The following is a 115343-nucleotide window of genomic DNA, read 5'->3' as shown; positions in this document are numbered from 1 at the left end:
GCCAATTGCGCTGGCGATGGCGAAATCCATGGGCGTGTCGCCGTATCCCTTTGCGATGATGGTGGCGATGGCGGCATCAGCAGCGTTTATGACGCCAGTCTCTTCACCGGTCAATACCCTGGTACTGGGGCCGGGGAACTACCGATTCAGCGATTTTGTGAAACTGGGCGTGCCGTTCACCGTGCTGGTGATGCTGGTGTGCGTGCTATTGATACCGGTCCTGTTCCCGTTCTGAGAATTTTGCCGGGTAAGGCGAAGCCGCCACCCGGCAAAAGTTACAACGGTGAATCCTGGCTAATCTCGTCCAGCGATAAATGGAAGCTCGGTACAAACACCTGCATAAAATAATCCATCTCTTCGCTGCGGCGGGATTCCAGCGTTTTCTCCAGACGTGTTTTCGCCAGTAAAAATTCGTTGTTTCCTGCAGAGAGTTCTTCCAGACACTTCAGGTAGGCGCATAGCGCGTCGGCCTGTTTGACCAGCGACTTTTCATCTTCCGTGTACTGATGCTCATCGATCAGTGGCTCAAAGATATCGCGTAACTCCTCAGGCACCATATCGATCAGCTTCTGCTGGGCAATTTTCTCGATGGCCTTATATTCCTGCGCAATCTGCGAGTTGAAATATTTCACCGGCGTAGGTAGATCGCCGGTCAGCACTTCAGACGCGTCATGGTACATCGCCAGCAGGGCAATGCGTTCCGCGTTGACCTGGCCGTTAAATTTGCGGTTTTTAATGGCGGCCAGCGCGTGAGCAACCATGGCAACCTGCAAACTGTGCTCCGATACATTCTCAGTGCGCACGTTGCGCATCAGCGGCCAGCGGTTGATGAGTTTCAGGCGGGAGAGGTGGGCAAAGAAATGACTCTGACTCATAAGGTACCTTTTGTCTTCACTGCGACAGACTTCATTGTGCGGGGAGGGGAGGGAAGATGCAAATCAGGCTACCGAGGTAGCCTGATTTTTAAGATTACTGATGATAGCCGGAAAGGAATCGCCCGAATCTGCTGATGGCCATTTCGAGATCGTCTTCGCGCGGCAGCGTCACGATACGCACGTGATCCGGCCACGGCCAGTTAAACGCCGTCCCCTGAACCAGCAGCACTTTTTCCTGCAGCAGGAAATCGAGCACCATTTTCTGGTCGTCATGAATATTGAAGCGCTTCGCGTCAATTTTCGGGAACATATAGAGCGCGCCATTCGGCTTCACGCACGAAACGCCAGGGATGTCGTTGATCAGTTCCCATGCGCGGTTACGCTGTTCGTACAGACGACCGCCAGGGACAATAAACTCGCTGATGCTCTGATAGCCACCGAGCGCCGTCTGGATCGCGTGCTGCGCCGGTACGTTGGCACATAAACGCATGGAGGCCAGCATCTCCAGCCCTTCAATATAGCCTTTGGCGTGTTTTTTCGGGCCGTTCAATACCATCCAGCCCTGACGGAAACCGGCCACTCGGTAGGTTTTAGACAGACCGTTAAAGGTCACGGTCAGCAAGTCTGGTGCCAGCGCGGCGATAGAGTGATGCTGCGCCGCGTCGTACAGGATCTTGTCGTAAATTTCGTCGGCAAAGATGATCAGGTTGTGCTGACGGGCGATCTCGACGATCTCCATCAGGAGTTCTTTGGAATAGACCGCACCCGTAGGGTTGTTCGGGTTAATAATCACGATGCCACGCGTACGAGGGGTGATTTTCGCGCGAATATCATCGAGATCCGGGAACCAGTCAGAAGACTCGTCGCACAGGTAGTGCACCGCTTTCCCACTGGACAAGGATACGGCTGCCGTCCAAAGCGGGTAGTCCGGCGCAGGTACCAGCATCTCGTCGCCGCTGTTCAGCAGCGCCTGCATCGCCTGCACGATCAGTTCAGAGACGCCGTTACCAATATAGATATCTTCAACGGTAACATCACGCATACCGCGAGCCTGATAGTGCTGCATGATAGCTTTACGCGCGGAGTAAAGTCCTTTTGAATCGCAATAGCCTTGTGCGGTGGGTAGGTTGCGGATCACATCAACCAGAATTTCATCCGGCGCTTCAAAACCAAATGGCGCAGGGTTACCAATGTTGAGTTTAAGAACCTTATTGCCTTCTTCTTCCAGGCGTTTTGCCTCTTTCAGAACCGGGCCACGGATGTCATAACAGACGTTATCTAGCTTGCTGGATTTTTCGATAGGGGACATGAACCTTAACCTTTTTGCTATTATTGCCACTCCCTGCCGTGGAAGTTAGCACGGAATAATGTACTCCCCCCTCGCTTCGTTTTGAAGGGTGTGCAGTAGAAGATTTTGTGAAGAGAGCAAAAGTCTGGTGAATCTATTTCGCTATAGATGTGCCTCTTTACTGTCTTAAAGTTATGCGCACAGCACATGCTTAGGTTAATTGTACTGTTCATTTGGAAAAATGCTGTATATTGTGCTGGCGAAAATAACTGGCGAGCGGCTCCGAGTGGGAAGTCACGCTGCGTGACTTTTCGTAAAACCTGAATGCTTGCTACATTTGACCGTAATAGCATGATGTGGCTAAAAGTTACTCATGTGAAATTAATGTTAAGCATTATTAATGAAAGACCTTAATCTAAATTAAAATTTATTTATTATTAACGAACAAAATGCAACTTTAGTTAATATTAATAAAATCAGTTTAGAAGGTTAACAACCCGTTTTAATCCGCAATATTGCAATAAGACTTATAAATAAAGTGGATTTGGGTTAAGATGTCTTTCAGGAAAGCAGGCAACAGATGCATATGTTTTGTTTATCTGGAACTGCTTATCTGAATTAATTGATTGTTATTGTTGGAGTTATCTCTGGCTGGGATGTGTCGAACATTTCCCGCTACGTTGACAGCGCTGCGATATAGATGGCAGAAAAGGTGTTGTACCTTTAATGTAATTTACATAACCCTGCGAACATCTAAATATCCTGAACGTTTAAGAGAATAAAAATAACGTCATGAAACGTGCTTTCTGACTGTTGATATAAAGCAGCACAATAACTATCTGTCAGGCAGTCTGCCGGGCCGGGATGCGAGGGAAAACCTTCAGAGGGAATTGCTTAACTGTTACACACAGCTTCAACCCGGGCAGCTCCGCACGAGCAACCTGAAAGTGAATAGATATGATAAATGCAAATCGTCCGATAATGAATCTCGACCTCGATCTGCTGAGAACGTTTGTTGCGGTCGCCGATCTCAACACTTTTGCAGCTGCTGCTGCCGCCGTTTGCCGAACCCAGTCCGCCGTTAGCCAGCAAATGCAGCGGCTGGAGCAACTGGTTGGTAAAGAGCTTTTTGCCCGTCATGGGCGTAATAAGCTCTTAACGGAACACGGTATTCAGCTTCTGGGTTATGCCAGGAAAATTCTTCGCTTTAATGATGAAGCATGTATGTCATTAATGTTTAGCAACCTCCAGGGGGTGTTAACCTTAGGGGCATCTGATGAGTCAGCAGATACGATATTGCCGTTCCTTCTCAATCGAATTAGTTCGGTTTATCCGAAGCTTGCGCTGGATGTGAGCGTAAAACGCAATGCCTTTATGGTTGAGATGTTAGATGAGAAAAAGGTCGACCTGGTGGTCACCACGCATCGTCCCGGGCAGTTTGATTGCCTGACGTTGCGTACATCGCCAACGCACTGGTATTGCGCAGCAGAATATGTGCTGCAAAAAGGGGAGCCTGTTCCACTGGTTTTACTGGATGACCCAAGTCCTTTCCGCGATATGGTGCTGACGGCGTTAAATGAAGCCAATATTCCGTGGCGTTTAGCGTATGTGGCTTCCACGTTGCCAGCGGTTCGCGCTGCTGTGAAAGCAGGGCTTGGCGTAACGGCACGCCCGGTAGAGATGATGAGCCCTGATCTGCGTGTGTTGGGTAAGTCTGATGGTCTTCCGGTGTTGCCCGATACGGAATATCTGCTTTGCCACAACTCGTCCACCCATAACGAGCTGGCGAAAGTGGTGTTCGAGGCAATGGAAAACTACCATAACCCGTGGCAGTTCGAACACGTTACCTCCGAAGGGGGGGATGATTCCCTGATCGTTGAAGGTGATTTTGAGTGATCAATAGCTCAAAATTCTGGTAACAAAATGTAAGTGTAAAAAAAAGCCGCTCATGCCATTTTCGCATGCAGTGGCTTTTTTTTGGCAATAATACCCGCTTATGACGCATGGATTTTCAGGATACTCTCTATTTATCAATAGGCTAAATGCTTTTGCTTAAAACTTGTCCGTTTCCCGTTCTAACTTCATCCACATCTCTCCCATGTTAAAAAAACAGGAAATATGTTGCCGTTTTTCCGGTTGAATTAACAAAAGCGTGTCGCAGATCAAGAAAATACTCCTATTTGGGGGGAGGAATCGCTGGCAAATCCTGTCAAAATAGGAGGGTTATTTTTTTTACTTCCGAAACGGACACGATTCAACAACATACATTTGACGGAAAGTCATGCACCCACCAGGGTTAAAGGGCACCAAATGTTAATGAGAATCGCTCGATGTAATTTAATGTGAAGAAACCTTTGTTAAAGTTGACAATAGGTTATAGAAAGGAGTAAAAAACCCCATCATTTTGCTGTCTCCGTCTCATTTCTGACAGTTAGTGTAAGGTTATTTGTTCCTCCCCATGAATCGATGTGATGCCCATCTGCCAGCAAGAGCAGTGTCGTAGGTATCACTTTTGATGAGTAAGCAATGAGTATGTCAACATCCACAGAAGTCATCGCTCATCACTGGGCATTCGCAATCTTTCTTATTGTAGCCATTGGCCTGTGCTGCCTGATGTTAGTCGGCGGCTGGTTCCTGGGCGGTCGCGCCCGTGCAAGGCACAAAAACACACCTTTCGAATCAGGTATTGATTCAGTAGGTTCCGCTCGCTTACGCCTGTCTGCCAAGTTCTATCTGGTAGCCATGTTCTTCGTCATCTTTGACGTGGAAGCGCTTTACCTTTTCGCATGGTCAACGTCCATCCGCGAAAGTGGTTGGGTGGGCTTTGTCGAGGCCGCAATTTTCATTTTAGTGCTACTGGCCGGTCTGGTTTATCTGGTGCGCATTGGCGCGCTTGACTGGACGCCTGCGCGTTCACGTCGTGAACACATCAACCCGGAAAACAGTATCTCTAATCGTCAGCAGTAACAGCGAGGCAATAAGATGGATTATACGCTCACCCGCATAGATCCTAACGGTGAGAATGACCGTTACCCCCTGCAAAAACAGGAGATCGTAACCGACCCCCTGGAGCAAGAAGTCAATAAAAGCGTGTACATGGGCAAACTCGAGCATGCCATGCACGATATGGTCAACTGGGGTCGTAAGAACTCCATCTGGCCTTACAACTTTGGCCTTTCTTGCTGCTACGTTGAAATGGTGACGTCATTCACTGCGGTGCATGACGTTGCGCGTTTTGGGGCAGAGGTACTGCGTGCTTCCCCACGTCAGGCTGACCTGATGGTGGTAGCCGGTACGTGCTTTACCAAGATGGCACCTGTTATTCAGCGTCTTTATGACCAGATGCTGGAGCCAAAATGGGTAATCTCCATGGGCGCATGTGCAAACTCTGGCGGTATGTACGACATCTATTCCGTCGTGCAGGGCGTAGATAAATTTATCCCAGTGGATGTGTACATCCCGGGTTGTCCGCCACGCCCGGAAGCCTACATGCAGGCGCTGATGCTGCTGCAGGAGTCTATCGGTAAAGAACGTCGCCCACTGTCGTGGGTTGTTGGCGATCAGGGTGTGTATCGCGCGAACATGCAGTCTGAGCGCGAGCGTAAACGTGGTGAACGTATTGCCGTCACCAATCTGCGTACGCCTGACGAAATTTAATTTGCGCCTGTAGGCCTGGAGAACACCTTCGCATATCACTACTCAAATAGCGCGAAGCCAGGCTCAACAGTCACCACGGACCATTTGCAATGGTGAACAATATGACCGACTTAACCGCGCAAGAAGCCGCCTGGCAGACCCGGGATCATCTGGATGACCCAGTCATTGGCGAACTGCGCAACCGTTTTGGGCCGGATGCCTTTACTGTTCAGGCTACCCGCACCGGGGTACCCGTTGTTTGGGTGAAGCGTGAGCAATTACTGGAAGTTGTCGATTTCCTCAAGAAATTGCCAAAACCGTACGTCATGCTGTTTGACTTACACGGCATGGATGAACGTCTGCGTACCCACCGCCAGGGCCTCCCTGCTGCGGATTTTTCCGTTTTCTACCACCTGATCTCAATAGACCGCAATACGGATATCATGCTCAAGGTGGCATTGTCTGAAAACGACATGCATCTGCCGACGATCACCAAACTTTTCCCGAACGCCAACTGGTATGAGCGTGAAACCTGGGAAATGTTCGGCATGACCTTCGATGGCCACCCGCACCTGACGCGCATCATGATGCCGCATACCTGGACTGGCCACCCGCTGCGTAAAGACTACCCGGCACGTGCCACCGAATTCGATCCGTTTGAGCTGACCAAAGCCAAGCAGGATCTGGAGATGGAAGCGCTGACCTTCAAGCCGGAAGACTGGGGCATGAAGCGCGGTACCGACAACGAGGACTTCATGTTCCTTAACCTCGGTCCGAACCACCCGTCTGCGCACGGTGCATTCCGTATTATTCTTCAGCTTGACGGCGAAGAGATTGTCGACTGCGTGCCTGACATCGGCTACCACCACCGTGGTGCTGAGAAGATGGGTGAGCGTCAGTCCTGGCACAGCTACATTCCGTATACCGACCGTATCGAATATCTCGGCGGCTGCGTAAACGAAATGCCATACGTGCTGGCCGTTGAGAAACTGGCGGGTATCGTTACGCCGGATCGTGTTAACGTGATCCGCGTTATGCTGTCCGAGCTGTTCCGTATCAACAGCCACCTGCTGTACATCTCTACGTTCATTCAGGACGTGGGTGCGATGACTCCGGTCTTCTTCGCCTTTACCGACCGTCAGAAAATCTACGATCTGGTTGAAGCAATTACCGGTTTCCGTATGCACCCTGCCTGGTTCCGTATTGGCGGTGTGGCACACGATCTGCCGCGCGGCTGGGACCGTCTGCTGCGTGAATTCCTCGACTGGATGCCAAAACGTCTGGCCTCTTACGAGAAAGCCGCACTGCGTAACACCATTCTGAAAGGCCGTTCCCAGGGCGTTGCTGCCTACGGTGCGAAAGAGGCGCTGGAGTGGGGTACGACAGGTGCAGGTCTGCGTGCGACCGGTATTGATTTCGACGTGCGTAAAGCCCGTCCTTACTCTGGCTATGAGAACTTCGACTTTGAAGTCCCGGTTGGCGGCGGCGTTTCCGACTGCTACACCCGCGTGATGCTGAAAGTGGAAGAGTTGCGCCAGAGTCTGCGCATTCTTGAGCAGTGCCTCAACAACATGCCGGAAGGCCCGTTCAAAGCGGATCACCCGCTGACGACGCCGCCGCCGAAAGAGCGCACGCTGCAACATATCGAAACCCTGATCACCCACTTCCTGCAGGTTTCCTGGGGCCCGGTCATGCCGGCACAAGAATCCTTCCAGATGATTGAAGCGACCAAGGGTATTAACAGTTACTACCTGACCAGTGACGGCAGCACCATGAGCTACCGTACCCGCGTGCGTACGCCGAGTTTTGCGCATCTGCAGCAGATCCCGTCCGCCATCCGCGGCAGTCTGGTCTCCGACCTGATTGTGTATCTGGGTAGTATCGATTTTGTTATGTCAGATGTGGACCGCTAATTATGCACGAAAATCAACAACCACAGACCGAGGCTTTTGAGCTGAGTGAAGCAGAGCGTGCCGCCATTGAGCACGAGATGCACCACTACGAAGACCCGCGTGCGGCGTCCATTGAAGCGCTGAAAATCGTACAGAAACAGCGTGGTTGGGTGCCGGATGGGGCGATCTATGAGATCGCAAAAGTGCTGGGTATTCCGGCCAGTGACGTAGAAGGCGTAGCCACGTTCTACAGCCAGATCTTCCGTCAGCCGGTAGGCCGCCATGTGATCCGCTATTGTGACAGCGTCGTTTGTCACATTACCGGTTATCAGGGCATTCAGGCAGCAATTGAGAAGAAGCTCAATATCAAGCCGGGCCAGACCACGTTCGATGGTCGCTTTACTCTGCTGCCAACCTGCTGCCTGGGTAACTGCGACAAGGGGCCGACCATGATGATTGATGAGGACACTCACAGCCATCTGACGCCGGAAGCCATTCCTGACCTGCTGGAGCAGTACAAATGAAAACGGTAATTCGTACTGCTGAGACCCATCCGCTGACCTGGCGTCTGCGCGATGACAAACAGCCGGTATGGCTCGACGAATATCAGAGCAAAAACGGCTATGCCGGTGCGCGTAAAGCCCTCGGTGGCATGGCACCGGACGATATCGTTAACGCGGTAAAAGATTCCGGCCTGAAGGGGCGCGGTGGTGCAGGCTTCTCCACGGGTCTGAAGTGGAGCCTGATGCCAAAAGACGAATCCATGAACATCCGTTACCTGCTGTGTAACGCCGATGAAATGGAGCCGGGCACCTATAAAGACCGCCTGCTGATGGAGCAACTGCCACACCTGCTGGTGGAAGGTATGTTGATCTCCGCGTTCGCGCTGAAAGCGTACCGTGGCTACATCTTCCTGCGTGGTGAGTACATCGAAGCGGCAGAAAACCTGCGTCGCGCGATTGCCGAAGCCACCGAAGCGGGTCTGCTCGGTAAAAATATTCTGGGCACTGGATTTGACTTCGAACTGTTCGTGCACACCGGTGCCGGGCGTTACATCTGCGGTGAAGAAACCGCGCTGATTAACTCCCTGGAAGGTCGTCGTGCGAACCCGCGTTCCAAGCCACCGTTCCCGGCAAGCTCCGGCGTATGGGGTAAACCGACCTGCGTAAACAACGTCGAAACCCTGTGTAACGTTCCGGCAATCCTCGCCAACGGCGTGGAGTGGTATCAGGGCATCTCCTCAAGCAAAGATGCCGGTACCAAGCTGATGGGCTTCTCCGGTCGCGTGAAAAACCCTGGCGTCTGGGAGCTGCCGTTCGGTACCACCGCACGTGAAATTCTTGAAGACTATGCTGGCGGTATGCGTGATGGCCTGAAATTCAAAGCCTGGCAGCCGGGTGGGGCAGGGACAGACTTCCTGACCGAGGCCCACCTTGATCTGCCAATGGAATTCGAAAGCATTGGTAAAGCAGGCAGCCGCCTGGGTACGGCGCTGGCGATGGCCGTCGACCACGAGATCGGCATGGTGTCGCTGGTGCGTAACCTGGAAGAGTTCTTTGCCCGCGAGTCCTGCGGCTGGTGTACACCGTGCCGTGATGGTCTGCCGTGGAGCGTGAAGATCCTGCGTGCTATCGAGCGTGGCGAAGGCCAGCCGGGTGATATTGAGACACTTGAGCAACTGTGTCGATTCCTGGGCCCAGGCAAAACCTTCTGTGCCCACGCACCGGGTGCCGTCGAGCCACTGCAGAGCGCGATTAAATATTTCCGCGACGAATTCGAAGCAGGCATCAAGCAGCCGTTCAGCAATACCCATGCCATTAATGGGATTCAGCCGAACCTGCTGAAAGCGCGCTGGTAAAGACAGAATTTTGATTAACGCTCGGTTTCGACCGAGCCAACTGGAAGCATGCTAATGGCTACGATTCATGTAGACGGCAAAGAATATGAGGTCAACGGGGCGGACAACCTGCTGGAAGCTTGTCTGTCGCTCGGCCTTGATATTCCGTACTTTTGCTGGCATCCGGCGCTGGGCAGCGTCGGTGCTTGCCGCCAGTGTGCGGTGAAGCAATATCAAAACGCGGAAGACACGCGTGGTCGCCTGGTGATGTCCTGTATGACGCCAGCCACCGAAGGCACCTTTATTTCGATTGATGACGAAGAAGCTAAACAGTTCCGCGAAAGCGTTGTGGAATGGTTGATGACCAACCACCCGCACGACTGTCCGGTCTGTGAAGAGGGCGGTAACTGCCACCTTCAGGATATGACCGTTATGACCGGTCACAGCTTCCGTCGTTATCGCTTTACCAAACGTACCCACCGCAACCAGGATCTGGGGCCGTTCATCTCTCACGAAATGAACCGCTGCATCGCCTGTTACCGCTGTGTGCGTTACTACAAAGACTATGCAGACGGTCAGGATCTGGGCGTATATGGCGCACATGACAACGTCTACTTTGGTCGTCCGGAAGACGGTACGCTGGAAAGCGAATTCTCCGGCAACCTGGTAGAAATCTGCCCGACCGGCGTATTCACGGATAAAACTCACTCCGAGCGCTACAACCGTAAATGGGACATGCAGTTTGCACCAAGCATCTGCCAGCAGTGCTCTCTCGGCTGTAACACCAGCCCGGGTGAACGTTACGGCGAACTGCGTCGTATCGAAAACCGTTATAACGGTACCGTTAACCACTACTTCCTGTGCGACCGCGGTCGTTTCGGTTATGGCTATGTGAACCTGAAAGACCGTCCGCGTCAGCCGGTTCAGCGTCGTGGCGACGACTTCATCACCCTGAATGCTGAACAAGCGATGCAGGGCGCGGCAGATATTCTGCGTCAGTCGAAGAAAGTGATCGGTATCGGCTCCCCACGTGCCAGCGTTGAAAGTAACTTCGCGCTGCGTGAACTGGTCGGGGCTGAAAACTTCTACACCGGTATCGCCCAGGGTGAGCAGGAACGTCTGCAACTGGTGCTGAAAGTGCTGCGCGAAGGCGGTATTCATACTCCTGCGCTGCGCGAAATCGAATCCTATGATGCAGTTCTGGTGCTGGGTGAAGACCTGACTCAGACCGGCGCTCGCGCGGCTCTGGCGGTTCGCCAGGCGGTGAAAGGTAAAGCACGTGAAATGGCAGCAGCCCAGAAAGTGGCTGACTGGCAGATTGCGGCAATCCTGAACATCGGTCAGCGCGCCAAGCATCCTCTGTTTGTGACCAGCATTGATGACACCCGTCTGGATGATATCGCTGCGTGGACCTACCGCGCGCCGGTTGAAGACCAGGCCCGTCTTGGCTTTGCCATTGCACACGCGTTGGACAACAACTCTCCGGCCGTTGAGCTGGATCGCGACCTGCAAAACAAGGTTGACGTGATTGTTCAGGCGCTGGCGGGTGCGAAGAAACCGCTGATTATTTCTGGTACCAACGCCGGGAGCGCGGAGATCATTCAGGCGGCAGCGAACGTTGCCAAAGCCCTGAAAGACCGCGGTTCTGACGTTGGCGTGACCATGGTTACCCGTGCGGTTAACAGCATTGGTCTGGGTATGATTGGCGGCGGCTCGCTGGAAGCTGCGTTGAGCGAACTGGAATCCGGTGCCGCTGACGCCGTTGTGGTGCTGGAAAACGACCTTCATCGCCATGCTTCTGCCGCTCGCGTTGACGCCGCGCTCTCCAAAGCGCCGCTGGTGATGGTGGTTGACCATCAGCGCACCGCGATTATGGATAAAGCGCACCTGGTCCTCTCTGCGGCAAGCTTCGCAGAAAGCGACGGTACGGTTATTAACAACGAAGGCCGCGCGCAGCGTTTCTTCCAGGTTTATGACCCGGCGTACTACGACAGCAACACCGTGATGCTGGAAAGCTGGCGCTGGCTGCACTCCCTGCACAGCACCGTGCAGAGCCGTGAAGTGGACTGGACGCAGCTCGACCACGTTATCGACGCGGTTGTCGAAAAACTGCCTCAGCTGGCAGGCATTAAAGATGCTGCCCCTGAAGCGAGCTTCCGCATTCGTGGCCAGAAACTGGCGCGTGAACCGCATCGTTACAGTGGCCGTACCGCAATGCGCGCCAACATCAGCGTGCACGAACCGCGTCAGCCGCAGGATAAAGACACTATGTTCGCCTTCTCCATGGAAGGGAACAACCAGCCGTCTGCCCCGCGTTCACAGATCCCATTCGCATGGGCACCGGGCTGGAACTCCCCACAGGCATGGAACAAGTTCCAGGCGGAAGTGGGCGGTTCTCTGCGTCACGGCGATCCGGGCGTGCGTCTGATCGAAGCCTCCGAAACCGGTCTGGACTTCTTCACGACCGTTCCGGCGAGCTTCCAGGCTCAGGAAGGGAACTGGCGTATCGCCCCGTACTACCATCTGTTTGGTAGCGACGAGCTGTCCCAGCGCTCTCCGGTATTCCAGCAACGTATGCCTCAGCCATACATCAAGCTCAACCCGGCGGATGCCGCGAAGCTTGGCGTTAATGCGGGCGCTAACATCGCCTTTAGCTACGACGGTCAGACAATCAGCCTGCCGCTGATTATCTCTGAAGGCCTGACAGCAGGGCAGGTGGGTCTGCCAATGGGTATGCCTGGCATCGCGCCGGTACTGGCGGGTGCGCGTCTTGATAATCTGCAGGAGGCAAAAGCATGAGTTGGTTAACGCCGGATCTTATCGACATCCTGCTGAGCATTCTGAAAGCGATTGTCATCCTGCTGGTGGTTGTCACCTGCGGCGCGTTCATGAGCTTTGGTGAACGTCGTCTGCTCGGTCTGTTCCAGAACCGTTACGGACCGAACCGCGTGGGCTGGGGTGGTTCACTCCAGCTGGTTGCGGACATGATCAAGATGTTCTTTAAAGAGGACTGGATCCCGCGCTTCTCCGACCGCGTGATCTTTACTCTGGCACCGATGATCGCATTCACCTCGCTGCTGCTGGCGTTTGCCATCGTTCCTGTCAGCCCGACCTGGGTTGTGGCTGACCTGAACATCGGCATTCTGTTCTTCCTGATGATGGCAGGACTCGCGGTTTACGCGGTGCTGTTCGCAGGCTGGTCCAGTAACAACAAATACTCCCTGCTGGGCGCGATGCGTGCTTCCGCGCAGACGCTGAGCTACGAGGTGTTCCTGGGGCTCTCCCTGATGGGCGTGGTGGCGCAGGCCGGTTCATTTAACATGACCGACATCGTCAACAACCAGGCTGACATCTGGAACGTTATCCCGCAGTTCTTTGGTTTTATTACCTTTGCTATCGCGGGCGTGGCGGTGTGTCACCGTCACCCGTTTGACCAGCCAGAAGCCGAACAGGAACTGGCCGACGGTTACCACATTGAATATTCCGGTATGAAATTCGGTCTGTTCTTCGTGGGCGAGTACATCGGTATTGTCACCATTTCCGCGTTGATGGTAACGCTGTTCTTTGGTGGCTGGCATGGCCCGTTCTTACCGCCGTTCATCTGGTTCGCGCTGAAAACCGCGTTCTTCATGATGATGTTCATTTTGATTCGCGCAGCGTTACCTCGTCCGCGTTATGACCAGGTAATGTCCTTCGGCTGGAAAGTGTGCCTGCCGCTGACGCTCGTCAACTTGTTGGTAACGGCCGCTGTCATTCTCTGGCAGCAGCCATAAGGGGCTATAGACCATGACCTTAAAAGAATTACTGGTAGGCTTCGGTACCCAGGTACGCAGTATCTGGATGATCGGCCTGCACGCGTTTGCGAAACGCGAAACCCGGATGTACCCGGAAGAACCGGTATATCTGCCGCCGCGCTACCGTGGCCGTATCGTGCTGACGCGCGACCCGGACGGTTCCGAGCGCTGCGTTGCCTGTAACCTGTGTGCGGTAGCGTGTCCGGTCGGCTGTATCTCTCTGCAAAAAGCAGAGACGGTAGACGGCCGCTGGTATCCTGAGTTCTTCCGCATCAACTTCTCACGCTGCATCTTCTGCGGCCTGTGTGAAGAAGCGTGCCCAACCACGGCGATTCAGCTGACTCCAGACTTCGAGCTGGGTGAGTACAAGCGTCAGGACCTGGTGTACGAGAAAGAGGATCTGCTGATTTCCGGTCCGGGCAAATACCCGGAATATAACTTCTACCGGATGGCGGGTATGGCAATCGACGGCAAAGATAAGGGCGAAGCAGAGAACGAAGCTAAGCCTATCGACGTCAAGAGCCTGTTACCGTAAGGAGAGGGCAATGGAATTCGCTTTTTATATCTGTGGCCTTATCGCCATCCTGGCTACGCTGCGAGTGATCACGCACACCAACCCGGTGCATGCGCTGCTGTACTTAATCATTTCGCTGCTGGCCATTTCCGGGGTGTTCTTCGCACTGGGCGCGCACTTCGCCGGTGCGCTGGAAATCATCGTCTACGCTGGGGCCATCATGGTGCTGTTCGTGTTCGTGGTGATGATGCTGAACCTGGGCGGCTCTGAAATTGAGCAGGAACGTCAGTGGTTAAAACCGCAGGTGTGGATTGGCCCGGCAATTTTGTCGGCCATCATGCTGGTGGTGATTGTTTACGCCATTCTGGGCGTGAACGATCAGGGCATCGACGGCACGCCGATCGGCGCGAAAGAGGTCGGCATTACACTCTTTGGCCCATACGTTCTGGCGGTGGAACTGGCGTCGATGCTGCTGCTGGCTGGTCTGGTTGTTGCCTTCCACGTTGGCCGCGAAGAGCGTGCTGGTGAGGTGCTGAGCAACCGCACTGACGACCGCGCGAAAAGAAAAACGGAGGAGCGCGCATGATCCCCTTAACACATGGACTGATCCTCGCTGCGATTTTATTCGTTCTGGGTTTGACCGGTCTGGTTATCCGCCGCAATCTGCTGTTTATGCTGATCGGCCTGGAAATCATGATTAACGCCTCCGCGCTGGCCTTCGTGGTCGCCGGAAGCTACTGGGGCCAGACCGATGGTCAGGTGATGTACATTCTCGCCATCAGCCTCGCAGCTGCCGAAGCGAGTATTGGCCTGGCGCTGTTGCTGCAGCTCCATCGTCGCCGCCAGAACCTGAACATCGATTCAGTAAGTGAGTTGCGTGGATGAACATGCTTGCCTTAACCATTATTTTTCCGCTGATTGGCTTCGTGCTGCTGGCGTTTTCTCGCGGCCGCTGGTCTGAGAATCTGTCTGCGACCGTAGGCATTGGCTCTATCGGCCTGGCTGCGCTGGTGACGGCGTATGCGGGCATCGACTTCTTCAACAACGGACGTCAGCCTTTCAGCGTGCCGCTGTGGACCTGGATGTCGGTCGGTGATTTCAACATCGGTTTCAACCTGGTGTTGGATGGTCTCTCGCTGACCATGCTCTCCGTGGTGACCGGCGTGGGCTTCCTGATCCACATGTTCGCCTCCTGGTATATGCGCGGTGAAGAGGGTTACTCCCGCTTCTTCGCCTACACCAACCTGTTTATCGCCAGCATGGTGGTTTTGGTGCTGGCCGATAACCTGCTGCTGATGTATCTGGGCTGGGAAGGCGTGGGTCTGTGTTCTTACCTGCTGATCGGTTTCTACTACACCGATCCGAAGAATGGCGCAGCGGCGATGAAAGCGTTCATCGTGACCCGTGTGGGTGACGTGTTCCTCGCTTTCGCGCTGTTCATTCTTTACAACGAACTGGGCACGCTGAACTTCCGCGAAATGGTGGAACTGGCGCCAGCGCACTTCGCAGCAGGCAACAACATGCTGTGGTGGGCAACGCTGATGCTGCTGGGTGGTGCTGTGGGTAAATCCGCACAGCTGCCGTTGCAAACATGGCTGGCCGACGCGATGGCGGGTCCAACTCCTGTCTCCGCGCTGATCCACGCTGCGACCATGGTTACCGCCGGTGTTTACCTGATTGCGCGTACCCACGGCCTGTTCCTGATGACCCCGGAAATTCTGCATCTGGTGGGTATCGTTGGTGCGGTTACGCTGGTGCTGGCAGGCTTTGCCGCACTGGTGCAGACCGACATCAAACGCGTTCTCGCGTACTCCACCATGAGCCAGATTGGTTACATGTTCCTGGCGCTGGGCGTTCAGGCGTGGGACGCAGCCATTTTCCACCTGATGACACACGCGTTCTTTAAAGCGCTGCTGTTCCTGTCATCCGGCTCTGTGATTCTGGCCTGCCATCACGAGCAGAACATCTTCAAGATGGGCGGACTGCGTAAGTCCATCCCGCTGGTATATGTTTGCTTCCTGGTGGGCGGCGCGGCGCTGGCGGCACTGCCGCTGATCACTGCGGGCTTCTTCAGTAAGGACGAAATCCTTGCGGGTGCCATGGCGAATGGTCATATCAATCTGATGGTTGCGGGTCTGGTCGGTGCATTCATGACCTCCCTGTATACCTTCCGTATGATTTTCATCGTATTCCACGGTAAAGAACAAATTCACGCTCACGCAGGGAAGGGGATTACCCATCACCTGCCGCTGATTGTGCTGCTGGTACTCTCCACCTTCGTTGGCGCAATGATTGTGCCACCGCTGCAGGGCGTACTCCCGGACACCACCGAGCTTGAGCACGGTCGCGTTCTGACGCTTGAAATCACCTCCGGTGTGGTCGCTATCGCGGGCATCCTGATTGCAGCATGGCTGTGGCTGGGTAAACGTACGCTGGTAACCTCTGTTGCCAACAGTGCGCCAGGCCGCCTGCTGGGCACCTGGTGGTACAACGCGTGGGGCTTCGACTGGCTGTACGACATGATTTTCGTCAAACCGTTCCTGGGTGTTGCGTGGCTGGTGAAACGCGATCCACTGAACAGCATGATGAATATCCCGGCGATCCTTTCCCGCTTTGCAGGTAAAGGCCTGCTGTTCAGCGAGAACGGTTACCTGCGCTGGTATGTGGCGTCCATGAGCATCGGTGCGGTTGTCGTGCTGGCGCTGCTGATGGTGTTGCGTTGATCGTTAAGTGAATTTTATTCGAATTCGTTGAAAATCAGGCCCCTGCTGGGGGCCTTTAAAAGGAATGTAAATCGCCATGTTACTACCCTGGCTAATATTAATTCCCTTCATCGGCGGCTTCCTGTGCTGGCAGACTGAACGCTTTGGCGTGAAGATGCCGCGCTGGATCGCGCTGATCACCATGGGATTGACGCTCGCGCTTGGTCTGCAACTGTGGTTGCAGGGTGGCTACTCTCTGACCCAGTCTGCGGGTATTCCGCAGTGGCAGTCTGAGTTTATCCTGCCGTGGATCCCACGTTTCGGTATTACGATCCACCTGGCCATCGACGGTTTGTCGCTGCTGATGGTGGTGCTGACCGGTCTGCTCGGCGTTCTGGCGGTACTTTGCTCCTGGCGAGAAATCGAAAAATACCAGGGCTTTTTCCACCTGAACCTGATGTGGATCCTGGGCGGTGTTATCGGCGTGTTCCTTGCCATCGACATGTTCCTGTTCTTCTTCTTCTGGGAGATGATGCTGGTGCCGATGTACTTCCTGATCGCGCTGTGGGGCCACAAGGCGTCCGACGGTAAAACGCGTATCACGGCGGCAACCAAGTTCTTCATCTATACCCAGGCGAGTGGTCTGGTGATGTTGATTGCCATTCTGGCGCTGGTGTTTGTTCACCACGATGCGACCGGAGTCTGGACATTCAACTATGAAGACCTGCTGAAGACGCCTATGTCTCACGGCGTTGAATATCTGCTGATGCTGGGCTTCTTCATCGCATTCGCGGTGAAAATGCCGGTGGTTCCGCTGCACGGCTGGCTGCCAGACGCGCACTCCCAGGCACCAACGGCGGGTTCCGTTGACCTGGCGGGCATCTTGCTGAAAACCGCAGCCTACGGTCTGCTGCGTTTCGCGCTGCCGCTGTTCCCGAACGCGTCCGCTGAGTTCGCGCCAATTGCCATGTGGCTGGGTGTGATCGGTATCTTCTACGGTGCCTGGATGGCCTTCACGCAATACGACATTAAGCGTCTGATTGCTTACACCTCCGTTTCCCACATGGGCTTCGTACTGATTGCTATCTACACCGGCAGCCAGCTCGCGTACCAGGGTGCGGTGATCCAGATGATTGCGCACGGTCTGTCCGCAGCCGGCCTCTTCATCCTGTGTGGTCAGCTGTACGAACGTCTGCATACTCGCGATATGCGTATGATGGGCGGTCTGTGGAGCAAAATTAAATGGCTGCCAGCGCTGTCCATGTTCTTCGCGGTGGCTACTCTGGGTATGCCTGGCACCGGTAACTTCGTCGGCGAATTTATGATTCTGTTCGGCAGCTTCAAAGTGGTTCCGGTCATTACCGTGGTTTCGACTTTCGGTCTGGTGTTCGCTTCCGTTTACTCGCTGGCGATGCTGCACCGTGCCTACTTCGGTAAAGCGAAGAGCGAAATTGCTGCACAAGAACTGCCGGGGATGTCGCTGCGTGAGCTGTTCATCATCCTGCTGCTGGTCGTACTGCTGGTGCTGTTGGGCTTCTATCCGCAGCCGATTCTGGATACCTCGCATAGCGCGATGGGTAACATCCAGCAGTGGTTTGTTAATTCTGCTTCTACTACAAGGCCGTAATTCGCCATGACAATAACTCCACAACAACTGATCGCGCTGCTACCGCTGCTGATCGTCGGATTGACGGTGGTGGTTGTGATGCTCTCCATTGCGTGGCGACGCAATCACTTCCTGAATGCGACCCTGTCCGTTCTGGGTCTGAACGCTGCGTTGGTTTCCCTCTGGTTTGTTGGCCAGGCGGGCGCGATGGATGTCACCCCGCTGATGCGCGTTGACGGCTATGCCATGCTGTACACGGGTCTGGTTCTGCTGGCGAGCCTGGCAACCTGTACCTTTGCGTATCCGTGGCTTGAAGGCTACAACGACAACAAAGAAGAGTTTTACCTGCTGGTACTGATTGCCGCACTGGGCGGCATTCTGCTGGCGAATGCTAACCACCTGGCCGCGCTGTTCCTCGGTATTGAGCTGATATCTCTGCCGCTGTTCGGTCTGATTGGTTATGCCTTCCGTCAGAAGCGCTCACTGGAAGCGAGTATCAAGTACACCATTCTGTCTGCTGCCGCGTCGTCCTTCCTGCTGTTCGGTATCGCGCTGGTGTATGCTCAGTCTGGTAACCTCTCCTTCGTTGCGCTCGGCAAGAGCCTCGGCGACGGCATGCTGCATGAGCCGCTGCTGCTGGCGGGTCTGGGCATGATGATTGTTGGCCTCGGCTTCAAACTGTCTCTGGTTCCATTCCACCTGTGGACGCCAGACGTATACCAGGGTGCTCCGGCACCGGTTTCCACCTTCCTGGCGACGGCGAGCAAAATCGCTATCTTCGGTGTGGTCATGCGTCTGTTCCTGTATGCACCGGTAGGTGATAGTGAAGCGGTTCGCGTTGTGCTCGGCATTATCGCGTTCGTATCCATCATCTTCGGTAACCTGATGGCGCTGAGCCAGACCAATATCAAACGTCTGCTGGGCTACTCGTCTATCTCCCATCTGGGTTACCTGCTGGTGGCACTGATTGCGCTGCAAAGCGGTGAGATGTCGATGGAAACCGTGGGCGTGTATCTGGCAGGTTACCTGTTCAGCAGCCTCGGCGCGTTCGGCGTGGTGAGCCTGATGTCCAGCCCATACCGTGGCCCGGATGCGGATTCACTGTTCTCCTACCGTGGTCTGTTCTGGCACCGTCCGATTCTGTCCGCGGTGATGACAGTGATGATGCTCTCTCTGGCGGGTATCCCGATGACCTTGGGCTTTATCGGTAAGTTCTACGTGCTGGCCGTCGGTGTGCAGGCGCACCTGTGGTGGCTGACTGCGGGCGTGGTTATCGGCTCTGCAATCGGTCTGTATTACTACCTGCGTGTGGCGGTGAGTCTGTATCTGAGTGCACCTCAGCAACTCAACCGTGATGCCCCAACCAACTGGCAGTACAGCGCCGGTGGTATTGTGGTGCTGATCTCCGCGCTGCTGGTACTGATCTTCGGTATCTATCCGCAGCCGCTGATTGATATCGTGCAGCATGCGATGCCACTGATGTAAAAACAAAAAACCCGCCTCGGCGGGTTTTTTTATGCTTTAAGCCAATTGCTTGCGACTAATTAACGGCCCGTCAATCTTCTTCATCGAACGATCCAGAACTTCCTCAATCACCGAAGACAGCTCGTTCAGTTCAAATTTCGCCACATACCCGTCAGCCTTCACTTTACGAATATGATCTTCGTTGGCGTTACCAGAAAGCGACGAGTGGATCACCACCGGAATATCTTTCAGTACCGGGTCGGTTTTGATTTTGCGCGTCAGCGTAAAACCGTCCATCTCTGGCATTTCGAGGTCGGTCAGCACCAGGGCAATTTTATCAGTGATCGGGACCCCTTCCGCCTGTGCCTGAGCAGCGAGAACGCCAATTTTTTCCCACGCATCTTTGCCGGTGATATGTAGCTGCGCCGGGATCTCCATCGCCTGCAAACCTTTTTCCAGCATGGAGCGTGCGACTTTGGAATCTTCTGCAACAATCGCGACAGCACCCGGCTTGATATGGAATTTTGTGGTTTGCAGATTAGTGGCGTGCAGATCGTGGTTAGCTGGGGTGATGTCATACAGAATCTGCTCAACATCAAGTACCATCGCCAGTTCGTTGGTATCAGTCTTCTCGTCCAGACAGGCGATACTGGTGATGTAACGTCCGCTGACGGCGGTTTCCGCCGCGTGTACCTGTTTCCAGTCGAGGCGCATGATGTTCTCAACGGATTCCACGGCAAACGCCTGCACGCTGCGGGCATATTCTGTGATCAGCAGGATGTTGAGCCCCGTTGTCGGTTTACAACCCGCTACGGCGGCCAGGTCGATCACCGGAATCACCTGATCGCGAATATTCACCATCCCCATCAGCGGTGATTTCATCCCGGCGGGTTTCGTGAACTCTGGCATCGGCACAATTTCACGCAGCTTGAAAACGTTAATGCCAAAAAGCTCTGATTTGTTTTCGTCCAGAGACGTGCCCAGCCGGAATAACAACAGTTCAAAACGGTTCGACAGGGTCAGATTCGCCCTGTCATCAATATCTTTCTGGAAATTATCCATTCTACCCTCGAGAGAAATGCTGACCTTTTAATCGTTATCGGCATCCTGAGGGAAAAATGAAGGACTAAACGCTGACTTGAGTGAAATCTTCTGCCAGCTCACATTTCGGGAACACTGCGCGGCACTCAGCCAGCAGGCCTTCACATCCCCGAGCATCGTAGCGCGAGCTGACATGGGTAACGATCAGTTTCCCGACGCCTGCGTCACGGGCAAGCTGTGCCGCCTGACGGGTTGAGCTATGCCCACGGCTGTTGGCTTTCTCTTCCATGGCCGTTTCAAGCGTTGCTTCATGTACCATGACATCCACGCCCTGAGCCAGTCTCAATGCTGTCGGGCAGGGGGCGGTGTCGCCAAAAATCGCCAGTTTTTTGCCGGGCTGGGGTGCCGCGAGATAATCCTGACCATTGATAATGCGCCCATCCTCCAGCGTGACCGTCTCTCCCTGCTTCAGACGCTGGAACAGCGGCCCGGCCTTTACCCCCGCGGCGATTAACGCGGCGGCATCCAGTGCACCGGGTTTGTCATGCGCTTCAATGCGGTAACCATAACACTCTACCGGGTGGTTAAGAGGGTGAGCGGTGACGACATAATCTTCATCATCGAAAACCAGCCCCCCGGCGATCTCAACGACCTCCAGCGGATAATCAGTCCAGGACCCACTGAGGCGTAGCGTGGTTTCAACAAATTCCCGGATCCCCGCAGGCCCGTAAATCGTCAGCGGATTAGCGTTCCCGGCCATTGAACGGCTGCACAGCAGGCCAGGCAGGCCAAACAGATGGTCACCATGCAGATGCGTGATAAAAATTTTATCCAGCTTGCCTGGGTGATAAGCGGTATGTAACAGCTGATGCTGCGTACCTTCACCGCAGTCAAACAGCCATAACCCACCCCGGGTTGGGTGTTTAAGATCCAGCAGAATCGCGGTCACATTTCGTGAGCGAGTTGGCACGCCAGCGGACGTACCCAGAAAAATCAGTTCCATAACGCAATCAGCCCTTTGCCGAACGGGGAGGGGTTTAGTATAACGTGATGAACCCCAGGAAGGAGACTGACATGATCCAGTGGCAAGATTTACACCATAGCGAGCTCACCGTTAATTCACTGTATGCGCTGCTCAAACTGCGCTGCGAAGTGTTTGTGGTAGAACAGACCTGCCCGTATCAGGACATCGACGGCGACGATCTCGTCGGCGAGAACCGGCATATCCTCGGCTGGCGGGATAACGAGCTGGTGGCGTATGCGAGGATTCTGAAAAGCGAAGACGATTTCGAGCCTGTGGTGATTGGCCGCGTCATCATTAGCGGTAAGGCGCGCGGTGAAAAACTGGGCTATCAGCTGATGGAAAAAACGCTGGAGGCGTGCCAGAAACTGTGGCCGGACAAGGCGTTATACCTGGGCGCGCAGGCGCATCTGCAATCTTTCTACGGTTATTTTGGCTTCACGCCGGTCACTGACGTATATGACGAAGACGGTATACCGCACATTGGCATGGCGCGGGAGGCTAAGCAGGCGTAATGGGTCGTCGTTGGCTATAGTTAGCGGACTGGTGTACTAACATGGAGAAAAATATGTCATTTCAATCCTGGGATACCCGTATCGATGACGACCTGACGTTATTGAGAGAAACGCTGGAAGAAGTATTACGTTCGTCGGGCGACCCTGCCGATCAGAAATATATTGAGCTGAAAGAACGTGCAGAACAGGCGCTAAATGACGTTAAAAACCGCGTCAGCCATGCGTCCGACACGTACTACTACCGCGCCAAAAAGGCGGTTTATCGTGCCGATGATTATGTTCACGAAAAACCGTGGAGAGGCATTGGTGTGGGCGCAGCTGTCGGGTTGGTGTTTGGGCTGCTTCTGGCTCGTCGTTAATTTTATGTTTAACGCTTAACCACTCCCTATACGTGGGTACTGCTATTTATAACCAGTACCCCGTATAATATGAGGTTTCAACAGGGAGAGGTTCGCGTGAATTCGATTTTCCTCGCGTTGGAGCACCTGCGTAGTCAGCTTACGCAAGCGTTACCCGCAATACCCGGTCTACGTCATTTCGACGTCACTTTCCCGTTAAACGACGCTTTCGATCCTCTTGCCTGGCTTGGCGCGCAGCAGTGCTATCCCCAGTTTTACTGGCAACAGCGTAATGGTGATGAGGAACTGGCTGCTCTGGGGGCTGTCACCCAATTCTCCTCGCTGGCGTTAGCCTCGCAGTTTTTGCGTGAGCAGAATGCGGCAAATGATACCCGTATTTGCGGCCTGAATGCATTTAACCCGGAGCAGGGCAGTCTCTTTTTACCTCGCCTGCTCTGGCGACGTTCCGCCGGAAATGCCACGTTGCGCCTGCAACTGTGGAGCGATGACTCTCTTCAGGACGATGCCCGCACCGCGTTGGATTTTCTGCAGCAACTCCATGCCGCCAGACCTATCCGCCCGCTATCTGTGCAGGTTGAGTGTGAAACCCATCATCCGCAAAAGCAGGAATGGCTAGAGCTTATCCGCAAGGCAACAGAGACTATCGCGCGCGGTGAATTTGAAAAGGTGGTCCTCGCCAGGGCAACCGATCTGCAGTTTAAACAGCGCGTTAACCCTGTCGCACTGATGGCCGCCAGCCGCGCCCTGAATTTAAATTGCTATCATTTCTGCATGGTTTTCGACGCCAGCAATGCGTTTCTCGGCTCAACGCCCGAGCGTCTCTGGCGGCGGCGGGGAAAATTGCTTCGTACCGAAGCGCTGGCGGGCACTGTCGCCAGTCATGTTGATGATAAACAAGCCCGGCGTTTGGGCGAATGGCTGCTGAATGATGATAAAAACCAACGCGAAAATATGTTGGTAGTGGAAGATATCTGTCAGCGCCTTCAGCACTTTACCCAGACGCTTGATGTGTTGCCTGCTCAGGTTGTGCGTCTGCGCAAAGTGCAGCATTTGCGCCGCTGTATCTGGACTGAGCTGAAACAGGCCAGTGATGAGCAGTGTTTACATATTCTGCAGCCTACGGCGGCCGTTGCCGGGCTGCCGCGTCAACCTGCACGGGCGTTTATCGAGAATGTAGAACCCTTTAACCGCGAGTGGTACGCCGGGTCGGCCGGGTATTTATCACCCGAACAAAGCGAGTTCTGCGTGGCGTTACGCTCTGCACGTGTCCAGGATGATGCCCTGCGGCTGTACGCCGGAGCCGGAATTGTCAGCGGGTCTGACCCGGAGCAGGAGTGGCAGGAGATAGAAAACAAAGCCGCAGGGTTGCGTTCTCTGCTCCTTAGGGATTAATACTGATTCGTGCATTCCCGATTCATATCAAAATTCCAAATTTTTCTATTATTTATACTGTGTCGTAATCTTGATTCCGGACAATCTCATGTCAGTAAGTTCTTTTAACCGGCGCTGGGCGGCGGTGATCCTTGAAGCCCTGACCCGCCATGGCGTCAGGCACGTGTGTATTGCGCCGGGTTCTCGCTCAACGCCGCTGACGCTGGCGGCCGCTGAAAACCGGGCATTCATTCACCATACTCATTTTGATGAACGCGGTCTTGGCCATCTGGCACTGGGGCTGGCGAAGGTCAGCAAAGAGCCTGTAGCGGTGATTGTCACCTCCGGTACTGCCGTGGCGAACCTCTATCCGGCACTGATTGAAGCCGGTTTAACCGGTGAAAAACTGATCCTGCTGACGGCTGACCGCCCACCTGAGCTTATCGACTGTGGCGCTAATCAGGCTATTCGTCAGCCGGGACTCTTTTCCTCGCACCCTTCGCAGACAATCTCGTTGCCGCGTCCCACGCAGGATATCCCGGCAAGCTGGCTGGTATCCACCGTCGATCACGCCATGGAGACATTGCGCAGTGGGGCGTTGCATATCAACTGCCCGTTTGCCGAACCGTTGTATGGCGAACTGGATAACACCGGCCTTGAGTGGCAGCACTCCCTCGGTGACTGGTGGGAAAGTGAAAAACCGTGGCTGCGTGAGCAGACGCATCTTGAGAGTGCTAAACAACGTGACTGGTTCTTCTGGCGGCAAAAACGCGGCGTGGTTATCGCCGGGCGCATGAGCGCTGCTGAAGGAAAATGGGTTGCTGAATGGGCGCAAACACTTGGCTGGCCGCTGATTGGTGACGTGCTCTCCCAGACCGGTCAGCCGCTGCCGTGCGCCGATCTCTGGTTGGGGAATGCGAAAGCCGTCACTGAGCTTTCGCAGGCGCAGATTGTTGTCCAGCTTGGCTCAAGCTTAACCGGTAAGCGATTACTGCAATGGCAGGCAACGTGCACCCCGGAAGAATACTGGCTGGTGGATCCGCTGGAAGGGCGGCTCGACCCGGCGCACCATCGCGGGCGTCGTCTGGTCAGCAGTATCGACACCTGGCTTACGCTTCATCCGGCGGAAAAACGCAAACCCTGGGCCGTTGCGATCCCGGAACTTTCGCGTCAGGCGTGGGAGCTCACCAAAGCGCATTGTGAAGCGTTTAGCGAGGCCGGATTGGCGCACCGTATTCGCCAGTATTTGCCTGAGCAGGGGCAACTGTTTGTCGGAAATAGCCTCGTTGTCCGCCTGATTGACGCGTTTTCGAAGCTGCCTGCGGGTTACCCGGTTTACAGCAACCGTGGCACCAGCGGTATTGATGGGCTGATCTCAACGGCAGCAGGCGTGCAGCGCGCCAGCGCGAAATCGACGCTGGCAATCGTGGGCGATCTCTCTGCACTCTACGATCTCAACGCGCTGGCGCTGCTACGACAGGCGTCGGCCCCGTTTGTGCTGATTGTGGTCAACAACAACGGCGGGCAGATCTTCTCTCTCTTGCCAACGCCGCAAAGCGAGCGTGAACGCTTTTACCTGATGCCGCAGAATGTCCAGTTTGAACACGCCGCAGCGATGTTCAGCCTGAAATACCATCGCCCGGAAAACTGGGAACAGCTTGATATAGCGCTGAGCACCGCCTGGAAACAGCCGGGAGCAACGTTGATTGAGCTGGTGGTGAATGATGCTGACGGCGCGCAGATGCTGCAAAGCCTGCTGGCACAGGTGAGCCAGCTGTGATCCTCTCGGGTGTGCAACAGGCTGGAAAACCAGGTTATCCCTGGCTGGTCTTTTTGCACGGTTTCTCCGGGGATTGCCGTGAGTGGCAGGTCGTTGGCGAGATGCTCAGCAATTATCCCCGGCTGTACCTGGACCTGCCGGGTCACGGTGGATCCGGGAGCATTGGCGTGACGGGGTTCAACGAGATGAGCAATATGCTCACCCGAACTTTGTTTAGTTACAACATACTTAACTTCTGGCTTATCGGGTACTCCCTCGGCGGCCGCATTGCGATGTTCCATGCTTGCCAGCAGCCACAGGGGCTGCAGGGGGTGATTGTGGAAGGTGGGCATCCGGGTCTGCATGATGACGAAGAGCGCATCAGGCGGCGGGTATCTGATCGCCGCTGGGCACAGCGTTTTCGTACTGAACCGCTGAATAAAGTCTTTACTGACTGGTATCAACAGCCCGTGTTCGCCTCCCTGACGGACACCCAGCGCGAAGCGCTGGTTACTTTGCGCAGTCAGAACAACGGCACGACGCTGGCGATGATGCTGGAGGCGACATCGCTGGCCGTGCAGCCTGATTTGCGTGCCGCGCTCAGCGCCCGCAATTTCCCATTTGAATATTTATATGGTGAACATGATGACAAGTTTACGGCCCTTGCCGCGGAACTGAACGCCGTTCGCCATGCAATTCCCAACGCCGGACACAACGCCCACCGGGAAAACCCCGATGCAGTTGCTGCGTGTCTGGCTCAGATACTGCGTCTTCGATAAAGGACTCTCTATGATCTATCCTGATGAACACATGCTCTATGCTCCGGTTGAATGGCAAGACTGCTCCGAAGGTTATACCGACATCCGTTACCACAAATCCGCAGACGGCATTGCTAAAATCACCATCAATCGTCCACAGGTACGTAACGCCTTTCGTCCGCTGACCGTGAAAGAGATGATCCAGGCGCTGGCAGATGCGCGCTATGACGACAACATCGGCGTGATTGTTCTGACCGGCGAAGGTGACAAAGCGTTTTGCTCCGGTGGCGATCAGAAAGTGCGCGGTGACTACGGCGGATACCAGGATGATGCGGGTACACACCACCTGAACGTGCTCGATTTCCAGCGTCAGATCCGTACCTGTCCAAAACCGGTCGTGGCGATGGTGGCAGGCTATTCCATCGGTGGCGGTCATGTGCTGCACATGATGTGCGATCTGACGATTGCCGCAGAGAACGCTATTTTCGGCCAGACTGGCCCGAAAGTGGGCTCTTTCGACGGCGGCTGGGGTGCCTCTTACATGGCGCGCATTGTCGGGCAGAAAAAAGCTCGCGAAATCTGGTTCCTGTGCCGTCAGTACAATGCTCAGGAAGCGCTGGATATGGGGCTGGTCAATACTGTCGTACCGATTGCCGATCTCGAAAAAGAGACCGTGCGCTGGTGTCGTGAAATGCTGCAAAACAGCCCGATGGCGCTGCGCTGCCTGAAAGCCGCGCTGAACGCCGACTGTGACGGTCAGGCGGGTCTGCAGGAACTGGCGGGCAACGCCACGATGCTGTTCTACATGACCGAAGAAGGTCAGGAAGGGCGCAACGCGTTTAACGAAAAACGCCAGCCAGACTTCAGCAAATACAAACGGAACCCGTAATGCGTCGCGCGCAGGTTTACCGCTGGCAGATACCGATGGACGCGGGTGTGGTACTGCGTGAACGGCGGTTAAAAACCCGTGACGGCTTCTTCGTTCATCTGCAGCAGGGTGAGCGGGAAGGCTGGGGGGAGGTTTCACCTCTGCCGGGCTTTAGCCTTGAGTCGCTGGATGACGCGCAGTCTGCATTACTGGCGTGGGCCGGAGAGTGGCGTGAGGGAGCGGATCCGGCGTTGCCGGACGTTCCTTCCGTGGCTTTTGGCATTAGCTGTGCGCTGGCGGAACTCGACGGTAGTTTGCCTGAAGAGGCTAATTACCGTGCGGCACCGCTCTGCACCGGCGATCCGGACGAACTGTTCGCCCTGCTTTCCGCTATGCCCGGTGAGAAAGTGGCGAAAATCAAAGTTGGCCTGTACGAAGCGGTGAGAGACGGAATGGTCGCTAACCTCCTGCTGGAAGCGATCCCGGATCTGCATCTGCGTCTGGATGCTAACCGCGCGTGGACGCCACTTAAGGCACAGCAATTCGCGAAGTACGTCAATCCGGCATACCGCAGTCGCATTGCCTTCCTGGAAGAACCGTGTAAAACCCGCGATGATTCGCGTGCGTTTGCCCGGGAAACGGGGATTGCCATCGCCTGGGATGAAAGCCTGCGCGAAGCGGATTTTGAATTTGTCGCCGAACCCGGCGTCAGCGCGGTAGTGATTAAACCAACGCTGACCGGCAGTCTGGCGAAAGTGCGCGAGCAGGTCGCAGCGGCACATGCGTTGGGGTTGACGGCGGTGATCAGCTCCTCCATCGAATCCAGCCTTGGGCTGACCCAACTGGCACGTATCGCTGCCTGGTTAACGCCAGACACGATCCCGGGTCTCGACACGCTAAACCTGATGCAGGCTCAGCTTATTCGCCAGTGGCCGGGCAGTTCGCTGCCGTGCCTCAATATTGAGGCGCTGGAGCCATTGCTATGAGTTTTACCGACTGGCCGTGGCGGCACTGGTGTGCGCAGGCTGCCGATAAGCCGGCGCTGAGGCTGAACGATGAGGTGCTTACCTGGCAACAGCTATGTGCACGTGTCGACCGCCTTGCGGCAGGATTTCAGCAGCAGGGCGTCGGAGAGGGCGACGGTGTGCTGCTGCTGGCCCATAATCATCCGCAAACCTTGACGGCATGGCTGGCACTGCTCCAGTGCGGGGCGCGCATTCTTCCCGTTAACCCGCAGTTGCCGCGTCATCTGCTGGATGTTCTGCTTCCGCAGATGACCCTGCGCTTTGCGCTGGTGCTGGACGGCATCTACGACGATCTTCCCGTCCTGAACATGTACGAGCATGCTGGCGAACACCGCGTTACGTGGCAACCGGCGCGGTTGGCCTCGATGACGCTGACCTCCGGCTCCAGCGGGTTGCCGAAAGCGGCGGTCCATACCTGCGAAGCCCATCTTGCCAGCGCGCGCGGTGTGCTGGCGCTGATGCCCTACGTTGATGACGATGACTGGCTACTTTCGCTGCCGCTGTTTCATGTTTCCGGTCAGGGGATTTTATGGCGCTGGTTGCAGGCCGGGGCACGTTTAACCGTTCGCGAAAAGCAGCCGCTTGAGCAGGCACTGCAGGGCTGTACCCACGCTTCTCTGGTACCGACACAGCTCTGGCGTCTGCTTAACACTCAGCATCATATTGCGCTGAAAGCCGTTCTGCTCGGCGGAGCGGCAATTCCTGTTGAACTGACAGAGAAAGCGCGAAAACAGGGCGTTCGCACCTTCTGTGGCTATGGCTTGACGGAGTTTGCTTCAACAGTCTGTGCGAAAGAGGCGGACGGCGAGCCGGATGTGGGCGGTGTACTGCCGGGCAGAGAAGTGCAGGTGGTTGACGGTGAAGTCTGGATCAAAGCGCAAAGTATGGCCTCAGGCTACTGGCGTGACGGGGCGTTGATCCCGCTGACGAATGAGCAGGGCTGGTTCGCGACCCGCGATCGCGGTGAATGGCATGATGACCGGCTGACAATTCTGGGGCGTATGGACAACCTCTTTTTTAGCGGCGGAGAAGGGATCCAGCCTGAAAGTCTTGAGCGGGTTATCGCCCGTCATCCGCAAATTAACCAGGTGTTTATCGTCCCGCTGGACGATGCTGAGTTTGGGCAGCGCCCGGTAGCCGTGGTGGAGTGTGAACCGGGAACGGATATCACCTGTTTACCTGACTGGGTCCGGGATAAACTGGCGCGTTTTCAGCAACCCGTCCGGTGGCTAGTGTTGCCGACTGAGCTCAAAAATGGCGGCATTAAGGTCTCCCGTCGCGCGCTGCAACAGCGGGTGAATGCATCGCTTAAGGGATAGTAGCCGTTTCAAATAGTTACAATCTACCGGCTTGCCGCACGCAGAGTGCTTGATCCCATGGAGACTCCGGTTAAAATCTCGCGGTTTTGGGACTTCTTTATAATAATTGTGCGGGATCACGACAATGAAAAAAGTGGCATTACTGGGCTTCGGCCTGATGGTTGTTTCTGCGGCGGCTAACGCCATTAGTATTAACGGCTCGGCGGGTCAGGATTACACCCACCTGGGCTTTGGCATGGGCACCGAGACTTCTGGTCTGGCAATGACCGGTGGCTGGACACATAACGATGACGACGGCGACGCAGCCAGCCTTGGCCTGGGTCTGAACATTCCTCTTGGTCCGTTCCTGGCCACTGTCGGCGGTAAAGGTATTTATACCAACCCGAACGACGGTGATGAAGGCTATGCGGCGGCAGTGGGTGGCGGTCTGCAGTGGAAAATTGGCGACAGCTTCGGTCTGTTTGGTGAGTATTACTATTCCCCGGACTCGCTCTCCAGCGGCATTGAAAGCTATGAAGAAGCCAACGCCGGTGCGCGCTGGACCATCATGCGTCCAATTACCATCGAAGCAGGCTATCGCTACCTGAACCTGGCCGGTAAAGACGGCAACCGCGACAACGCGCTGGCCGATGGCCCTTACGTGGGCGTCAGCGCAGGTTTCTAATCACTCCGGCGCGGCATTCTGTCGCGCCAGTTTCTCTCTTCTCCATCCTGCGTTTGCGTTATAGTGTTTTGACCATTTAAGCGGGAGAACATAATGATTAACGTGGAGATGTTATCCACCGGCGATGAAGTGCTGCATGGACAGATTATCGACACCAATGCTGCCTGGCTTGCCGATCTTTTCTTTGAGCAAGGATTACCGTTAACGCGCCGCAACACGGTGGGCGACAATCTTGAGTCACTGGTCAATATCCTGCGTGAGCGCAGCGAACAGTGTGACGTGCTGATTGTGAATGGCGGACTTGGCCCCACCAGTGACGATCTCAGCGCACTGGCCGCCGCCACAGCAAAAGGTGAAGGGCTGGTGCTGCACGAGGCGTGGCTCTCGCAGATGGAGCGCTTTTTCTCCGAACGTGGCCGCGTCATGGCACCCAGCAACCGCAAACAAGCTGAAATTCCCGCCAGCGCTGAGTTGGTTGACAACCCGGTCGGTACCGCATGTGGATTTGCCATGCAGCTGAACCGCTGCCTGATGTTCTTCACGCCGGGCGTACCCTCAGAATTTAAAGTGATGGTCGAGCAGCAGATCCTGCCGCGCCTTCGCGATCGTTTTACCCTGCCTGAACCCCCGATTTGCCTGCGTCTGACCACTTTTGGCCGCTCGGAAAGCGACCTGGCCCAGAGTCTTGATCACCTGCAACTGCCGCCTGACGTATCAATGGGGTATCGGTCCTCCATGCCAATCATTGAACTCAAGCTGACGGGGCCTGCAGAGCAGAAAGCGGCGATGCTGGCACTCTGGCCTGAGGTGCAGCGTGTGGCGGGTGAAAGCCTGATCTTTGAAGGGACGGAAGGGTTGCCCGCGCAGATTGCGAAGCAGCTGCAGTCTCGTCAGTTGAGCGTGACCTTAAGCGAGCAGTTCACCGGCGGTCTGCTGGCGCTGCAGCTGTCGCGCGTCAATGCGCCGCTGTTGGCCAGCGAAGTGGTGCCGTTCCAGCAGGAGACGCTGGCGCAGACCGCCCGTTGGGCTTCTGAAAGAAGGGTAAAACATTTTGCCGGGCTGGCGCTGTTTGTCGGTGGGCTGGATGAGGAATACCTGAACTTTGCGCTGGCGACACCGGAAGGCACGTATGCCCTGAGGGTAAAAATGAGTATCACCCGCCACAGCCTGGCGATACGGCAGGAAGTTTGCGCCATGATGGCGCTGAACATGCTGCGCCGCTGGTTGAATGGCAAAGAGGTTGCCAGCGAGCACGGCTGGATAAACGTTGTCGAGTCGCTGTTCGTTGAGTAAAACGTTGTCCGGGGCTTCTTGCCCCGGTCATGTTCAGCCCAGAGCCCTCGCCAGTAAGGTGATCGGATGTTCGCAGCGCTTGCTGGTGGACATCTCTATTTGCCACTTGCAGGTTTCGCAGTCGGTTACCACGATATCCGCGCTGCTTTCCTCAATCTGACGGAACAGTGGGGCGCCAATCGCCTGTGACGTTTCGTAATTTTCACTTTTGAAGCCGTACGTTCCCGCAATACCGCAGCAGCGGGAATCCAGCACCGTCAGTTCCAGCCCAGGAATTAAGCGTAGCAGTTCAAGCGTATAGAGCGACCAGCCCATTTTTTCCATGTGGCAGGGCGTGTGATACACCACTTTCAGCGGCAATTTTCCCAGCGGCAACGTCTGCCCGCTATCCAGTTTGCGCCACAGGAAGCGTGTTGCCAGTTCAATGTGCTCGCGCAGCCCGGTGTTATCCACGTCCAGCAGATGCGGGTACTCATCTCGCAGGGTGAAGGTACAGGTAGACGAGGTGGCCAGCACCGGAATCCCCCTGTCGACGATGGCTTCACGCAGTGAGGTGACATTGCTTTTGGCCTGCTTGCGCGCTTTATCCGTAAATCCGTTGGCGATCAGTGGTACACCGCAGCATTTTTCCTTACTAAGTAACTGAACGCCCGTCCCCATCGCATTCAGCACTTTAAGCAGATCTTTACCCAACTGCGGGTGGTTGTAATTCACATAGCAGCCATGGAAGAACGCCACCTGTTCGGCATACTGCGCCTGTTGCGCCGCGACGGATTTATACCAGCGACGGAAGGTACCGTGAGAATATTTCGGCAGGCTGCGGTGATGGTCTATTTTCAGTGTCGCATCCAGCAGCTGGCGCACCGGTTTGAGCGCTGTCGCCGCATTCACCAGCGGGGCGAACGGCGTCGAGATGCTCCCCATCAAATCGGTGTGACTGAGAATGGCATCCCGCAATGATGGCTTTTGCGTGCTATAACGCGCCCGGGCGCGCTGGATAATGTCGCCAATGTTGACATCTGACGGGCAGGCAACTTCACAGCGTTTGCAGTTGATGCAGTACTTCAGCGCCTCATCATACAGCTTGCCGTCCTTCAGACGCAGACGCTCACCGTCCGGCCCGGCCTGTTTCGGACCAGGATAACGTGGATTTACGCCGCTGACCGGGCAGACGGTAGTACACACCGTGCATTTAATGCAGCTTTCGAAACGGGTATCGCTCATTGTTCAGCCTCCATGCGCTGGCTAATTTGCTCTGCCACATACAGCGCCGTGACGGCGCAGACCCCGCCACCGCAGCCCTGGGCGATAGGATCATATCCGCCAAGAAGCGAGCCGATAGCAAAGAGATTCCTGACTGACTTACCCGAAAGCTGCGGGTGCAGGTGGTTATCGACAATGACGCCGAACTGTTGCCAGGGTTGTGGCGTGAAGAAATCACTCTGATACCAGTCCGCGCGGGAGGCGCTTTGTCGGACATCCAGGCCCATTATGGCTTCGCGGATGCCGTCCCGACTGCTCAGCAGCCCGTTACTGAAGAAACTGCCGCTTGCCAGCACCGTAAAGCGGGCGCGAAGCGGAATATCATCGTGGTTGCGCGTCCAGATTTCGCTCACTTCCCCGTCAGTCAGGGTGATTTTTTTCACCTCATCACCCGCCATCCAGACGCCACCCTGCGCAACAAATTTGCGCTGGAGCTGGGTATGCAGGCGAATACCGGGAACCGACGGGGGCAGCGTCGGCAGTAAACCGAGTGTGCAGGGCAGTCGATCGGACAGCCAGCGCCAGAGTCGATTGTCGTTTAAGCCAAAGCAGGCGGGCATAAACAGCGCATCGCACCCTTCTGCAAGCGGTTTGAGCGCCTCATACAGCAGCGGCCATCTCTCTTCATGATCAAGAAAACGGGCAATATTCACCGCGCGAAACTCGCTCGGGTTGTCGCGCAGGACATCAAGCTCAGGCAGCTCTATTTCTGCTGTTTCAGCGTTTACCCCCTGGCGACAAAGTGATGCCGCCGCGAGATGGGGCTGAAAATCCAGAAAACCGCTAATACCTACCACCCGCACACGCGCTGAGCTGAGCGGGGTAACGGGCACCTCCTCCGGGCTGAGCCAGGCGGAGCGTAGGGTGCCGAGTGGTGTAACACGCTGATGATTTTGCCTGGCGCTTCCCTGCAGACGAGCGCCGCAATCCGCCAGTAGCGCTTCGGTTTCCAGGGCAAAGCGATCGATATGCTGCGCGCCTGTCAGGTGATAAGGGTGCGCTGGCGGAAGTTTTTCTCGGTACGTTTCGTCCACCAGATCCAGCGAGCCCGACGAGAAGTGCAGGGCGCTCTGACCCCGGGTGATAATGGTGCAGCGTAGCCCCTGTTTTGTGAGTTTGATGCCACAGAGCAGACCCGCCAGCCCGCCGCCGACGATCACGGTATCAAATTTCATCGTGTTGCTCCTTCTCCAGACCGCAAAGCCCCTGGTAGACCCAGCGGGTAAATTCACTTTCACGCAGAGCATCGCCCCAGGCGACAGGCTGAATACCTTTCCAGCGCTCGTTTAAAAAAGCACTGAGTTGATCGAGCGACTGGGTCGCGGTGGTGGTATGAAAGCGTTGCAATAACCCGGCGGCACGGCAGGCGCACAACTCACCCTGACACGTCCCCATTCCAACCCGGGTGCGACGGCGGAGATCGAGCAGAGAATTGACGGTCAGATTTTCCACCGCATATTGTACTTCGCCCGCGGTTACGGCTTCGCACTCGCAGACCAGGCTGCGACTAAGCCGGCCTTCACCCAGCCAGACCGGCGTCCTGTCACCATGACGATAGATGGCCGAACCGCGCAGAGGAGCGGGCAGGGAGATAATTTTTTGCAGCGTCTTCTCGGTAGACTGACGTGAGCCGGGCAGGGGCTGTTCTGCCGTTTTGCACGGCTCGGTGTTGCCCAGTTTGCGGCAGACGGCATCGGTTGCCCATTCGGCCATCAGACGATAGGTCATCAGTTTGCCACCGGTGATGGTGATAAACCCTTCCATGCCGTCGCGTTCAGCATGATCGAGCAGCACAATGCCCCGGCTGACGTTACGCCCGCTTGGGTCGTTATCGCTGGCAACTAACGGACGCACACCCGCGTAGGCGCGCAGGATCCGGGTCTGCGCCATCACCGGGGCCAGTTTTTCCCCTTCACGCAGCAGAATATCCACTTCTTCAGCAGTGACGCGGTTGTAATCAATCTCGCTATAGTCCACGTGGGTTGAGGTGGTACCGATTAATGAAATGGTATCGCCCGGAACCAGAATATCGGCATCAGACGGTTTACGGCAGCGGTTAATCACATGGTTATTGATGCGATGGTCGAGGATCAGCAGCGAGCCTTTTGCCGGAAACATGCGAACGGACAAGTCGGCATACTCCGCAATCCGCTGCCCCCAGATCCCCGCCGCATTGACGACCACGGAAGCATACAGTTCGCTGTGTTCGTTATATTGCGTATTAAAAAGCCGCACGCCACGGACGCGGTGACCTTCCCGGATAAGCCCGGTCACTTCATGCCCGGTCAGGATGTGCGCGCCATGTTCGCGGGCATCAAGCATGTTGGCGGCCGTCAGGCGGAAAGGATCAACCGTACCGTCTGGCACTTTTACCGCCCCTGTCAGGATCGGGTTGACGGAGGGCTCAATGCGCCGCGCCAGGGCCGGGTCAATGGCCTCGGCCTGAATCCCCGCCGCGCGACAGGCGGTAATAAAGGTAGCCTGAAAGGCGAGATCGTCTTCGGGAAGCGTGATAAACAAGCCGTCTGTAGGTTCAATGCAGTGGCGAGCAATCCGCCGCAGGATCTGGTTTTCGGCAATACATTCACGAGCCGATTCGCCATCGGTAACGGCGTAGCGGGCACCGCTGTGAAGCAGGCCATGATTGCGCCCGGTGGCACCTGTCGCAATATCATGGCGCTCCAGAAGCGTGACGCTCAACCCCCTGAGTGCGCAATCACGTGCGATGCCGGCACCGGTCGCACCGCCGCCAATGATAATCACATCGCTGTAGCGTGGATCGTGAATTGTCATTGTCATCCCTCTGTGTTCGTTTTTTTACCATTTAGCCACATGAAAACTATGGTTTGTTTGATTTCGAACACAAACGAGCGAAATTCGAAAGTGAAACGTGATTTCATGCGCTTTTTTGCGCATTCTGTCATATTTCTGTAACAATCTGTGCGTTGATTCACAGTAACAATCACCGTGATTTCTTAACATCGCCGCCTCTCTGGAGTATGGGGCAGTAAAACCCCTGTAAATTCAATACATGGCCACGGAGGCTGTCATGCTCAGTATCTTCAAACCCGCGCCGCATCGTGCGCGTCTGCCTGAGGCAGAAATTGATCCGCTATACCGTCGTCTGCGTTGGCAAATTTTCCTGGGGATTTTCTTCGGGTACGCGGCGTACTACCTTGTGCGTAAAAACTTCGCCCTCGCCATGCCGTATCTGGTGGAGCAGGGCTTTTCGCGAGGGGATTTAGGGTTCGCGCTGTCGGGAATATCGATTGCCTACGGTTTTTCCAAATTCATCATGGGTTCCGTGTCGGATCGCTCAAACCCGCGTGTGTTTCTGCCAGCCGGTCTGATCCTGGCGGCTGCGGTGATGTTGTTTATGGGCTTTGTGCCGTGGGCAACCTCCAGTATTGCCATCATGTTCGTGCTGCTGTTCCTCTGCGGCTGGTTCCAGGGAATGGGATGGCCACCATGCGGACGCACCATGGTGCACTGGTGGTCGCAAAAGGAACGTGGCGGCATCGTGTCGGTATGGAACTGTGCGCATAACGTGGGGGGCGGTATTCCACCGCTGCTGTTCCTGTTGGGGATGGCCTGGTTCAACGACTGGCACGCGGCGCTCTACATGCCTGCTTTTGGTGCTATCGTCGTGGCGATTATCGCTTTCGCGCTGATGCGCGACACGCCTCAGTCCTGCGGTTTGCCTCCGATCGAAGAGTACAAAAACGACTATCCGGATGATTACAGCAAGGAGCACGAAGAAGAGCTGACTGCAAAACAGATCTTCATGAAGTACGTCCTGCCGAACAAGCTGCTGTGGTACATCGCGGTGGCGAACGTGTTCGTTTACCTGCTGCGCTATGGCATCCTCGACTGGTCGCCAACCTACCTGAAAGAGGTGAAGCACTTCGCGCTGGATAAATCCTCCTGGGCCTACTTCCTGTACGAATATGCCGGGATCCCAGGCACGCTGCTTTGCGGCTGGATGTCGGACAAAGTGTTTAAAGGTAACCGCGGTGCGACAGGCGTGTTCTTTATGACCCTGGTGACCATCGCCACCGTGGTGTACTGGCTCAACCCGCCGGGCAACCCATCAGTAGATATGGCCTGCATGATCGTCATCGGCTTCCTGATTTACGGTCCGGTGATGCTGATCGGTCTGCACGCGCTGGAGCTGGCGCCGAAAAAAGCGGCGGGCACGGCGGCAGGCTTTACCGGCCTGTTTGGCTACCTCGGCGGGTCGGTCGCGGCAAGCGCCATTGTGGGCTATACCGTTGACTTCTTCGGCTGGGACGGCGGCTTTATGGTGATGATTGGCGGTAGCGTGCTGGCGGTTCTGCTGCTGATTGTTGTGATGATCGGCGAAAAACGTCACCACGCTGAAGTGCTGGCGCGTCGTCAATAAGGAGCATTGCGATGAAATTAACTCAGTTAGCTACCAGTCTGCTGCTGGCAGGCCTGATGACAGGCTCTGCGCTGGCGGCAGATAAAATCGTTATTGCCCACCGCGGCGCAAGCGGCTATCTGCCGGAGCATACGCTCCCGGCAAAAGCGATGGCCTATGCGCAGGGCGCGGATTACCTGGAGCAGGATCTGGTGATGACGAAGGACGACCAGCTGGTCGTCCTGCATGACCACTATCTTGACCGCGTGACGGACGTGGCGGAGCGTTTCCCGGACCGCGCCCGCAAAGATGGCCGTTTCTACGCCATCGACTTCACGCTGGCGGAAATTCGCTCGCTGAAGTTTACCGAAGGCTTTGAGATCGAAAACGGCAAGAAGGTGCAGGTCTATCCGGGACGCTTCCCGATGGGCAAATCTGACTTCCGGATCCATACCTTCCAGGAAGAGATTGAGTTTGTTCAGGGGCTGAACCACTCAACCGGTAAAAATATCGGTATCTACCCGGAAATCAAAGCGCCGTGGTTCCACCACCAGGAAGGGAAAGACATTGCGGCCAAAACGCTGGACGTACTCAAGCAGTACGGATACACCAGCAAGAAGGACAAGGTGTATCTGCAGTGTTTTGACGCCGCTGAGTTGAAGCGCATCAAAACCGAGCTGGAGCCGAAGAGGGGGATGGATCTTAATCTGGTGCAGCTGATTGCCTATACCGACTGGAACGAAACCCAGGAGAAGCAGCCGGACGGGAAGTGGGTGAACTACAACTACGACTGGATGTTTAAGCCGGGTGCGATGAAGCAGATAGCGCAGTACGCCGATGGCATCGGGCCGGATTATCACATGCTGGTGGCGGAAGGCTCAACGCCTGGGCACGTGAAGTTGACGGCGATGGTGAAAGAGGCGCATGCCAGCAAGATGCAGGTCCATCCGTACACGGTGCGTGCAGACCAGTTGCCGCCGTATGCCACGGACGTGAATCAGCTTTACGACGTGCTGTATAACCAGGCGGGCGTGGACGGACTGTTTACGGATTTCCCGGATAAAGCAGTGACGTTCTTAAAATAGAAAAAGGGCCGTAAGGCCCTTTTTTACATCTCGATCTCGATATCGCCTTTTGCCCGGCAGCAGCAGGGCAAAATTTCCCCTTCACTGATAAAGGCCAGCGGCTCGGTCAGCCAGTCCACCTGACCTGTCACCAGACGGCAGCGACAGGAGCCGCAATAGCCTTCACGACACTGATACTCAACCGCCACCTGGTTCGCCTCAAGCGCCACCAGCAGAGAAGGGTGCTCTTCCTGACACAGCACTTCGGTGCCAGAAAGACGTAGCGTTACGCGTGTCATCAGAGCTGGAAGTTGCTCAGGTCGTCAGTATCAACTTCGGAGTCAATCTGACCGACCAGGTAAGAACTCACTTCCACTTCCTGCGGCGCAACCTGCACGTTATCCGATACCAGCCAGGTGTTGATCCACGGGATGGGGTTGGAGCGCGTCTGGAACGGCAGGTCGAGGCCGACAGCCTGCATACGGATGTTGGTGATGTACTCAACGTACTGGCACAGAATGTCTTTGTTCAGGCCAATCATGGAGCCGTCGCGGAACAGGTAGTCTGCCCACTCTTTCTCCTGCTGGGCCGCCAGCACGAACAGGTCATAGCACTCCTGTTTGCACTCTTCGGCGATTTCCGCCATTTCCGGGTCGTCCACGCCGCTGCGCAGCAAGTTCAGCATGTGCTGGGTGCCGGTCAGGTGCAGGGCTTCGTCACGGGCGATAAGACGGATGATTTTGGCGTTACCTTCCATCAGCTTGCGTTCGGCAAAGGCGAAAGAGCAGGCAAAGCTCACGTAGAAGCGAATGGCTTCCAGCGCGTTGACGCTCATCAGGCACAGATACAGCTGTTTTTTCAGCGCACGCAGGTTCACGGTAACGGTTTTGCCGTTCACGTTATGGGTACCTTCGCCAAGCAGATGCCAGTAACTGGTCATCTCGATCAGTTCGTCGTAGTAGTGAGCAATGCCTTCTGCGCGTTTCTGGATCTGCTCGTTAGTGACGATATCGTCAAACACCACCGCCGGATCGTTAACGATATTGCGAATGATATGGGTGTAAGAACGGGAGTGGATCGTCTCAGAGAACGCCCAGGTTTCCACCCAGGTTTCCAGTTCCGGAATGGAGATCAGCGGCAGCAGCGCCACGTTAGGGCTGCGGCCCTGAATGGAGTCCAGCAGCGTCTGGTACTTCAGGTTGCTGATGAAGATATGTTTTTCGTGATCCGGCAGCGACTGGTAATCAATACGGTCGCGGGAGACGTCAACCTCTTCCGGGCGCCAGAAGAAGGAGAGTTGCTTTTCAATCAGCTTTTCGAAGATGTCATATTTTTGCTGATCGTAGCGTGCCACGTTGACTGGCTGGCCGAAGAACATCGGCTCTTTGAGCTGGTCGTTTTTCGTCTGTGAAAAGGTGGTGTATGCCATGAATTGGAGTCCTGTCTTACGAAATAAAGGCGGGGAAATCCCCGCCCTTTATTAGATCTTACATGCGCCGCTTTCGCAGCCATCGTCCTGAATTGACGGTACAAGGTCGTCCTGCGCGTCTTCTGCACCATCACGGGTGTTGTGATAGTACAGGGTTTTCACGCCAAATTTATAGGCAGTGAGCAGGTCTTTCAGCAGTTGCTGCATCGGTACCTTACCTGACGGGAAGCGCGTTGGGTCGTAGTTGGTGTTTGCAGAGATCGACTGGTCGATAAACTTCTGCATGATCCCAACCAGCTGCAGGTAGCCGTCGTTGTTTGGCATTTCCCACAGCAGCTCGTAGTTGTTACCCAGCGTCTCGTAATCCGGCACCACCTGGCGCAGAACACCGTCTTTCGACGCTTTAATACTGACGTGGCCGCGAGGTGGCTCGATACCGTTGGTGGCGTTAGAGATCTGTGAAGAGGTCTCAGACGGCATCAGGGCAGAGAGCGTAGAGTTACGCAGTCCATAAGTCTTAATGGATTCGCGAAGGCCTTCCCAGTCCAGATGCAGCGGCTCGCTGACAATCGCGTCCAGATCTTTTTTGTAGGTATCGATCGGCATAATGCCTTTCGCGTAGGTGGTTTCGTTAAACCACGGGCACGCACCTTGCTCTTTCGCCAGCTCGTTGGACGCTTTCATCAGGTAATACTGAATAGCTTCAAACGTCTGGTGGGTCAGGTTATTGGCGCTGCCGTCAGAGTAACGCTTGCCGTTTTTCGCCAGCCAGTAGGCAAAGTTGATCACGCCAATGCCCAGGGTACGACGACCCATTGCACCACGTTTAGCGGCCGGGATTGGGTAATCCTGGTAGTCCAGCAGGGCATCCAGCGCACGAACCGCCAGCACGGCCAGCTCTTCCAGCTCGTCGAGGCTCTTAATCGCACCCAGGTTGAACGCAGACAGCGTACACAGCGCAATTTCACCGTTTTCGTCGTTAACATCGTCCAGCGGCTTGGTCGGCAGGGCGATTTCCAGGCACAGGTTAGACTGGCGCACTGGCGCAACAGCCGGATCAAACGGGCTGTGGGTGTTGCAGTGGTCAACGTTCTGGATGTAGATACGGCCGGTAGAGGCACGTTCCTGCATCATCAGAGAGAACAGGTCTACCGCTTTCACACGCTGTTTACGGATACTGTCGTCTTTCTCATATTTGGTGTACAGACGTTCGAACTCATCCTGATCAGCGAAGAACGCGTCGTACAGGCCAGGGACGTCAGACGGGCTGAACAGGGTGATGTCTTCACCTTTCAGCAGACGGGTGTACATCAATTTGTTGATCTGTACGCCGTAGTCCATGTGACGCACGCGGTTGCCTTCCACGCCACGGTTGTTTTTCAGTACCAGCAGGCTTTCCACTTCCAGGTGCCACATCGGGTAGAACAGGGTCGCAGCACCGCCGCGTACGCCGCCCTGAGAGCAGGATTTCACCGCCGTCTGGAAGTGCTTATAAAACGGGATACAGCCGGTGTGGAATGCTTCACCGCCGCGAATTGGGCTGCCCAGAGCACGGATGCGACCGGCGTTGATACCGATACCAGCACGCTGGGAAACGTATTTCACAATGGCGCTGGAGGTGGCGTTGATAGAATCCAGGCTGTCACCACACTCGATCAGCACGCAGGAGCTGAACTGGCGGGTAGGGGTGCGCACGCCAGACATGATTGGCGTAGGCAGAGAAATTTTGAACGTGGATACCGCATCATAGAAACGCTTCACATATTCCAGACGGGTTTCACGTGGGTAGTTAGAGAACAGGCAAGCGGCCACCAGAATATAGAGGAACTGGGCGCTTTCGTAGATCTCACCGGTCACACGGTTTTGAACCAGGTATTTGCCTTCGAGCTGCTTCACCGCCGCGTAGGAGAAGTTCATGTCGCGCCAGTGATCGATAAACCCGTTCATCTGCTCGAACTCTTCTTCCGTATAGTCTTCCAGCAGATGCGTGTCGTATTTGCCCAGCTCAACCATTTTCACTACGTGATCGTAAAGCGCAGGCGGCTCAAACTGGCCGTAGGCTTTTTTGCGCAGGTGGAAAATGGCCAGGCGTGCAGCCAGGTACTGATAATCCGGTGCTTCACGGGAGATCAGATCCGCCGCCGCTTTAATGATGGTTTCATGGATATCAGACGTTTTGATGCCGTCGTAGAACTGGATGTGAGATTTCAGTTCAACCTGGGAGATAGATACGTTGTTCAGTCCTTCTGCTGCCCAGTCGAGAACTCGATGGATTTTGTCCAGATTGATACGCTCGGTGGTACCGTCGCGCTTTGTCACCAGCAGACTCTGATTCATGTGGGTTTTACCTGTCCGTGAAATAAAAAATATCCCCCGTTTATCCACAGATCCGTCTTGTGACTAACTCTGTGGATAAATACTACATATAGGGGTTTTGCGATAAGAAAAACGCTATATGGTGAGTATTCTAGTATCGATTCTTTTCAGCACAAGGGTTGATTTTGACGTTAAATTGAGGTTGTGAAAGCGTAAAAAAGGCTAAGTCCTAGTACCGTAAGGCCTGGAAGACATGTCAATAATTAAGAAAAAAAATTCAAAATTTGATCGAGTGTTGATTTCTTCAACGGGCGGTCAGAATTGCGCAACATGATGTCGCGCAATCTTTATAAGAATAACAGATGACGTTAGTCGTTTTTGGCAGTTGTATGCAACATATAGTTAACATCCACGCCCGGTGCGAGTTTGAATTTATCGGTCAATGGATTGAAATGCAGACCGGTGATGTGTTGCTCTTTAAGCCACGTCTGGTCAACCCAGCTCAGTAACTCAGCAGGCTTAATGAATTTCTTCACGTCGTGTGTCCCTTTCGGCACCATGCGCAGCACATACTCTGCGCCGACGACGGCCATCAGCCAGGCTTTACCATTACGGTTGATGGTCGAGAAGAAGACCTGGCCGCCCGGTTTCACCAGTTTTGCGCAGGCGTGCACCACGGACTGCGGATCGGGAACGTGCTCCAGCATCTCCATGCAGGTCACCACATCGTACTGATGCGCATGTTTGGCCGCGTGCTCTTCCACGGTTTCCTGCACGTATTCTACCTTTATGCCGGACTCCAGGGCATGGAGACGGGCAACCTGCAGCGGCTCAAAGCCCATGTCCAGACCCGTGACAGTAGCCCCTTCGCGCGCCATGCTCTCTGCCAGGATACCGCCACCGCAACCGACATCGAGCACTTTCTTACCGAACAGACCGCCGGAACGCTCCGCGATGTAGCCCAGACGCAGCGGGTTAATACGGTGCAGAGGTTTGAACTCACCCTCGAGATCCCACCAGCGGGACGCCACCGCTTCAAATTTGGCAATCTCTTCATGGTCAACGTTGTGAGACACCGGGGATTTTTCGGCATTCATGGGCGCTTTTACTCCTTATTTAGCAAGACGAATGAGTATATCAGGCAATCCCTGTGAATAAAGCGTATAGGTTTACCTCAATCACCTCGGCTGTGTTATAATTTGCGACCTTTGAATCCGGGATACAGTAGAGGGATAGCGGTTAGATGAGCGACCTTGCGAGAGAAATTACACCGGTTAACATCGAGGAAGAGCTGAAGAGCTCCTATCTGGACTATGCGATGTCGGTCATTGTTGGCCGTGCGCTGCCGGACGTCCGCGATGGCCTGAAGCCGGTACACCGTCGCGTACTATACGCCATGAACGTATTGGGCAATGACTGGAATAAAGCCTACAAAAAATCTGCCCGTGTCGTTGGTGACGTAATCGGTAAATACCATCCTCATGGTGATTCCGCGGTGTACGACACTATCGTCCGTATGGCGCAGCCATTCTCGCTGCGTTACATGCTGGTAGATGGTCAGGGTAACTTTGGTTCTATCGACGGCGACTCCGCCGCGGCAATGCGTTATACGGAAATCCGTCTGGCGAAGATTGCCCATGAGCTGATGGCCGACCTGGAAAAAGAGACGGTTGATTTCGTTGATAACTACGACGGCACGGAAAAAATTCCTGACGTTATGCCAACGAAAATCCCTAACCTGCTGGTGAACGGTTCGTCCGGTATCGCCGTCGGTATGGCAACCAACATTCCGCCGCACAACATCACGGAAGTGATCAACGGTTGCCTGGCTTATATCGACGATGAAGACATCAGCATTGAAGGGCTGATGGAACACATCCCGGGCCCGGACTTCCCGACGGCGGCGATCATCAACGGTCGTCGTGGTATTGAAGAAGCGTACCGCACCGGTCGCGGCAAGATTTACATCCGTGCCCGCGCAGAAGTGGAAGCGGACGCCAAAACCGGCCGTGAAACGATCATTGTTCACGAGATCCCGTATCAGGTGAACAAAGCGCGTCTGATTGAAAAAATCGCCGAGCTGGTAAAAGAAAAACGTGTTGAAGGTATCAGCGCGCTGCGTGATGAGTCTGATAAAGACGGCATGCGCATCGTGATTGAAATCAAACGCGACGCGGTGGGTGAAGTTGTTCTGAACAACCTGTACTCCCAGACTCAGCTCCAGGTTTCCTTCGGTATCAACATGGTTGCACTGCACCATGGTCAGCCGAAGATCATGAACCTGAAAGAGATCCTGAGCGCGTTCGTGCGTCACCGCCGTGAAGTGGTGACTCGTCGTACCATCTTTGAACTGCGCAAAGCGCGCGACCGTGCGCACATCCTTGAAGCGCTGGCGGTTGCCCTGGCTAACATCGACCCGATCATCGAACTGATCCGTCGTGCGCCAACCCCGGCAGAAGCGAAAGCGGCACTGATTTCCCGTCCGTGGGATCTGGGTAACGTTGCAGCGATGCTGGAACGTGCGGGTGATGATGCTGCGCGTCCTGAGTGGCTGGAACCCGAGTTCGGCGTGCGTGACGGTCAATACTACCTGACTGAACAGCAGGCCCAGGCGATTCTGGATCTGCGTCTGCAGAAACTGACCGGCCTTGAGCATGAAAAACTGCTCGACGAATACAAAGAACTGCTGGAACAGATTGCTGAGCTGCTGCACATCCTGGGTAGCGCAGAACGTCTGATGGAAGTGATCCGTGAAGAGCTGGAGCTGGTCCGCGATCAGTTCGGCGATGAGCGTCGCACCGAAATCACCGCGAACACCGCGGACATCAACATCGAAGACCTGATCAACCAGGAAGACGTTGTTGTGACCCTGTCTCACCAGGGCTACGTGAAGTATCAGCCGTTAACCGACTACGAAGCACAGCGTCGTGGTGGTAAAGGCAAGTCTGCGGCACGTATTAAAGAAGAAGACTTTATTGACCGCCTGCTGGTGGCGAACACCCATGACACGATCCTCTGCTTCTCAAGCCGTGGTCGTCTGTACTGGATGAAGGTCTACCAGTTGCCGGAAGCGAGCCGTGGCGCGCGTGGTCGTCCAATCGTTAACCTGCTGCCGCTGGAAGCGAACGAACGTATTACCGCCATTCTGCCGGTACGCGAGTACGAAGAGGGCGTGAACGTCTTTATGGCGACCGCCAGCGGTACCGTGAAGAAAACCGCGCTCACCGAGTTCAGCCGCCCACGTTCTGCGGGTATCATCGCGGTGAACCTGAACGAAGGCGATGAGCTGATTGGCGTCGATCTGACCTCCGGTTCGGATGAAGTGATGCTGTTCTCTGCGGCCGGTAAAGTGGTGCGCTTTAAAGAGAACGCCGTCCGTGCAATGGGTCGTACCGCTACGGGCGTTCGTGGTATCAAGCTGGCTGGCGAAGACTCTGTGGTTTCCCTGATTATTCCGCGCGGTGAAGGGGCTATCCTGACCGTGACGCAGAATGGTTACGGTAAACGTACAGCAGAAGGGGAATACCCAACCAAGTCTCGCGGCACGCAGGGCGTTATCTCTATCAAAGTCACCGAGCGCAACGGTTCCGTTGTGGGCGCGGTACAGGTAGACGATGCTGACCAGATCATGATGATCACCGATGCCGGTACGCTGGTGCGTACGCGCGTTTCTGAGATCAGCGTGGTGGGCCGTAACACCCAGGGCGTGATCCTCATCCGTACTGCGGAAGATGAAAACGTTGTGGGTCTGCAGCGTGTGGCAGAGCCAGTGGATGACGAAGAGCTCGACTCTATCGACGGAAGCACAGCAGAAGGCGACGATGAAATCGCGCCAGAAGCCGACACCGACGATGATGCAGCGGATGACGCTGACGAGTAATGTCTCCTGATGCAAAAAGGGCCGGATTCCGGCCCTTTTCTTTTGCAGAAGCAGATAACTCAACGTTGCGACCTGGCGCGTTTACCGCTACCTTAACCACATCTTTTGACCCCGACGGCGGAGCCTCGCCCCTTTGAAATACCTCGTCTCCTTTCGTACTACGCTGAAAGTATCTCGCTATCTGTTTCGGGCGCTGGCGCTCTTGCTTTGGCTGCTGGTGGCATTGTTCTCGGTGTTTTACATCGTTAACGCGCTGCATCAGAAAGAGGCGGAGATCCGCCAGGAGTTTAATTTAAGCTCCGACCAGGCCCAGCGCTACATTCAGCGAACGTCTGATGTAATGAAGGAGCTGAAGTACATTGCTGAAAATCGTCTGACGGCGGAGAACGGTATTCTTGCCCTCCGCGGTCGTAACGACAAAACCGAAGTCCCGGACTTCCAGCCGCTGTTCCCGGATTCCGATTGTTCCACCATGAGCAATACCTGGCGTGGGTCACTGGAATCTCTTGCCTGGTTTATGCGCTACTGGCGCGACAATTTTTCTGCTGCTTATGACCTCAATCGCGTATTCCTGATTGGCAGTGAAAATCTCTGCGTGGCGGATTTTGGCCTGCGCGATCTTCCCGTCGAGCGTGATGATGCGTTGAAAAGCCTGCACGAACGCATCGTGAAATACCGCAATTCACCGCAGGATGAGCGCGGAAATAACATCTTCTGGATAAGCCAGGGTCCGCGCACGGGGGTGGGTTATTTCTACGCCCTGACGCCGGTGTATCTGGGCAATCGCCTGCAGGCGCTGCTGGGGATTGAACAGACCATTCGCATGGAAAACTTCTTCACCCCGGGCAGTCTGCCAATGGGGGTGACTATTCTTGATGAAAATGGACATCAGCTTATCTCCCTTGCCGGGCCGGACAACCGTTTAAACGTCGATCCGCACTGGATGCAGGAGCGATCGTGGTTTGGTTATACCTCGGGGTTCCGCGAACTGGTGCTGAAGAAGAGCCTGCCGCCTTCGTCGCTGAGTATCGTCTATTCGCTGCCGGTGGATATGGTGCTTGAGCGGATACGTATTCTTATCATGAATGCGATTCTGCTCAACCTGCTGGTGGGGGGCGCGCTGTTCACGCTGGCGCGCATGTATGAGCGGAAAATCTTTATTCCTGCCGAAAGCGACGCCCAGCGGCTGGAGGAACACGAGCAGTTTAACCGCAAGATTGTTGCCTCGGCGCCGGTGGGGATCTGTATTCTGCGTACCCAGGACGGGACCAATATCCTGAGTAATGAGCTGGCACATAATTACCTGAACATGCTGACGCATGAGGATCGGCAAAGGCTGACGCAAATTATCTGTGGTCAGCAGGTTAACTTTGTCGACGTGCTGACCAGCACGCACACTAACCTGCAAATCAGCTTTGTTCATTCCCGCTATCGCAATGAAAACGTGGCGATTTGCGTGCTGGTGGATGTTTCTGCACGCGTGAAGATGGAAGAGTCGTTGCAGGAGATGGCGCAGGCGGCAGAGCAGGCCAGCCAGTCGAAATCGATGTTCCTTGCGACCGTCAGCCACGAGTTGCGAACGCCGCTGTACGGGATTATCGGTAACCTCGACCTGTTGCAGACGAAGGAATTGCCGAAAGGGGTCGACAGGCTGGTGACGGCGATGAACAACTCCTCCAGCCTGCTGCTGAAAATCATCAGCGATATTCTCGACTTCTCCAAAATTGAGTCTGAGCAGCTGAAAATCGAACCGCGTGAGTTCTCTCCGCGTGAGGTGATGAACCACATCAGCGCCAACTATCTGCCGCTGGTGGTGCGTAAACAGCTGGGGCTTTACTGTTTTATCGAACCGGATGTGCCGCTGACATTGCACGGCGATCCCATGCGCCTGCAGCAGGTCATCTCTAACCTGCTCAGTAACGCCATTAAATTCACCGATATCGGCTGTATTGTTTTACACGTTTGCCGGGCCGGTGATTACCTGAGTATCCGCGTGCGGGACACGGGAGTGGGTATTCCGGCGAAAGAAGTGGTTCGTCTGTTCGACCCGTTCTTCCAGGTGGGGACCGGCGTGCAGCGTAACTTCCAGGGCACCGGGCTGGGGCTGGCGATCTGTGAAAAGCTCGTGAGCATGATGGACGGCGATATCTCTGTTGATACTGAGCCCGGCATGGGTAGCCAGTTCACTATCCGCATTCCGCTCTATTCGGCTCAGTATCCGGCAAAAACGACGGTTGACGGCCTGAGCAATAAGCGCTGCTGGCTGGCGGTGCATAATGCCTCACTGAATGACTATCTCACTGCGCTGCTTACTCACAGCGGCGTGAGGGTGTCCCGTTATGAAGGTCAAACACCGGATGTGGACGATGTGCTGATTACCGACGATATGCCGGAACAGCCGTGGCAGGGAAGAGGGACGGTACTCTTCTGCCGTCGTCACATCGGCATCCCGGTTGAGCGTGCGCCGGGAGAATGGGTACATAGCGTAGCAACGCCGCATGAGCTGATGAGCCTGCTGGCACGCATCTACAAAGTGCATCTGGAAGAGAGTGACGGCGCGGGTGGATTACCGTCACCGGAGTCTCTGGCGTCGGTGAATGACGATATGATGATTCTGGTGGTGGATGACCATCCGATTAACCGCCGCCTGCTGGCCGACCAGTTGGGTTCGCTTGGCTATCAGTGCAAAACGGCTAATGATGGCGTGGATGCGCTGAATGTACTGAGTAAAAATCATATTGATATCGTTCTCAGCGACGTAAATATGCCAAATATGGATGGCTATCGTCTGACGCAGCGCATCCGCCAGCTTGGCCTGACGTTACCGGTTGTGGGCGTGACGGCGAACGCGCTGGCGGAAGAGAAACAGCGCTGCCTGGAGTCTGGTATGGACAGCTGTTTATCAAAACCGGTGACGCTGGATGTGCTGAAGCAGACACTGTCTGTTTATGCGGATCGCGTGAGAAAAACGCGAATATAAAAAAAGGCCCGCAAGGGCCTTTTACGTTTCACCCCTCCCTGTGGGAGAGGGGCACACGTAGGGAATCAATCCTTATCCGTTGCGCTCAGCGTGACGGAGGAGAGATAGTTCAGCAGGGCAATATCGTTGTCCACACCCAGCTTCATCATCGCTGATTTCTTCTGGCTGCTGATGGTTTTAATACTGCGGTTCAGCTTCTTGGCAATTTCGGTCACCAGGAAACCTTCGGCGAACAGGCGCAGTACTTCGCTCTCTTTCGGCGACAGGCGCTTGTCACCGTAGCCACCTGCGCTGATTTTTTCCAGCAGGCGAGAGACGCTCTCAGGCGTGAATTTCTTGCCTTTCTGCAGCGCAGCGAGCGCTTTTGGCAGATCGGTTGGTGCGCCTTGTTTCAGCACAATGCCTTCGATATCCAGATCCAACACCGCGCTCAGAATCGCCGGGTTGTTGTTCATGGTCAGAACGATAATCGAGATATCGGGGAAGTGACGTTTAATATATTTGATGAGCGTGATCCCATCACCGTACTTGTCCCCAGGCATGGAGAGATCGGTAATGAGCACGTGTGCATCAAGCTTTGGGAGGTTATTGATCAGTGCTGTAGAGTCTTCAAATTCACCGACTACATTCACCCACTCGATCTGTTCAAGTGATTTGCGAATACCGAACAGTACAATCGGATGGTCATCGGCAATAATTACGTTCATATTGTTCATGTATAAGGCTACCTTGCTACAGCAAGCTTTTGACGTAGGCGTCAATGTCGCTGATGTATTTTTCAATGCCAGAGGCATCTTTCTCACGAATTAGATGTTCCAGCGTTTCACATAACTGCTTGCCGGGAACCAGATTAAGCATGGCAAACACCCCTTTAAGCCGGTGTGCTGTCTGTGCCAGCGCTGCAAAATCATTCGCAGCGGACTCAGTATACAACCGCTTAACATCATCTGGTACTGTATCAACAAAGAGCGAATAATATCCGCTGGCGTGAAGCTCGGCATTTTCATTGCTGCCTTGCGGGGATTCCGCTATCTCTTCCTGCGCCAGCTGTTCTTCTATTAGTTGTAGTACAGCTTCCTGCATCGCATTGCTTATATTAAAGTTGACGCGCAGCTGGCCAGGGCCGATTTTCCGCACGCCTGACTCATCATCGCTTAAAAGCAAGCCGGAGGCAGTAAGATTAGACGGATTATCAGTTAAAAACAGATCAAATTCTTGACTTGCCAGCCTTTCATCCGGCGTGATGCAGGCCGCGCCCCAGTTTTCTAACTGACGAACCACAATATTGCGGATCTCATTTGAGGTCACATCGACCATCACCACAACATCATCCAGCAGACGTTCTTCATCTTCTTCTTGTGGATTGGCGGCCATTTTAACGTGCAGAGAGTACCGGGTGCCGAGGGATTCACGGGCCTTGATATTCAGGTGACCACCAAGCTTACGCGCCAGTTGATCGCATAACCAGAAGGTCAGCGCATTGGCTTTGCCGTAATGATCGCTCTGGGTGTCATTAAGGAACGGGAAGTGCAGATTATCAATTTCGCTCGTTGTGACGCCTTCCCCGGTGTCCAGGATGCGGAACGTCAGACGATCTTCAGCAGACTCGTCTGTGCTCACCTCCAGGGTGATCTTGCCAATCTGCGTGGTGGTCACCGCATACTGAATAAGCATCAGAAGAATGCGGCGCAGTGCTTCGCGATCGCCGTGACGTTCATCATTCGCGGATAAATGGTTATTGATTAGCAGTTGCAGTCCTTTGCGTTTAATCACGGGCAGGACTTCCGGAACCACTTCATCGATCAGATTCTGAATGGAGAAGAGGGTAGGTGTTCCTTTCCAGAAATCATTCTCCAGCATATTCGCCAGTTGGATCTCATCAACCATACGAACCAGTGAGTCGGCCTGGCTGGCAAGCTGGTGGCTTTCTGACGTATTTAACGCTGCCGCCTGGGTTGCCAGCGTTTTTAATGGCTGTTTGAAGGCATCACCAATATTCTGCATGAATGCCGCGCGCCCCTGCTGGTTTTTCTCATACAGCCTTTGCGCCTGCTTCAGCTTTTTATTCACCAGCACTTCTCTATCCTGATCGCGGATAATGAAAATTTGCGTGCGTGGGGCGATCTGACTGCGGAACTGACGGATCTCGTACAGTTCATTGTTGATGGTGGCCTGAATCACCCCTTGGTGCTGATCCGCCATGGTGGTGATGTTTTGCAGGTTAAGATGCGGCAGCAGATGGTCGGCAATTTTGTTGCTCATCACCGTACGATTCGCTTCCTGGTCGTGAACTAAGACCCCAAGCGGCAGCACGGAAACAATCTCTTCATTCAATGCACGTAACACGCGCAACTCATTAGTGGTGCCCGCCGGAACCGCAGAGGCGTCGCTTTGACGACCCGGCTGGAAACGGAACGTACTGTAGCCAAACAGAGCCAGCGCCAGCAGACCGATATTCAGCAGCAGAGGCAGCAGGATATTTTGCAGGGTGTCGAGCAACAGCGTGCCAAACGGCACCTGCCACACCAGACGCATACCGGTTGAGTTCAGCGAAGAGGCAATTTCAATTTTCGAGCCATTAAAAGAGATCGATACGCTCTCTGCGGCCTCTTTGTCAGACGCCGCACGCATATTCTGTGTGCTGCTGTCTGGCTCAAGGCGGAAGCTGTCGAGCGGCATATCCGGCGGGATTAAATCATTAATTGGCAAATCGAAGGCCACCACCGTCGCCAGATGCCCTGGCTGGTTGAACGTGGTGCGCAGGGTAAAATAGTGACCATTTTGCCAGGCCAGGCGACGCAGGGAAGAGAAGCTCTCACGTTCATCGAGAGCATTTGCCTGCTGCAACATCTCTGCCCGACGGGAATCGACGATGCTGCCCACGGTTGTCTCTTTAAACCCGGAAGAGAGATCTTTCAACGGCAGCGTCGAGATCAGGATCATGCTGTTGTCCTGACCATTCAGATAGTACATCGACCACGGCACGGTTTCGGCTCCCCAAAGGGTATCCAGATAGGTCGAAATGCGCTGCGTCATCTCCAGCGTCGCACTGTCGTGAGAGCCAAAGATAAGTGCCTCCGTTTTGCGCTGCGGTTTTTCGAGATAATAGACGTCCTGCTTAAGACGTGTCTCCTGCAGCCCATCCCCGGATGAGGTTGCGGGCGCAGCCGCAATATTGTCGTAAATCTGCCAGGTGGCGTAGCGCCAGGTATCAATGCGCTTGTGTACGGCATGGGTGATATCAACAACCTGATAGCTTTTGTCCTTTAGCCAGGCGTTCACCGCGCTCTGCACCATAACCCCCATGGTGACTAACAGCACAACGATCAAAAGAAGAAAGAAACGGGTGATGCTCCCGGGGAGGAGGGAGAATTTGCTCGGGGCGGTAGTTTCAGTCTGACTCATTGATATCTCTAACCTGTGATGGTCGTGCTCTGTCGCGATAGGGCAGTATAAAGGGTAATAACTGAATTTCCAGCGCCACTGGTCTGGAAGCGACGACTTTTTCCACAGGTAATATCAGAGATGGAAAGTGTCCTAAACATGTACACACTCACCGGGAATGTACAAATATAAAACAGTGCTATCTGGCAAAAAGCACGAATTAACAAGAAATTGAGTTTTTCATCATTTTTTCCACGTCGGGGGATACACGGTGAGAATTTAGTTAATAGTCGTTACAATTTCAGGGGGGTAGCACAGGAAAAGAAAATTTACGTAAAGAAAGGTAAAAAAAAACCGAATGCGAAGCATCCGGTTGAATTAGGGATAAACAGACATTCAAAACTGAATGACGGTAATAAATAAAGTTAATGATGATAGCAGGAGTTATTTTAGAGATTAGGCGCGATCTTGTTTTGTCATTCAGTGCTGTAACGAATTTTATTGTAACTCGTTGATATTTATGTGGTGATTTTTCTGTTTGATTATGCGTGCTAAATTTCTAAGCTATTTGTGCTTTGTAAAAGTTCCTTGATATTTACAAATTGAAACACGTTGATGCATAAATGAAACATCTTCAAAGTTTTAGTATCATATTCGCATTGGATTATTCTGTAATTTTGAGGAGAATGAAATTGCCGACTGGTTAATGAGGGTTAACCAGTAAGCAGTGGTAATTATAAGGCATATAACAGAGGGTTAATAAAATGAAAGTTAAAGTACTGTCCCTCCTGGTACCAGCACTGCTGGTAGCAGGCGCAGCAAATGCGGCCGAAATTTATAACAAAGATGGCAACAAATTAGATCTGTACGGTAAAGTCGATGGTCTGCACTATTTCTCAGACGACAAGGGTAACGACGGCGACCAGACCTACATGCGTATCGGCTTCAAAGGCGAAACTCAGGTTAACGATCAACTGACCGGTTACGGCCAGTGGGAATACCAGATCCAGGGCAACACCGCTGAAAGCGACAACCAGTCCTGGACGCGTGTGGCGTTCGCGGGTCTGAAATTCGCGGATGCGGGTTCTTTCGATTATGGTCGTAACTACGGCGTTATCTACGATGTGACTTCCTGGACCGACGTTCTGCCAGAGTTTGGCGGCGATACGTACGGCGCAGATAACTTCCTGCAGTCCCGTGCTAACGGCGTTGCGACCTACCGTAACCAGGACTTCTTCGGTCTGGTTGATGGCCTGAACTTTGCTCTGCAGTATCAGGGTAAAAACGGTAGCGTAGATGGTGAGAACAACACCGGTCGTAGCACCCTGAAACAGAATGGTGACGGTTACGGCGCATCCCTGACCTACAACCTGGGTGAAGGCTTCAGCATCGGTGGTGCAATGTCTTCTTCCAAACGTACTTACGATCAGAACAATACCGCAGCGCTGGGTAACGGCGATCATGCTGAAGTCTACTCTGGTGGTCTGAAATATGATGCGAACAACATCTATCTGGCCGCTCAGTACTCTCAGACCTATAACGCAACCCGTTTCGGTAACTCTCAGAGCAGCAGCGAAATCTACGGTTTTGCTAACAAAGCGCAGAACTTCGAAGTTGTTGCTCAGTACCAGTTCGACTTCGGCCTGCGTCCTTCCGTGGCTTACCTCCAGTCTAAAGGTAAGGACATCGAAGGTTACGGCGATCAGGATATCCTGAAATATGTTGATGTGGGTGCGACTTACTACTTCAACAAAAACATGTCTACCTATGTGGACTACAAAATCAACCTGCTGGATGACAACAACTTCACCAAACAGGCTGGTATCGGTACTGATGATATCGTAGCGCTGGGTCTGGTTTACCAGTTCTAATCGCTTCGCAATTTGACAAAGGGGCCTGATGGCCCCTTTTTAGTCTGTTTTTTTAGGATCTCACAACTCACCCGTTTTGGTGTACTCTTGCCGCCCTGGCATGAGGATAATAATGAATGGACATGACTTTTTTACGCGCCAGCTTTCTGGCTACTTTTTTTTTCCTGACCGCTTGTGACTCTTCCACGCCGCCGGAGGCGAAAGCCGATGCACCTGCGGCGACGGTGCTTGAAGGTAAAACGATGGGCACCTTCTGGCGCGTCAGCGTTATGAACCTTGATAAAACGCGCGCAGACGAACTCCGTGGCAAAATACAGTCTCAACTGGATGCCGACGATCAGCTACTTTCAACGTATAAAAATGACTCGGCGCTGATGCGCTTTAATCTCTCAAGCAGTACTTCCCTGTGGCCGGTTAGTGAAGCGATGGCCGATATCGTGACGGAGTCACTCCGCGTGGGCTACAAAACCGGCGGAGCGATGGACGTCACCGTTGGACCGCTGGTAAATCTCTGGGGGTTTGGCCCCAACAAGCAGCCGGTCACCACACCCGATCAGGCAGCCATTGATGATGCCCGTGCCAGAACCGGTCTACAGCATCTGACGGTGATCAATCAGTACGGTCAACAGTACCTGCAAAAAGATATCCCCGATCTGTTTGTCGACCTGTCAACGGTTGGGGAAGGCTATGCGGCAGATCACCTGGCAGCGCTGATGGCCCAGGAAGGGATTTCGCGTTATCTGGTGTCTGTGGGGGGCGCCTTAGTGAGCCGCGGCATGAACGCCAGTGATAAGCCCTGGCGGGTGGCCATCCAAAAGCCGACCGATCGGCAAAACGCCGTGCAGGCGATGGTGGATATCAACGGGCATGGCATCAGCACATCCGGAAGCTACCGTAACTATTACGAACTTGACGGTAAACGCATTTCGCATGTCATTGACCCACAGACCGGGCGCCCAATCACCCATAATCTGGTTTCGGTGACGGTCATTGCACCCACTGCGCTGGAAGCCGATGCCTGGGATACCGGGTTAATGGTACTCGGACCGGAGAAAGCCAAAGAGGTGGTTCGCCAGGAAGGGCTGGCGGTTTATATGATCATCAAAGAGGCTGACGGATTTAAAACCTGGCATTCGCCGCAGTTCAACAGCTTCCTGGTGAGCGAAAAAAATTAAAAAGCAAGGTTGCGGGTTTTTTATCAGTGGCACTCAGGCACGCTGTATGTATGCTTGTAAGAGGAGTTGATGATGAAAAACCCGACCTTTATTACCGATGAAGAGCGCTGGCAGGCCGTGCTGGCCCGCGATCCACGCGCTGACGATAGGTTTGTCTTTGCCGTGCAGACCACGGGGATCGTGTGTCGTCCGTCCTGTCGTGCCCGCCACGCGCTGCGTAAAAATGTCTGCTTTTATGCTGATGTCCACCATGCCATTCAGGAAGGGTTTCGCCCATGCAAGCGCTGTATGCCGGACAAAGGCAATCCGCAGGAACTGAAGCTGGCAAAAATAGAGCACGCCTGTCGCCTTCTGGAGCAGGATCCCACCCTGACACTGGAAAAGCTGGCTAACCAGGTTGCCATGAGTCCTTTCCATTTCCATCGTCTGTTTAAATCCGTGACGGGTATGACGCCAAAAGCCTGGCAGCAGGCGGCGCGGGGACAGCGCCTGCGCACGGCGCTTGCGCAGGGAGACAACATTACCGACGCCGTGCTGGCGGCAGGATTTCCTGATAGCAGCAGTTATTATCGTAAAGCCAGCGATACGCTGGGTATGACGGCGAAACAGTATCGTAAAGGAGATGTGGCCGTGCGTTACGCCATTGACGACTGTTCGTTAGGACGCTGTCTGGTTGCTGAAAGCGAGCGGGGGATCTGCGCGATACTGCTGGGTGACAGCGATACAGAATTAACCGAAGAGCTTGCTACGCTGTTTCCAAAAGCAGAGCGAGTACCGTTGGAAGACGCTTTTGCACTGCGGACCCATCAGGTGATCGCCAGTATTGATAACCGTGCAGTGCCGCTGTCACTGCCGCTGGATATACGTGGAACTGCTTTCCAGCAGCGCGTCTGGCAGGCCCTTCGCGACATTCCCTGCGGCGAAACGGCAAGTTATCAGCAGGTGGCAAAAGCAATTGGTAAACCCAATGCCGTACGTGCCGTTGCCGGAGCCTGCGCTGCAAACAAACTGGCGATTGTGATCCCCTGCCATCGCGTTGTTCGCAATGACGGTGCGCTATCGGGTTACCGATGGGGAACTGAACGAAAAGCGTTATTACTGAAACGTGAGGCGGAACACCAGGAGGGATGATGCTCGATCTTTTTGCGGATGCTGAACCCTGGCAGGAACCCCTTGCTCCGGGCGCGGTGATCCTCCGCCGCTTTGCACTTTCACGTGCGGCGGCGCTGCTTGCCGGTATTGAAGAGGTAACGGCCGTTTCACCGTTTCGCCATATGGTGACGCCGGGAGGCTACACCATGTCGGTGGCAATGGCCAACTGCGGAGAACTCGGTTGGGCGACGAACGAACGGGGCTATTTGTATGCCCCTGTCGATCCCTTAACCGGTCAGCCGTGGCCTTCCATCCCTGCTGTTTTTCAGTCTCTCTGCCACGAGGCCGCCGTGGCTGCGGATTATCCAGACTTCCGCCCGGATGCCTGTCTGATCAACCGCTACGCCGTGGGCGCGAAGCTCTCGTTGCATCAGGACAAAGATGAGCCTGACCTGCGCGCGCCTATCGTATCCGTCTCCCTGGGTCTGCCTGCCGTCTTCCAGTTCGGCGGGTTACGCCGCAACGACGCGCTCAAGCGCCTGATGCTGGAGCATGGCGATGTGGTGGTGTGGGGCAGGGAAGCGCGGCTGTTTTACCACGGCATTCAGCCTCTGAAACCCGGGGTTCACCCATTAACTGGCGAGTACCGATTTAACCTGACCTTTCGCCAGGCAGGAGAGAGTAAATAAAAATAAGAATTATTCTTGATGTAACCGCAGGGCAGTTTACACTGCTGGCTGATTTTTATTGTCCGGATTGCCTGCATGCAACTACTTCTTCTTGTCTGGCGTCAGTATCGCTGGCCCTTCATTGCAGTAATGGCGTTAAGCCTTGCCAGTGCCGCATTAGGTATTGGCCTGATCGCGTTTATTAACGTACGTTTGATTGAAATGGTCGACACGTCACTCTCCGTTTTACCGGAGTTTCTTGGCCTGTTGCTGTTGTTGATGGCGGTCACGCTCGGGTCACAGCTGGCGCTGACTGCGCTTGGGCACCATTTCGTTTTTCGTTTACGCAGTGAATTTATCAAGCGGATTCTGGACACCCAGGTCGAGCGTGTTGAACAACTCGGAAGTGCTTCTCTGCTGGCGGGACTGACCAGCGATGTGCGCGCCATCACTATTGCATTCGTCCGTTTACCGGAACTGGTCCAGGGGATCATTCTGACCTTTGGCTCTGCGGCCTATCTCGCCTGGCTCTCCAGCAAAATGCTGGCAGTGACTGCTCTATGGATAGTCATTACCATCTGGGGCGGTTTTGTGCTGGTGTCACGCGTCTATAAACACATGGCGGTGCTGCGCGAAACCGAAGATAAGCTCTATAACGATTACCAGACGGTGCTGGAAGGGCGTAAAGAGCTGACGCTGAACCGCGAACGTGCCGAGCATATCTTTAACCATCTCTACCTACCGGATGCGCGCGAATACCGACACCATATCATTCGCGCCGATACCTTCCACCTGAGCGCGGTGAACTGGTCAAACATTATGATGCTGGGCGCCATTGGCCTGGTATTCTGGATGGCGAACAGCCTGGGTTGGGCGGACACCAACGTGGCGGCAACCTACTCATTAACGTTACTGTTTTTACGCACACCGCTGCTCTCCGCTGTCGGCGCACTGCCTACCTTGCTGAGTGCGCAAGTTGCGTTTAATAAACTCAAAAAATTCGATCTTGCGCCGTTCAAAGCCGAATTTCCGCGCCCGCAGGCCTTCCCCAACTGGCAAACGCTGGAGCTTCGTAACGTTACGTTCCGCTATCGGGACAACGCCTTCTCCATAGGACCGGTCAACCTGACGATACATCGCGGTGAGCTGTTGTTCCTGATTGGGGGCAACGGTAGTGGTAAATCGACGCTGGCAATGTTGCTGACCGGGCTCTATCAGCCGCAATCGGGCGAGATTTTGTTGGACGGTAGGGCGTTGAACGCGGAGAAACCTGAGGATTACCGCCAGCTTTTCTCGGCGGTGTTCACCGATGTCTGGTTGTTTGAACAACTGCTTGGGCCTGAAGGGCAACAGGCCAATCCTGCGCTGGTGGAGAAATGGCTGGCACAATTGCAGATGTCGCACAAGCTGGAGCTACAGGACGGAAAGATCCTCAACCTGAAACTCTCTAAAGGGCAGAAAAAACGCGTGGCGCTGCTGTTGGCGCTGGCGGAAGAGCGCGACATTATTCTGCTGGATGAGTGGGCAGCGGATCAGGATCCGCATTTCCGCCGCGAGTTTTATCAGGTTCTGCTGCCGCTGATGCAGGAGATGGGCAAAACCATTTTCGCCATCAGCCACGACGATCATTACTTCATTCATGCCGACCGTCTGCTGGAGATGCGCGACGGTCAACTGAGCGAGTTGACCGGTGAAGAGCGAGATGCGGCGTCTCGTGACGCGGTGGCGCGTACGGCATGATGCCGTTACCCTCTCCCCCACAGGGAGGGGGGATAAATCGCGGTCGAAATGCCGCTTTTTTCTCCATCCCGCCCTGTTGTTTATTCTTATTTACATATCCCCGCGCTATGCTTAATACCATCTTATTTCATGGATTTATGATTGATGTCGGTATTAACGAAAAACAGCGCCAGACAGCGCGACCAGGAACGCGCGCGACTGATCTGGCTTCTCACGACCGATAAAGCGGTCACTTCTGCGTTATTGGGCAAACTGACCCTGGCTGAGCAATATGATGTCGGCACCTTAGCCGACGATATTGCTGAGGTAGGTGCGCTGGTTGCCCACTTACCCCCGCCTGACCTGGCCGATACCCTTGAGGCGCTCCCTTCGGAGGAGCGCCATGCGTTGTGGCGTCTGGTGCAGGATCACGAGCGTGGCCAGGTGCTGCTTGAAGCCTCGGAAAACGTCTGGGATGACCTTATCGACGAGATGAGCGACAAGGATATTCTTGATGCGCTGAAAACGCTGGATATCGACGAACAGATTTACCTTGTTCAACATCTGCCGCGTAATCTGACCGGCCGCCTGCTGGCCTCTTTGCCAGCCGAAGAGCGGGCACGTGTGCGTCAGGTGATGCACTACGAGAAACACAGCGTTGGCGCGATCATGGAGTTTGGCGTTATCACGGTACGCCCGGACGTTACGCTTGGTACCGTCCAGCGCTACCTGCGCCGCCTCGGCAGTATGCCGGATAACACCGATAAACTGTTTGTGACCTCGCGGGATAAAACGTTGCTCGGTGAGCTGGAACTGAAAACGATCCTGCTCAATAGTACCCAACGGCGGGTGAGTGAGGTGATGGAGACCGAGCCGATGGTCTTCTCTCCGGAAGACGATGCTGAAAAAGCGGCGCGTACCTTCGAACGTGATGACCTTGTAAGTGCGGCGGTGGTCGATTCTGTCGGCAAGCTGATGGGACGTCTGACCATTGATGAGATCGTTGATGTTGTGTACGAAGAAACTGATAACGATTTACGTGCTCTCGGTGGGATCAGCGCGGAGGACGACGTCCATGCATCCGTTGGCAAGGCCGTCAAAACCCGCTGGGCGTGGCTTGCCATTAACCTGTGTACTGCGTTTATCGCTTCCCGCGTGATTGATGGTTTTGAACACACTATTTCTCAGTTAGTCGCGCTGGCATCGCTGATGCCGATTGTGGCCGGGATTGGCGGCAACACCGGAAACCAGACTATTACTATGATCGTCCGCGCGCTGGCGCTGGAGAACATTCAGCCTGGCAACTTTACCTTCCTGATCTTAAGAGAAATGGGCGTTGCGCTGATTAACGGCCTGGTATGGGGCGGCATTATGGGCGGTATTACCTGGTGGCTGTACGACGATATGGCGCTAGGAGGCGTGATGATGCTGGCGATGGTACTGAACCTGCTGGTGGCATCAATGATGGGCGTGATTATCCCTCTGACGATGACCAAACTGGGGCGCGACCCCGCAGTGGGGTCGAGCGTGATGATCACTGCCATCACCGATACCGGTGGCTTCTTTATTTTTCTTGGACTGGCAACGATTTTTCTTCTTTAATCAGATGCTTAATACGGGCGGGAAGCAGTACCATGATGATGATCCCGCCCAGTACACCCAATCCTTTCACTGCGTTTGCAAATTAATCGGTACCAGCAGCCAGCGTAATTCCCCACAAACAATCCATCATTAAATTTCACAATTACAATAATTTCGTAACCTTTAAACAATATTTAAAAGTTGTTACCGTGCCCCCGCAGCTTTTTTCACCTGCAATTTCCACGCATCAAGCACTTTTACACTAAGGCATAAATTATGAAAAAAATGACTGCCATGCTCTTTTCTCTGGCCGTGGGGCTTAACACCGTCTCGATGGCGGCGAAAGCTGACGCACCAAAAGAGCAGGAAACGGACGTCCTTTTAATTGGTGGCGGTATCATGAGCGCCACGCTGGGAACCTATCTGCAGGAACTGCAGCCAGACTGGTCAATGACCATGGTCGAACGCCTCGATGGCGTGGCGCAGGAGAGCTCGAACGGCTGGAATAACGCCGGTACGGGACATTCGGCACTCATGGAACTGAACTATACGCCGCAGAAAAAGGACGGTTCCATTAGTATCGAGAAGGCGGTAGAGATCAACGAAGCATTCCAGATTTCACGCCAGTTCTGGTCTCACCAGGTCAACAGCGGTGTGATGCATGACCCGCACTCCTTCATTAACACCGTGCCGCATATGAGCTTTGTGTGGGGCGAGCAGAACGTCAACTTCCTGCGCGCGCGTTACGCGGCTCTGCAGCAGAGCACGCTGTTCCGCGGTATGAAATACTCTGAAGACCACGCTCAGATCAAAGAGTGGGCCCCGCTGGTTATGGAAGGTCGTGACCCGAACCAGAAAGTGGCGGCAACCCGTACTGAAATTGGTACTGACGTTAACTACGGTGAAATTACCCGTCAGCTGGTGGCGTCTCTGAAGAAAAAAGAGAACTTCAATCTGCAGCTCAGCACCGAAGTGCGTGGCTTTAAGCGCAACGCGGACAACAGCTGGAGCGTGACTGTTGCTGACCTGAAAAACAACGAAGCCGAGCACGTCATCAAGGCGAAGTTTGTCTTTATTGGAGCAGGTGGCGCGGCGCTGAAACTGCTGCAGGAATCCGGTATTCCGGAAGCTGACGATTATGCCGGTTTCCCGGTCGGCGGCCAGTTCCTGGTGTCCGAAAACCCGGAAGTGGTGAATCGCCATCTGGCTAAAGTGTACGGTCAGGCTTCTGTTGGTGCGCCGCCAATGTCTGTGCCGCACATCGACACCCGTATGCTTGACGGCAAACGCGTGGTGCTGTTTGGGCCGTTCGCGACCTTCTCAACTAAGTTCCTGAAAAACGGCTCTCTGTGGGATCTGCTCAGTGCAACCACCACCTCTAACGTTAAGCCAATGATGGATGTGGGACTGGATAACTTCGACCTGGTTAAATACCTGATTAGCCAGGTGATGCTCTCTGACGACGATCGTTTCGAAGCGCTGAAAGAGTACTACCCGGAGGCGAAGAAAGAAGACTGGCGTCTGTGGCAGGCGGGTCAGCGTGTGCAGATTATCAAGCGCGACCCGAAAGAGGGGGGGGTGCTGCGCCTGGGTACCGAAGTGGTGAGCGATAAGGATGGCACAATTGCTGCGCTGTTGGGTGCATCACCTGGTGCATCTACTGCTGCGCCAATCATGCTGCACCTGATGGAAAAAGTGTTTAAAGATAAAGTCTCCAGCCCTGAATGGCAGGCTAAGCTGAAAACCATTATTCCATCCTACGGTACAAAGCTGAACGGTAACGTGGAGGCAACGGAGCAGGAACTGGAATACACCAGCCGTGTTCTGCAACTGCAATACGTTAAGCCGCAGGCTGCTGATACAGCGCCCAAAGCAGAGCTTAAACCTCAGGCAGAAAACAAACCGGTTGCGGATATCGCGCTGTAAATAAAAAAAGCCGGGTATTGATTACCCGGCTTTTTTTCAACGTACTACCGCTTGTCCGATATTCTCATCAGCCTTCCAGACGCGATACTTCACTTCCACGTTTTCCGGCGTGTAGACCACGATCGGCAGCTTGCTGTTGTAGCGCAGCAGACTGTTGTCACCCAGATACGCCGTCACAAATTTCTTCTCTTTCTTGCCATCCGGGCAGGCCATCATGGTAGAGACCGGAGAGGTGACTTTATCGAAGACGTAATAGTCATAACCCCAGCCTTCCAGGGTTTTACTTTCCAGTTGACCGCCCAGACGGTGCTGGTTGCAATCCACTTCCAGCGTTTTGCCAATTAACAGCTCCACTTTGAAATTTGCTTCATCCTGCTGAGCCGGTAACTGAATCACCTGACGCTTCATCCCTTTGTCCGCTTTCGGATATGGGGCAACGTTTTCCAGCGGCTGCTCTTTTTGGGTTTCGCTGGCAAAAGCGCTGGTGCTGACGCACGCGGCGGCGATCAGAGCGATGGCAAATTTAGGTGCGTTTTTCATTGTCATTCCTTTATGTCAAAACGATCCTGAACAGATTAGCATAGCGCTCATGAATGATTGGTTTGATTTACTTACATTTTCAATATTCTTAGTGTTATAAACTTAATTTTGGCATTTTTAATGGTTGTTTGTACTGGTATGGAGTCTGGCGATAGTTCGTGTTATTTTAAACACCTTATAATGTTATTCATCTGTAAAGGGAAGTGAGATGGTTCGTGCAAAACTTAAAACACCTGAAGGCCGTAAGTTCCTCCTGGCGCTACTGGTTGTGTTTATGATTGCTGCCGCGTGCGTTGGGCGGGCAACCATTGTTGGCGTTATCGAACAGTACAACATCCCCCTCTCAGCCTGGACAACCAGTATGTACGTCCTGCAATCAGCAATGATCTTTGTCTACAGCCTGGTGTTCACCGTGCTGCTGGCCATCCCGCTGGGTATTTTCTTCCTGGGTGGACGCGAAAAGCACTAAGCCTTCATGAGCCAGCCTGCGGGTTGGCTTTTTTATAGCCCCATTATTCCTCCTCAGGTTTTTTAATCCGCCATATCCTATTCTGTAAACATTCAGGCAACTGTTTTTAAAGCAGGAGTCGCGCATGCTTTCCAGATTTCCAGTACTCAGCCAGATCCCAAAAGGTGTCTGGGTTGTGGGAGGCGTCAGTATGCTGATGGACATCTCTTCAGAGAGTATTCACAGCCTGCTCCCTCTTTTTATGATGACCACGCTCGGGACCAGCGTGTTATTCATCGGTCTGATTGAAGGGCTGGCGGAGGCAACCGCTCTCTTTATTAAGGTCTTTTCGGGAGCGATAAGCGACTATCTTGGTCAGCGCAAAGGTCTGGCACTGTTGGGATATGGCCTGGGCGCGCTAAGCAAACCCCTTTTCGCTTTGGCCTCTTCCTCAGGTATGGTTTTAGGTGCACGTCTGATGGACCGAACGGGGAAGGGGATCCGGGGAGCACCACGAGACGCAATGGTTGCAGACGTCACACCGCCGGAAATGCGCGGTGCGGCATATGGCCTGCGTCAGTCGATGGATACCACTGGGGCCTTTCTCGGACCATTACTGGCGGTGAGTTTGATGTTGTTGCTGGATAATGATTTCCGTACCGTTTTCTGGATAGCGCTCATCCCCGGCCTGCTTTCAGTTGCACTGCTTTATTTTGGTCTGCAGGAACCGAAAACCCCTGTCGAGCACAAACGCACTAACCCCATCAAAAGAGCGAATCTGAAGCGTCTGGGGAAAGCGTGCTGGTGGGTGATTGGCCTTGGCGCGGTGTTTACTCTGGCCCGTTTCAGCGAGGCATTTCTTGTGCTTCGTGCGCAACAGTCGGGTGTTCCCCTGGCGTTTATTCCGCTGGTGATGGTGGTAATGAACGTTCTCTATTCACTCTCGGCCTATCCCTTTGGCAAGCTTTCTGATGGCATGAGCCACACTCGACTCCTGCAGTGGGGGTTAATGGTATTGATTGGCGCAGATGTCGTTCTGGCGCTGAGTAGCCACTGGATCGGTATTATTGTCGGTGTCGCACTGTGGGGCGTTCATATGGGAATGACTCAGGGGTTGCTGGCGGCCATGGTTGCTAAAACCGCTCCGGCCGATCTGCGAGGTACGGCTTTTGGTATTTTTAGCCTGGTCAGTGGCGTGGGATTGTTAATCGCCAGCGTGAGCGCCGGAGCGATCTGGGAAATGTTTGGCGCACAATACACCTTTTATGCCGGAGCGGTGATTTGTCTTGTTACGCTGGCGTATCTGCATAAAACACCGGGTGAGGCGCAATAAAAAAACCAGCCATCAGGCTGGTTTTCAATGTATTTTTGGTCGGCACGAGAGGATTTGAACCTCCGACCCCCGACACCCCATGACGGTGCGCTACCAGGCTGCGCTACGTGCCGACGCATGAAAAGAATACTACTCGATTCCGTTTTGAATGCAAGGGAATCTATCGCTAACTGGTTTATTATTAATCAGTTAGCGATGAAGCGCTTCTCATCCGTCAGGACCTGCAGCAGCAGGCTTAACTGCGGTTTCTGGTCTTTCAACCGTTCGCCCTGCAGGTTATATGTCTGATAATTTCCGTTGCTGTTCAGCACCAGCGTCAGCTTAGGCGTGGTCACCACCAGGGTGTTATTCCCGGCAGCCGTAACCCAGTTATGGCGGCGCGTGGCACTGAAGAGATCCTGCCCCTGTGAATACTCGTTTGCTGGCGTGCTGACATGCAGCAGGCGTTGCATCAGGGTGGTCATCACATCTTTATGCTCGGTAAGCATAGTAATGCGCTGAGCCGGCGTGCCAGGCCAATGGATCACCAGCGGAACCTGAAGATTCGGGCGAGACCAACTCATACCCTTCGTCTCGTCACCCAGCGGGACGCCATGGCCAGCGGTCACGATCACCACGGTATTATCCAGTTTGCCTGACTCACGCAGCGCCTCAAGCACTCGGCCTATCTGCGCATCCACATCGCCAGCCGCGCGGCTGTAGCGGCGCGCAAAGTCATTCTTATTGCTGTTAGCGAGCGTTGTGCCGTTAAAGGCAACCCACGAGAACCAGCGGTTATCTTCCTGGGCGTATCGTTGCAGCCAGTTTATCCATTGGCTGGCGGTCTGCGCATCAGACTGATTTTGTGCCGCCGGCAGTGAGAAATCAGACAACAGCGCCTGGCGGTAAAGCGGGCTGTTAAAACCATCAGAGGAGAACAACCCTAACTGATAACCTTGCTGATTCAGCCCGGTGATCAGTGCCGCAGGCGTACGGGCAGACAGCACGCCGTCCATGTATCCGGCTGAGATGCCATAGAACAGCCCAAAGATACCCGCATCGGTAGAATTACCGGAGCTCATATGCTGGGTGAACGTGACGTTTTGACTCGCGAAATCGGCCAGCGCAGGCATCTGCTTCTCATAACGGGAATAGTTCAGGCCATCGACGGTAATCAGCAGGACGTTTTGCCCGCGACCCATATCGCGATAGTGCAGATCGCTCAGAGGGTACTGAACGCTGACTGCTTCCGGATTACCCTGTTCGACCAGACGGCGCTGGTACTCCTGCGCGTCAAGCAGACCGTGTTTTTCGAGGAAACGACGGGCGGTCATTGGATACGAGAGCGGCAGGTTAGCGCGCTGCATGGTAATAGGGCGATAGAAGTTTGCATCCGCCCAGATATACATAATATGCGAGCTGATAAATGAGACAAAAAAGAGCGCGGCGACGGGCTTGGCATAATGCCGCCGCCGGGTCAGGCTGCGAAGTTTTTGCCAGCTCCAGGTGGCAAACAGCATCTCAATCAACAGGATCACCGGGACGCTGATAAACATCAGCTGCCAGTCACGGGCCGTTTCATTCTGGTCGGGGTTAATCACCAGTTCCCAGACGATGGGATTGAGATGCAGGTGGAAGCGGGTGAACACTTCGCTGTCGATAAGCAGTAGTGTCATCCCCACCGTCGCAAGGATGGCGGACAAGAACCGCATCAGACGCTGCGACATGACGATAAACGTCAGAGGGAACAGGATCAGCAGATAGGTGGCGAAAACCAAAAAGCTAAAGTGACCCACAACGCTCATCCAGGAGTAGATACGCCCGGTTAGCGTTGTTGGCCAGTCTGCGACAAACAGATAACGACAGCCAATGACCGTCGCCAGCAGAATGTTGAACAGGGCAAACCAGTGCCCCCAGCTGACCATCTGGGAGACTTTTTCACGGTAGCGCTGACGATTCGTCACCATAAACTGTTGTTCGTATCCCTTAATGGGCCTGGTCGTTGCTGACGGATGACTGTAAAGCCTGGGCGAAAGATTTGGCGATCGCCTGACGCTGAGCCGGAGCAACGCTGGTATTAATCAGGTTGGTGACCATATTTCCCAAAACCATCAGGGAGAGATCGGTCGGCGTTTTATGTTTTTCCAGTACGTTAACCAGCTCACTGAGCAGCTGTTCAACGTGTTCATCACTGTAGCGGGAATGTTGTGGCATAAATCAAAATCAGTTTGTTGATGAAAGGGCAACATATTACCGTAGCAACAGCTTTTTTTCCCCTTTTTTATCTGTTGTTGCACACATGCCCTGGTGGTGGTTGAATACCGCCCGGTCTAAAAGGAGAGTTTATCATGAGTCTGGAAATCAACCAGATTGCCTTGCACCAGCTTATCAAGCGTGATGAGCAAACCCTTGAAGTGGTGCTGCGCGATTCGTTACTGGAACCCACGCCTACTGTTGTAGAGATGATGGCGGAGTTACACCGTGTCTACAGCGCTAAAAATAAAGCCTATGGCCTGTTCAGTGAAGAAAGCGAACTGGCTGATAGCCTGCGTCTGCAACGTCAGGGCGAAGAAGATTTTCTGGCGTTTAGCCGCGCCGCGACCGGACGTCTGCGCGACGAGCTGGCGAAATATCCCTTCGCCGACGGCGGGATTGTGCTGTTCTGCCACTACCGCTATCTGGCCGTAGAGTATCTGCTGGTTACCGTACTGAATAACTTAAGCAGCATGCGCGTGAACGAACAGCTGGATATTAGCTCAACGCATTATCTGGATATTAACCATGCGGATATCGTGGCCCGTATTGATTTGACCGAGTGGGAAACCAACCCGGAGTCGACTCGCTACCTGACTTTCCTGAAGGGGCGCGTGGGCCGCAAAGTGGCGGATTTCTTTATGGACTTCCTCGGCGCCAGCGAAGGCCTGAACGCCAAAGCGCAGAACAAAGGGCTGCTCCAGGCGGTTGATGACTTCACGGCAGAAGCGCAGCTCGATAAATCTGAGCGCCAGAACGTGCGCCAGCAGGTCTATAGCTACTGCAACGAACAGCTGCAGGCGGGGGAAGAGATTGAGCTGGAGTCGCTGTCAAAAGAGCTGGCGGGCGTCAGCGAAGTCAGCTTCCAGGAGTTCACCGCGGATAAAGGCTATGAGCTTGAAGAGAGCTTCCCGGCGGATCGCAGTACGCTGCGTCAGTTAACCAAGTTTGCTGGCAGTGGAGGCGGGTTAACCATTAACTTTGATGCGATGTTGCTGGGAGAACGCATTTTCTGGGATCCTGCCACCGATACGCTGACCATTAAAGGAACGCCGCCGAACCTGCGCGATCAGCTTCAGCGCCGTACTTCTGGCGGTAAATAGCAGGCACAAAAAACCCCGCAGAAGCGGGGTTTTTCTCGACGAGTTTGCGATTACGCGCGAACGAAGTCGATGTGAGTCAGTTTTGGCTTGAACGCGTGACGCTGAACAGCCTGAACTTTCACTTTTTCTTCTTTACCGCCAACAACGATGGTCAGAACTTCGCTGTAGAATTCAGCTTTGGTCTGCAGGTTCCACAGTTTGTCGTGATCCAGTTCGATTGCAACTGGAGCAGCTTCGCCACCGTAAACGATAGCCGGGAACTTGTTAGCGTTACGCAGGCGGCGGCTCGCACCCTTACCCTGCACGTTACGTACTTCTGCTTCGATAGTAAACATTGATTTCTCTCTGTATTTAAAACCCTACTACAGGCGACCCAGCAGCAGGTGAGTGTTCTGCCTCACGGATGTGAAGCGGGCGGCATTTTATACTCAAATGCTCCTCACATCAATGAAAAGTCCCGTTAACCGCGCAATTCGTTGGCGCGACGAAAGCGACCTTCATAGTCAAAGACCTTCTCACGGACCTGCCAGAACTGGCCTTTCTTGCGAGCAACAACAAAATCCGGATGGCGCAGTAACGCCTGCAGGTGCACGATATCGGCCACGGTTATCCAGCGCAGAGGAACCCCTGGCGTACGGGTGTGCGGGCGAATAAAGAGTTGCTCGAAGGCCGTGCGTTGAGCGGGAGTTTGTACCCTGAAGCGCTCACTGACGTCCGCTCCGTCCTCATCGTAGTAGGTGATTTTTAGCCACTCGCCTTTTTCATCCGCACCGGGCTGTAGTGCCATGCCTGAGCAGCGGAGTACCAGCGCGTCTTTTAACTTCAGTGCCGCTTTTAACATGTCGTCCGGGTCGACCAGCACCATGTCACATTCCCGGCAGCGGCGTGCGGCAATGTCATTTTCGGCGTTGCATTGTGGGCAATTCTTGAAGCGGAAACGGAAATCGCACTGCTCGCGATGCCCTTCGTCATCTTCAAACCAGCCCTGACAGCGGCGGCCAAAATGCTCAATTAGCGTGCCGTCGGCGGTGGTTTTACCCCAGAAGGTGTTGGCAAAACCACAGGCAGGACAAAAAACCTGTACCGGCACGTTGTCGCTTTTTCCTTTTGGCGCGCCGACCTCAGGCGTATAGAGATCGTGCGGGTTACCGGCATAATCCAGAATCAGACAGTCGGTTTTCCCCGGCGCCAGACGCAGGCCGCGGCCAACAATTTGCTGATACAGACTGACCGATTCGGTCGGGCGCAAAATAGCGATCAGGTCGACGTGCGGGGCGTCAAAGCCGGTGGTCAGTACCGACACGTTAACCAGATAGCGGAACTGCTGGGCTTTAAAGGCGTCAATCAGGCTGTCGCGCTCAGGGCCTGGGGTCTCGCCAGTGATTAATGCCGCGTCGCCGGAGGGCAGTAACCCGGTAATTTCCCGCGCGTGCTCAACGGTGGCGGCGAAGATCATCACTCCTTTGCGCGTCGCGGCGAACTCCTCAATCTGGCTGATGATATGCGGCGTAATGCGCTTTTGCTTTTTCAGCTCCTGGTTAAGATCCGCTTCGCTGAACAACCCGTTGCTCTGTGCCTGCAGACGGCTGAAATCGTACTGCACCACCGGCATATCCAGGCGTTCAGGCGGCGTCAGGTAACCGTGTTTAATCATGTAGCGCAGCGGAAGCTCGTAGATGCAGTCGCTAAACAGGGCTTTGTCATCACCGCGCACCATGCCGTGATAATGGTAACGATAGATCCAGCCTTTCCCCAGACGAAACGGGGTCGCCGTCAGGCCCAGCAGGCGCAGGTGTGGGTTCACTTCTTTCAGGTGTGTCAGGATTTGCTGATACTGGCTGTCGTCGTCATCGCTGATGCGGTGACACTCGTCGACAATCAGCAGCGAAAATTCGCTGCGAAACAGATCCAGATTGCGGGCCACCGACTGCACGCTGCCAAAGACCACTTTACCGTGGCTCTCTTTACGCTTTAGCCCGGCGGCGAAAATGTCGGCTTTTAGCCCGAGTGCGCAATATTTGGCATGGTTTTGCGCGACCAGTTCTTTGACGTGCGCCAGCACCAGCACACGACCGCGGGCCAGACGTGCCAGTTCGGCGATGACCAGGCTCTTGCCTGCACCGGTTGGAAGCACAATAGCCGCAGGTTCACGATGTTTACGGAACCACGCGAGGGTGGCATCAACGGCTTCCTGCTGATAGGGACGAAGTGTAAAAGTCATGGGGTCTCGGTTTCATTATTCCGCACATAGTATGCCACGAAACTTTTTCCCTTGAGTGGCGCAACCAGACCATTATACTGAACCGTTCCAGACTGCTTCTTTTTCGGACGTACTGTTCGACTTCCAGCACCATTAAGGCTAAAAAGATTTCATGCGACTTGATAAGTTTATCGCTCAGCAACTCGGCGTAAGCCGCGCTATTGCCGGGCGTGAAATTCGCGCCAGCCGCGTTACCGTGGACGGCGACATTGTGAGAGACAGCGCTTTCAAACTGCAACCGGACCATCAGGTTGAGTATGACGGCAATCCGCTGACCCAGCAGCATGGCCCACGCTATTTCATGCTCAACAAGCCGGAAGGCTATGTCTGTTCAACGGACGATCCGGATCACCCGACAGTACTCTATTTCCTCGACGAACCGGTGGCGCACAAGCTGCATGCCGCTGGTCGCCTGGATATCGACACCACCGGACTGGTACTGATGACTGACGACGGGCAGTGGTCGCACCGTATTACCTCACCGCGCCATCATTGCGAGAAAACCTATCTGGTGACGCTGGAGTCTCCGGTAGCGGATGACACGGCAGAGCAATTCGCCAAAGGCGTTCAGCTGCATAATGAGAAAGATCTCACCAAACCCGCCGTCCTTGAGGTGATCACCCCGACCGAAGTTCGCCTGACCATCAGTGAAGGGCGATATCATCAGGTAAAACGGATGTTTGCTGCAGTGGGGAACCACGTTGTCGGCTTGCATCGTGAGCGGATTGGTGCGATTGAACTCGATCACGACCTGGCGCCAGGCGAATACCGCCCGTTAACGGAAGAAGAGATCGCCAGCGTCGGTCTGCCTTCGCATTAATCTCAGGAGAACTCTGTGACCACCAGGCCACACTCGTCGTTCAAAATTGTCTTCATTCTTGGCCTGCTGGCCATGTTGATGCCGCTGTCGATTGATATGTATCTGCCTGCGCTGCCGGTTATTGCCGCGCAGTTTGGTGTGCCAGCAGGCAGCGCGCAGATGACACTCAGCACCTATATACTCGGCTTTGCTCTTGGACAGCTGTTTTATGGCCCGATGGCGGATAGCCTGGGACGCAAGCCTGTTATTCTGGGTGGGACGTTAGTCTTTGCGGCCGCGGCAGTTGCCTGTGCGCTGGCGCAGACCATCGATCATCTGATTATCATGCGCTTCTTCCACGGTCTGGCGGCGGCAGCGGCAAGCGTGGTGATTAACGCTCTGATGCGCGATATCTACCCGAAAGAAGAGTTCTCCCGCATGATGTCGTTCGTGATGCTGGTGACGACGATTGCACCTCTGGTGGCCCCGATGGCGGGTGGTGCGGTGCTGGTGTGGTTTAGCTGGCATGCGATTTTCTGGATCCTGGCGCTGGCCGCGCTGCTGGCCTCCGCGATGATTTTCTTCTTTATTGATGAAACGCTTCCCGTCGAGCGCCGCCAGAAATTCCACATCCGCACCACAATAGGTAACTTCGCCTCACTGTTTCGCCACAAGCGCGTGCTCAGCTATATGTTGGCAAGCGGGTTCAGCTTTGCCGGGATGTTCTCCTTCCTGAGCGCCGGGCCGTTTGTCTACATCGAACTGAACCACGTTTCGCCGCAGCACTTCGGCTATTACTTTGCGCTTAACATCGTCTTCCTGTTCATCATGACCATCATCAACAGCCGTTTTGTCCGGCGGGTGGGGGCGCTGAACATGTTCCGCGCCGGGCTGTGGATCCAGTTTGTGATGGCGATCTGGCTGGTGGTGAGCGCGTTTCTGGGCGTGGGCTTCTGGGCGCTGGTAGTGGGTGTGGCGGCTTTTGTCGGCTGCGTGTCGATGGTATCGTCGAATGCGATGGCGGTGATCCTCGATGAATTCCCACATATGGCGGGAACAGCATCGTCACTGGCAGGAACGTTCCGCTTTGGTATTGGGGCGATTGTCGGGGCGTTGCTTTCTATGGCTACCTTTACGACGGCCTGGCCGATGTTATGGGCGATGGCTTTTTGCGCAACCAGCTCCATACTCTTCTATCTTTACGCCAGTCGACCGCGAAAAACGGCTCACTAAAGCACAAAAAAGGCCCTACAGGGCCTTTTTTGTTGATACATATCAACCAAACCCACGTTCACACACCCGGCGTTTGTTTCTTTTATGTAAAATCTATTTATGTAAAAAGTCACATCATTGTATTCAAAAAGGTTGAGTTAGATCGCAGAAACGGGTACATATAGCGCCGACGCAAGCCTGGATTCCTATAAAAAAGCGCTGAATAGTGCAGGTTAGCGATGATGTGTTACTATAAATGTAAATAAATTGTGAAGTAAATTTTGCTTCCGGGGAACGAACGTGAATACATTACAACTCTCCATTGTCCATCGCTTGCCCCAGAGCTATCGCTGGTCAGCGGGTTTTGCAGGTTTGAAAGTTGAACCGATTCCGCAAAGTGCCGCGGACTGCGATAATTGTCTGGTTGCGCTCAAATTGCTTAGCCCGAGCGACGAAAACGCATGGCCGGTTATGGAACGCTTAAGCCAGGCGTTGACGGATATCGAAGTAGACAGCTCCGTACTGGAGTGCGAAGGTGAGCCGTGCCTGTTTGTTAAAAGCCAGGATGAATTTGCCGCGACCTGCCGCCTGAAAAATTTTGGCGTTGCTATTGCGGAGCCTTTCTCTGGCCAGTATCCATTCTGAGCGCTAGTCTGCTGAAAGCAGCTGGCGCGTGTAACTCTGCGTTGGCGCAGTAAATACGCGCTGGCACTCCCCCTGTTCGACCACTTCTCCCTGTCGCAACACAATCACCTGATGGCATAGCGCCCGAACCACCTGTAAATCATGGCTGATAAAGATATAGGCCAGCCGGTGTTTTTCCTGTAACCCCTTGAGCAGTTTCAGGATCTGCGCCTGGACGGTTCTGTCCAGCGAAGACGTCGGTTCATCCAGAATAATCAGTTCCGGTTTCAGGATCAGCGCACGGGCAATAGCGATACGCTGACGCTGCCCGCCGGAGAATTCTGCCGGATAGCGGTGACGGGTATCGGGATCTAAGCCCACTTCGTTCATGACCCGCATGACCTCCTGTTCCCGTTGTTGGGCATTCAGGCTGGGCTGATGAACACGCAGACCCTCTTCAACAATCTGTAGCACGCTGAGCCGTGGGTTAAGCGAGGAGTTGGGGTCCTGAAATACCACCTGCATACGGGGGCGTACCGGGAGCATCTGGCGTCGGTTCCACCGATGCAGCGGCATATTGTCAAAGAGGATCTCGCCCTGAGAAGCGATTAAACGCAGCAGCGCCAGGCCGGTGGTGCTTTTACCCGAACCAGATTCACCTACCAGTCCCAGAGATTCCCCCGGGCGCAGAGAGAAGCGGATATTTTTCAACACCGGATTCTGGTCGACGACGCGCCGCAGAATTCCTTTGCGAATGGGAAACGAGACGGACAAATCCTCAACACGCAACAGCGGTACGCTGTCAGCTGACAGAGGAACCGGGTCGCCAGAGGGCTCACTGTCGAGCAGACGCTGGGTATACGGGTGTTGTGGCGCGTTTAACAGCGTGGATGCGATATTCTGCTCGACACATCGCCCGTTTTGCATCACCGCAACGCTGTCGGCCAACTTTTTCACGATACTCAGGTTGTGCGTGATAAACAGCAAACTCATGTTCAGCTCGTCACGCAACTCGCGCAGCAGCGTCAAAATTTGCGCCTGCACCGTCACGTCCAGCGCAGTTGTAGGTTCATCAGCAATTAACAGTTCGGGGCGCGTGAGCAGGGCCATGGCAATCATCACGCGCTGGCGCTCGCCGCCGGAGAGCTGGTGCGGAAAATCATTCAGCCGTTTGGCTGCATTGCGTATTCCGGTTCGTTCAAGGCAGTCCAGAATTTCCCCGCGTGCGGCTTCTTTGCGCATACCCCGGTGCAGGGACAGGACTTCATAGAGCTGTTTTTCCAGGCTATGAAGGGGGTTAAGAGAAACCATCGGTTCCTGGAAAATCATGGCAATCTTATTACCGCGGATTGCGCGCAAGGTATGTTCGTCAGCATGCAACAGCGAGTTGCCGTGAAAAAGAATGTCGCCTTGCGGGTAACTCACGGGCGGAGAGGGCAGCAGACGCAGGATGGAGAGAGCTGAGACGCTCTTGCCTGAACCTGACTCACCCACCAGTGCCAACGTTTCACCGCGCTGTATCTGGAGTGACAGGTCGGTGACGACGGTACGCATCTCACCCTGTGTTGAAAAAGCAATCGACAGGTTATCAATACTGAGAAGGGGCTGCGTCATCTTATACCGCCTTATTAGGATCGAAGGCATCGCGCACGGCTTCGCCAATAAAAATCAGCAACGAAAGCAGCACGGCCACAGAAAGAAAGGCGGTAATACCCAGCCACGGCGCCTGCAGGTTGTTCTTGCCTTGTAACAGAAGCTCGCCGAGCGACGGGGAACCCAGTGGTAACCCGAAGCCAAGAAAATCCAGCGAGGTGAGGGTGGTGATGGAGCTGCACAGAATAAACGGCAGGAAGGTAAGCGTGGCCACCACGGCGTTAGGCAGCATATGGCGGAAAATAATCCCGCGGTCGCTCACGCCCAGCGCCTGCGCGGCGCGAATATAGTCGAAGTTGCGGGTGCGCAGAAATTCCGCCCGCACGACACCCACCAGCGCCATCCAGCCGAAGAGTACGGTGATACCTAACAGCCACCAGAAGTTTGGCTGTACCACACTCGAAAGCAGGATGATCAGAAACAGCGTCGGCATGCCTGACCAGACTTCAATAACACGCTGGCCCCACAGGTCTATTTTTCCACCGTAATAGCCCTGAACCGCGCCGGCCACGACCCCCATCACACTGGAAAAAAGCGTCAGCATAAGTCCAAAGAGGAGCGATATCCGTGTGCCATAAAGGATGCGCGCCAGGACATCGCCACCGTTGGCATCCGTTCCCAGCCAGTTTTGCGCGGAGGGTGGGGAAGGGAAGGGCGTTGTGGTGGCAAAGTTAATGCTGTTTGCGCCAAAACGCACCGGTGCCCAGATAGCCCAGCCATGTTGCTCAATTTGCTGGCGAAGCCACGGGTCCTGATACTCCGCAGGCGTTGCAAACGGGCCACCAAAATCGCTTTCACTGTAATTAGCGAGAACCGGTACATACCAGCGGTCGTTAAAATGCACCAGCAAAGGCTTGTCGTTGGCAATCAACTCAGAGCACATGCTTAAAATAAACAACACGGCAAAAATCCACAGTGACCAGTAGCCGCGGCGGTTGTGGCGAAAACGGGCCCAGCGGGCCTGGTTTACGGGGCTTAAACGCGACATTAGCGGCCCTCAAAATCAATTCGGGGATCAACCAGCGTATAGCTGATATCACTGACGATATTCAGCAGCAGGCCAATCAGGGTGAAAATGTAGAGTGTGCCAAACATCACCGGATAATCGCGCGAGACGGTGGCTTCATAGCCCAGCAGGCCCAGACCGTTGAGTGAGAACATCACCTCGATCAGCAGTGAACCGGTAAAAAACATACTGATGAACGTGGCAGGAAATCCGGCAATCACCAGCAGCATGGCGTTGCGGAATACGTGTTTCCACATAATCTGCTTCTCACTCACACCCTTGGCGCGGGCCGTGACGACGTACTGTTTTCGAATTTCATCGAGAAAGGCGTTTTTGGTCAGCATGGTCAGAGCCGCAAACCCGCCAATAACCGTTGCCAGAACCGGTAGCGTGATATGCCAGAGATAGTCGGTGATTTTCTGGTACCACGGCAGGGTACTGAAATCAGCGGAGACTAACCCTCGCAGCGGAAAGATATCGAAATAACTCCCCCCGGCAAAAAAAACAATCAACAGGACGGCAAACAGAAACGCCGGGATGGCATAACCGATGATGATGAACGTGCTACTCCAGATATCGAAACGGCTGCCGTTATAAACGGCTTTACGGATCCCGAGCGGAATCGAGACCAGGTAGATAATCAACGTTCCCCATAACCCCAGCGTAATGGACACTGGCAGGCTTTGCTTAATCAATGTTAAGACTGATGCACTGCGAAACAGGCTATCGCCGAAATCAAAGCGAATATAGTCCCAGAGCATTTTGAAATAGCGCTCGTGAATGGGTTTGTCAAAGCCATAGCGGTGGGTGATCTCGGCGATCACTTCAGGATCCAGTCCACGCCCACCGCGATAATGACTTTCACTGATATTCCCTACGCCGGTTCGCGCATGGCTCGCGCCCATTCCTTCACCGCCGCCGCCTGGCATACCGCCGCTATTACCAAACTCGATAGCGGCAATAGCCTGATCAACCGGGCCGCCAGGCGCGATTTGCACGATAAAAAAGTTAATCGTGATGATGGCCCACAGGGTCGGGATGACCAACAGCAGACGGCGGATAAGATAGGCACCCATGATGATTCCTTAGCGTCGCTCAGCGGGGAGTCTGGCGGCTTTGTTGACGTCATACCACCAGGTATCAAAGCCCAGTGAATAGACAGGGCGTACGGCAGGCACGGAGAACTTGTCCCAGCGAGCAAGACGATCTTCGCCCATATACCACATCGGCAGCATGTAGTAGTTCCAGGTTAAGACCCTGTCGAGCGCCCGCCCGAGCGGCAGGAGCTTTTCTTTATCGCCTTGCGCCGCCACTATTTTTGCAATCAGTGCATCAATCGCCGGGCTTTTCACCCCCGGGGCATTATATGAGGAGTCGATGTAGCTGGAGGCCCATGAAATTTGCAGATCGGAGCTTGGCCACGGCTGTGCGGGCCACAAGCGCTGCATCATGTCGTAATCACGGCTGCGCATGCGATTGGTAATCTGCGCGTTATCAACCTGACGAATGTTCATGGTAACGCCCAGCCGCTCAAGGTTGTGCTTAAACGGCAGTACCCACTGATCGTTGCCCCCGGATGAAAGCAGCAGCTCAAAGCTGAGAGGCTTACCCGTTTTGGCATCCACACGCTTTTGATTCTTCAGGGGCCAGCCCGCGTCATCCAGCAGCTTGCTGGCTTTCAGCAGGTTGGCGCGGTCGTAGCCGTCACCGTTCGACACGGGCGGCTGAAACACCGAGGTGAACACTTCCGCGGGTACTTCCGCTTTCAGCGGTGCCAGCAGGAGCAGCTCGTCAGCTTTCGGGTAGTCGCGCGCGGCATATTCCGTGTTCTGAAAATAGCTGTTCGCACGGCTGTAGGCCCCGTAAAAGAGTGCTTTGTTCATCCACTCAAAATCAAAGGCCAGGGAAATCGCTTCCCGTACCCGGCGGTCATTAAACACCGGACGCTGAATATTAAATGCCAGCCAGCGGGTGTCCTGGGCGGACTCATTTTTGTGCTCATCTTTAACGATGTAACCTTTCGCGAAATTTTTCCCGATATACCGCGTGGCCCAGTTTTTGGCGTTGCTCTCGACGCGCAGATCGAAGGCACCGGCTTTAAATGCTTCAAATGCCACGTTATCGTCGAGGTAGTAATCATAACGAAGGGTGTCGAAATTCCAGCGCCCGCGGTTAACTGGCAGGTTTGCGGCCCAGTAGTCTTTGACGCGGGAATAGACCACATATTGCCCCATTCGCCAGTCGGTAATGCGGTAAGGACCACCTGCCAGAGGGGGAGTAGAGAGCGGGTCGCTCAGTTTGTGATCTTTCCAGAACGATTGAGGCATCACCGGCAGTGAGAACAGGCTGAGCATATTCTCTTTGTTGGGTTCGCTCAGCTCGATGCGCACGGTGAGCGGCGCAATGGCTCTGACGGATGCGCCTTTGTACACGATGCGGAATTGGGGCACGCCTTCAGTCATAAATTTGTGAAAGGTGAACGCGACGTCACTGGCCTTAACCGGTGAACCATCGTGAAAACGTGCCCGAGGGTTTATCGAGATTTCAGCCCAGGCAAAGTTATCCGCGTAACGCACGTTATCGGCAATCAGTGGATAGTAGCTGCCGGGCTCATCATCAGACGTGACAAAAAGCGTATCGTAAAGTGATTCCGTTCGCGCGGCCGCCACGCCACGCAGGGCGTAGCGGTTGAAGTTGTCGAACGTTCCCGTGGCGGAAAGTGTTACCTTCCCACCTTTGGGGGCGGCTGGGTTGACGTAATCGAAATGTGTAAAATTGACCGCGTATTTCGGCTCGCCAATCACCGCGAAGGCGATATTTTCTTTGATGGCTTGCGCCTGGCTGGACAGGCTCGTGAATGCCAACATCAGCAACATAAAGCGCATAAGCATCTCGCGGCGGCTCCTTCTTTTACAAACCAGCTCAGTTAAGCTGAATAATAAGTGACGTCACGGGCAATGTGAAATTATTCACTGCCGGGCGAAACGTCAGGCCGCCAGTTGCGGAACTGATCCAGTGGCATCGGGCGGCTAATCCAGTAGCCCTGCAGGAAATTGACGCCATGCTCGCGTAGCCATGCAGCCTGTTCCGGGGTTTCCACCCCTTCGGCGACGGTCAACATATTCATTCGTCTTGCCAGCGTCAGGACTGCATCCAGCACCGGTGACGTCACGGTCTCCGTGCCTATCGCATTAACAAAACCACGATCAATCTTGAGATAGTCCATGGTGAAATGCTCAAGATAAATCAGCGCGCTGTGACCAGTACCAAAATCATCAATGGCTATCTCAAACCCTTCGTTATGCAGCCATTCGAAGAGGCTGTTGGCTTCCCGATGATTAAGCATGTCGCGCTCGGTAATTTCCAGCACGATCTGGAAGTAATCCGGCGGCAGTAACGCTTTGAAGGTGAGCATGTCTTCTTTGAAGCTTTCCGCATGCAAATGCCCAGGCGCAATGTTGATGCCGAGTTTTGCGCCCGGCGGTAGCACGGTCTGTAATACCGGCGCATCGTGAATGATGAGATCAAAAAGATGCAGCGTCAGCGGAACGATCAGCTTCTGTGCCTCTGCAAAATTGATAAAGGCGTCAGGCGGAATCTCACCCATGGTCGGGTGTTTCCAGCGCATCAACACCTCGACACCGCGCATTTTCAGCTCTTTTGCGTCCACCACAGGTTGATAGACCACATAGAATTGATCGCGCTTAATGGCGCTTAAAATCTCTTTACCCGGATTCAGCCGTATGCTGAGGATATAGTAATTGAGCGATCCGGCCGCAATGCCGCACACCAGTCCGAAGAACAGAGCGTAAAGGATTTCATCGCTGGTCCAGGCGTCCGCATACAGTTTAATGGTCAGGGGGACGTTTTTCAGCGTAGTGATGCGGCTCGGTGCTTCATCTAAATCACGCGCTTTGACCAGCTTGCTGGACATCGTCGTTAGGGCATAATCGCCAATGATTATAGCGATGCCAGCGAACTCGTCCTGGCGGGCTGTGTAGAGCAGATAAGGTGTCAGATTGATATTCACCGAGGTGAACACACCGCCATCTTTAACTAACGGGTTACGATACCAGATGGCAATCGCGGGCTTGTTGGGCAACATCGGGGTGCCTGGAAGCAATGCTATATCGATCTGCTTATTAATGTGCAGCTCGGGTATCAGCTCCTCCATCGGGACATTCATTGGACCTGTGGCGGATGAACAGAACGCAATTTTGTCCCTGACCAACAAAAAGGCGCGCACGTTGAGGCTAAATGCTGCGCGTGAAGTCAGTTCTGCATTGACGTCGTGGCAATTGTTCAGCGTGAGTGGCTGGAGGATGTCGATAGAGGTTTTTAACTCTGCGAAATAGCTCTCCATGTAGAGGTTGACATCGTTAATCAGAGTGTCGAATTTTACGTCCCGCTTGTGGTAGCTCCAGAAAAATTGCAATGAACCCAGGAGCAGGGCAGCGATCAGGCCTGTGATAATGCTGAGGATCAGTATCTTGCGATTACTGGAGAAGTAGCGGGTGAACATAGACGTTGTGGTTCCTGAATTGCCGCCGAATGTATTCAGTGTAACGGGCAAAAAAAAACACCGCCGAAGCAGTGCTTTTTTTCATCATATCGCCAGCCAAGGGATAACCAACGATACAATTTCCATATTAACTGCGGGTCAGTACTCGGCGCGCTTCGTTGTAGCGCTTTTTCCAGTACGGTTCGTTCATGCTGGAAATGGTCACACCGCTACTGGTGGAGGCATGTACAAACTGGTCATTACCAATATAGATGCCCACATGTCGACCTGTAGAACCGGCGCGGAACAGAACTAAGTCACCGGTGCGCAGTTTAGTACGTGAAATAGACTTACCCATCTCCTGCTGTTCGTAAGTCGAACGCGGAAGATCTAACCCGAATTGCTCACGGAAAGTACGCTGTACAAAACCGGAACAATCAATACCTGTTTTCGTGCTGCCGCCAAGACGGTAACGCACGCCTTTCCAGTCAGCATACTGGTCCATAATGCGGGACTTCACGTCCAGATTACGTACCATATTTTCAAATTCATCCTGAGAGGCTTGCAGTGACGAGGAATCTTCCATTCCCACAACACGCGTCTCAGGATGCATATTCTTTGCGGTGTTCGATGTACTACATGCAGACAACAGTACCGCGACTGCTATCGCCGGGATCCCCCGTAAGATATATCTCAGAAACGGTTGAGATTTGACCATTTTGTTTATTTTCCCTTGAAGTCCTTAACGACAAATATCGTTATAAAAATGCCAAACGTGACGAGACTAATTATCTGTTCACATTGAGACAATTCTTTCTGCTCACATTTGTGGCACAGCGCACAAAATTATTAGCCAGTGAAATAATTATCTCTATGGGGCAAAACGAGTTCGAGATTAACCGATTGCCTGGGGTATTGCGAGTAAAAAAAGCCTTTTTTTTATAAGAAATTGTGATACAGAAAGTAAAAACATGGAAATGCTCAAAATACCGACAGATCCGCCACCTTATCGCGTAATTGATTCATTTTTATCATGAATGTGATGACAGGAATATGACAGTGAGAAAAGATCGCGGCAAGAGACCTGTCAGGGATCATGTCGATCCCTGATAGCTAACGTTAATTTAGGTTAGTTATTTGTTTAATTGTTGTTGCGTTTTTCCGGGAAGATAGCGATCAAACAGCACTATTATCCCGTCGCTCAACGGTGTCATCAAACACCACGGCAGAGCAATCAGAGCAACGGAGAGAGAACCGACGGCAATATCGGTGAACCAGTGGGCACCAATCATTACGCGTGGAAAAGCAAAAACCACAAAAATAATCAGGGCTATTGCAAAGGCTTTTTTGCCGAAATAACGAAGCATAACTGCGGAAAAAATAAGCAGCATCATGCCGTGGTCGCCAGGGAAACTGTCCTTCGAGGCATCTTTTGTTGGAATATGCAGCAACTCACTGACGCGATAAATATCGCTAAAGAAGAGCGTTGGGCTGGAGCGCTTAACCGGAATAATCGCGGTTGCCAGCTGGTTAATGACCACGGCAAACAGCAGCATCACCAGACCGATAATCATAATACGGCGACGCCCTGCTTTATCCTCTTTCAACCAGAAGGAGAGCATCAGGCAGCCCATTGCCAGCAACGAAAAACCGTCGAAGGCGCGGTTGTTGGTGATAGCTACCAGCCACAGAAAGGCATTGCTTTTCACTAGCTCCTGGTTGAAGAAGTGAAAGATTGCAGAATCCAGCGGGAACCAGAAACCATGATTCGCCGGGATATACCAGGAGAAAAAGAGCGCCAGACCGGCGACATTAAGCAGTAATATCAGGGGAAATCGAGTCGTCATAACGTTCAGCAAAGAGTGAAAACAGGGGCAACGTTAGCCGCCCAAACTTAAACGAAGCTTCAACAGGCTGGACTGCAGGGCATTCCAGTCGGCGTTAACCGCACTAATTAACTCAATTCGGCTGTCCGGCGGGGCGACATTTTGCGTTTCAATAAAGAAATCTTCACCCTGACGATTGATCCGTACCAGTCCGTCTGGTGTGCGCATGATCCCTTTAACGCGATCGACCGGAGCAAGTCTGGCCCACTCAAGGATCCCGATGGTGTCAAAAACGGTATCTGCATCGAAGATCCATCCACAGGCCTGATACCCCTGGCCACTATTCAGATTACGACGCCAGCGCTGGTGTTCCGGCAGGCTGAGGGCAGCCAGACCTTGTTTCACCGGGTGGCTATGGGCATGCTCTGCACTGGCCGGAAGTTCCGCTATGTTCAGACGAGGAAGGTCAAGCAGGGCGCTATCAATCCTCCCCTGAGTGGTCTGCACCCGTTGACGATTACCCCCGAAATGTTGCCACCACGCGTCCAGCGCGGCCTGGCTTTCAGCCGTGGCGCGATCTTCTTTATTAGCAACGATAATGTCTGCTGAGGCGAGTTGATCGCGGAAGTTCTCATTGGCCACCGCTTTATCATCCAGAAGCTGGCGAGGATCGAGCAGGCACAGGGTGGCACGCAGATCAATCCACGGCTCGTAAACCGGTGCGGTCAGTAAATCAAGGATCTGCTTCGGGTGACCCAGCCCGGTGGGTTCAATCAGCAGGCGATCGGGTTTTCCCTGACGTAGCAAGGTATTGAGTCCTACCTGCATTGGCAAGCCATTGACGCAGCACATGCATCCGCCGGGGATCTCTTTGATCATTGCGCCGCTGTCCGACAGTAATGCGCCGTCGATGCCCACTTCGCCAAATTCATTGACCAGAACGGCCCATTTCTCGGCCGGATCTTTGTTCGCCAGCAGGTGAAGAATTGAGGTGGTTTTACCGCTGCCGAGAAAACCGGTGATGAGGTTGGTTTTGGTCACGTGCGCTCCAGAAGAGAATTGTGATGCTATAACAATTATCTCTTATCCTGGCGAAAAAAGGGCGCAATGAGAAGGGGAAGGGCGAACGGAGGTCACCTCCGTTCGTGTTAAGCGCAATAATCGTTAAAGATTTAACGTTTCAATAACAGCCTGACGTGCACCGTGGCGGGCAATGCGCTGATAAGCCTGGCTGACAGCTTCAACAAAAACGCTATTTTGGGCGAGATCGTGTCCAAAGACCTCGTTCAGCCCCAGCAGCGCGTTGACGCGATCGTCGTCGCTGCTGGCGTCAACAATCGCGCGGATTTTATCGCTGAGGGGATCGCGGACGTCAATTGTGTTTCCGTGTTCGTCAGTCCCGCTGACGTAGCGTATCCAGCCGGCCACGCCCAGAGCCAGCAGCGGCCACGGCGTTTTTCGCTCAAGATGGACGCGGATCCCGTCCAGCATTCTCTGAGGCAGTTTCTGGCTACCGTCCATTGCAATTTGCCAGGTACGGTGCTGCAAGGCCGGGTTAGCAAAGCGTTCAAGCAGGCTATCGGCGTATGCGGTGAGATCGACATCCTTAATGCGTAATGTGGGTGCCTGTTCATCCAGCATGAGCCGACGGGCGGCTTCGCGGAAGGCTGCGTCTTCCATACATTCATTGATATGTGCATAGCCGGCGAGATACCCGAGATAAGCCAGGAAAGAGTGGCTGCCGTTAAGCATGCGTAACTTCATCTGCTCCCACGGCAGAACATCCTGCACCATCTGGACGCCCGCCACTTCCCACGCCGGACGGCCGGCAACAAAATTATCTTCCACCACCCACTGAATAAACGGTTCGCAGCTGATGGCGCACGGATCTTCAACGCCGAGCGTTTCGGTGATTTCTGCCAGTGAGGCCTCTGTTGCAGCAGGAACAATCCTGTCGACCATGGTTCCGGGAAAACTCACGTGGCTATCAATCCACGCAGCGAGTGCCGGAGAGCGTTTTTGCGCCATTCCCAGAACGGCATTTTTCACCACATGGCCGTTGTCAGGGATATTGTCGCAAGAAAGCACGGTAAAAGCAGGTAAGCCGCGCTCACGGCGACGATGGAGCGCTTCGACAAGGATCCCCGGGGCGGAATGCGGCTCAGATGGATTTTCCAGATCGTGGATAATCCGCGAGTTTTGCAGATCCAATTTACCGGTGGCGGGATCGATGCAATAACCTTTCTCCGTGATGGTGAGCGACACAATCGCCACTTGAGGCTCACAAAATTTCTCAATAATAGCGGGCAGAGAGTCCAGCTTTGCGTTCAGACATTCATGGACGGCACCGACGATAATTGCCTCATTTCCTTTTGCACCTTTCTCCAAAACGGTGAACAGGTGATCCTGCGCACGCAGCTGGCTCATCAGCACATCACCGCTAAACAGGCTAATCTCACATATTCCCCAGTCACCGCCTTTCTCATTCAGCACCCGATTTGTTAACAATGCCTGGTGCGCACGGTGAAACGCGCCAAAGCCAAAATGGACGATGCGAGAGCGTAATTGCTGACGATCGTAGCGCGGTTGCTGAACATGGGCAGGAAGGGCGGTGGAGGCAATTGTCTTCATGAGATACACACCTGATTAACCATTAATTAACAATGCCAGTGTAAAGTTATATGACAGCAAATAAAATTGGTAAGCCGTAAATATCCCTGTTCTGTGAGTTTGATCAATCAATGCGTGGCGGTATGTTGACCCTTCATGGTAAACATGTATGGTAGTCGTCATTGCGGTAACGCATATTGGTATAACAACTTAAGAGGGTGAGGCAATGGAACAAACCTGGCGTTGGTACGGGCCGAACGATCCGGTTTCTCTTGATGATGTGCGTCAGGCTGGCGCAACGGGTGTCGTCACGGCGCTGCATCATATTCCTAACGGCCAGGTATGGCCGGTTGATGAAATTCAAAAGCGTCAGGCGCTGCTGGCAGAGAAGGGATTAACCTGGTCTGTGGTGGAAAGCATTCCGGTTCACGAAGATATCAAAACCCATTCAGGGGAGTACCAGACCTGGATTGCCAACTATCAGCAGAGTATTCGCAACCTGGCGGCATGCGGCATTGATACGGTGTGCTATAACTTCATGCCTATCCTGGACTGGACGCGCACTGACCTTGAATATCAGATGCCGGACGGTTCAAAAGCACTGCGTTTCGATCAAATTGCCTTTGCGGCATTTGAACTACACATTCTGAAACGTCCTGGCGCCGAAGCGGATTACACCGCGGAAGAGCAGCAGCAGGCGCGCGCGTGGTTTAACGCCGCCAGTGACGCGGACATCGAAAAGCTGACCCGCAATATCATTGCTGGTCTGCCAGGTGCGGAAGAGGGCTATACGCTGGATCAGTTCCGTGCACGTCTGGCGGAATATGGCGACATTGATAAGCATCAGCTTCGTGAAAACATGGCGTACTTCCTGCGCGCGATTGTGCCCGTCGCAGAAGAAGCGGGCGTTCGCCTGGCGATACATCCGGACGATCCTCCGCGTCCTATTCTCGGCCTGCCGCGTATCGTCTCGACGATTGAAGATATGCAGTGGCTGAAAGAGACGGTAGACAGCATCTACAACGGCTTTACCATGTGTACCGGCTCCTACGGCGTGCGTGCGGATAACGATCTGGTGCGGATGATTGAAACCTTCGGCGATCGTATTCACTTTACTCACCTGCGCGCGACCTGTCGTGAAGAGAACCCAAAAACCTTCCACGAGGCAGCGCACCTTGGCGGTGATGTAAATATGGTCGCGGTGGTGGATGCCATCCTGGCGGAAGAAGTACGTCGTAAGCAGGTTGGCGATGTGCGTCCTATTCCATTCCGTCCGGATCACGGGCATCAGATGCTGGACGATCTGCGTAAGAAAACGAACCCAGGTTATTCGGCAATCGGTCGTCTGAAAGGGATGGCGGAAGTGCGCGGCATAGAGCTGGCGCTGAAGATGACGAAGTATCCTGACTTGCTGTAAAAGAAAAACCCGGCGCAAAGCCGGGTTTTTTGTGTTAGTCAGCACGACCCATATAGCGTTTTTCTTCAATATGGATGCGAATTTTCTCGCCTGCAGACAGGTATTCTGGCACCTGCACAACCAGTCCAGTTGTCAGGGTTGCTGGTTTGTTGCGGGCGCTTGCAGATGCGCCTTTGATACCCGGTGCCGTTTCAACGATTTCCAGATCGACGGTCTGAGGCAGTTCCAGAGCCAGCAGCACTCCATCCCAGGTCAGAACCTGCATGTCTGGCATACCGCCTTCAGGAATAAACAGCAGCTCTTCTTCAATCTGATCTTTGGTGAAGATATACGGGGTGTAATCTTCTTTATCCATGAACACGTATTCGTTGCCGTCGATATAGGAAAAATCGACATAGCGACGGGTCAGTGTCACGGTATCAACGATATCGTCACCTTTAAAACGTTCTTCAACTTTCAGACCGGTACGCACATCGGCGAAACGCATTTTGTACAGCGTCGCTGCACCACGGGCGCTAGGTGCCTGAATATCGATATCTTTCACAATCAGCAGTTTGCCGTTGTAATTCAGTACCATACCTTTCTTAATTTCGTTCGCTCTTGGCATTGCAGTAATCCTGTATACGGAAGGTAAAAAATATCGCGCCAAATTACTCGTGCGCGGCCTTTCAGGCAAGAGGAATTCGTGGCTTTTGCTATCAATACGCAAAAGGTGTTACTGTGCGCGCGATGCCCGGCTGCGCGGGCCTTCGTCAGCGAAAGAGAGCGTTTATGGATTGTCGTCCAGATTGCGGCGCGTGCTGTACCGCACCGTCCATTTCAAGCCCCATTCCAGGAATGCCAGAGGGCAAGCCTGCCAATACCCGCTGCGTTCAGCTCTCTGAAACTAACCTGTGTATGATCTTTGGTTCGCCCCTGCGCCCGAAGGTTTGCTCCGGACTTCAGCCAACAGCCGAAATGTGTGGCAGCACGCGAGCGCAGGCGATGACGTATCTGCTCGAGCTGGAATCGCTCACCGCGCCTTAAACGTCTTTAATCCTCGCAAGACAGCCAATCGTCAGCGTGCACATCACCAGCGCAATCCAGAACACCGTGTGATAGTTCCAGATTTCTGCGACGACCCCCGCCATTGAGCCTGCGATAATCCAGCCCACACGGGTGGTATTAGTATAAAGGGTCGTGGCCGAGCCCGCCTGACCCGGCATCAGATCCTGGAAATAGAGCATGCCAATCCCGGCCAGAATGCCAATATAGATAGCGTTCAGCAGCTGTAAAGCCAGCAACAACCCTGGCGTATGTACCGTCAGCATACCGATATAGAAAAGCAGACCGGCGACAGCGGCGATACGCATCAGAAAACGCTTGCCGAAGCGCTTTGCGTAATAGCCTGCGATGAGCATCGTCGGGATCTCAAGCCCGGCCGCTGTTCCCATCATGATACCTGCCAGCTTCTCTGGCAGATGCAGTTCATCAATAATAAACAGCGGCATATTGATGATATACAGGCTGTTAGTGCCCCACATCAGGGTGCAGATAACAAACAGAAGCAGGGCATCGCGGCGGTTGCGGCGCGGGGCTTCCAGCGTCCCCGTCGCCACTTTGGGCTCTTTGCGCATCGACGGCAGAAAGAACCACACCAGCGCGCCACATACCACAAATGCGACAGCCGCACTCAGGTACATCACCGTAAAACCAAACCCCATCGCCAGCGCGTAAGCCAGCGGGGGGCCGATCACCCATGCCAGCGACACCTGAGCACGCATTACCGAGCTGAACATCACCGCTTCACGCCCGGTATGGTCGGCGTGCTCGCGGGCAAGTGCGAACATCTGCGGGTTAGCCGTCGAACCAAAGCTGCTCAGAAATACCCCGATGAACAGCAAAATGAAATAGTTGCGGTTCCATGCAAACAGAACGCAGGCGAGCATCCCAAGCAGACAGCAAAAGACAATCAGGCTTTTACGATCGCCTTTTCTGTCGGATCGGCCCGCCAGAAACTGACTCACCAGAATGCCGATGATGGCGCTTCCGGTAAAAAAGAAACCCACCATGGCCGGACGAGCGTGAACCTCATTGGTCAGAAATAAGCTCAGCGTCGGCGTCTGTAACGCACCGGCAATACCCGTAAAAAAGGCAACAATCAGGAACGCCGCTGAAGTCAAATCAAAGGGCTTTGGCGAGGTGGCCGCGGGGGTGTTATGCATGTTTTATAATTAACGAGTGACAGAGAGAGGCGGAGTTTACGCTGGCACTCATTAAATAAACAGAGGGTGCGGTCAATTACGCCACGAAAAATCAAAATGGCATTTCAACTTATAGAAGGTTTGGCTGACCTTAGCTGAAACTGACTTGCTGAACTTCAGCAATATTCAGCTGAACGAAGAAGAAATGTGCTGTATCTCTAAATTCTGAGATCAGAAATACGAGTTTACTTGCAAGGCATTGCAGAAAGCGCAAGACTTTTTGAAACGTTTCAGCGCTATCTTGTTTAAGCAAACGGAGCAGGCTAGCGCATTTTTTCTCATTAAAGCTGAAACGATTCAATTTCAGCAGGAGTGGAGAACCATGTTCCAGTTATCTGTTCAGGATATCCACCCGGGCGCACAGGCCGGGGATAAAGAAGAGGCCATTCGCCAGGTTGCCGCTGCCCTTGTGCAGGCAGGTAACGTCGCGGACGGTTATGTAAATGGCATGCTGGCGCGTGAGCAGCAGACCTCAACCTTCCTCGGCAATGGCATTGCTATTCCGCACGGCACAACCGACACCCGCGACCAGGTGTTGAAAACCGGGGTGAAGGTTTATCAGTTCCCACAGGGCGTGCTCTGGGGTGAAGGTCAGGTGGCGTATGTGGCCATCGGTATCGCGGCCAGCAGCGACGAACACTTAGGCCTGCTGCGTCAGCTGACCCACGTACTGAGCGATGATTCCGTTGCTGAACAGCTGAAGTCAGCAACGACTGCTGAAGAGCTGCGCGCCTTGCTGATGGGCGAAAAACAGAGTGAAGCGCTGAAACTGGATAATGAAACGCTGACGCTGGATGTAGCCGCCTCCGATCTGGTGACACTCCAGGCGCTGAATGCCGGTCGCCTGAAAGAAGCCGGTGCGGCAGATGCCACATTTGTGACACGCGTAATCAATGATAAGCCGTTGAATCTCGGTCAGGGTATCTGGCTGAACGACAGTGCTGAAGGCAACCTGCGTAGCGCTATCGCCGTGAGTCGTGCGGCAAATGCGTTTGACGTCGACGGCGAGCGTGCGGCCATGCTGCTGACCGTGGCGATGAACGATGAACAGCCGGTTTCCGTGCTGAAGCGCCTGGGCGATCTGCTGCTGAATAACAAAGCTGAAAAACTGCTGAACGCAGATGCGGCGACGGTGCTGGCTCTGCTGACCAGCGATGATGCGCTGACTGACGATGTTCTTAACGCTGAATTCGTGGTGCGTAACGAACACGGCCTGCATGCCCGTCCAGGTACCATGCTGGTAAATACCATTAAACAATTTGAAAGTGAGATCACCGTGGCCAACCTTGATGGCACAGGTAAACCGGCCAACGGCCGTAGTCTGATGAAAGTTGTCGCGCTGGGCGTGAAGAAAGGTCACCGTCTGCGTTTCACCGCACAGGGTGCGGATGCTGAACAGGCTCTGAAGGCGATTGGCGACGCCATCGCGGCAGGTCTGGGGGAGGGCGCATAATGAGCAGACGTGTTGCGACTATTACGCTGAACCCGGCTTATGACCTGGTGGGGTTTTGCCCGGAGATTGAGCGCGGCGAAGTAAACCTCGTGCGTACCACTGGCCTGCATGCTGCGGGTAAAGGGATTAACGTCGCGAAAGTGCTCAAGGACCTTGGTATTGATGTCACCGTGGGTGGATTCCTCGGTAAAGATAACCAGGATGGTTTCCAGCAGCTGTTCAGCGAGCTGGGCATTGCCAACCGTTTTCAGGTTGTTCAGGGCCGCACCCGTATCAACGTCAAGCTGACGGAGAAAGACGGCGAAGTGACCGATCTGAACTTCTCGGGTTTCGAAGTGACGCCGTCAGACTGGGAGCGTTTTGTTAACGATTCTCTGACCTGGCTTGGTCAGTTCGACATGGTGTGCGTCAGCGGTAGCCTGCCGTCCGGCGTCAGTCCGGAAGCATTTACCGACTGGATGACGCGCCTGCGCAGCCAGTGTCCATGCATTATTTTTGACAGTAGCCGTGATGCACTGGTCGCGGGACTGAAAGCGTCACCGTGGCTGGTGAAGCCTAATCGCCGCGAACTGGAGATCTGGGCCGGTCGTAAGCTGCCAGAATTAAAAGATGTGATTGATGCTGCCCATGCGCTGCGCGAGCAGGGTATCGCCCACGTAGTTATCTCTCTTGGTGCAGAAGGAGCGTTGTGGGTTAACGCTTCTGGCGAATGGATCGCCAAACCGCCGTCGGTCGATGTTGTCAGCACCGTCGGCGCAGGGGATTCCATGGTTGGCGGCCTGATTTATGGTCTGCTGATGCGTGAATCCAGTGAACATACTTTACGTCTTGCCACCGCCGTTGCTGCCCTGGCCGTAAGCCAGAGCAATGTCGGTATTACCGATCGTACCCAGTTAGCCGCGATGATGGCGCGCGTTGACTTAAAACCTTTTAACTAACAGCAGGAGAGGAATAATGAAAACGCTGCTGATCATTGACTCCGGTCTCGGACAGGCTCGCGCCTATATGGCGAAGACCTTGCTGGGAGCGGCGGCGAACAAAGCACATCTCGAGATGATTGATAACCCGGGCGATGCCGAACTGGTCATTGTTCTGGGCGATAAAATCCCGGCTGACAGTGCGCTTAATGGCAAAAATGTCTGGCTGGGCGACATTAATCGTGCGGTGGCACACCCTGAACTGTTCCTGAGCGAAGCAAAAGGTCACGCGTCTGTTTACAGCGCCCCTGTTGCTGCGGCACCGGTTGCGGCTTCTGGACCAAAACGCATTGTTGCGGTGACGGCCTGTCCTACAGGGGTAGCTCATACCTTTATGGCGGCTGAAGCCATTGAAACCGAAGCGAAAAAACGCGGCTGGTGGGTAAAAGTTGAAACGCGCGGCTCCGTGGGTGCCGGCAATGCCATCACCCCAGAAGAAGTGGCTGAGGCCGATCTGGTGATTGTGGCGGCAGACATCGAAGTGGATCTGGCGAAATTTGCCGGTAAGCCGATGTACCGCACTTCGACAGGTCTGGCACTGAAAAAGACCGCTCAGGAGTTTGATAAAGCGCTGGTTGAAGCGAAGCCGTATCAGGCAACGGGCACCAGTCAAAGTGCGACTGAAGGTAAGAAAGAGTCAGCAGGCGCTTATCGCCACCTGCTGACTGGTGTTTCTTACATGCTGCCGATGGTGGTTGCGGGTGGTCTGTGTATCGCGCTGTCATTCGCGTTTGGTATCACCGCATTTAAAGAGCAGGGGACGTTGGCAGCTGCATTAATGCAGATTGGTGGGGGTTCTGCGTTCGCGCTGATGGTGCCTGTGCTGGCGGGCTTTATCGCCTTCTCCATTGCTGACCGTCCGGGTCTGACGCCAGGTCTTATCGGCGGTATGTTGGCGGTGAGCACGGGCTCTGGTTTTATCGGCGGTATCATTGCCGGTTTCCTGGCCGGTTACGTCGCGAAGCTCATCAGCTCGAAGCTCAAGCTGCCACAGAGTATGGAAGCGCTGAAACCGATTCTGATCATCCCGCTGATTTCCAGCCTGGTGGTTGGTCTGGCAATGATTTACCTGATTGGTAAGCCGGTTGCGGGTATTCTGGCGGGTCTGACCCACTGGCTGCAAACCATGGGTACCGCCAATGCGGTTCTGCTGGGTGCAATCCTCGGTGGCATGATGTGTACCGACATGGGTGGCCCGGTGAACAAAGCGGCGTACGCCTTTGGTGTTGGCCTGTTGAGTACCCAGACCTACGCGCCAATGGCAGCCATCATGGCGGCAGGTATGGTGCCTCCTCTGGCTCTCGGTCTGGCGACGATTGTTGCCCGCCGTAAGTTTGACAAAGCGCAGCAGGAAGGCGGCAAAGCGGCACTGGTCCTGGGTCTGTGCTTCATCACCGAAGGGGCGATTCCGTTCGCGGCGCGCGACCCAATGCGTGTATTACCGTGCTGTATCGTGGGTGGTGCTGTGACAGGTGCAATCTCGATGGCGATTGGCGCGAAACTGATGGCTCCACACGGTGGTCTGTTTGTTCTGCTGATCCCAGGCGCTATCACCCCGGTTCTGGGGTACCTGATGGCGATTGTTGCCGGTACGCTGGTGGCGGGTTTGTCTTACGCCGTGCTGAAACGTCCGGAAGCGGAAGTGGTCGCGAAAGCAGCCTAAGTAGTAAACAACAAAAAAGCCGGGTGCAAATGCAACCCGGCTTTTTTTATGCCATTTGTTCAGCGGTCTGCTGCGCCTTCAACCAGGCAATCTCTTCTGCCCAGATATCGGGGTTGATGGTTTCAAGCACCATCGGAATGCCGTCGAAGCGGGCGTCCTGCATGATAAAGCGAAACGCATCATGACCAATATTGCCTTCGCCAAGGCTGTGGTGGCGGTCAACGCGGCTGCCAAAAGCGCTTTTCGCATCGTTTAAGTGCATTCCGCGCAGGTACTTAAAGCCAACTATGCGCTCGAACTCATCAAACGTGTTTTTCGTTGCCTCGGTTGTGCGCAGATCGTAGCCGGCCGCAAAGGCATGGCAGGTATCAATACACACGCCGACACGGTTTTTGTCCTCAACGCCGTCGATAATCGCCGCCAGATGTTCGAACTTAAAGCCGAGGTTGCTACCCTGACCGGCAGTGTTCTCAATCACCGCAGTGACACCTTTGGTTTTATCCAGCGTGATGTTAATGGATTCGGCAATGCGCGCCAGACAGGCATCTTCATCAATTTGCATCAGATGACTCCCTGGGTGGAAGTTCAGCAGCGTCAGTCCAAGCTGTTCGCAGCGCTGGACTTCATCAAGAAACGCCTCGCGGGATTTTTCCAGTGCCTCTTCAACCGGATGGCCGAGGTTGATCAGGTAGCTGTCGTGAGGAAGGATTTGACCCGGCCCGTAATGATACTTCTCGCAGGCGGCTTTAAAATCATCAATCACGTCTGCAGTGAGCGGTGCAGCGCGCCACTGGCGCTGATTTTTGGTGAACAGGGCGAAAGCGGTCGCCTCGATTTCGGCAGCGCGAATGGCGGCATTCGCAAGGCCACCGGCAGCGCTAACGTGCGCTCCAACATATTTCATAAAGGGACTCCTGTTAACCCGAAATGCTTATGATAGCGGGTTAACAGGAGAAGGATGTAGTGGTTTATGCCATCAGGCTATGGACCACAAGGTTAATCGCACCCCCGCCGACTATCAGCCAGACAAAGAGTACCAGCGCCATCAGCAGCGGTTTTGCACCGGCCTTTTTCAGCGCGCTGACATGCGTCGTTACACCCAATGCCGCCATCGCCATCGCCAACAGAACGGTATCCAGCGTCACCAGCATATCCACTACCGCTTTGGGCAGGAGGTGGAAGGAGTTAAAAATTGCCACCACGATGAACAGGATCGCAAACCACGGAATGGTAATTTTGCTTTTCTGATTACTGCCCGCTGGAGCCAGCTGTTTTACCCGTGCTGCCAGGAAAATCAGGAAGGGCGCCAGCATCATCACGCGCAGCATTTTGGCAATTACCGCCGCGTTTTCTGCATCCGGGCTAATGGCGTGACCCGCTGCCACCACCTGCGCGACTTCATGCACGGTCGAGCCGATATAGATGCCATAGGTTTCCGGGCTAAACCAGTGGGCCACCAGTGGATACATAGCCGGATAGAGGAAAATCGCCAGCGTACCGAAAATCACCACCGTTGCCACTGCAACTGTCACTTTACTGGATTCAGCTTTAGCGACAGGCTCTGTTGCCAGCACCGCTGCTGCACCACAAATACTGCTCCCTGCACCGATTAACCAGCTGGTTTGCTTATCCAGACCAAAGACTTTCTGACCAATAAAACAGGCCAGTAAAAAGGTGCTGGTCAGGGTCAGGACATCGATAGCAATCCCGCTGACGCCGACATCGGCGATCTGCGAAAAGGTAAGACGAAAACCGTAAAGAATAATCCCGAGGCGCAGCAGGTGCTGTTTGGCAAAAATCACGCCGCCATCGCAGGATTTCCAGATGCGTGGGTAAATGGTATTTCCCACGACCATGCCGAGCAATATCGCCAGTGTTAAGGCGCTAAAACCTGCTCCAGCGATGGCTGGAATACTGCCGCCCCATAACGCGATGCCGGTTACCACTGCGCTGAGCGCAAGACCCGGCACGAAGTGCCACAATGTACGATGATGCTGTAAGGTGAGTTCTGACATAACCTTCTCCTTTGTCTGGCTAAAGACTACGTCGCTCTGGTTTAAAAATAAAATTGATTATATACTTATAATTAATCTATATAAGTGGTAAGCAACCATGCACATTACATTGCGTCAGCTGGAAGTTTTCGCCGAAGTGCTGAAGAGTGGGTCGACGACGCAGGCCTCGCAGATGCTGGCTCTCTCTCAATCTGCGGTCAGCGCGGCATTGACCGATCTCGAAGGACAGCTAGGCGTTCAGCTTTTCGACAGGGTAGGGAAACGCTTAGTCGTCAACGAACATGGTCGTCTGCTCTACCCGCGTGCTTTGGCATTGCTTGAACAGGCTACCGAAATCGAACAGCTGTTCCGTGAAGACAACGGTGCGATCCGCGTGTTTGCCAGTAGTACGATTGGGAACTACATCCTTCCGGAAGTGATTGCCCGCTACCGCCGGGATTTTCCGACCCTGCCGCTGGAGATGAGCGTTGGTAATAGCCAGGATGTCATCAACGCAGTGATCGATTTTCGTGTGGATATCGGTCTTATCGAAGGACCCTGCCACAACGTCGATATCATTGCTGAACCCTGGCTGGAAGATGAACTGGTGGTGTTCGCTTCTCCGGCCTCGCCTTTGCTACAGGGCGAAGTCACGCTGGAAAGACTGGCACAGGCGCAGTGGATACTGCGTGAACAGGGCTCTGGCACGCGTGAAATTGTCGATTATCTGCTGCTTTCCCATCTGCCGCATTTCCAGTTAGGGATGGAGCTGGGGAACTCCGAGGCGATTAAACATGCAGTACGTCATGGTTTAGGTATTAGCTGCCTTTCCCGGCGGGTCATTGCCGAGCAGCTTGAGACGGGCTCGCTGGTCGAAGTCCCCGTTCCACTGCCGCAACTGGTGCGCACGCTCTGGTGTATCCATCATCGGCAGAAGCATCTTTCCAGCTCTTTGCAGCGTTTTCTGCGCTACTGCGAGATGTAATCGTCCCCTCACCGTGACCCTCTCCTCAATGGGGAGAGGGGAAAGACCCGATTTCTGCTTTGCTTATAATCCTGGCCGAGTCATGAAGCTCTCTTATAACTGCCTATTTCTGCCGGAAGGAACGCGGATCGTCTGCTACAATCGCGCCTCATTTATTAAATGGACAGCATTTTCACATGGTTTCAGAAATTAAAACCACAGAAGCGCCCACGCTACGTCGTGAACTGAAGGCGCGTCACCTGACGATGATCGCTATCGGCGGTTCCATCGGTACAGGTCTTTTCGTTGCGTCTGGCGCAACAATTTCGGCAGCAGGCCCGGGTGGGGCACTTTTCTCTTATATCCTGATTGGCCTGATGGTTTACTTCCTGATGACCAGTCTGGGCGAACTGGCCGCGTACATGCCGGTATCCGGTTCGTTTTCGACCTATGGTCAACAATACGTTGAAGAAGGCTTTGGCTTCGCGCTGGGCTGGAACTATTGGTACAACTGGGCCGTTACGATTGCCGTTGACCTGGTTGCTGCACAGCTGGTGATGAACTGGTGGTTCCCGGATACGCCGGGCTGGATCTGGAGTGCTCTGTTCCTGGCCGTCATCTTCCTGCTGAACTACATCTCTGTTCGTGGTTTTGGCGAAGCGGAATACTGGTTCTCTTTGATCAAAGTGGCAACCGTCATCATCTTTATCGTCGTCGGTGTGGCGATGATCGTTGGTATTTTCAAAGGCGCAGAGCCGGCCGGGTGGAGTAACTGGACGATAGGCGATGCACCGTTTGCCGGTGGGTTCTCGGCTATGATCGGCGTGGCAATGATCGTCGGCTTCTCCTTCCAGGGTACTGAGTTGATTGGTATCGCTGCGGGTGAATCAGAGAACCCGGAGAAAAATATTCCGCGTGCAGTCCGTCAGGTCTTCTGGCGTATCCTGCTGTTCTATGTGTTCGCGATCCTGATTATCAGCCTGATCATTCCGTATACCGATCCGAGCCTGCTGCGTAATGATGTGAAAGACATCAGCGTCAGCCCGTTCACGCTGGTCTTCCAGCATGCCGGTCTGCTTTCTGCAGCGGCAGTGATGAATGCCGTAATCCTGACTGCAGTACTTTCAGCCGGTAACTCCGGTATGTACGCATCGACTCGTATGCTCTATACCCTGGCATGCGACGGTAAAGCCCCGCGTATTTTCTCAAAATTGTCCCGTGGCGGTGTTCCGCGTAACGCCCTGTATGCCACAACGGTGATTGCCGGTCTTTGCTTCCTGACCTCTATGTTTGGCAACCAGACGGTATATCTGTGGCTGCTTAACACCTCCGGGATGACGGGCTTTATCGCCTGGCTTGGGATTGCCATTAGCCACTACCGTTTCCGCCGTGGTTACGTCAAGCAGGGGCACGATATTAACGACCTGCCTTATCGCTCAGGGTTTTTCCCGCTGGGTCCCATTTTCGCCTTCATTCTGTGCCTGATTATTACCCTGGGACAGAACTATGAAGCGTTCCTGGCGGACACCATTGACTGGGGCGCCGTTACGGCAACCTACATTGGTATTCCGCTGTTCCTGGTAATCTGGTTTGGCTACAAACTGACGAAAGGAACACACTTCGTTCGCTACAGTGAAATGGAATTCCCGGAACGATTTAAAAAATAACCGCAGATCCTCTCTTTCAGCCCGCTCATTTGAGCGGGCTTTTTTATTCCCGCACACTGAAACAAAGATATATTTCTTAACAATTCAATTGATAATAATTATCGTTTGCTTTATCGTTATCAAAAATAAGCGTGTCACCGACCCACCGCAGATGTGGGCGGCATGGAAGACGCTGTGAGCAATGATGATTTGATTTAGTTGTATTTACCTCATGGAGATATGGAATGTTTAGGTTGAATCCCTTCGTCAGGGGAGGACTTTGTGCGTCCGCAATGTCCCTGGCCCTGCCTGGTATCGCAGCGGAATCCGGCGACACAATGGTTGTAACGGCATCCGCGACCGAGCAAAACCTGAAAGACGCACCGGCAAGCATCAGCGTGATTACCCAGGAAGATTTGCAGCGCAAACCTGTTCAGAATCTGAAAGATGTATTACGGGATGTGCCGGGCGTTCAGCTCACGAGCGAAGGGGACAACCGTAAAGGGGTAAGTATTCGCGGACTGGACAGCAGCTACACGTTAATCCTGATCGACGGCAAGCGCGTCAACTCCCGCAACGCCGTATTCCGCCATAATGATTTCGATCTCAACTGGGTGTCGGTTGACGCCATCGAACGCATCGAGGTGGTGCGCGGACCGATGTCTTCTCTTTATGGCTCCGATGCGCTGGGCGGCGTGGTGAACATTATCACAAAAAAAATCGGGCAGAAATGGACGGGCACTCTGAGCGCCGATTCAACGATTCAGGAACATCGCGATCGTGGAGACACGTATAACGGCCAGTTCTATACCAGTGGTCCGCTGGTGGATGGCCTGCTGGGCCTGAAAGCCTACGGTAGCCTCGCGAAGCGTGAGAAAGACGGTCAGCAGAAATCCTCTACCACGGCGAGCGGTGAAACACCGCGCATTGAGGGCTTTACCAGCCGCGATGCCAATGTGGAGTTCGCCTGGACACCTTCTGAAAATCACGATTTTACGGCGGGCTACGGTTTCGACCGTCAGGATCGTGACTCAGATTCCCTCGACAAAAACCGCCTTGAGCGTCAGAACTACTCCCTGAGCCACAATGGTCGTTGGGGGGTGGGCAGCAGCGAGCTGAAGGTTTACGGCGAGAAGGTGGAGAACAAAAACCCGGGCAACAGCAATCCGATCACCTCCGAGAGCAACGCGGTGGACGGGAAATATGTGCTGCCTCTGGGCGAAATTAACCAGCTACTGACCTTCGGTGGCGAGTGGCGTCACGATAAGCTGAAAGATCCGGTCAATCTGACGGGAGGCTCCAGCAGCAGTACGTCAGCAAGCCAGTATGCCCTGTTCCTTGAAGATGAGTGGCGTCTCTTTGAACCCCTGGCGCTGACCACCGGCATCCGTATGGACGACCATGACACCTACGGTGACCACTGGAGCCCGCGTGCATACCTGGTCTACAACGCGACCGATACCGTAACGGTGAAAGGGGGCTGGGCTACCGCGTTTAAAGCGCCGTCGCTGCTGCAGCTCAGCCCGGACTGGGTCACCGGCTCGTGCCGCGGTTCCTGTGAGATTGTCGGTAACCCGGATCTGAAACCTGAAACCAGCGAGAGCTTCGAATTCGGTCTTTACTACAGCGGGGAAGAGGGCTGGTTAGAGGGCGTACAGGCTAGCGTCACCACCTTCCAGAATAATGTGGATGACCGCATCAGCATCAACCGTACCGCCAATGTAAAACAGGCACAGAGTTACCCTAACTACGTTGGTCTGAATGCGGACGGTGAGCCTATTTTCCGTTATTACAACGTCAACAAGGCGCGCATCCGTGGGGTGGAGACCGAGCTGAAATTCCCGCTGGCGGAAGACTGGAAAGTGACGCTGAACTACACCTATAACGATGGTCGTGACATCAGCAATGGCGGTAACAAACCGCTGTCCGATCTGCCGTTCCACACTGCCAACGGAACCGTTGACTGGAAAGCGACCCAGGACTGGTCGTTCTATGTTCAGGGTAACTACACCGGTGAGAAACGCGCGCTGACCAGCAGTGCACCAACGCCGGGTGGCTATGTCATCTGGAATACAGGTGCGGCGTGGCAGGCCACGAAAAGCGTGAAGCTGCGCGCGGGTGTACAGAACTTGCTGGATAAAGACCTGAGCCGTGACGATTACAGCTACACGGAAGATGGCCGTCGCTACTTTGTTGGTGTGGATTATAAGTTTTGATAAAGCCAGGGTAAAAGCGAAACGGCAACGTAAGTTGCCGTTTTTAGTGTTTGTTCCCTCTCCCTGTGGGAGAGGGCCAGGGTGAGGGTATCAGAGCGCACGCAGCCGCACTTACCCAAACAAGTGCTCCGCATGGAAGCGGAGATGATCCTCAATAAAGGATGCGATGAAGTAATAACTATGGTCATATCCCGGCTGAATGCGTAGCGTCAGCGGCCAGTCCTTCTGGCGTGCGGCTTCTGCCAGCACCGCAGGCTGTAGCTGGCCGGCGAGGAACTGATCGGCATCACCCTGATCGATAAGCGTTGGAATTGCGTCTTCGGGCTTGCTGGCCAGCATCAGTGCGCAGCTATCCCACGCCTGCCATTTTTCCGCATCATCACCCAGATAATTTGCGAAGGCTTTCTGGCCCCACGGCACCTGAGTCGGGTTCACAATTGGTGCGAATGCCGACACACTGACGTATTTTTCCGGGTTTTTCAACGCCATTATCAGCGCCCCGTGTCCACCCATGGAATGCCCGCTGATGGCGCAACGGTTGCTTACTGCAAATTCAGCCTGAATCAGCGCGGGCAGCTCGTCACGAATGTAATCATACATGCGGTAATGGTTTGCCCAGGGTTGTTCAGTCGCGTTCAGATAGAATCCGGCACCTTTACCCAGGTCGTATCCTGCATCGTCAGCCACATCATCCCCACGCGGGCTGGTATCAGGCATCACCAGCGCAATACCGAGCTCAGCTGCAATGCGTTGTGCACCTGCTTTAGTGGTGAAGTTTTCGTCGTTGCAGGTCAGGCCTGAAAGCCAGAACAAAACCGGCGGATTTTCCGTCGGCGGCAGGAAAATGCTGAACGTCATGGCACAGTTCAGGACGCTGGAGTCGTGCCGCCAGCGCTGCTGTCGACCTTCAAAACAACGGTGCTCTTCGAGCAGTTCCATGCAAGGCTCCTTAATGAGAATGCGTATTCATAAAAACCATAATACAGCCTTTTCATTGACCTGTGAGTAACTTTCACTTTCGCCAGACGACAAGATGCTGCATCATAAATTTACTTTTTTTTAACAATTGGAGCGGTCATGGCGCTGCGTATTGCGCTCAGTGGGTTTGTCGTTCTGGTGGTGGCGATGGGGATAGGGCGTTTTGCTTTTACACCTCAGGTTCCATTGATGATTGCCGCCGGGCAGCTCACGCTAACCAGTGCGGGCCTGGTGGCGGCGATGAATTATCTGGGCTATCTGGTGGGCGCATGGGATGCAATGCGTGCGCATCGCTTCGTTGAAACACGCCTTTGGCTTGGTATCACCGGTGCTGTTGCGTTGACGCTGCTCTCCGCCGCGGCGGATAACGCCATCGTGCACGGACTGCTGCGCTTTGTGATTGGCTGCATGAGCGGCTGGTCTATGGTGCTGATTGCGGCGTGGACAAATGAACGTCTGGGGCAGTTGGGCAAACCGGGCCTGAGTGCTGCCGTGTTTGCCGGCCCAGGCGCGGGTATTGCCCTGAGCGGGCTGCTCGCTGTCTATATCCAGGCGAAATCCCTGTCGGCCGGGGCAGCATGGCAAATCTACGGCGTGCTGGCGCTGGTGCTGATTGCCCTGGTGGCGCGCTACCTGCCGCGATCCGGGCAGCTCCATCGACCAGGTACCGCGCCAGAGCCGCTGGTGCTGACGGCGGATTTAAAGCGCCTGGTCTGGAGCTATAGCCTGGCCGGATTTGGCTATATTCTTCCGGCAACCTTTTTATCGCAAATGGCGGCAGTGCGTTTTCCTGGCAGCCTGTTTGCCCAGTTTGTCTGGCCGATTTTTGGTATCGCTGCCGTGGTGGGCATTGCGCTTAGCATTCTTTTACGCCACACCTCAACGGCTAACCGCAGGCTGGCTATTGTGCTGTGGTTGCAGGGCGCTGGTGTGCTGGCAGCCTGGCTGCTGCCGGGGATTGGCGGGTTGCTGACGGGGGGACTGCTGGTCGGCGGCGGCTTTTTGTGTGCCGTGCAGCTCTCTCTTTTATACGGTCGCGAGCTGGCACCAAACCACACGCGTTATATGGCCGGCCTGCTCACCACCGGGTATGCCATTGGCCAGTTGATTGGTCCGATGACCTCAGCGTTATCGACCTGGCTTACCCATCGACTGGAGCCTGCGCTGGGGTTGGCGGGTATCGCGTTGTTTGTTGGTGGTGCTCTGGTCTGGAACCGTCACGCTGAAAGGCAACAGCAATTGCAATAATTATCGTCGTGAATACTGGATTATGTGCGCGGCCTCACGCACAATGAGCGCATACTTTTGCCACAACGAGGGCAAAAGACGCCACACCTGCAGGAGAACAAAAATGTCATCACTCAGTAAAGAAGCTGCCCTGGTCCACGAAGCCCTGGTTGCGCGCGGTCTTGAAACGCCGCTGCGTCCACCCGTTCAGGAATTGGACAATGAAACCCGCAAGCGTCTGATTGCCGGTCATATGACCGAGATCATGGAGCTGCTGAATCTCGATCTGAGCGACGACAGCCTGATGGAGACGCCTCACCGTATCGCAAAAATGTACGTCGACGAAATTTTCTCAGGTCTGGATTACGCCAACTTCCCGAAAATCACCGTCATCGAAAATAAAATGAAAGTGGATGAGATGGTAACGGTACGTGACATCACGCTGACCAGCACCTGTGAACACCACTTCGTGACTATCGACGGTAAAGCAACCGTGGCGTATATCCCGAAAGATACGGTGATTGGTCTGTCGAAGATTAACCGCATCGTGCAATTCTTTGCTCAGCGTCCACAGGTACAGGAGCGTCTGACGCAGCAGATCCTGACCGCGCTGCAAACGCTGCTGGGCACCAATAACGTAGCTGTCTCTATCGACGCGGTTCACTATTGCGTGAAAGCACGCGGCGTGCGTGATGCCACCAGTGCGACCACCACCACGTCGCTGGGCGGTCTGTTTAAATCGAGCCAGAACACCCGCCAGGAGTTCCTGCGCGCAGTGCGTCACCACAACTAAGTCTTACAGGGCAGGGACCATGGAGCGAAACGTCACGCTCGATTTTGTTCGCGGCGTCGCCATTCTCGGTATCCTGCTGCTTAATATCAGCGCCTTCGGTCTGCCGAAGGCGGCTTATCTCAACCCAGCCTGGTATGGCGACATCACGCGCAGCGATGCCTGGACGTGGGCAATCCTCGATCTCTTTGCACAGGTTAAATTCCTCACCCTGTTTGCCCTGCTGTTTGGCGCAGGTCTGCAACTGCTTCTTAAACGCGGTACGCGCTGGATCCAGTCGCGCCTGACGCTGCTGGTTCTCCTCGGCTTTATCCACGGCCTGTTCTTCTGGGACGGCGATATTCTTCTTGCGTATGGGTTAGTCGGGCTCATTTGCTGGCGTCTGATTCGCGATGCGCACAGCGTAAAAAGCCTGTTTAACACCGGCGTGATGCTCTATGTCATGGGGCTTGGGGTACTTTTACTCCTGGGGATGATCTCTGGCGAAGCGACAAACCGTTCCTGGATCCCGGATGCCGCTAACCTCCAGTACGAGCAATACTGGAAGCTGAAAGGTGGCACGGAGGCGATAAGCAACCGTGCGGATATGTTGGGTGATAATCTCCTTGCGCTGGGAGCGCAATATGGCTGGCAGCTGGCGGGTATGATGCTGATGGGCGCGTCACTGATGCGCACTGGCTGGCTGAAAGGCGAATTTAGCCTGCGCCACTATCGCCGCACGGGCACCGGGCTGGTCCTGCTCGGCGTGCTGATTAACCTCCCGGCGGTGATTGCGCAGTGGCACTTACACTGGGATTACCGCTGGTGTGCGTTCCTCCTTCAGGTGCCGCGCGAACTGAGCGCACCGTTCCAGACCATCGGTTATGCGGCGCTGATCTATGGTTTCTGGCCAACGCTTTCCCGCCTGTGGATCGTCAGCGCCATCGCCTGCGTGGGCCGCATGGCGTTAAGTAATTACATTCTGCAGACCCTGATATGCACCACGCTTTTCTATCGATTTGGCCTGTTTATGAAATTCGACCGCCTGGCGCTGCTGGCGTTTGTTATTCCGGTCTGGGTGGCTAACGTGGCGTTTTCTGTTATCTGGCTACGTTATTTCCGCCAGGGACCGCTGGAGTGGATGTGGCGTCAGTTAACCGCACTTGCTTCAGGGGTATCATTAAGAAATACATCCAGATAACGATCTGGATCACAATCATTAACAAAACGGATGTAAGCGTTTTCATCTGTGTGAGCTTCTTCACGTAGTCCCCTTTCTCTCGCTGCCAGAATAGCCACCTTGCTAAACACAGGGGGTGTCTGTGAGTTGCTGCAATCCTTTGAAGGATGGTGAATATGATCACCATTCGTGACGTCGCCCGCCAGGCGGGTGTTTCTGTGGCTACCGTCTCACGCGTGCTGAATAACAGCGCGCTGGTCAGCCCTGAAACCCGTGAAACCGTAATGAAAGCCGTGACCCAGCTCGGGTATCGGCCAAATGCCAATGCCCAGGCGCTTGCGACGCAGGTCAGCGACACCATCGGCGTGGTGGTAATGGATGTTTCGGATGCCTTTTTCGGCGCACTGGTGAAAGCGGTCGATATGGTCGCCCAGCAGCATCAGAAATATGTCCTGATCGGCAATAGCTACCATGAGGCGGAAAAAGAACGTCATGCCATTGAAGTGTTGATCCGCCAGCGCTGTAACGCCTTGATTGTCCATTCAAAAGCCTTGAGCGATGAAGAGCTAACCGGATTGATGGAGCAGATCCCGGGTATGGTGCTGATCAACCGCATCGTCCCCGGCTATGCCCACCGCTGCGTCGGGCTGGATAACGTCAGCGGCGCCATGATGGCCACGAAAATGCTCATCAACAACGGACATCAGCGGGTCGGTTATCTGGCCTCCAGCCATCATATTGAAGATGACGATCTGCGGCGCGAGGGGTGGCAAAACGCCCTGAAAGAGCACGGCATTACGCCATCCGAGAGCTGGGTGGGAACCGGCACGCCTGACATGCAGGGCGGTGAAGCGGCGATGGTGGAGCTACTGGGCCGTAATTTGCAGCTGTCTGCGGTGTTTGCCTATAACGACAGCATGGCGGCAGGCGCCCTGACGGCGCTGAAAGATAACGGCATTGCGGTGCCACAGCATTTATCACTCATTGGTTTTGATGATATTCCAATTGCCCGTTACACCGACCCGCAGCTGACAACGGTGCGCTACCCCATTGCCTCTATGGCGAAACTGGCGACTGAGCTGGCGTTACAAGGGGCGGCAGGGCTGCTGGATCAAGGGGCAACCCACTGTTTTATGCCGACTTTAGTTCGCCGTCATTCTGTCGCCGCTCGGCAAATTGTGGTTCCGATCACTAACTGATTACATGAGCTGATGTAACCGTTTTCAATCTGTGAGTAAATTCACAGTATCTTAACAAGGCGCTGACTATGATGTCAGCGTTTTAGGGGCTGAAACGCTATGTAACGGTGATTATTCACTTTCACTATAGCCAATGTGCCGCAAACAACGAATAAAACGCATTTCTGGAGCGTTACCGAACACGGAAGATAGAAATTTTATAAGTGAACTTCGGCGGTCAGTAACGTTTTATTAACACCCGCCTGCCGATCGTTATTCACAAGAACTACCCTGCATAAAAAAAACCGGAGATACCATGAATAAGAAGGTGTTGACCCTGTCTGCTGTAATGGCAAGCATGCTTTTTGGTGCAGCAGCGCACGCTGCGGATACCCGTATTGGTGTGACCATCTATAAATACGACGACAACTTCATGTCTGTTGTGCGTAAAGCGATTGAGAAAGATGCTAAAGCAGCGCCAGATGTTCAGCTGCTGATGAATGACTCCCAGAACGACCAGTCCAAACAGAACGACCAGATCGACGTTCTGCTGGCTAAAGGCGTGAAAGCGCTGGCAATCAACCTGGTTGACCCGGCTGCAGCAGGCACAGTTATCGAAAAAGCGCGCGGCCAGAATGTGCCAATCGTCTTCTTCAACAAAGAACCTTCCCGTAAAGCGCTGGACAGCTATGACAAAGCGTATTACGTCGGTACTGACTCCAAAGAGTCCGGCATTATTCAGGGCGATCTGATCGCTAAACACTGGGCGGCGAACCCGAACTGGGACCTGAACAAAGACGGCCAGATCCAGTTCGTTCTGCTGAAAGGCGAACCAGGCCATCCGGATGCTGAAGCCCGTACCACTTACGTTATTAAAGAGCTGAACGATAAAGGCCTGAAAACCCAGCAGCTGGCGTTAGATACCGCAATGTGGGATACCGCTCAGGCGAAAGATAAGATGGACGCGTGGCTGTCTGGCCCGAATGCTAACAAAATCGAAGTGGTTATCGCCAACAACGATGCGATGGCAATGGGTGCAGTAGAAGCGCTGAAAGCACACAACAAATCTTCCATTCCTGTATTCGGTGTGGATGCGCTGCCAGAAGCACTGGCACTGGTTAAATCGGGTGCAATGGCCGGTACCGTTCTGAACGATGCCAACAACCAGGCGAAAGCAACCTTCGATCTGGCGAAAAACCTGGCCGACGGTAAAGGCGCTGCTGATGGCACCAACTGGAAAATTGAAAACAAAATCGTTCGCGTACCTTACGTGGGCGTAGACCAGTCCAACCTGGCTGAGTTTATCGGTAAATAAGTAATTAGTACTGTCTTCACTGGGCGCAACTTGTTGCGCCCTTTTATAACGCGATATGCGAGGCCAACAAGGTATAATTATGGTCAGCACAACTACTCAGTCGTCCGGTGAATACTTGTTGGAAATGAACGGTATCAACAAGTCATTTCCCGGTGTTAAGGCACTCGATAATGTTAATTTAAAAGTTCGTCCTCACTCTATTCATGCTTTGATGGGGGAGAACGGTGCAGGTAAATCAACATTATTAAAATGTCTTTTTGGGATCTATCAAAAAGATTCTGGCAGTATTCTTTTTCAGGGGAAAGAGATCGATTTCCATTCAGCAAAAGAAGCACTGGAAAACGGTATCTCGATGGTTCACCAGGAATTAAACCTGGTGCTGCAGCGTTCAGTCATGGATAACATGTGGTTGGGGCGTTATCCAACCAAAGGTGTCTTTGTCGATCAGGACAAAATGTACCGCGACACCAAAGCGATTTTCGATGAGCTGGATATTGATATTGATCCGCGCGCCCGCGTCGGGACATTATCTGTATCTCAAATGCAGATGATCGAAATTGCCAAAGCGTTCTCCTATGATGCAAAAATCGTCATCATGGACGAACCGACATCGTCATTAACGGAAAAAGAGGTTAACCACCTTTTTACCATTATTCGTAAACTTAAAGATCGCGGCTGCGGCATTGTGTATATCTCCCACAAAATGGAAGAGATCTTCCAGCTCTGTGATGAGATTACCATCCTGCGTGACGGTCAGTGGATTGCCACTCAGCCTCTCGAAGGGCTGGACATGGACAAGATCATCGCCATGATGGTCGGCCGCTCGCTGAACCAGCGCTTCCCGGACAAAGAAAACAAGCCGGGTGAAGTGATCCTTGAGGTGCGTAACCTGACTTCACTGCGTCAGCCATCCATTCGCGATGTCTCCTTCGACTTGCATAAAGGCGAAATTCTGGGGATCGCAGGGCTGGTCGGAGCCAAACGTACCGATATCGTGGAAACCCTGTTTGGTATCCGTGAGAAAGCGGAAGGCACCATTACGCTCCATGGTAAGAAAATCAATAACCACAACGCCAACGAAGCCATTAATAATGGTTTTGCGCTGGTGACGGAAGAGCGTCGTTCTACCGGTATTTATGCTTATCTGGATATTAACTTTAACTCGTTAATTTCGAATATTCGTAATTATAAGAACAAAGTTGGTTTGCTGGATAATTCCCGCATGAAAAGCGATACCCAATGGGTAATTGACTCTATGCGTGTTAAAACACCTGGCCACCGCACACAAATTGGTTCGCTTTCGGGCGGCAACCAGCAGAAAGTGATTATCGGTCGTTGGTTATTAACTCAGCCAGAAATTCTGATGCTGGATGAACCGACCCGCGGTATTGACGTTGGTGCGAAATTCGAAATTTATCAACTGATTGCTGAACTGGCGAAAAAGAATAAAGGGATCATTATTATTTCTTCCGAAATGCCGGAATTGTTAGGGATCACAGACCGTATTCTGGTTATGAGCAATGGTCTCGTTGCCGGTATTGTTGACACCAAAACGACAACGCAAAACGAAATTTTGCGTTTAGCGTCTTTGCACCTTTAAGATCAGGGGCTCCTCATGAGTGCGTTAAATAAAAAAAGTTTTCTCACTTACCTGAAAGAAGGCGGTATTTACGTTGTTCTTTTAGTCCTGCTGGCTATCATCATTTTCCAGGACCCTACGTTCTTAAGTCTGCTGAACCTGAGTAACATTCTGACCCAGTCCTCCGTGCGTATTATCATCGCGTTGGGCGTGGCGGGGCTGATTGTGACCCAGGGTACTGACCTTTCCGCAGGGCGTCAGGTTGGCCTTGCTGCGGTTATTGCGGCCACCCTGTTGCAGTCGATGGAAAACGCCAACAAGGTGTTCCCGGAAATGGCAACCATGCCAATTTTCGTGGTGATCCTGATTGTCTGTGCTATTGGCGCAGTGATTGGTCTGATTAACGGCATCATTATCGCTTACCTGAACGTGACGCCATTCATCACCACGTTAGGTACGATGATCATCGTTTACGGTATCAACTCCCTGTACTACGACTTCGTCGGTGCGTCTCCAATTTCTGGTTTCGACAGCGGCTTCTCGACCTTTACGCAAGGGTTTATCGCGCTGGGCAGCTTCCGCCTGTCGTATATCACCTTCTATGCGCTGATTGCGGTGGCCTTCGTCTGGATCCTGTGGAACAAAACCCGTTTCGGTAAGAACATCTTCGCTATCGGCGGTAACCCGGAAGCGGCGAAAGTCTCCGGCGTAAACGTTGCTCTGAACCTGCTCATCATCTATGCCCTGTCTGGTGTGTTCTACGCCTTCGGCGGGATGCTGGAAGCGGGCCGTATCGGCTCTGCAACCAACAACCTCGGTTTCATGTATGAGTTGGATGCGATCGCAGCCTGTGTGGTGGGTGGCGTCTCCTTCAGCGGCGGCGTGGGTACTGTGCTCGGCGTGGTGACCGGTGTGATTATCTTCACCGTGATCAACTACGGTCTGACCTACATCGGTGTGAACCCGTACTGGCAGTACATCATCAAAGGCGCCATCATTATCTTCGCGGTTGCGCTGGATTCCCTGAAGTACGCACGTAAAAAATAATGGCTTTTTGCGTCACCCGGCCCGCTCGTTGAGCGGGCTTTTTTATTCCTCACGCCAGATTCGACTCTTCTTTGGTCACGATGCTCTCAAACCAGTCGAGTTCAGCAAGCTTGCAGGCGATCCACTGTTCGGAAAAAGCCTCGCCCAGGCTGTTGGTGAGATACTGACAGTGGGCAAATGTCTCAATGGCTTCCTGCTGAAACAGCGGCAGAAGCGGGTCATCCTGCTGCGGTTCTGGTAAATCTTCTTCGTCGATGTTTTCCAGCCCGTACAGCATGCCGGTCAGGATGGTGGCTGCCACCAGATATGGATTCGCATCGGCCCCGGCCAGTCGGTACTCAATACGACAGTTGTTCTCATCCGAGCAGGGAATGCGCAGTGCAGCGGAGCGGGTGTTATAACCCCAGGAGTTAAATAAGGGTTCTGTCAGGTTTTTACGCAGGCGGCGAAACGCGTTGACGCCCGGAGCAATCACGGCGATGGAGGCAGGCATCAGTGCAAGCTGGCCCGCGATGCATAAACGCATCATGCTATTAAGCTCATTCCCTGGTGAGGCAAAGACGTTTTTGCCGTGGCTATCGTTCAGACTGAAGTGGAAATGCAGGCCGCTGCCGGACTGCTGACTGAACGGTTTTGCCATAAAACTGGCCTGCAGGCCATGCTGTTCAGCCACGTGTCGGGTCAGACGTCGTAGTGCCAGCACGTTATCACATACTTCAACGACACGATGGCTATGCTTCAGGTTTAACTCGAACTGGCCGGGTTCAGCTTCTGCCACGATCCCGGTCAGAGGGATGCGTTGAAGTTGAGCTAGCTGTTCCAGCTCGTCAAACAGCGCTGCGTGTGCTGTCGAGGTATCCATATGAAAGCAGCCCTGATTCTGTGGATCCAATGTTTCACGGCCCGTCAGGTAGAACTCAATTTCAGGGGCAATCACCGGGAATAGCCCGTGCTGGTGAAAACGGGCCAGGACATTTTGCAGTATCACCCGTGGTTCAAACGGGCAGGGCTGGCCGTTGCTGTCTTTCATCGTCAGCAGGATCTGCGCGTTGTGCTGTGGATCTTGCGCAGAAGGGCACAGGGAACCGGCGACGGGGACGCACAGCCGGTCTGGTTCATCATGAAGCGGGGCGGAAATTTTGCCTTTCTGGCCCATGGAATACACGGAGAGAGGAAAGTAGCAGCCTTTTTCCAGCGTCAGCATGCTCTCCACTGAGAGACGCTTGCCGCGCATAATGCCATTGATATCGTTCAGGTAAACATCAATATGTTTTGTCAGCGGATAACGCTCCAGATAATCCGTGACCTCCATCGGGATGCTGTGCTGCATCGCCTCAATTTTTTCATCCAGCCAGAGGCCTGAATTGAGCGCCGTCGGGAGAGATAAGCCCGGGAAGTTAAAATACGGACGGAGACTTTTCAGGAAAAACGCATTCATGATTGAGTTCATAGTCATTCTTCAATGAAGCCGTAGCGGCAGTGAACTCAGCTTAAAGGGGGCGGCATAAAGGGGAGATAAAAAGCGTCAGGCCCGGCGTAAAGAAAGTATAAAGGTGATGTTATTTTTTCTCTTTTTTCTGCATATCAAGCAGTTGTTCAGGCGTGACGGCCGGGTAACCCTGCGCATCTTCCGGCACTTCATGCATCGCCGGGATCGGCACCAGCGGGCCTAAAAAGCGCGGTTCACGTTTGAAAATGTACAGGTCTGCCAGCGCGCCAAAACGGGCACCAAACTCGCGTACGCGCACGCTCAGCATATCTTTTGGTGACGGTACCGCGTAGCACTGCGCCTGTATGCCCATATGCAGGGCGATAAACAGCGCGCGCTCGCAGTGGAAGCGCTGGGTGATGATGATGAAGTCGTTGGTGTCGAAGACTTTACGCGTGCGCACGATGGAGTCCAGGGTGCGGAACCCGGCGTAATCGAGCACGATATCCGCAGGGTCGACGCCAGCGGCAATCAAATCCTTACGCATCGTCACCGGTTCGTTATAGCTTTGCAGGGCGTTATCACCGCTTAACAGCAGGTAATTCACTTTGCCACTGTTGTAGGCGTTCAGTGCGCCCTGAATTCGGTAACGGTAGTACTGATTGATCACACCGGTGCGGTAATACTTGGCCGTACCGAGTACCACACCCACCTGACGGTAGGGCAGGTCCTGCAGGTCATCAAAGATATAGGGGGCGGTTTTCCAGCTCATCCAGCGATCGAGGCCCAGCACGATCAACAGCAGTATGCCGACCAGGACAGACAGGCTGTAAAAAACGCGCTTTAACATGCAGATGGCTCGTTCCGAAGATGAAATTTAACTCAGGCTACTTTACCCGCCTGGATAGCGCAAGAAACAGCGACTCAACTGAGGGGTTTTTCAGCAACGTGGCGGGCATTTCTGCCCGCCGGAAGGATTACGCGAGCAGTACGCGGTCGATTGTTGTGCAGTCCAGCGCTTTTAACGTGGCAGCGGTGGCATCCCACTGAATCAGTGGCGCATCGGCAATTTCTGCCAGAATGGCGCGCTGAATATCCGGATAGTCATAGCCGTTCAGGCTCAGCAGGTTGAGTGCGCCCTGCAGCGGTGGCAGTGTTGGGTTAAACGCGGCGTTTTCGGCATAGCTGCCGCTAAAGATACGACCATCCCGACACTGCAGTGCGACACCGCTAGGGGATTTGCTGTATGGCGTGTGACTTTTGTTGGCAGCGCGAATGGCAGCCTGGGCCAGGTCATCACCGGACAGGGCAAAACCGTGGTCCTGTTCGTCCATCAGCAGGGTTTTGATCTCAAGATCTTTCGGGCCAAAGGCATCAGGCAGGTAATCCCCCAGCGTATGCGGTGCGCGGCCAGGCAGGTTAATGCGCAGTTGCAGCCCGCTGTTCAGCTCATTCATAAACTGACGGCAGTGACCACACGGCGTGTAGTTAACGGTGATGGCGCTCAGCGCTTTTTCACCGCGCAGCCAGGCATGGCTGATGGCGCTCTGCTCAGCGTGAACAGTCTGTTGCATGGTGGCGCCCAGAAATTCCATATTTCCGCCGAAGTACCATGTCCCGCTGATGCCGCGTGCAATGGCCCCGACGTTGAAGTGGGAGAGGTCAGCACGCGCACAGGCGGCAGCCAGCGGCAGCAGAGCAAAAGCCAGCGCGTCTTCGTCCAGCCCCGTTGCCTGTTTCAGCATCGTGACCTGCTCCGCCGTCAGCAGGGCGGGGAAATGCTCATCCGCCAGAATCGGGGTCAGAGCGGTTTGCAAATTCTCGGCAAGCTGGGCGAAAGCAGCTTGAAAACGTGGATGCATTGCGTTTGCCTCATAAAGGTTAATGGATCGGTAGTTTACGGAGCCGATGGGGCTTTATATGTGATCCAGTTCTCAATATGTATGCAACTTATGAAATCAAAATGAAATTTGCGCGACGCATCGCAAATTTTAGCCCATTACCACCAGAATCAGCGGGAAAATGAATGGGGCCAGCAGGGAGGTGATGATCCCGCAGATGACCAGTGCCAGTGAGCTAAACGCCCCTTCCTGATAATCCAGTTCTGCACAGCGGGCTGTCCCCAGTGCGTGCGATGCTGTCCCCATTGCCAGGCCCCGCGCAGCTTTGGTATGAATGCGCATGCCATTGAGCAGAGTATGTCCAAACACAGCACCCAAAATACCAACGAAAATCACACACATGGCGCTGATGGCTGGAATCCCTCCAAGGCTACCGCCAACCGCCATCGCAATTGGCGTGGTGACGGATTTTGGCAGGATAGAGGCTGCAATTTGTGGAGACGCTCCCATCAGCAGCGCTACCGACGTCCCGGTGATCATTGCCACCAGACTGCCCACAAAGCAGATCGTAATGATGGACTTCCAGCGAGCGCGGATCTGGTGAAGTTGCTCATATAAAGGAAAGGCGAGCGCCACAACGGCGGGCTGTAGCAAATCATTCAAAATTTTGCTGCCGGCAAAATAGCGTTCGTAAGGAATGCCGGTGAGAAGCAGGAATGGAATGATCACCACCATGGCCACCAGCAGTGGATTCAACAGCGGCATTTTGAAACGTGCGGCAAGTTTGCGTGCGGCGAAGAACACCACCAGCGTTAACGGTAGCGACCACCAGATATTGGCTATCATTTTTTTGTTTTCTCCCCGACAACTTTACGTTCGCCATGCACCAGATGAGAGCTCCAGCTCACGACCAGGAAAACCACCAGCGTACTGACCGCACAGGAGACAACGATCGGGCCGAACTGGGCTTTAAGCAAATCAAAATACTGCATGACCCCGACGCCGATAGGCACGAAAAGCAGCGCCATATAGCGAATAAGGACGAAGCAGCCAGGGTTGACCCACTTAGCGGGTAGAATTTGCAACGCCAGTAATACAAACAGGATTAGCATACCGATAATGCTACCGGGGATCGTGATGGGCAGCAGCGACGCGATGAAAATCCCGGCATACAGGCAGGCATAAATCAGGACGAATGCACGCAGATATTGCCAGATAATGTTCAATGATTTGCTCATGGAGAAAGTCCTTGCTGAAACGCATTCATCATACAATTAAACCTGAAAATGTGCCATGGATCACATCATGAATTTTGAGCATACCAGACATTCCAGAATGGAACGTCGGGCTTTCCACATACATACAGAGCAGATACTATAGCGCGTCTTTTTTCACAGGTACTGATATGCGTGTTTTACTGGCCCCAATGGAAGGCGTGCTCGACTCTCTCGTGCGCGAGCTTCTGACCGAGGTGAACGACTACGATCTCTGCGTGACGGAGTTTCTGCGCGTGGTCGATATGTTGTTGCCAGTAAAATCCTTCTACCGACTTTGCCCCGAGCTGCACAACCAGAGCCGTACCTCCTCCGGCACGCTGGTACGTATTCAGCTGCTCGGCCAGTACCCCGAATGGCTGGCGGAAAACGCCGCCCGCGCGGTTGAGCTGGGCTCTTACGGGGTGGATCTCAACTGCGGCTGTCCGTCGAAGCTGGTGAACGGCAGCGGCGGTGGGGCGACACTGCTGAAAGATCCAGAACTCATTTACCGCGGTGCGAAGGCGATGCGTGAAGCTGTTCCTGCGCATTTGCCGGTGACGGTAAAGGTGCGTCTGGGCTGGGACAGCGACGCCAGGCAGTTTGAAATTGCCGATGCTGTACAGCAGGCCGGTGCCACGGAGCTGGTGGTGCATGGTCGCACCAAAGAAGATGGCTACAAAGCCGAGCGTATTAACTGGCAGGCGATCGGTGAGATCCGTAAAAGGCTGACTATTCCTGTTATCGCCAACGGTGAAATCTGGGATTACGAGAGCGCGCAGGCATGTCTGAAAGAGACAGGCTGCAATGCGGTGATGATCGGCCGCGGCGCGCTTAACGTACCTAACCTCAGCCGGGTGGTAAAATATAACGAACCGCGAATGCCGTGGGCAGACGTCGTCACGCTGCTGCAAAAATACAGTCGTCTGGAAAAACAGGGTGACACCGGGCTATATCATGTCGCGCGCATTAAACAGTGGCTGAGTTATTTGCGCAAAGAATATAGCGAGGCGTTGGGGCTGTTTCAGGAGATCCGCACACTACAAACGTCTGGTGATATTGCGCGGGTTATTCAATCAAAATAATAAATATGAATATATAATTAATTCATTTAGTGAATATTTTTCCAATTATGTAAATGTTTAACAATGTCCCCATTGCCACGCATTCCTAAAAAAATAAACAGCATTAAGCGTAATTTTCGCCTTTATTTTTTGAGTGTGTGGCGTAATGAAACGTTTTCTTATTTTATCTCTGAGTCTCCCCCTTGCTTTTATTCTGGTGGCCTGCGCCCCGGAACATACCACGGTATCTCCCCTGAATACGCAATCAGTAACAGCGTCGGTTAATACAACACTCCATCCTTCAGCATGGCCGAAAAATGAGTGGTGGAAAGACTATAACGATCCTGAGCTTAATTCGCTGATTGCCAAAGCGCTGAATGACGCCCCGGATATGCAAATTGCCCGCCAGCGCATTACGCTTGCCGAGGCTCAGGCAAAAGCCGCTATGGCTGCCGACGGTCCGCAAATTGATTTTTCAGCTGATGCAGAACGCCAGAAAATGTCTGCTGAAGGGCTTATGGGACCCTTTGCGATTACAGACCCGGCGGCGGGTACTACCGGGCCGTGGTACACCAACGGCACCTTTGGGCTGACCGCGGGCTGGGATCTCGATCTGTGGGGGAAAAATCGCGCGCAGGTTGAAGCCCGTATAGGCCGAGTGAATGCGCAAAAAGCGGAGCTGGAGCAAACCCGACAACTGCTGGCCAGCAGCGTGGCCCGGCTCTACTGGGAGTGGCAAACTCAGGCCGCTGCGGGGGAGGTTCTCGCGCAGATCAAACATGAACAGGACAACATTATCGGCGCCGACCGTGAGCTCTATCAGCACGGGATCACCTCTTCCGTTGAAGGGGTTGAAACCGATATCAACGCCAGCAAAACCGAAGAACAGCTGGCGGAAGTCAACGGGAAGATGAAAGCCGTTGAGGCGCGTCTGGTTGCGCTAACGAATTCCTCCTCCGTGACGCTTTCGCGGCATGCGCTGCCGACGGTCGATGCCTCTCTACCGTCAACGCTGGGGTATGAACTGCTGGCGCGTCGACCGGATCTTCAGGAGGCACACTGGTATATCGAAGCCTCCATGAGCGAGGTGGAGGCGGCCAGAGCGGCTTTTTATCCTGATGTGAATCTGATGGCATTCTTACAGCAGGATGCGCTCCACCTGAGCGACCTGTTCCGTTCTTCAGCGCAGCAGATGGGGGTGACAGCGGGGCTGACACTACCGATTTTCGACAGCGGTAGACTGAATGCGAACCTTGATATCGCCCAGGCGCAAAATAATCTCTCGGTCGCCAGTTACAACAAAGCGGTGGTGGAGGCGGTTAATCAGGTGGCATGTACAGCCAGTGAAGTCGAAACCCTGATGGCGAAAAATCGCCAACAGCTGCAGGTCGAAAATGATGCGGCGCGGGTTGTGGCCCTGGCGCAGGCACGTT

General features: G+C 54.0%; 96 protein-coding genes and 1 tRNA gene (2 of these 97 running past the window's edge). 59 read left to right on the top strand and 38 right to left on the bottom strand.

Features of this window, described 5'->3' with window-relative positions; genetic code table 11:
• A protein-coding gene (locus JGF26_RS07765) for an SLC13 family permease (protein ID WP_134707711.1) crosses the window boundary here: on the top strand, positions 1-235 show its final stretch. 1598 nt of this gene lie to the left of the window's left edge; 235 of the gene's 1833 nt are visible here — the last part of the coding sequence; its start codon lies off the left edge, out of view; the stop codon is at positions 233-235.
• Positions 236-275: 40 nt separating this feature from the next.
• Here the strand turns inward: JGF26_RS07765 and yfbR are convergent, their stop codons facing one another.
• Together yfbR and alaA are read right to left on the bottom strand one after the other, a co-directional pair.
• Entirely contained in the window at positions 276-875 is a 600-nt protein-coding gene (yfbR, locus tag JGF26_RS07760) for a 5'-deoxynucleotidase (RefSeq protein ID WP_028016242.1), read from the bottom strand.
• 94 nt (positions 876-969) lie between these two features.
• Entirely contained in the window at positions 970-2184 is a 1215-nt protein-coding gene (gene alaA / locus JGF26_RS07755; protein WP_003861471.1) for an alanine transaminase AlaA, read from the bottom strand.
• Positions 2185-3120: 936 nt separating this feature from the next.
• Here alaA and lrhA point away from each other — a divergent pair.
• The 14 genes from lrhA to nuoN all read left to right on the top strand — a co-directional run bounded on the left by lrhA (position 3121) and on the right by nuoN (position 19629).
• A complete protein-coding gene (gene lrhA / locus JGF26_RS07750; protein WP_028016244.1) occupies positions 3121-4059 on the top strand; it encodes a transcriptional regulator LrhA in 939 nt (312 codons plus the stop codon).
• Between the two features lie 630 nt (positions 4060-4689).
• The gene (nuoA, locus tag JGF26_RS07745) at positions 4690-5130 is read left to right on the top strand and encodes an NADH-quinone oxidoreductase subunit NuoA (protein ID WP_014171000.1); all 441 of its coding nucleotides are present in this window, start codon (positions 4690-4692) and stop codon (positions 5128-5130) included.
• 15 nt (positions 5131-5145) lie between these two features.
• The gene (gene nuoB / locus JGF26_RS07740) at positions 5146-5820 is read left to right on the top strand and encodes an NADH-quinone oxidoreductase subunit NuoB (RefSeq protein ID WP_003861482.1); all 675 of its coding nucleotides are present in this window, start codon (positions 5146-5148) and stop codon (positions 5818-5820) included.
• 89 nt (positions 5821-5909) lie between these two features.
• Positions 5910-7712: an NADH-quinone oxidoreductase subunit C/D gene (gene nuoC, locus JGF26_RS07735; protein ID WP_028016245.1), complete on the top strand. Its 1803-nt coding sequence runs from the start codon at positions 5910-5912 to the stop codon at positions 7710-7712.
• 2 nt (positions 7713-7714) lie between these two features.
• The gene (nuoE, locus tag JGF26_RS07730; RefSeq protein WP_006176513.1) at positions 7715-8215 is read left to right on the top strand and encodes an NADH-quinone oxidoreductase subunit NuoE; all 501 of its coding nucleotides are present in this window, start codon (positions 7715-7717) and stop codon (positions 8213-8215) included.
• A complete protein-coding gene (gene nuoF / locus JGF26_RS07725; protein WP_023312536.1) occupies positions 8212-9549 on the top strand; it encodes an NADH-quinone oxidoreductase subunit NuoF in 1338 nt (445 codons plus the stop codon). Before nuoE ends, nuoF begins: the two co-directional genes overlap by 4 nt.
• Before the next feature lie 54 nt (positions 9550-9603).
• Positions 9604-12327, top strand: coding sequence for an NADH-quinone oxidoreductase subunit NuoG (gene nuoG / locus JGF26_RS07720; RefSeq protein WP_134707712.1), 2724 nt, complete (start codon positions 9604-9606; stop codon positions 12325-12327).
• Positions 12324-13301 carry an NADH-quinone oxidoreductase subunit NuoH gene (nuoH, locus tag JGF26_RS07715; protein ID WP_008500211.1) on the top strand — a complete coding sequence of 326 codons (978 nt, stop codon included), beginning with the start codon at positions 12324-12326 and terminating at the stop codon, positions 13299-13301. Before nuoG ends, nuoH begins: the two co-directional genes overlap by 4 nt.
• Before the next feature lie 13 nt (positions 13302-13314).
• Positions 13315-13857, top strand: coding sequence for an NADH-quinone oxidoreductase subunit NuoI (gene nuoI / locus JGF26_RS07710; RefSeq protein WP_003861491.1), 543 nt, complete (start codon positions 13315-13317; stop codon positions 13855-13857).
• A gap of 10 nt (positions 13858-13867) precedes the next feature.
• Positions 13868-14422, top strand: a complete 555-nt coding sequence (gene nuoJ / locus JGF26_RS07705) for an NADH-quinone oxidoreductase subunit J (RefSeq protein ID WP_008500212.1) — start codon at positions 13868-13870, stop codon at positions 14420-14422.
• Positions 14419-14721, top strand: a complete 303-nt coding sequence (gene nuoK / locus JGF26_RS07700) for an NADH-quinone oxidoreductase subunit NuoK (RefSeq protein WP_003861496.1) — start codon at positions 14419-14421, stop codon at positions 14719-14721. The genes nuoJ and nuoK overlap by 4 nt, the downstream gene beginning before the upstream one ends.
• The gene (nuoL, locus tag JGF26_RS07695; protein WP_028016247.1) at positions 14718-16559 is read left to right on the top strand and encodes an NADH-quinone oxidoreductase subunit L; all 1842 of its coding nucleotides are present in this window, start codon (positions 14718-14720) and stop codon (positions 16557-16559) included. Before nuoK ends, nuoL begins: the two co-directional genes overlap by 4 nt.
• A gap of 76 nt (positions 16560-16635) precedes the next feature.
• Positions 16636-18165 carry an NADH-quinone oxidoreductase subunit M gene (gene nuoM, locus JGF26_RS07690; protein WP_028016248.1) on the top strand — a complete coding sequence of 510 codons (1530 nt, stop codon included), beginning with the start codon at positions 16636-16638 and terminating at the stop codon, positions 18163-18165.
• Between the two features lie 6 nt (positions 18166-18171).
• On the top strand, positions 18172-19629 hold the full coding sequence (gene nuoN / locus JGF26_RS07685) for an NADH-quinone oxidoreductase subunit NuoN (protein WP_108090828.1): 1458 nt from the start codon (positions 18172-18174) through the stop codon (positions 19627-19629).
• 36 nt (positions 19630-19665) lie between these two features.
• Here the strand turns inward: nuoN and JGF26_RS07680 are convergent, their stop codons facing one another.
• Positions 19666-20670 (bottom strand): chemotaxis protein, encoded by a 1005-nt coding sequence (locus JGF26_RS07680; RefSeq protein ID WP_028016250.1) that lies wholly within the window; start codon positions 20668-20670, stop codon positions 19666-19668.
• 64 nt (positions 20671-20734) lie between these two features.
• Positions 20735-21652 (bottom strand): ribonuclease BN, encoded by a 918-nt coding sequence (gene rbn, locus JGF26_RS07675; RefSeq protein WP_134707713.1) that lies wholly within the window; start codon positions 21650-21652, stop codon positions 20735-20737.
• Between the two features lie 71 nt (positions 21653-21723).
• Between rbn and JGF26_RS07670 the strand changes: the two genes are divergently transcribed.
• The 10 genes from JGF26_RS07670 to JGF26_RS07625 all read left to right on the top strand — a co-directional run bounded on the left by JGF26_RS07670 (position 21724) and on the right by JGF26_RS07625 (position 31601).
• Positions 21724-22185, top strand: a complete 462-nt coding sequence (locus JGF26_RS07670) for a GNAT family N-acetyltransferase (RefSeq protein WP_134707714.1) — start codon at positions 21724-21726, stop codon at positions 22183-22185.
• Between the two features lie 53 nt (positions 22186-22238).
• Complete coding sequence (gene elaB / locus JGF26_RS07665) at positions 22239-22544, top strand: stress response protein ElaB (RefSeq protein ID WP_028016253.1); 306 nt, start codon at positions 22239-22241, stop codon at positions 22542-22544.
• Between the two features lie 96 nt (positions 22545-22640).
• Entirely contained in the window at positions 22641-23936 is a 1296-nt protein-coding gene (gene menF / locus JGF26_RS07660) for an isochorismate synthase MenF (protein WP_028016254.1), read from the top strand.
• 88 nt (positions 23937-24024) lie between these two features.
• On the top strand, positions 24025-25695 hold the full coding sequence (gene menD, locus JGF26_RS07655; RefSeq protein WP_134707715.1) for a 2-succinyl-5-enolpyruvyl-6-hydroxy-3-cyclohexene-1-carboxylic-acid synthase: 1671 nt from the start codon (positions 24025-24027) through the stop codon (positions 25693-25695).
• Entirely contained in the window at positions 25692-26453 is a 762-nt protein-coding gene (menH, locus tag JGF26_RS07650) for a 2-succinyl-6-hydroxy-2,4-cyclohexadiene-1-carboxylate synthase (protein WP_134707716.1), read from the top strand. Before menD ends, menH begins: the two co-directional genes overlap by 4 nt.
• A 10-nt stretch (positions 26454-26463) precedes the next feature.
• Positions 26464-27321: a 1,4-dihydroxy-2-naphthoyl-CoA synthase gene (gene menB, locus JGF26_RS07645; RefSeq protein WP_080328564.1), complete on the top strand. Its 858-nt coding sequence runs from the start codon at positions 26464-26466 to the stop codon at positions 27319-27321.
• Positions 27321-28286 carry an o-succinylbenzoate synthase gene (gene menC, locus JGF26_RS07640; protein WP_134707717.1) on the top strand — a complete coding sequence of 322 codons (966 nt, stop codon included), beginning with the start codon at positions 27321-27323 and terminating at the stop codon, positions 28284-28286. Before menB ends, menC begins: the two co-directional genes overlap by 1 nt.
• Positions 28283-29644, top strand: coding sequence for an o-succinylbenzoate--CoA ligase (gene menE, locus JGF26_RS07635; protein WP_134707718.1), 1362 nt, complete (start codon positions 28283-28285; stop codon positions 29642-29644). Before menC ends, menE begins: the two co-directional genes overlap by 4 nt.
• 124 nt (positions 29645-29768) lie before the next feature.
• On the top strand, positions 29769-30308 hold the full coding sequence (locus tag JGF26_RS07630) for a YfaZ family outer membrane protein (protein WP_028016260.1): 540 nt from the start codon (positions 29769-29771) through the stop codon (positions 30306-30308).
• A gap of 93 nt (positions 30309-30401) precedes the next feature.
• Positions 30402-31601, top strand: a complete 1200-nt coding sequence (locus JGF26_RS07625; protein ID WP_028016261.1) for a nicotinamide mononucleotide deamidase-related protein YfaY — start codon at positions 30402-30404, stop codon at positions 31599-31601.
• Positions 31602-31634: 33 nt separating this feature from the next.
• On the opposite strand, the gene glpC is transcribed toward JGF26_RS07625, so the two are convergent.
• From glpC to glpA, 3 genes are read right to left on the bottom strand one after another with little or no spacing between them, the layout of a single operon-like run.
• Positions 31635-32825, bottom strand: a complete 1191-nt coding sequence (gene glpC, locus JGF26_RS07620) for an anaerobic glycerol-3-phosphate dehydrogenase subunit GlpC (RefSeq protein ID WP_128347400.1) — start codon at positions 32823-32825, stop codon at positions 31635-31637.
• Positions 32822-34039: a glycerol-3-phosphate dehydrogenase subunit GlpB gene (glpB, locus tag JGF26_RS07615; protein WP_134707719.1), complete on the bottom strand. Its 1218-nt coding sequence runs from the start codon at positions 34037-34039 to the stop codon at positions 32822-32824. The genes glpC and glpB overlap by 4 nt, the downstream gene beginning before the upstream one ends.
• Positions 34029-35657, bottom strand: a complete 1629-nt coding sequence (glpA, locus tag JGF26_RS07610) for an anaerobic glycerol-3-phosphate dehydrogenase subunit A (protein ID WP_108090816.1) — start codon at positions 35655-35657, stop codon at positions 34029-34031. Before glpA ends, glpB begins: the two co-directional genes overlap by 11 nt.
• 256 nt (positions 35658-35913) lie before the next feature.
• Between glpA and glpT the strand changes: the two genes are divergently transcribed.
• Positions 35914-37266 (top strand): glycerol-3-phosphate transporter, encoded by a 1353-nt coding sequence (gene glpT, locus JGF26_RS07605; protein WP_032659131.1) that lies wholly within the window; start codon positions 35914-35916, stop codon positions 37264-37266.
• Between the two features lie 11 nt (positions 37267-37277).
• Entirely contained in the window at positions 37278-38330 is a 1053-nt protein-coding gene (gene glpQ, locus JGF26_RS07600; RefSeq protein WP_128347401.1) for a glycerophosphodiester phosphodiesterase, read from the top strand.
• Between the two features lie 23 nt (positions 38331-38353).
• Here the strand turns inward: glpQ and yfaE are convergent, their stop codons facing one another.
• From yfaE to ubiG, 4 genes are all read right to left on the bottom strand, one after another.
• A complete protein-coding gene (yfaE, locus tag JGF26_RS07595) occupies positions 38354-38608 on the bottom strand; it encodes a class I ribonucleotide reductase maintenance protein YfaE (protein WP_028016267.1) in 255 nt (84 codons plus the stop codon).
• Positions 38608-39738 carry a class Ia ribonucleoside-diphosphate reductase subunit beta gene (nrdB, locus tag JGF26_RS07590; RefSeq protein WP_028016268.1) on the bottom strand — a complete coding sequence of 377 codons (1131 nt, stop codon included), beginning with the start codon at positions 39736-39738 and terminating at the stop codon, positions 38608-38610. The genes yfaE and nrdB overlap by 1 nt, the downstream gene beginning before the upstream one ends.
• A 51-nt stretch (positions 39739-39789) precedes the next feature.
• Entirely contained in the window at positions 39790-42075 is a 2286-nt protein-coding gene (nrdA, locus tag JGF26_RS07585; RefSeq protein WP_028016269.1) for a class 1a ribonucleoside-diphosphate reductase subunit alpha, read from the bottom strand.
• Positions 42076-42422: 347 nt separating this feature from the next.
• Positions 42423-43151 (bottom strand): bifunctional 2-polyprenyl-6-hydroxyphenol methylase/3-demethylubiquinol 3-O-methyltransferase UbiG, encoded by a 729-nt coding sequence (gene ubiG, locus JGF26_RS07580; RefSeq protein ID WP_028016270.1) that lies wholly within the window; start codon positions 43149-43151, stop codon positions 42423-42425.
• A gap of 146 nt (positions 43152-43297) precedes the next feature.
• Here ubiG and gyrA point away from each other — a divergent pair, with 146 nt between their 5' ends.
• Both gyrA and rcsC read left to right on the top strand, forming a co-directional pair.
• Positions 43298-45934: a DNA topoisomerase (ATP-hydrolyzing) subunit A gene (gyrA, locus tag JGF26_RS07575; RefSeq protein WP_134707720.1), complete on the top strand. Its 2637-nt coding sequence runs from the start codon at positions 43298-43300 to the stop codon at positions 45932-45934.
• 133 nt (positions 45935-46067) lie between these two features.
• Positions 46068-48914: a two-component system sensor histidine kinase RcsC gene (gene rcsC / locus JGF26_RS07570; RefSeq protein ID WP_134707721.1), complete on the top strand. Its 2847-nt coding sequence runs from the start codon at positions 46068-46070 to the stop codon at positions 48912-48914.
• Between the two features lie 65 nt (positions 48915-48979).
• Here rcsC and rcsB read toward each other — a convergent pair whose 3' ends face one another.
• Both rcsB and rcsD read right to left on the bottom strand, forming a co-directional pair.
• Positions 48980-49630, bottom strand: coding sequence for a response regulator transcription factor RcsB (gene rcsB / locus JGF26_RS07565; protein ID WP_003859405.1), 651 nt, complete (start codon positions 49628-49630; stop codon positions 48980-48982).
• A gap of 16 nt (positions 49631-49646) precedes the next feature.
• Positions 49647-52319 (bottom strand): phosphotransferase RcsD, encoded by a 2673-nt coding sequence (rcsD, locus tag JGF26_RS07560; RefSeq protein WP_028016273.1) that lies wholly within the window; start codon positions 52317-52319, stop codon positions 49647-49649.
• 743 nt (positions 52320-53062) lie between these two features.
• Here rcsD and JGF26_RS07555 point away from each other — a divergent pair.
• The 7 genes from JGF26_RS07555 to mqo all read left to right on the top strand — a co-directional run bounded on the left by JGF26_RS07555 (position 53063) and on the right by mqo (position 62330).
• A complete protein-coding gene (locus JGF26_RS07555) occupies positions 53063-54169 on the top strand; it encodes a porin OmpC (protein ID WP_134707723.1) in 1107 nt (368 codons plus the stop codon).
• A 116-nt stretch (positions 54170-54285) separates the two neighbouring features.
• Positions 54286-55344 (top strand): FAD:protein FMN transferase ApbE, encoded by a 1059-nt coding sequence (apbE, locus tag JGF26_RS07550; RefSeq protein WP_134707724.1) that lies wholly within the window; start codon positions 54286-54288, stop codon positions 55342-55344.
• Positions 55345-55416: 72 nt separating this feature from the next.
• The gene (ada, locus tag JGF26_RS07545) at positions 55417-56475 is read left to right on the top strand and encodes a bifunctional DNA-binding transcriptional regulator/O6-methylguanine-DNA methyltransferase Ada (RefSeq protein WP_134707820.1); all 1059 of its coding nucleotides are present in this window, start codon (positions 55417-55419) and stop codon (positions 56473-56475) included.
• Complete coding sequence (alkB, locus tag JGF26_RS07540; protein WP_134707821.1) at positions 56475-57125, top strand: DNA oxidative demethylase AlkB; 651 nt, start codon at positions 56475-56477, stop codon at positions 57123-57125. Before ada ends, alkB begins: the two co-directional genes overlap by 1 nt.
• 75 nt (positions 57126-57200) lie before the next feature.
• Positions 57201-58844, top strand: coding sequence for a multidrug ABC transporter permease/ATP-binding protein (locus tag JGF26_RS07535; RefSeq protein ID WP_134707725.1), 1644 nt, complete (start codon positions 57201-57203; stop codon positions 58842-58844).
• Positions 58845-58988: 144 nt separating this feature from the next.
• A complete protein-coding gene (gene mgtE / locus JGF26_RS07530; RefSeq protein ID WP_134707726.1) occupies positions 58989-60425 on the top strand; it encodes a magnesium transporter in 1437 nt (478 codons plus the stop codon).
• A 255-nt stretch (positions 60426-60680) separates the two neighbouring features.
• Positions 60681-62330: a malate dehydrogenase (quinone) gene (gene mqo, locus JGF26_RS07525; RefSeq protein ID WP_134707727.1), complete on the top strand. Its 1650-nt coding sequence runs from the start codon at positions 60681-60683 to the stop codon at positions 62328-62330.
• A 36-nt stretch (positions 62331-62366) separates the two neighbouring features.
• On the opposite strand, the gene eco is transcribed toward mqo, so the two are convergent.
• Positions 62367-62870, bottom strand: a complete 504-nt coding sequence (gene eco / locus JGF26_RS07520) for a serine protease inhibitor ecotin (protein ID WP_134707728.1) — start codon at positions 62868-62870, stop codon at positions 62367-62369.
• A 208-nt stretch (positions 62871-63078) separates the two neighbouring features.
• Here eco and JGF26_RS07515 point away from each other — a divergent pair, with 208 nt between their 5' ends.
• Both JGF26_RS07515 and JGF26_RS07510 read left to right on the top strand, forming a co-directional pair.
• The gene (locus JGF26_RS07515) at positions 63079-63339 is read left to right on the top strand and encodes a DUF2534 family protein (RefSeq protein ID WP_008500962.1); all 261 of its coding nucleotides are present in this window, start codon (positions 63079-63081) and stop codon (positions 63337-63339) included.
• A gap of 124 nt (positions 63340-63463) precedes the next feature.
• Positions 63464-64651: an MFS transporter gene (locus tag JGF26_RS07510; RefSeq protein WP_028016282.1), complete on the top strand. Its 1188-nt coding sequence runs from the start codon at positions 63464-63466 to the stop codon at positions 64649-64651.
• Between the two features lie 36 nt (positions 64652-64687).
• On the opposite strand, the gene JGF26_RS07505 is transcribed toward JGF26_RS07510, so the two are convergent.
• The 3 genes from JGF26_RS07505 to JGF26_RS07495 all read right to left on the bottom strand — a co-directional run bounded on the left by JGF26_RS07505 (position 64688) and on the right by JGF26_RS07495 (position 66844).
• A tRNA-Pro gene (locus JGF26_RS07505) sits at positions 64688-64764 on the bottom strand.
• Positions 64765-64836: 72 nt separating this feature from the next.
• Positions 64837-66597, bottom strand: a complete 1761-nt coding sequence (yejM, locus tag JGF26_RS07500; protein WP_028016283.1) for an LPS biosynthesis-modulating metalloenzyme YejM — start codon at positions 66595-66597, stop codon at positions 64837-64839.
• Between the two features lie 19 nt (positions 66598-66616).
• Entirely contained in the window at positions 66617-66844 is a 228-nt protein-coding gene (locus JGF26_RS07495) for a YejL family protein (RefSeq protein WP_014884596.1), read from the bottom strand.
• Positions 66845-66978: 134 nt separating this feature from the next.
• On the opposite strand from JGF26_RS07495, the gene yejK reads away from it, so the two are divergent.
• Positions 66979-67986: a nucleoid-associated protein YejK gene (gene yejK, locus JGF26_RS07490; protein ID WP_028016284.1), complete on the top strand. Its 1008-nt coding sequence runs from the start codon at positions 66979-66981 to the stop codon at positions 67984-67986.
• Positions 67987-68036: 50 nt separating this feature from the next.
• On the opposite strand, the gene rplY is transcribed toward yejK, so the two are convergent.
• Entirely contained in the window at positions 68037-68321 is a 285-nt protein-coding gene (gene rplY / locus JGF26_RS07485; RefSeq protein WP_023312497.1) for a 50S ribosomal protein L25, read from the bottom strand.
• Positions 68322-68446: 125 nt separating this feature from the next.
• A complete protein-coding gene (locus tag JGF26_RS07480) occupies positions 68447-70207 on the bottom strand; it encodes a DEAD/DEAH box helicase (protein WP_134707729.1) in 1761 nt (586 codons plus the stop codon).
• Positions 70208-70358: 151 nt separating this feature from the next.
• On the opposite strand from JGF26_RS07480, the gene rsuA reads away from it, so the two are divergent.
• The 3 genes from rsuA to JGF26_RS07465 all read left to right on the top strand — a co-directional run bounded on the left by rsuA (position 70359) and on the right by JGF26_RS07465 (position 72902).
• Positions 70359-71066, top strand: a complete 708-nt coding sequence (gene rsuA / locus JGF26_RS07475; RefSeq protein WP_028016286.1) for a 16S rRNA pseudouridine(516) synthase RsuA — start codon at positions 70359-70361, stop codon at positions 71064-71066.
• A gap of 15 nt (positions 71067-71081) precedes the next feature.
• Positions 71082-72278 carry a Bcr/CflA family multidrug efflux MFS transporter gene (locus tag JGF26_RS07470; protein ID WP_108090810.1) on the top strand — a complete coding sequence of 399 codons (1197 nt, stop codon included), beginning with the start codon at positions 71082-71084 and terminating at the stop codon, positions 72276-72278.
• A 279-nt stretch (positions 72279-72557) separates the two neighbouring features.
• Positions 72558-72902, top strand: a complete 345-nt coding sequence (locus tag JGF26_RS07465; protein ID WP_028016288.1) for a YejG family protein — start codon at positions 72558-72560, stop codon at positions 72900-72902.
• 3 nt (positions 72903-72905) lie between these two features.
• On the opposite strand, the gene yejF is transcribed toward JGF26_RS07465, so the two are convergent.
• The 9 genes from yejF to JGF26_RS07420 all read right to left on the bottom strand — a co-directional run bounded on the left by yejF (position 72906) and on the right by JGF26_RS07420 (position 84498).
• Entirely contained in the window at positions 72906-74495 is a 1590-nt protein-coding gene (gene yejF, locus JGF26_RS07460; RefSeq protein ID WP_128347427.1) for a microcin C ABC transporter ATP-binding protein YejF, read from the bottom strand.
• A gap of 1 nt (position 74496) precedes the next feature.
• Positions 74497-75522 carry an ABC transporter permease gene (locus tag JGF26_RS07455; protein ID WP_028016290.1) on the bottom strand — a complete coding sequence of 342 codons (1026 nt, stop codon included), beginning with the start codon at positions 75520-75522 and terminating at the stop codon, positions 74497-74499.
• Positions 75522-76616 (bottom strand): microcin C ABC transporter permease YejB, encoded by a 1095-nt coding sequence (locus JGF26_RS07450; protein WP_028016291.1) that lies wholly within the window; start codon positions 76614-76616, stop codon positions 75522-75524. The genes JGF26_RS07455 and JGF26_RS07450 overlap by 1 nt, the downstream gene beginning before the upstream one ends.
• A 9-nt stretch (positions 76617-76625) precedes the next feature.
• Positions 76626-78431: an extracellular solute-binding protein gene (locus JGF26_RS07445; protein WP_028016292.1), complete on the bottom strand. Its 1806-nt coding sequence runs from the start codon at positions 78429-78431 to the stop codon at positions 76626-76628.
• 74 nt (positions 78432-78505) lie between these two features.
• Positions 78506-80062: a cyclic di-GMP phosphodiesterase gene (locus JGF26_RS07440; RefSeq protein ID WP_134707730.1), complete on the bottom strand. Its 1557-nt coding sequence runs from the start codon at positions 80060-80062 to the stop codon at positions 78506-78508.
• Between the two features lie 127 nt (positions 80063-80189).
• A complete protein-coding gene (mepS, locus tag JGF26_RS07435) occupies positions 80190-80759 on the bottom strand; it encodes a bifunctional murein DD-endopeptidase/murein LD-carboxypeptidase (protein ID WP_008500946.1) in 570 nt (189 codons plus the stop codon).
• A gap of 415 nt (positions 80760-81174) precedes the next feature.
• The gene (locus JGF26_RS07430) at positions 81175-81888 is read right to left on the bottom strand and encodes a phosphatase PAP2 family protein (protein ID WP_028016294.1); all 714 of its coding nucleotides are present in this window, start codon (positions 81886-81888) and stop codon (positions 81175-81177) included.
• Positions 81889-81921: 33 nt separating this feature from the next.
• Complete coding sequence (locus JGF26_RS07425; protein WP_028016295.1) at positions 81922-82908, bottom strand: GTP-binding protein; 987 nt, start codon at positions 82906-82908, stop codon at positions 81922-81924.
• Between the two features lie 123 nt (positions 82909-83031).
• Positions 83032-84498, bottom strand: coding sequence for a fructuronate reductase (locus JGF26_RS07420; protein WP_203250361.1), 1467 nt, complete (start codon positions 84496-84498; stop codon positions 83032-83034).
• Positions 84499-84703: 205 nt separating this feature from the next.
• Here JGF26_RS07420 and uxuA point away from each other — a divergent pair, with 205 nt between their 5' ends.
• Positions 84704-85894 carry a mannonate dehydratase gene (gene uxuA / locus JGF26_RS07415; RefSeq protein WP_049008194.1) on the top strand — a complete coding sequence of 397 codons (1191 nt, stop codon included), beginning with the start codon at positions 84704-84706 and terminating at the stop codon, positions 85892-85894.
• Positions 85895-85928: 34 nt separating this feature from the next.
• On the opposite strand, the gene yeiP is transcribed toward uxuA, so the two are convergent.
• Complete coding sequence (gene yeiP / locus JGF26_RS07410) at positions 85929-86501, bottom strand: elongation factor P-like protein YeiP (RefSeq protein WP_008500940.1); 573 nt, start codon at positions 86499-86501, stop codon at positions 85929-85931.
• A 164-nt stretch (positions 86502-86665) separates the two neighbouring features.
• Here yeiP and JGF26_RS07405 point away from each other — a divergent pair, with 164 nt between their 5' ends.
• A complete protein-coding gene (locus tag JGF26_RS07405) occupies positions 86666-86920 on the top strand; it encodes a YkgJ family cysteine cluster protein (RefSeq protein WP_032666680.1) in 255 nt (84 codons plus the stop codon).
• Here JGF26_RS07405 and setB read toward each other — a convergent pair.
• Positions 86917-88098: a sugar efflux transporter SetB gene (gene setB, locus JGF26_RS07400; RefSeq protein ID WP_028016298.1), complete on the bottom strand. Its 1182-nt coding sequence runs from the start codon at positions 88096-88098 to the stop codon at positions 86917-86919. The two genes, JGF26_RS07405 and setB, sit on opposite strands and share 4 nt — an antisense overlap.
• 361 nt (positions 88099-88459) lie before the next feature.
• On the opposite strand from setB, the gene fruB reads away from it, so the two are divergent.
• The 3 genes from fruB to fruA are packed head-to-tail and all read left to right on the top strand — an operon-like array spanning position 88460 to position 92230.
• The gene (gene fruB, locus JGF26_RS07395) at positions 88460-89590 is read left to right on the top strand and encodes a fused PTS fructose transporter subunit IIA/HPr protein (RefSeq protein ID WP_134707822.1); all 1131 of its coding nucleotides are present in this window, start codon (positions 88460-88462) and stop codon (positions 89588-89590) included.
• Complete coding sequence (fruK, locus tag JGF26_RS07390; protein WP_014170919.1) at positions 89590-90528, top strand: 1-phosphofructokinase; 939 nt, start codon at positions 89590-89592, stop codon at positions 90526-90528. The genes fruB and fruK overlap by 1 nt, the downstream gene beginning before the upstream one ends.
• 16 nt (positions 90529-90544) lie before the next feature.
• Positions 90545-92230 (top strand): PTS fructose transporter subunit IIBC, encoded by a 1686-nt coding sequence (gene fruA / locus JGF26_RS07385; RefSeq protein ID WP_028016300.1) that lies wholly within the window; start codon positions 90545-90547, stop codon positions 92228-92230.
• Positions 92231-92276: 46 nt separating this feature from the next.
• Here the strand turns inward: fruA and nfo are convergent, their stop codons facing one another.
• Together nfo and JGF26_RS07375 are read right to left on the bottom strand one after the other, a co-directional pair.
• On the bottom strand, positions 92277-93134 hold the full coding sequence (gene nfo, locus JGF26_RS07380; protein ID WP_028016301.1) for a deoxyribonuclease IV: 858 nt from the start codon (positions 93132-93134) through the stop codon (positions 92277-92279).
• A 64-nt stretch (positions 93135-93198) separates the two neighbouring features.
• Positions 93199-94245 carry a YeiH family protein gene (locus tag JGF26_RS07375; RefSeq protein WP_128347435.1) on the bottom strand — a complete coding sequence of 349 codons (1047 nt, stop codon included), beginning with the start codon at positions 94243-94245 and terminating at the stop codon, positions 93199-93201.
• Between the two features lie 97 nt (positions 94246-94342).
• On the opposite strand from JGF26_RS07375, the gene yieE reads away from it, so the two are divergent.
• The 3 genes from yieE (at position 94343) to cirA (ending at position 99050) form a co-directional block, all read left to right on the top strand.
• Positions 94343-95209 (top strand): DNA-binding transcriptional regulator YeiE, encoded by an 867-nt coding sequence (gene yieE, locus JGF26_RS07370; protein WP_128347436.1) that lies wholly within the window; start codon positions 94343-94345, stop codon positions 95207-95209.
• A 176-nt stretch (positions 95210-95385) separates the two neighbouring features.
• On the top strand, positions 95386-96855 hold the full coding sequence (locus JGF26_RS07365; RefSeq protein WP_028016304.1) for an amino acid permease: 1470 nt from the start codon (positions 95386-95388) through the stop codon (positions 96853-96855).
• 224 nt (positions 96856-97079) lie between these two features.
• Complete coding sequence (cirA, locus tag JGF26_RS07360) at positions 97080-99050, top strand: catecholate siderophore receptor CirA (protein ID WP_134707732.1); 1971 nt, start codon at positions 97080-97082, stop codon at positions 99048-99050.
• Between the two features lie 111 nt (positions 99051-99161).
• Here cirA and fghA read toward each other — a convergent pair whose 3' ends face one another.
• A complete protein-coding gene (fghA, locus tag JGF26_RS07355) occupies positions 99162-99989 on the bottom strand; it encodes an S-formylglutathione hydrolase (RefSeq protein WP_128347438.1) in 828 nt (275 codons plus the stop codon).
• A 138-nt stretch (positions 99990-100127) separates the two neighbouring features.
• Here fghA and JGF26_RS07350 point away from each other — a divergent pair, with 138 nt between their 5' ends.
• From JGF26_RS07350 to mglC, 7 genes are all read left to right on the top strand, one after another.
• Positions 100128-101276: a YbfB/YjiJ family MFS transporter gene (locus tag JGF26_RS07350; protein ID WP_049008202.1), complete on the top strand. Its 1149-nt coding sequence runs from the start codon at positions 100128-100130 to the stop codon at positions 101274-101276.
• Positions 101277-101379: 103 nt separating this feature from the next.
• Positions 101380-102048, top strand: a complete 669-nt coding sequence (folE, locus tag JGF26_RS07345) for a GTP cyclohydrolase I FolE (protein WP_028016308.1) — start codon at positions 101380-101382, stop codon at positions 102046-102048.
• Positions 102049-102067: 19 nt separating this feature from the next.
• Positions 102068-103225 carry a DUF418 domain-containing protein YeiB gene (yeiB, locus tag JGF26_RS07340; protein ID WP_049008203.1) on the top strand — a complete coding sequence of 386 codons (1158 nt, stop codon included), beginning with the start codon at positions 102068-102070 and terminating at the stop codon, positions 103223-103225.
• 155 nt (positions 103226-103380) lie between these two features.
• A complete protein-coding gene (gene galS, locus JGF26_RS07335; protein WP_028016310.1) occupies positions 103381-104403 on the top strand; it encodes an HTH-type transcriptional regulator GalS in 1023 nt (340 codons plus the stop codon).
• A 295-nt stretch (positions 104404-104698) separates the two neighbouring features.
• Positions 104699-105697 (top strand): galactose/glucose ABC transporter substrate-binding protein MglB, encoded by a 999-nt coding sequence (gene mglB, locus JGF26_RS07330; RefSeq protein ID WP_024908164.1) that lies wholly within the window; start codon positions 104699-104701, stop codon positions 105695-105697.
• A gap of 79 nt (positions 105698-105776) precedes the next feature.
• Positions 105777-107297 carry a galactose/methyl galactoside ABC transporter ATP-binding protein MglA gene (gene mglA / locus JGF26_RS07325; RefSeq protein WP_028016311.1) on the top strand — a complete coding sequence of 507 codons (1521 nt, stop codon included), beginning with the start codon at positions 105777-105779 and terminating at the stop codon, positions 107295-107297.
• 15 nt (positions 107298-107312) lie between these two features.
• On the top strand, positions 107313-108323 hold the full coding sequence (mglC, locus tag JGF26_RS07320; RefSeq protein WP_008500921.1) for a galactose/methyl galactoside ABC transporter permease MglC: 1011 nt from the start codon (positions 107313-107315) through the stop codon (positions 108321-108323).
• Between the two features lie 49 nt (positions 108324-108372).
• Here the strand turns inward: mglC and JGF26_RS07315 are convergent, their stop codons facing one another.
• From JGF26_RS07315 to JGF26_RS07295, 5 genes are all read right to left on the bottom strand, one after another.
• Positions 108373-109761, bottom strand: coding sequence for a glutamine synthetase family protein (locus JGF26_RS07315; protein WP_134707823.1), 1389 nt, complete (start codon positions 109759-109761; stop codon positions 108373-108375).
• Positions 109762-109882: 121 nt separating this feature from the next.
• Positions 109883-110602: an outer membrane permeability protein SanA gene (sanA, locus tag JGF26_RS07310; protein WP_014884561.1), complete on the bottom strand. Its 720-nt coding sequence runs from the start codon at positions 110600-110602 to the stop codon at positions 109883-109885.
• A gap of 127 nt (positions 110603-110729) precedes the next feature.
• Positions 110730-111614, bottom strand: a complete 885-nt coding sequence (gene cdd / locus JGF26_RS07305) for a cytidine deaminase (RefSeq protein WP_108090794.1) — start codon at positions 111612-111614, stop codon at positions 110730-110732.
• A 129-nt stretch (positions 111615-111743) separates the two neighbouring features.
• A complete protein-coding gene (locus JGF26_RS07300) occupies positions 111744-112439 on the bottom strand; it encodes a CidB/LrgB family autolysis modulator (protein ID WP_028016314.1) in 696 nt (231 codons plus the stop codon).
• Positions 112436-112831: a CidA/LrgA family protein gene (locus tag JGF26_RS07295; protein ID WP_049008205.1), complete on the bottom strand. Its 396-nt coding sequence runs from the start codon at positions 112829-112831 to the stop codon at positions 112436-112438. The genes JGF26_RS07300 and JGF26_RS07295 overlap by 4 nt, the downstream gene beginning before the upstream one ends.
• 167 nt (positions 112832-112998) lie before the next feature.
• Between JGF26_RS07295 and dusC the strand changes: the two genes are divergently transcribed.
• Both dusC and mdtQ read left to right on the top strand, forming a co-directional pair.
• The gene (gene dusC, locus JGF26_RS07290) at positions 112999-113931 is read left to right on the top strand and encodes a tRNA dihydrouridine(16) synthase DusC (protein ID WP_049008206.1); all 933 of its coding nucleotides are present in this window, start codon (positions 112999-113001) and stop codon (positions 113929-113931) included.
• A gap of 145 nt (positions 113932-114076) precedes the next feature.
• A protein-coding gene (mdtQ, locus tag JGF26_RS07285; RefSeq protein ID WP_134707733.1) for a multidrug resistance outer membrane protein MdtQ crosses the window boundary here: on the top strand, positions 114077-115343 show its 5' portion. It continues 152 nt past the right edge of the window; only the first 1267 of its 1419 coding nucleotides appear in the window; the start codon lies at positions 114077-114079; its stop codon lies off the right edge, out of view.

The organism is Enterobacter sp. E1, assembly GCF_016809815.1.
Lineage (GTDB): Bacteria > Pseudomonadota > Gammaproteobacteria > Enterobacterales > Enterobacteriaceae > Enterobacter > Enterobacter adelaidei.
This window is presented reverse-complemented; position numbering and strand designations above follow the sequence as displayed.

Coding starts and splice junctions, on each gene's coding strand:
- yfbR (WP_028016242.1), bottom strand. CDS start 875: ATGAGTCAGAGTCATTTCTTTGCCCACCTCTCCCGCCTGAAACTCATC.
- alaA (WP_003861471.1), bottom strand. CDS start 2,184: ATGTCCCCTATCGAAAAATCCAGCAAGCTAGATAACGTCTGTTATGAC.
- lrhA (WP_028016244.1), top strand. CDS start 3,121: ATGATAAATGCAAATCGTCCGATAATGAATCTCGACCTCGATCTGCTG.
- nuoA (WP_014171000.1), top strand. CDS start 4,690: ATGAGTATGTCAACATCCACAGAAGTCATCGCTCATCACTGGGCATTC.
- nuoB (WP_003861482.1), top strand. CDS start 5,146: ATGGATTATACGCTCACCCGCATAGATCCTAACGGTGAGAATGACCGT.
- nuoC (WP_028016245.1), top strand. CDS start 5,910: ATGGTGAACAATATGACCGACTTAACCGCGCAAGAAGCCGCCTGGCAG.
- nuoE (WP_006176513.1), top strand. CDS start 7,715: ATGCACGAAAATCAACAACCACAGACCGAGGCTTTTGAGCTGAGTGAA.
- nuoF (WP_023312536.1), top strand. CDS start 8,212: ATGAAAACGGTAATTCGTACTGCTGAGACCCATCCGCTGACCTGGCGT.
- nuoG (WP_134707712.1), top strand. CDS start 9,604: ATGGCTACGATTCATGTAGACGGCAAAGAATATGAGGTCAACGGGGCG.
- nuoH (WP_008500211.1), top strand. CDS start 12,324: ATGAGTTGGTTAACGCCGGATCTTATCGACATCCTGCTGAGCATTCTG.
- nuoI (WP_003861491.1), top strand. CDS start 13,315: ATGACCTTAAAAGAATTACTGGTAGGCTTCGGTACCCAGGTACGCAGT.
- nuoJ (WP_008500212.1), top strand. CDS start 13,868: ATGGAATTCGCTTTTTATATCTGTGGCCTTATCGCCATCCTGGCTACG.
- nuoK (WP_003861496.1), top strand. CDS start 14,419: ATGATCCCCTTAACACATGGACTGATCCTCGCTGCGATTTTATTCGTT.
- nuoL (WP_028016247.1), top strand. CDS start 14,718: ATGAACATGCTTGCCTTAACCATTATTTTTCCGCTGATTGGCTTCGTG.
- nuoM (WP_028016248.1), top strand. CDS start 16,636: ATGTTACTACCCTGGCTAATATTAATTCCCTTCATCGGCGGCTTCCTG.
- nuoN (WP_108090828.1), top strand. CDS start 18,172: ATGACAATAACTCCACAACAACTGATCGCGCTGCTACCGCTGCTGATC.
- JGF26_RS07680 (WP_028016250.1), bottom strand. CDS start 20,670: ATGGATAATTTCCAGAAAGATATTGATGACAGGGCGAATCTGACCCTG.
- rbn (WP_134707713.1), bottom strand. CDS start 21,652: ATGGAACTGATTTTTCTGGGTACGTCCGCTGGCGTGCCAACTCGCTCA.
- JGF26_RS07670 (WP_134707714.1), top strand. CDS start 21,724: ATGATCCAGTGGCAAGATTTACACCATAGCGAGCTCACCGTTAATTCA.
- elaB (WP_028016253.1), top strand. CDS start 22,239: ATGTCATTTCAATCCTGGGATACCCGTATCGATGACGACCTGACGTTA.
- menD (WP_134707715.1), top strand. CDS start 24,025: ATGTCAGTAAGTTCTTTTAACCGGCGCTGGGCGGCGGTGATCCTTGAA.
- menB (WP_080328564.1), top strand. CDS start 26,464: ATGATCTATCCTGATGAACACATGCTCTATGCTCCGGTTGAATGGCAA.
- menC (WP_134707717.1), top strand. CDS start 27,321: ATGCGTCGCGCGCAGGTTTACCGCTGGCAGATACCGATGGACGCGGGT.
- menE (WP_134707718.1), top strand. CDS start 28,283: ATGAGTTTTACCGACTGGCCGTGGCGGCACTGGTGTGCGCAGGCTGCC.
- JGF26_RS07630 (WP_028016260.1), top strand. CDS start 29,769: ATGAAAAAAGTGGCATTACTGGGCTTCGGCCTGATGGTTGTTTCTGCG.
- JGF26_RS07625 (WP_028016261.1), top strand. CDS start 30,402: ATGATTAACGTGGAGATGTTATCCACCGGCGATGAAGTGCTGCATGGA.
- glpC (WP_128347400.1), bottom strand. CDS start 32,825: ATGAGCGATACCCGTTTCGAAAGCTGCATTAAATGCACGGTGTGTACT.
- glpB (WP_134707719.1), bottom strand. CDS start 34,039: ATGAAATTTGATACCGTGATCGTCGGCGGCGGGCTGGCGGGTCTGCTC.
- glpA (WP_108090816.1), bottom strand. CDS start 35,657: ATGACAATTCACGATCCACGCTACAGCGATGTGATTATCATTGGCGGC.
- glpT (WP_032659131.1), top strand. CDS start 35,914: ATGCTCAGTATCTTCAAACCCGCGCCGCATCGTGCGCGTCTGCCTGAG.
- glpQ (WP_128347401.1), top strand. CDS start 37,278: ATGAAATTAACTCAGTTAGCTACCAGTCTGCTGCTGGCAGGCCTGATG.
- yfaE (WP_028016267.1), bottom strand. CDS start 38,608: ATGACACGCGTAACGCTACGTCTTTCTGGCACCGAAGTGCTGTGTCAG.
- nrdB (WP_028016268.1), bottom strand. CDS start 39,738: ATGGCATACACCACCTTTTCACAGACGAAAAACGACCAGCTCAAAGAG.
- nrdA (WP_028016269.1), bottom strand. CDS start 42,075: ATGAATCAGAGTCTGCTGGTGACAAAGCGCGACGGTACCACCGAGCGT.
- ubiG (WP_028016270.1), bottom strand. CDS start 43,151: ATGAATGCCGAAAAATCCCCGGTGTCTCACAACGTTGACCATGAAGAG.
- gyrA (WP_134707720.1), top strand. CDS start 43,298: ATGAGCGACCTTGCGAGAGAAATTACACCGGTTAACATCGAGGAAGAG.
- rcsB (WP_003859405.1), bottom strand. CDS start 49,630: ATGAACAATATGAACGTAATTATTGCCGATGACCATCCGATTGTACTG.
- rcsD (WP_028016273.1), bottom strand. CDS start 52,319: ATGAGTCAGACTGAAACTACCGCCCCGAGCAAATTCTCCCTCCTCCCC.
- JGF26_RS07555 (WP_134707723.1), top strand. CDS start 53,063: ATGAAAGTTAAAGTACTGTCCCTCCTGGTACCAGCACTGCTGGTAGCA.
- apbE (WP_134707724.1), top strand. CDS start 54,286: ATGGACATGACTTTTTTACGCGCCAGCTTTCTGGCTACTTTTTTTTTC.
- ada (WP_134707820.1), top strand. CDS start 55,417: ATGAAAAACCCGACCTTTATTACCGATGAAGAGCGCTGGCAGGCCGTG.
- alkB (WP_134707821.1), top strand. CDS start 56,475: ATGCTCGATCTTTTTGCGGATGCTGAACCCTGGCAGGAACCCCTTGCT.
- JGF26_RS07535 (WP_134707725.1), top strand. CDS start 57,201: ATGCAACTACTTCTTCTTGTCTGGCGTCAGTATCGCTGGCCCTTCATT.
- mgtE (WP_134707726.1), top strand. CDS start 58,989: ATGTCGGTATTAACGAAAAACAGCGCCAGACAGCGCGACCAGGAACGC.
- mqo (WP_134707727.1), top strand. CDS start 60,681: ATGAAAAAAATGACTGCCATGCTCTTTTCTCTGGCCGTGGGGCTTAAC.
- eco (WP_134707728.1), bottom strand. CDS start 62,870: ATGAAAAACGCACCTAAATTTGCCATCGCTCTGATCGCCGCCGCGTGC.
- JGF26_RS07515 (WP_008500962.1), top strand. CDS start 63,079: ATGGTTCGTGCAAAACTTAAAACACCTGAAGGCCGTAAGTTCCTCCTG.
- JGF26_RS07510 (WP_028016282.1), top strand. CDS start 63,464: ATGCTTTCCAGATTTCCAGTACTCAGCCAGATCCCAAAAGGTGTCTGG.
- yejM (WP_028016283.1), bottom strand. CDS start 66,597: ATGGTGACGAATCGTCAGCGCTACCGTGAAAAAGTCTCCCAGATGGTC.
- JGF26_RS07495 (WP_014884596.1), bottom strand. CDS start 66,844: ATGCCACAACATTCCCGCTACAGTGATGAACACGTTGAACAGCTGCTC.
- yejK (WP_028016284.1), top strand. CDS start 66,979: ATGAGTCTGGAAATCAACCAGATTGCCTTGCACCAGCTTATCAAGCGT.
- rplY (WP_023312497.1), bottom strand. CDS start 68,321: ATGTTTACTATCGAAGCAGAAGTACGTAACGTGCAGGGTAAGGGTGCG.
- JGF26_RS07480 (WP_134707729.1), bottom strand. CDS start 70,207: ATGACTTTTACACTTCGTCCCTATCAGCAGGAAGCCGTTGATGCCACC.
- rsuA (WP_028016286.1), top strand. CDS start 70,359: ATGCGACTTGATAAGTTTATCGCTCAGCAACTCGGCGTAAGCCGCGCT.
- yejF (WP_128347427.1), bottom strand. CDS start 74,495: ATGACGCAGCCCCTTCTCAGTATTGATAACCTGTCGATTGCTTTTTCA.
- JGF26_RS07455 (WP_028016290.1), bottom strand. CDS start 75,522: ATGTCGCGTTTAAGCCCCGTAAACCAGGCCCGCTGGGCCCGTTTTCGC.
- JGF26_RS07450 (WP_028016291.1), bottom strand. CDS start 76,616: ATGGGTGCCTATCTTATCCGCCGTCTGCTGTTGGTCATCCCGACCCTG.
- JGF26_RS07445 (WP_028016292.1), bottom strand. CDS start 78,431: ATGCTTATGCGCTTTATGTTGCTGATGTTGGCATTCACGAGCCTGTCC.
- JGF26_RS07440 (WP_134707730.1), bottom strand. CDS start 80,062: ATGTTCACCCGCTACTTCTCCAGTAATCGCAAGATACTGATCCTCAGC.
- mepS (WP_008500946.1), bottom strand. CDS start 80,759: ATGGTCAAATCTCAACCGTTTCTGAGATATATCTTACGGGGGATCCCG.
- JGF26_RS07430 (WP_028016294.1), bottom strand. CDS start 81,888: ATGACGACTCGATTTCCCCTGATATTACTGCTTAATGTCGCCGGTCTG.
- JGF26_RS07420 (WP_203250361.1), bottom strand. CDS start 84,498: ATGAAGACAATTGCCTCCACCGCCCTTCCTGCCCATGTTCAGCAACCG.
- uxuA (WP_049008194.1), top strand. CDS start 84,704: ATGGAACAAACCTGGCGTTGGTACGGGCCGAACGATCCGGTTTCTCTT.
- yeiP (WP_008500940.1), bottom strand. CDS start 86,501: ATGCCAAGAGCGAACGAAATTAAGAAAGGTATGGTACTGAATTACAAC.
- JGF26_RS07405 (WP_032666680.1), top strand. CDS start 86,666: ATGGATTGTCGTCCAGATTGCGGCGCGTGCTGTACCGCACCGTCCATT.
- setB (WP_028016298.1), bottom strand. CDS start 88,098: ATGCATAACACCCCCGCGGCCACCTCGCCAAAGCCCTTTGATTTGACT.
- fruB (WP_134707822.1), top strand. CDS start 88,460: ATGTTCCAGTTATCTGTTCAGGATATCCACCCGGGCGCACAGGCCGGG.
- fruK (WP_014170919.1), top strand. CDS start 89,590: ATGAGCAGACGTGTTGCGACTATTACGCTGAACCCGGCTTATGACCTG.
- fruA (WP_028016300.1), top strand. CDS start 90,545: ATGAAAACGCTGCTGATCATTGACTCCGGTCTCGGACAGGCTCGCGCC.
- nfo (WP_028016301.1), bottom strand. CDS start 93,134: ATGAAATATGTTGGAGCGCACGTTAGCGCTGCCGGTGGCCTTGCGAAT.
- JGF26_RS07375 (WP_128347435.1), bottom strand. CDS start 94,245: ATGTCAGAACTCACCTTACAGCATCATCGTACATTGTGGCACTTCGTG.
- yieE (WP_128347436.1), top strand. CDS start 94,343: ATGCACATTACATTGCGTCAGCTGGAAGTTTTCGCCGAAGTGCTGAAG.
- JGF26_RS07365 (WP_028016304.1), top strand. CDS start 95,386: ATGGTTTCAGAAATTAAAACCACAGAAGCGCCCACGCTACGTCGTGAA.
- cirA (WP_134707732.1), top strand. CDS start 97,080: ATGTTTAGGTTGAATCCCTTCGTCAGGGGAGGACTTTGTGCGTCCGCA.
- fghA (WP_128347438.1), bottom strand. CDS start 99,989: ATGGAACTGCTCGAAGAGCACCGTTGTTTTGAAGGTCGACAGCAGCGC.
- JGF26_RS07350 (WP_049008202.1), top strand. CDS start 100,128: ATGGCGCTGCGTATTGCGCTCAGTGGGTTTGTCGTTCTGGTGGTGGCG.
- folE (WP_028016308.1), top strand. CDS start 101,380: ATGTCATCACTCAGTAAAGAAGCTGCCCTGGTCCACGAAGCCCTGGTT.
- yeiB (WP_049008203.1), top strand. CDS start 102,068: ATGGAGCGAAACGTCACGCTCGATTTTGTTCGCGGCGTCGCCATTCTC.
- galS (WP_028016310.1), top strand. CDS start 103,381: ATGATCACCATTCGTGACGTCGCCCGCCAGGCGGGTGTTTCTGTGGCT.
- mglB (WP_024908164.1), top strand. CDS start 104,699: ATGAATAAGAAGGTGTTGACCCTGTCTGCTGTAATGGCAAGCATGCTT.
- mglA (WP_028016311.1), top strand. CDS start 105,777: ATGGTCAGCACAACTACTCAGTCGTCCGGTGAATACTTGTTGGAAATG.
- mglC (WP_008500921.1), top strand. CDS start 107,313: ATGAGTGCGTTAAATAAAAAAAGTTTTCTCACTTACCTGAAAGAAGGC.
- JGF26_RS07315 (WP_134707823.1), bottom strand. CDS start 109,761: ATGAATGCGTTTTTCCTGAAAAGTCTCCGTCCGTATTTTAACTTCCCG.
- sanA (WP_014884561.1), bottom strand. CDS start 110,602: ATGTTAAAGCGCGTTTTTTACAGCCTGTCTGTCCTGGTCGGCATACTG.
- cdd (WP_108090794.1), bottom strand. CDS start 111,614: ATGCATCCACGTTTTCAAGCTGCTTTCGCCCAGCTTGCCGAGAATTTG.
- JGF26_RS07300 (WP_028016314.1), bottom strand. CDS start 112,439: ATGATAGCCAATATCTGGTGGTCGCTACCGTTAACGCTGGTGGTGTTC.
- JGF26_RS07295 (WP_049008205.1), bottom strand. CDS start 112,831: ATGAGCAAATCATTGAACATTATCTGGCAATATCTGCGTGCATTCGTC.
- dusC (WP_049008206.1), top strand. CDS start 112,999: ATGCGTGTTTTACTGGCCCCAATGGAAGGCGTGCTCGACTCTCTCGTG.